The following is a 113,943-nucleotide window of genomic DNA, read 5'->3' as shown; positions in this document are numbered from 1 at the left end:
AAAACTCAGGATAGATAGAAATGAAAAGATGATTGAGATGGCTAAGAAGCTCGACAAGTCGCCAGCGTTCATCTCGGCAGTCGAGACTGGAAAGAAGACGCCGCCGCCGGGCATCGAAGATATCGTGATACGACTCTACGGGCTTGTCGGCGAAGCTGCACATCGCGTCAGAATGGCTGCCGATCGATCGAGGAATGCGTTTGTCCTGCATCCTAGCAATATGCTTGGAAGAGATACTGCCGGCCTTATGGCCAGGAGAATGAACAGTCTGTCGAGCGCGGATTTGGAGGAAATCCGGCAAATATTAGCCAGAGGAGCTAAGCCGAATGAATAGCCAAGACTTTGTCGTACCTGCGAGATCATGGGACAACATCCATTCGGTGGCGGAAACCATCCGGAACGCGATTGGATTGAGTAACGTGCCGTACGTTCCAATTGTGGACGTGCTTGAGAAAATTATGGACCATCAGTTGAATATGGTCCGTTTTGAGGTGGGTGACCATACTGAGATGGGCGGAGCCGAGGGCCTGGCAGACCCGAACGGCGAATTCATTATCATTCGGGAGGATGTGTACGAGAAAGCCGTCGGTGGCGACGGGCGGGCTCGCTTCACTATCGCCCACGAGCTTGGTCATTTTTTTCTACACACGGGAATTCCTCTGGCTCGCAGCGTCACCGGAGACGGCGTGAAACCTTTTTGCAAGAGCGAGCCGCAAGCAAACCAGTTTGCCGCGGAGTTTCTTATGCCGAGGAGCTTGATCACGCCGTCGATGAACCGCTTTAACATTGCGATTAATCACGGTGTCTCAGACGAGGCCGCCAACCTTCGTTTCAAGTATCTCTCGAACCTGAGAGCAAAATAAAAAGGAGACCTGGCAGCACCAAATCTCCTTTTCTAAATTTCCGTCTCGGGCTTGCAAAGGGGCTGGCCGAACGGGAGCCCACAAGCTTCGCTACGGGATGTCGCAATTCCAAATAATAGTGACTCAAGCTTGTGTCAAGGTGAACAGCGCCCCTTAAGGAGCATGCGATGGCGAAATCCGTCCTTCCTCCGCCTCCACCGGGTCTGAAGTATATCTTCCGCCCGTGGCGCACGTGCCCTAAGACCGGCAAGGTTTTGTGGGCGCGCAGCTTTGGTCTCAAAGCCTGGCCCATCTTGGTCATGGCCTAAAGGCTCTCGGATAGGTGGGCGACCACCTATCCATTTTTGTGAGTCGAACTCAAGGAGAAGTCATGACCACTTTTTATCAGATTATTGCGTCAAACCTCGTCAGCGTTACGCTGGCTATAACCGCCGGCGTTCTCTGCTTGAAGCAGCGAGAGGGCTGGGGTTGGTTTCTTTTTGGAGCGCTAGCAACTTTCGCAGGGCATGCTGCTATTACGGGAGGGGCTGCGATCTAGCCAAGGATGGCGGAGAAGGACTTCATCCCTAGATTCTGCCGGGTAAACCCGCTTCCCGTCAATCTGGACGAGATCCCGCCGCCGTGCATAATGCAGCCGGTGGTGGGGACTCATATGAACATCAAACGCGGGCTTTTCCGGCTTTGGCTGGTGCTTTCCATTATTTACATGGCTGCGGCATATTTTATCACTTGGCCAGGCATCCGCGCTGAGTTCGAGAAAGCCGAGTTTAAGGCAGCAACAGCAGGGGACCCGATCCTAGTGCCGACGCTTTGTGCGAACGCTCGCGGGACAGAAAAGGATTTCTCAAGGGAGAAATTCCCAACCGAGCAAAATCCGTTCGACACCTGCTGGTATGAAATGCCGAAGTTCCGGGCGCTCTATCCGGAATATAAGGACCTGTCAGACGATGCATTGTCCGACAAGCTCTATACGAAGATGAGCCTGCCGTTTAAGCATGAGCCAGAGCCTCGGCCATGGGAGTATTTGGGGAATATCTCGGCGTTCGCCTTCGGCATCCCTATGCTATGCCTCGCTATCGGTTCGGCCTTCGTATGGGCCTTTTCAGGGTTCTCCCGTCGTCCTGCCGCTTGATCCTTTACTCCAGCGATTCCAATTGAGCGCCTTCCCTCGCTCCTTCGGGTCAAACCACTCCCCACCGTAACCTGTCGAGGAAAGCCCGCGCCCGCTTTGGTGGCAAAGCAATGGACGTGGTAATGGCGGTCATCATGGAAGACCGAATGCCCGCGCATGCATCGCATGAGCTTGTTTTTCTCGCAGAATTCCATCTTCTCGGCATAGAGCTTGCCGGAGGACATCCCCTGCGGCAGTGCGACTTGGAAGGGTCGTCCGCGATCGATGGCCGAGGGAATGAGTTCACCTTTGCGCCTGTTCATGGGCGCCTATGTTCTTTATCTGTTCTGCCGAGCCAACGCCTCAGCATGAGCCCCTATTGGCTTGAGGCGCAAATCGAGCTTTTTGATACGTTCCGCAAGCAACTCCAGCTGAGCGATCAATAAAGACATCGTACGGCGCACCTTATCGAATCTAGGCTCGGCATTAACATCAACGTAGCCTTCCGCTTCGCTTAGGTCGGCGATGTGTCCCTTGATGGTGGGAGTTTCAAAAGACACGCCTGCCCAATCATGCGCGAATCCATTCCGAATTTGCCGCAAGTGCTCAAGATCTGAAAACTGCCTGTCACTAATGAGCCCCAGAGCGTAAGCCGTCGCGATGCGGGATGAGAACGTCCCGAGTGGCGCACCAAACTCGTCTATGAGCTTTCCTGCTGATTTCACGTCACGCATGTAAGCCAGGATCAGCCTACGCAAGCTTTCCTCAGCAAACGAAGCCACAGACAGTATTAGTCCTCGCTCATCCTGCTGTTGCAAGAGACCCAGAAGTTGGGCGAGTTTCTGGAAGGGAAAGTCCTGCACTTCGTTCTTCTTCGGCATCTTCACTCCGCTGGAATCATCGAGAACTTGCATCAAGTCATTTGGACGTAGCAATCTCCTATTGCTTTGACCATGCTGCAAAAGCGTTTCCTTTCCTGCACCTTCTCTCCCATCGCAAGTTTCACATCCGCAATGAAGGATGCCAGAGAAGGCATCTTGCCCTCACCCCTCACCGCCACCGGTAGGCCTTCCGGGCAGCAAATAACGGAAACTCGCCCAACTGGACGTAACGAAGAGGCTCTCCGCAAATGCAGGCCAATTGGTAAAGGTTGTCACTTTTCATCTCAACGGGAAGGACTACAAATACACCATGCCGCCCGAAATTGCTGGCCTTGTACACGACAACCCGGCGTGCAGGCTCCATTGACGAGGCGGCGCTTTCATCGCCAACCAATTTCTTTTTGGATGGAACTGGCAAAAGCGAGGTTCTTGATTCCCACCTTTAGTTGGGATGAAACTTCGCCTTCTCAGCCTGCGGGATACGGCTCACCGTCCTGAGAATCCCGTGCAGCGTCGGATGAACATAGGAGCTAACATCAAGGTTCATGCCATGCGCCAGAAGGGTGGCATTGTCTTGGACGATGGTTGCGAAGATTCCATCACCCGTGACCTTGTAATCCGCGGTTCCATCGCCGTTATCGGTCCGGCTCATAAGCAAGCGGCTGGTCCACTGCCCCGGTTGATACTCAAACATGACGCGCGACCCGATCAGCACCGACGAGGGCAGCTTTATCGTGTCCCACGTGGTCACGCCGTCCTGGTTGCCCGGATGGCCGATGACATTCCCCAGTGGGAACAGTTCGGCGGCCGGACCCTTGATCGGGTCGCTGTCGGACATGAAAGCCGGCACCATGTCGATGACCCCAGCATAACGGCTGGATGCCTTAATGCTGTCGTTGACGGTCTTCAGAGTGCCCGTCACTGGGTTCCACAATGCGGCGACGGCAAAACCTGCCACGGTCCTGCCCGCATCGCTAGACGTGAATGTCGGCATGAGGGTGATGCCGACGACGTGGATACCCGCCCCGTAACGACTTTTCGCGCGATCGACCAGACCGAACTTGGCGTTAGACCAAGTGCTTGCAGTGGCGCTGTTGTCGTTTCGGCCCGACTGATCGAGAACGAAAGTCCAGATGTTCTTGCCGCTATTATAGGTCGTCTTGATGGTGTCTATGAGATCCCACCGTTTGGTAGCCGAGGCGGCAAGTTCCTGAACGGATTTCGAGCCTGGCACGCCCATGACAAGCGGAATGTAACTCCCCCAAATCGAATCCCTCTGGTCCAGCCACCGCCGCCAAATCCCCATGTTCCCTCTGTCATCCGCCGACGCGGCAATTTCTTGCCGCTCCACGAGGGAATCCGCAAGCACGAGAGGGACCGGCCGACCATCCCACCCTTTTGCCAGTACTAGAGCCGGACCATAAGCGAGCTGCTGTGAGTTGGTCGCAGTGCCGACGAGGTTATACCAATTGTCAGGATCCATCGCCGCAGTGCTTTGCCCATTGGCGGCAGCGAGTGCACGCACCGAGGCAATGTCACCGGCAGCCCAAAGCTTCTCCCCGCGATGGCGCTGGCATCGATAGGCACCAATGTAAGTGTTGCCCACGGTGCCGTGATAGACCGTGCGGATGCCGAAGATCGACCAAGCAGGAAGATCAGTCGGCAGGGTCACCTGCCCGTAAACTATCCCCGTAGCAGCCGTTGCGGTTGCCGCAGCGCTACCGCCGAAGAGGATTGGATATTCGGTGCCACTCGGATGAACGAAGAACGCCTCGTCGATCAACATATCAGCATTCGGGTTGATCGTTTCCTGCGGAGCGCTGCCGCCCTCGGTCAAGCCGAAGCCGACAAAGGGGATCAGGAAATCATTGGTAGGGTAATCAGGAGAGCCAAAGAACAGCTTCGAGCATTGGTAGTTCAGGCCGGAGGCATAGGTCATGGTGAAGCCGGCCGGCCAGTGCGTACGCGTAGCAGCCGGCATATAGCGGTTGGGATCCGCAATCCATTCCGGGCGATTCCCACCGCCGCGCCGGCTTTCATTGCGGCGGCCGGCCTCATTGATGCCTACCCCAATCCTGCTGATACCTATTGGCGTCATGATTACAGTCCTCAATCAGTTCGAACTCGTCGCGCTCTTCGGCTTGAAGCCGGCGTCTTCTAGCGCCTGCTCGATCTTCGCCATTGTCCGGCCGTTCGAGTGGGACAGGCCTGCGAGACCATTTCCATCTGTCACCAGTGAAGGGTGCATGCCCGGCTTAACCGCAGACTTGTCAGCAACCGTGCCGTACGAGGAGCGCGGCGGGTACCCTGCATCTCGGAGTGCTTGCTCGGCCCTCGAGAGTGGTTGCGCTCGCACAATCGGCACGGGCGATTGCAGCGCCATGGAATTTTTCGTGGTCATGGAGTCTTCCTTTGGACTGGATAGATACGATGCAAAATCTGCAACGGCGCCGTCGAGCACGCCGACCTTGTCAGCCAACCCGATCGATACCGCCTCACCAGCGCCAAAGGTGAGGGCTTCGGTGTCCCGGACCGCCTGAGGGTCCATCGCTCTGTTCCGCGCCACGGTGGACACGAAGAGCTCGCCTAAATTGTCGATACGAGCCTGGATTCTGTCTTTGACGTCTTTCGGCAGAGCCTCGTAGGCGTTGCCGTCTACCTTGTGCTTGCCGTAATGGATGAAGGTCGCCTTCAGCCCTGCGCCATCCATCGCTTTGCTCGCGTCCAAATGGACGGTCACGACGCCGATGGAGCCGACTCCTCCCGTCCTGGCAACAGTCACGGTCTTGCATGCCGAAGCGATGGAGTAGGCAGCCGAATAGGCGTTCTCAGCCGCAAAAGCATGGACGGGCTTTTGACCACGAGCCTTGAAAATCTTGTCAGCCAGGTCGAAGTTGCCGGCAACATGCCCGCCAGGCGAGTCGATGATGAAGGCAATCCCTTTAACCTGAGGATCGGCCAGGCCGCGCTCGAGCGCCTTCGTAAGGTAGACATAGCCGGTCGCGTAGTCGCCGATCGCGTAACCGACGCCGAACAGAAGCACGCCTTTAACGGGGATCATCAGGATCCCGTTCTTGACGATGTAAGGACGATAGGCGGCCAGCCAGCTATCGGGCGCCGGCCAAAAGTCATCTTGCATGACAACGTTGCTGGTTGGCGCCTCGATACGGGTGAGCGAGACTTGTGCGGAGCGTAGAAACGCTTCGAACCGATTCTGCATGCCAGGATGCAGCATTGCCGGCGCGTCATGGAAGGTGGAAAGGAGCGCGTTCATTTCCATCTTCAGGCGGCCTTCTTTTCCTGGTTCGTGGAGTCTGTGGGGTTCTGAAGGATCTTGTAGAAATCCTTCCATTCCATCTCGCGCTTCATCTGCCGCATGCGCTTGCGCCAGTCGGAGCCGAGGCGGGCGTTCTCAGTTTCGAGATCGGAAAGACCGTTGTTGATGCGCAGGATCGCGGCCTGCGTTTCCTTGAGCTCGTCGACCTGGCCGCGACTGGCACCAACCCAATCGCAAGTGGTATAGGCGTCCTTGAACTGCTTCTCGTAGAAGCTCGGCATATTGCGACGAACGGAGGTGATCTCACCCCTGTTGATCGCCTCTTCCAGCCAGGCCGAATAGATGCTCGAGGCGAAGCGATCGGCAACCATTCGCTTGATCGACAGCATGGCCTTATAGGTTTCTGTCATCGCTGCGCGGGCCGAGGAGTAGTTGGTCTTCGAATAGTCGCGCGAAAGCTGCTCGTAAGAGACGCCGAGCGCTGCTGCGATATGACGAAGAAGGGATTGCTCGAAGTCGCTGCCGAGCGCACCACCCGTCGCAGCTGGCGCCTGCATCTTGAATTTCGTGCCGGGCGGCAGGTGTGGGATCTTCAGGCCGTTGACGTGCAAGTTCTTCGCACCGGCCATAAACTCTTCGAGGGTCGCGTAATGACCGCTCATATAACCGGACAACGCTGCCTGAATGCTCTCGGGCGTCATCGACTCGCCGCCGAGCTGCGCGAAGATTGCTTCCGTCGGCAGTTCGGACTCGATTGTCGCCGCGTAGCTGGCGTACATGACAGCCTGCTGAAGAACCATCTGGCGGAAGTTCTTCGTCATCTTCATTTCGGAGAGTGCGGCCACCATCAGCGAGATGCCGCGGCTCTGGTCCGGACGAAGCTGCTCGAAGATGTGGATCATCTGCAGCCGGTTCCACGGCTTGCGAATGTCGATCGGCTTCCACTTGTAGGAGTCTGGTGTCATCCAGTCGCTCGGATGGGCCATGCGGACATAGTAGGTCTGCGGCGCACCGTACTGGTTGCGGCGAATGCCACCGCGCACCATCGAGTCGCCGGCATATTCGGGAGGCGTGGATAGACGATCAGTGTCGATCATCTGGATCGCCGTCGAGAACATGCGCGGCTGATCGCGCAACCATTCGACGGATGCGAGCACTTCGTCATAGACTGTATGTGTATCGATGGCCATGCGAACTAGACCGGTCAACGTGTTCTGGCGCGCGGCATCCGGCCAATTGTCGAGCGACTCAGCCCACAAGCCGAATTTCTCCTCAACCTCTTCCTGCCAGTCGCTTTCCCACTTGTCGTCCTCCTTGCCGAACAACACCGTGCTCACCGGCTTGACGTTCGGCATGTAGTAGCTGCCGACGATGTTGTCCTTGCGGAGAGTCGCGCCGCCCTGGACATAGGCGTCGTTCCGGACGGTATCGCGCGTGCGCGCATCGGCCATCGACTTCGCGGGCAGCAGATCGGCGTCGGCCGAGCGGATCATCGGGCTGTAGCTGGCGAGCTCTTTGCTAAAGCGGGACGCGCCTTCGTAGGCTTCGCCTACGATAGCGCTGGCCTTCAGGCCAAGAAGTTCGATGGTTTCGGTGTCGTGGAACGTCATTGGGACTCGGCTGCTGGTGAGCCGCCATTATGACACGCCGAGGGCCGATGACAATCCTATGTTGAATTGACACATTTCATTCAACTTTTTGTTGAATGCGCGCTGATATTATGTCACACCCAAAATAGATTTAACGAAAAAGCCATCCCCATGTTGCGCCCGACTCCTGAACGGCTAGAACGAAAGGGAGAGTGGGGCAAATCAAGCGTGCAAGCGAAAGTCGAAGCGTTCATCTCCCGATGGCAAGGGCAGGAAGGTGGACAGGAAAGAGCGAACTATGCGCTCTTCCTGACAGAGCTGTGCGATCTCCTTGGCCTGCCTCACGCAGATCCGGCGACCTCTTCCACAGAGGCAAACGATTACGTTTTCGAACGTGTGGTCAGGGAAAAAAGCCGGGACGGCTCAATTTCAAACAAGCGTATCGATCTTTACCGCCGCGACTGCTTTGTCCTGGAAGCCAAGCAGAGCCGCTTTCTCGGCGAGAAGAAGTTGGCGGACGCGCCACAACTCCCTGGACTTAATTTGCCCGTACGCGGCCGGCGCTCGGAGGCGAACCGCGCTTGGGACGTCCTAATGATGAATGCGCGCGTTCAGGCTGAGAACTATGTCCGCCTCTTGCCGGCAGCTCACGAACCACCACCCTTTGTTCTCGTCTGCGATGTCGGACACTGCATCGAGGTCTATGCGAATTTTCGGCGTGACGGAAAAGCATATGACCAGTTTCCCGACCGCCGATCATTCCGCGTTTATTTGGAAGACCTGCGTCAGGAAGAGGTCAGAGACAGGCTGGTCGCGATCTGGTCTGATCCGATATCGCTGGATCCCTCTAGATATGCCGCGAAGGTAACTCGAGAGATCGCCGGACGAATTGCTAAAGTTTCTCAAGCCTTGGAGAAATCTGGCTATGCGACTGAAGAGGTCGCAATGTTTCTCATGCGCATGCTGTTTACGATGTTCGCGGAAGACGTCGCTCTCCTTCCAAAGGACTCTTTTAAGACGCTACTGAAGGAGTGCGTCGAGGAGCCGGAGATTTTCCCAGCTATGATGGAGGATCTTTGGAAGGCAATGGATGAAGGAGGTTTCACCGCAACGATCCGGCAGAAAGTGAAGCGCTTTAACGGTGAGTTTTTCAAAAATCGAAAAGCCTTGAAGCTGGCGAGGGAAGAAATTGGCGAATTGGCGGCAGCGGCGAGGTATGATTGGAAAGACGTTGAACCTGCGATTTTCGGCACGTTCCTAGAGCAGGCGTTGGATCCGCTCGATCGTCGCCGGCTCGGCGCCCACTATACACCACGTGCGTATGTTGAGCGGCTTGTCATCGCGACCGTCATCGATCCGCTACGAGCCGAATGGGCAAAGGTTCTCTCGACGGCGGAGCGCCAGAAGGCTGAAGGCCGGAATTTGGCCGCTATAAACTCGGTGCAGACTTTTCACGAAAAGCTCTGTGAGACACGCGTCCTCGATCCAGCATGCGGCACAGGAAACTTCCTCTACGTTTCGTTAGAATTGATGAAGCGTCTCGAGGGTGAGGTGCTGGAAGCCTTGGTCGATCTCGGCGGCCAGGAAGCATTAGGTTTGGAAAGCCATTCTGTTGATCCTCACCAATTCCTCGGCATGGAACTCAATCCCCGCGCCGCTGCGATTGCTGAACTTGTGCTGTGGATTGGACACCTGCAGTGGCACTTCCGGAACCGCGGGGTTGCGCCCTCAGAGCCCATCTTGCGCGCATTCAAGAACATTCAATGCATGGATGCAGTGCTGACTTGGGATGGCTATCCTCAATCGAGCGTCGTCGACGGAGTCGAAACATATCCCAATGCCAAGCGACCGGAATGGCCGGTAGCCGATTACATCGTCGGTAATCCGCCGTTTGTCGGCGGCAAGGACATTCGTGCGCGCATGAAATCCGGTTATGCTGAGGCATTGTGGAAAGCCCACCGGCATATGAATGAGAGCGCCGATTTCGTCATGTACTGGTGGGATCGATCGGCCGAGGTCCTGTTGAAGCCCAAGACGAGACTAAAGCGATTTGGGTTCGTAACGACGAACTCCATCAGTCAGATTTTTCAACGGCGGGTGATGGAATCGCATCTCAATGCAAAGAAGCCACTCTCGCTAATTATGGCAATTCCGGACCACCCGTGGACAAAGGTCACCAAGGATAGCGCAGCGGTGCGCATCGCTATGACCGTTGTGCAAGCCGGTAGTCATGACGGCCTGATCATGAATACAACTAGCGAACAGGCCGTTGAGACGGACAGTCCAGTTATTCTGTTTGCCGAAGAGCGTGGCAAGATAAATTCGGACTTGACCATTGGCGTGGATGTTACGCAGCCGGTTCCGTTGTTGGCAAACGCAAGGCTAAGCTTGCGCGGCATGACTTATATGGGAGCCGGGTTCATTCTTGAGGATGCTGAGGCCAATTATTTTAAATCGCTTGGCCCTGCTTACAAATCTGCGATCAAACCGTATCTGAGCGGGCGCGATTTGGTTTCTCGCCCGAGAGGTGTGTCGGCGATCGACCTTTTTGGACGCCCGGTCGAGGCCGTGAGAAGCCAGACGCCTGCCCTCTATCAACATTTGTTGATGACCGTAAAACCTGTCAGAGAGCGCGACAACCGGGCCTCGTATCGTGAAAAATGGTGGATCTTTGCCGAACCCCGCCAGGAGCTACGGCATTCTGTCGAACGACTTCCGAGGTTTATTGCGACCAGCCAAACCGCGAAACATAGGATATTTCAGTTTCTAGACGCCTCCTGGCTTCCGGATCAAACCCTGGTGATTATCGCCAGTGACTCACCCTTTGTTCTAGGCGTGATTTCATCATCGGTTCACGTCGCTTGGGCATTCCGTTCGGGCGGGTGGCTAGGTGTAGGCAATGACCATAGATATTCGAATTCGCGAACATTTGACCCCTTTCCGTTTCCTGCAGCCACTGAAGAACAAAAGCGCGAAATCGGCGACATAGCCGAAGAGCTCGATGCACAACGCAAAAGCGTGCTGAATCAGCATCCTCACCTGACGCTGACCGGACTCTACAATGTGCTTGGCCATCTGAAGGCAGGTAAGAAAATAGTCGAACTGGACGATAAGGAACGAGCAATCTTCGACAATGGCCTAGTTCTCATATTGCAGGAGCTTCATTCAAAGCTTGATGATGCCGTCGCTCACGCTTATGGCTGGCCGAGCCAATTAGCCGAAGAGGACACGTTGGCTAGAATCGTTGCGCTCAACAAAGAGCGATCCATCGAAGAAAAGCGGGGCCTCGTGCGCTGGCTACGGCCCGACTATCAAATCGCTCGGTTCGGCTCCGAAAAAGAGAAGGCAAAACAGCTCGAGGCCGATCTCGACGGATCGGTTGTGCAGCTTCAACCGAAGGCAAAACCAACGTTCCCGGCGAGTGACGCAGAGCAGACAGCTTTCGTGATCGATGCTTTGATCGAGAGTGGCGGAGTTGCAGACGCATCTGCCCTGGCAAGTCGCTTCAAGCAGGGGCAGAAAACTCGACAAGCAATCGCGTCCGTTCTTACATCGCTCTATAGACTCGGCCTGGTTTCCACGAGTGATGGAAAATCCTTCTCTTGGCGCCGCGCTGCCTGACCTGACTAGCGCTCCAGATCGGCAAGCTCCGTCCCAAATGAATCGAGCATCATGGCCTATCGGTCAGCGACGTCATTCGAATGAGGCCGATAGTCTTCTCCTCCTGCCATATCCTCTGGTCTGCAGGCCACCCCAATGAAGACAAATGACAGAGAGAATTGAGCCATGAAAACGAACATCTTCGTCGCCTGATCTCCATACCAGTTGTAGAAGAACTGATCGCCGATATCGGTGTTCTGCCGGTTGGTCTTGATTCCGTTTGGAAGCATGGGCACCACTGCGCGGATGAGATCATCTGAGCTCTTTTGGATCGCCTGCAGTCGGTGCGTTCTGATCATATGTGTGATCGGCATAACCTCCCCCATATGCCGGTAATAAAGCGCGCATGTCAGACGACGTTCGAAGGCTTCGAAGGCAGTTCGATTTTTGTCGGGCAACTCGGCGATTGGAGCCTTTGCGATCGGTTGGTCCGCAGGGAATGGGAAGTTGTATAGCGGCAGTGCTCGTTTCTTGGCGTTTGCGGACATATTCAGCTTGGGTAGAAATTCGGGTGTGTTGTTTCGAACGCCAGCCACCAACTTCTCAAACTGAGAGGTCGGCCGCTTCCCGTCATGATTGCCCATTAGGAGATAGAGCGCAGCAACCTGCTCGAGCGGGCCGGCACCATTGTTGCAGGCTGCGCAAGCCGGAAACTCGTAACCCTCAGGCCATACGCGATCCCTGAAGCATTCTCTGGACGGAACGTGATCGATCGTTGTCGACTGCTCCCCACAGAAAAAGCATAGAGGATTGTCGTCGAGGAATCGCTGCTTCCGCTTCTTGCCGGCGCCCATAGGCTTATCCGATTATCCTCGCATCCAAACGGCCGAAGGTTGCTAAAGCTGTGACCTCAGCAGCGCCACGCTACCATTTTCATCCTGACCAATTCGCTCGATCACGAATTCTTTGCCTGGCACCCAGAACAAGGCACAGGCTCGCTCCATATCGCAGCTTTGATAATTACTCTTGCCCGGGCGACGAATTTCCATGCCTAGCATTGTTCTTGATTGGACCGAAATCGTCGCCAAAAGCCGGCCCGCTGCATCACAGATTTCCGTCTTGTCATGTAATTCTATCGCTTCAAGCCCCTGGAATGAGGAGTCGATAGCGCACTTCGTATTGCTGAAGGCACCTCCCTTCACAGGGGACGGCACGCCAGCGGTTTGATTGGGTGGCGCTGGTATAGCGCTGATTGCCGCATCAACGATTTTCTTCACTTCGATCTTAGCGGAGTCTGACAAATCGAGAGACGCTACAGAAGGTTCGCCCGCAGGCCCACGCGGGCCGGCTGGACCTACATCGCCTGGATCACCTTTATCCCCCTTTGGCCCGCGTGCCCCGCCCGTCTGTGTCTTCTGAAGGATATCCTGGAGTTGGACGACCTGCCCCTTAAGGCGCTCAACCTCTGTCTTCGACTGTTCCATGTCGTGGCGCAGATCACTAACGTACTGCCCAACCACGAACGTTGGGACTCCGACAGCAAGTATCGCGCCGAACCCGATAATGAACTTCATGGCTGTAGAGGTTTCAGTCATAGAGTTTCCCTAAATCTTATTGCTGAAACCAAGTTGCAATAGCGCGCCCAAATAGTCGAGTTGCAAACCCGCAACTTCACTACTGAATTCTATCTGATGCAAAGCACAAGGGACAACTGCACAACGGACAAAGCACAATGGACAGCACAACGACTTTGCTGTTGGGGTGGCTGCACAATGGACAGCCAGAGGTCGCTACGGGTCCCATCTAGCGTTACAATGCACTGCGAGGGGCGCTGAGCCGCGGCTCATGAAAATTTTTTGCCGGAATTTTTCTCGAAATGTCCCATTGTGCATTCAACCTTTTCCGAAAATCTATGGCAACCGTGGCAATTCAAAAGCCATCTGTGTCACTCTTTTCTCTTTATTTTCAATAGATTGACATAGATGCCATAGTTGCCACAGTGAATTCAAACTGATTGTAAAATCGTCGGTAACTGCACAATAGGACACTGTGATTATTCAACAAGCTCGAATCCGCTATTTCCTATGCATATAAAGGAGTAGCGGTTTTCACTGTGGCAACTGTGGCGACGGTGGCAAACCATTGAAACATAACAGAAAATAAGGAAGGTGGATTCCAACCCATCTATGGCGCTGCCACAGATGATCTGTGGCAGGTTGAATGGAGGCACTGGCTGCGCTAGCACCGAATGCTTAGCCGCGCAGACGAACTCCGCGACCGCCAGCCGCGCTTTCACCCTCGCTCAGGAAGATGACCCCTGCCTCTTCCAGAGCCCCTTGGATGGCCTTCAGCGTGGACGCTTTCGGATCGGCCGTTCCACGTTCGATATTGTTGAGGCCGGTCGTCGACAAGCCAGCAGCTTTCGCAAGATCGGACTGAGTGAGCCCAAGCATTGACCGGGCTGCGCGGATTTGGTCAGGTTCTATCATGCACCCTTTCTACCTCGCTCTTGAATTTTCATCAAGTGCAGTTGACTTATTTTCCAGTTGTGGTTAATTCAACTCAACTTGATATTTTTTCAAGTCAACCGGAGGATCAACTCATGACCAAACTGAACAGCACTCTCTCTTTCTCTAGCCAAACCGGATCCGAAATCGATCTTTGGACGCCGGCTGAAACCGGCGACTGGGCTGCCGATAACGCCACCGGCCGCGCCTATGCTTTAGAGTTGATCGGCGTGATGAAAGCCAACGAGTCGCCGATTCTGCTTGGCCACGTGGCAAAGGCGATCGGCGCCCGTGGACAGCATGGTGGTGTTGAGGTTGGCTTTTTCCAACAGATCGCGGAAAAGCTTTTGGTTGCGTAGCATAACGCAGTGGCTCTTCCTCGTGGCAGCGTGTCACGAGGAAACCGGGATCCGATATAATGAGACAGACCGAACTAACACCTGTTCAAAAAGCCACCGCCTATCGCCTGTTCAACGCCAATCAAGTGCTGCTTAAGCAATTGATCAGCAATGAACGTGCGATCTACGGTGGCCTTTTCGACACGCCAGCCATTCTGAATACTGCAGCAATCATGTTCGAAGGTCTTGCCGACGAGGTGACGATCAACATGATGGTTCGAAACTCCGTGCTTTCACTGAATCAAAAGCTTGAGAAAGAGTTGCAGAAGAAAAAGCCGGGAAGGCCAACTAAGGAGTGGTGGAAAGAGAACGAGCGCGAGACGATCCTGATGAAATTAGCAAGTGGAGGAACGCAGGATTCCGCAGTCGAAGACTTCAAAGCCCGATTTCGAGAGGACATCCTGCATTTTCCGGTCCACTTCAATAAAGATCGCCGAGCGACGACGTTAGCTGAGCAACTACACATCTCCGACAAGCGTGAATCTGAGAACAGACGTAAGAAGAGGCTCAAGGCTTTCGGTGACGCGATGAACGAGTCAATTCGCAAGCACATCGTAACGTTGAACAAGAAGCGTAGACAGAGCCTACAGCAAATCGAGGAAGACCGGCTCCTCGACGATTTTGACGAACAATGATAATTGTTGATATTTTTCAGCTGGTTACAAAGGCGATAATTCGCCCAATGAGTTCCTGACGGCATATCCTTTGACCTTCTGCCCGATCACTGGCTCCCTATGAGCAACACTCACAGGAAACTTCCGCGATGCCAGTCACCACGACCATCATTTCTGCCGATGGCCTGACAGAAGCCGAGCGCATGAACCGCGCACAGCGCGATATGAGCCGCGCTATGGTGCGTTCCGCACCTCCAATTAATGAACGCGCGACGGAAATTGAGCGAAGGCCGTTAAAAAGCAGTCGGCCAGCCGCGGCGCTCGTCAAGCAGGTTCGAACTTCACTGGCTAATGCGCTCGCAAAAGAAGCCAGTCTGAAGGAGAAGCAGGCCTGCCTCGGCGCCGACACGGACCGGCATTCCTTGCTTGTGATAAGGCACGCCAAGCTAGCCGCCCGTATTCAGAATGAGGAAGCAAAAGCCATCCTCGATGGGACTTCCGCTGACCTGTCCGAACTGCGGGCTAAGCTTGAAGCGGTCGCCGATGAACTCGCGGGCTTCGGGAACATCGATGCTATCGGACGCGCGAAGGCGATGGTGGACTCGGAAGTTCAAACAACGGCCGCGCAGATCACCAAGCTCAGAAAAGAGCTCGATTTGGCCGAACAGGCGTGGGTCGTGTTGCGTCACGCTCAATTGACCGAAGATTTTCGTCATGATTTGCACGGCCTTCACCGCAAGCTTGCTGTGATCCTCGCCCTGGAAGAGTCGTCGGGCTTCCCGTCGCATAAGGCGAACGCATGGAAATTCATCGAAGGCGTCAGAATCGGTGTCCCATATGTGAACGCGCTATTTCCCGACTGGGCGAGCAGTGTGGAACGCAAAGCCTTTCCTCGATTTGCAGACGCCAAAGCGCAGATTCGAGCAAAGCTGGACACCCTGGACGGTGACGAATGACCAAGCTCTCCCGCGACTTCGAGCAATGGCGTCGTGCCCGGCGCCGCGAGCTTATAGGCTTAGGTCTGGACGCGCGAGAGGCGTACCTTGGAGCCAAGCGTGAAGCACTTGCCCGGCAAGGCATGGTGCCCGTTGTCGGCAAAGACGCCGCGTTGACATCGGGAACCGTTACCCAACTTCGGCCGGATGGCACGTATGGTGTTTTTCTGATGGCTCCTGAAAGTAAAATTCCGCCTGAGCTTCGCAGTCGAGCGGAAGCGTGGGCGGAATCGCCACCTCGGCCCCAAGTCGGTTCACCGAGCAACTAACTCCCAACCCTTGAAAATCGTAAGTCGTTAGCGCCCTCGCGGTGCCACGGCCAAGCTCGTCCTCTTGGTCAACCAAATGTGGAATAGCTGCAATGCCGAATGCATCATCCCTTCCGAAACTACGGCGTCTGCTGAGAAGCGGATTTGCCCTCCATTCGTTGCACTCAAGATCGAAACGACCCGTCGGAAACGATTGGGCTTCGAAACCGGTTCTGACCGAGGAGGAATTCGAGCAACAACTTCTGCCAACTCATAACGTTGGTGTTCGTCTCGGAAAATGGTCGGTCGTCGCCGGCCTTTATCTTCACGTCATCGATCTGGATATCCGTGTCGATGCCGAAGCCGGCGCCGCCAGAGCGCGCCTGACCGAACTCTTTCCGGACTGGAACGCCTACCCCGTCGTGCAGTCAGGGTCGATGGGCGAGAGCCGCCACTTTTATATCCTCTCAGACAAGCCGTTTCCGTCGAAGAAACTCGCCCACAGCAGCACGAAGATGCTCGACGAAGAGGGGAAAGAGCACTGGACCTGGGAGATCGAGCTATTCGGCACCGGCAAGCAGGTCGCCATTCCGTATTCCATCCACCCCGTCACCGGAAAGCCTTATCGCTGGCTCCGCGAGATCGATTTCGATCTGCTTGACATGGGTATCGGCCCGATCGTGCCGTCGGCGTACCTCACGGAAATCACCGAGGCGCGCGACGAGGAAGAGGACGAATCAGGCTCGGAACGCCAGCAGCCGCTTGGGCTGGACGAAGACGAGATCATAGGGGTCCTTGACGACCTGCCGGCCGCAGACTGGTTTGAAGATCGCGATCAATGGATGCGAGTCGGCATGGCTCTGCACCACGAGACCGACGGCTCCGATTTCGGTTTTGAGACGTGGTGCAAATATTCCAAGATCAGCGAGAAGTTCGACCCGAAAGACCAGAAGCGCGTCTGGAAGTCATTCAAGAATCGCGCGGCAGCACCATTCCGCATGGCGAGCCTCGTTGCAGTCGCCCGCGAGGTGCGCGCCGAACGCCAGCTGGACTCGATCGAGGATGATTTCGATGAGATCGAAGAGGTCGACGACAGCAGAACCGACATGTTCGACGATCTGCTCGGCGCCGGTAACGGTCCCGAGAAGACGAAGCTGTCGAAATCGCAACTGAAACTCAAGAAAGCGGAAGTCGAGTTCGAACTCGGCCGCGGCGCGCCGCCCAAGATAGCCAGAATGAACAGAAGGTTCGCTGTCGCCCGCGTGAGCAGCAAGACGGTGGTCCTGGACTTCCACAAGGACGGCTCGGTCACCTACGGATCCGTCAACGACCTACATAACTATCATGAAAACGATAGGGTGCCGAAGGACAGCACCACCGAGCCCGTATCCAAGCAGTGGATGCGCTCGAAACATCGTCGATCGTATCCCAACGGCATCGTTTTCGCGCCGAATCGTGAAATGGAAGGCACATACAATCATTGGAGAGGGTTTTCGGTCGAGCCGGACGACTCCAAGTCCTGCGCGCTCTTCATGGACCACCTATTGCGGATCTTCTGCAACGGCAATGAGGATCACTTCTGGTATCTGATCGGCTGGCTCGCCCATATGGTCCAGAAGCCGGAGGAAAAGCCGGGTGTCGCCGTCATCGCCATAGGGAAGAAGGGCGCTGGCAAAGACGCAGTTGCAGACTACGTCGGCAGCCTATTTCGGAATCATTACATCACGATCGGCAACCAGGAGCAGATGACGGGCAAGTTCAACGCCCACCAGGAACGCTGTCTTTTACTCAGTGTCCAGGAAGGCTTCTGGGCCGGCGACAAAAAGGCCGAAGGCCAGTTGAAATACCTGATCACGTCAAACGACGTGATGATCGAGCCCAAGGGCATGAACGCATTCCCGATCAAGTCGGTCTTGCGCCTCTTCATCTCCTCGAATGAGCGTTGGGTCGTGCCGGCCACGCAGGACGAACGGCGCTTTTTCGTGCTGAATGTATCATCCGCACGTTGCAACGATCACAAATATTTCGACGCTCTGCGCCATGAGATGAACAACGGCGGGCGCGAGGCGCTGCTGCACTATCTCCTGACCCACGACATCTCCAATTTCCAGGTCCGCGCCGTGCCGGACACAACAGGCTTGGCCGAACAGAAGGTCGAGGGGCTTAAGAACCTTGATCGCTTTTGGTTTCAGGCGCTGGAATCGGGCTCGATCGACGGCCAAGGAAGCCAGCGAGATGTGTGGCCGCAAGAACCGATCGAGGTTGAGAAATCCGGCTTTCGCGACAGCTATTCCCGATGGCTGCAAAACCGCCGTTACGACGGCGTTGAGCTTAGCGAAATCGCTATCACGAAGCGCTTAAAGACGCTCCTTCCCCCGCTTGCGACCCGCCGATTGCGTTCGTCCGATAGAGCTGGACATTTCTATGTCTTCCCCGAGCTCGATAGTTGTCGGACCGAATTTGATCACTGGATAGGTGCCGAGATCGATTGGCCAGAGAGCGCCATTGATCTTCCGATGGATTCCCGCAATACTTTCGTTGACGACGATCTATTCAACTAAATGTTGAATAGACTTGGAAAGGTGACCGAGATGCTTAATTTTCTTACCGCATTCCTTGCGCCAAGTGTCAGACCTCTGACGGAAGCGGAAATCGATAGCGTCATTGATGAATTTGGCCCTGCCGAGATTGCGGACATCGTTGATGCGTATGCCGCTCAGGCTGTCGCTACTGGCCTCGATCCGATCGCCGAGGATGTCACAGACTCAGTGTTTCAACGGTGCGGTCCAGTCATCGATGCAATTGCTGCAATTGGCGCCGGCGTCCCTCGTGAGAAAATTGCGGTATCCGGTTCCTTGTTTCGGATGGCAACCGCACACCAAGTGATGATCGCCACTTTCCCTGGCCGCTCGCTCGAAGAAATCCTCGCACACGTCGTCAACTTGGCGGTCTCAAAGGCACGCGAAACCGCCGTGTTTTCGAGCGGCAACCTTCAGAGGCACTGACGATGGCCGGTAAAGATATCGATCTCGTCATCAGGGCGCGGGACAAGGCTTCCAACGAGATCGACAAGATCTCGAAGGCGCTCAAGCAAAACGTTGAAGATCAGCAGAGCCTTGCCAAGGGTGCTTCGAAAACCTCGGACGCCCTTGGCAAACTCGCTGTTGATGCCGCGAAATTTCAGAACGAACTATCGAAGCTGCAGTCGGCCGGCAAAGTCGCCGCAGAGCTCGACAAGGCCACAGCTGCCGTCGGTCGCATGGAAGGCTCGCTGCGCAGCAACGCGGCTGAGCTTGCCAAGCTGGCGCGCGACAGTGACGCAGCTGCTCAGGCTGCAACACGCCTCAAGGCGCAACTGGCTGCCGAGGAGAATGCACTCAGCGGTAACAAGATGGCGCTTGCCGCCAGCCGCAAGGAACTGACCGAGGTCAATAAGCTCGTCAAGCAGGCCGAGCAAAACCAGATCAAATACAACAAGTCACTCGGCACGACGCCGGATCACTTCGTCCGACCAGCTGCCAAGTCGGCCGGTGCTTTTATTGCTGCCGATCTGCCGGCGCAGAAAGCTGCTCAGGCTCAGATCAATCAGCAGATTCGCGAATACGAAAACGCGGTCAAACAGTCCGCCGATGCCATCAAGGGTTTGCGCCCGCAGATCTCGTCGGCATCGTCGCTGCAAAACCAACTTGGCAATGAGGTCTCGCGCACCGGCGCGGCGCTGACGAGCGAGCGTGAAGTGCTCGGCAAGGCGCGTACCGAACTTGCATCGATCCGTGGCGTGTCGGCGCAGGCAGGTGAAGCCCTCGGTAACGTGGCGATCACTCAAGACGCCGTCAGCGCCGCCGCACAGCGCATGAGCGCAAACCTGGCAGCAGCCCAGGCTCGGATTGAAGGGCTGTCGAACGTCAAGATGGCCGCTCCCTCGACGACTCCGGTCGCCGCGGGCGGTGTCGACGTTCAGGCTCTCGCTACACAACGCCGGGCAGTGCTCGAGGCGCGTCGTGAATGGGTTGCGGCACAGAGTGATGTGAAGTCGCTGGCACAGCAGATGCGTGCGGCCGAGGCTCCGACCGAGGCGTTGGGTGCAGCGTTCGGCGCTGCTCAGGCCAAGGCGAATCTCGCCAAGACGGCTTACCAGGAGCAGCGCGACACGCTTGCCAAACTAGGCGGCTCGGCTCGGTCCAGTTTCCGTGACCTTGGCCGTATCGCGCCGGCCGTTCAGCAGACGAGTACGTCGATGGCGAGCGCGTCCGTCCAGACGTCCGCTTTCAGCCGAGCCCTCGCAGGGATCGGCAAAGAGAACACCCGAACGGTGTCAACCCTGCAATCCCTACGCGGTGAGATTCTATCTCTTACAGCGAGCTACATCGGATTTCAGGCAGCGATCGGCCAGATCGGGGGCGCAGTCGATTCCTATAAGCAGCTCGAGGCTGTCCAGAGCCGCCTCGGTTCCGTGTTCAATCAGGATACAGGCAGGGTCGCGACTGAAATTGGTTTCCTTCGCGAGCAGGCCGATAGGCTCGGTATCGCCTTCGGCACGTTGGCTGGCGACTACGGCAAATTCGCAGTTGCCGCGCGCACGGCCAACTTCACGTTTGCGGACACTCGAAAGATTTTCGTTTCCGTTGCCGAGGCAGCGCGCGTAAATCAGCTCTCAGTCGAGGAGACTTCAGGCGTCTTCCTTGCGCTGACGCAGATGATTTCGAAGGGAAAGATTTCCGCTGAAGAGCTGACGGGGCAGCTCTCTGAAAGGCTCCCCGGCGCGTTTTCGATATTTGCAACTGCGATTGGGAAATCCACCGCCGAACTCAGCAAGATGATGCAGGCCGGCGACGTCCTTGCCGATCGCTCGACGCTGCTGAGATTTGCGGATGAGCTGACACGCCGCTTCGGTCCACAGCTTGGCGCCTCTCTTGAAAGCCTAACCACTGACCTCGGTCGATTCAGCAATGACGTCCAGACCTCACAGACAGCCGTTGCGAATGGTTTCGTGCCCGCACTCCGATCGGCAATGGAAAGCTTTCACGATTTCGCCAAGAGCAGCGCAGGCCAGGAAACATTCACCGCGATCGGTAAAGCGGTCGGTGAAGTTATCAAGATTTTGGCCGAGCTTCCGAAGTATTTCGATGTCATCACCAGCGCCGCCAAGCTGTTTATCGCCGTCAAGATTGCCGACTTCTTCGGCGGCGCGGCCGGCAAGGCTCTGCAGGTCGCGCAGTCTCTGCGGACGTTCAGCGCCGAGCTGACTCTTATCGGCCCGCGCACGCAAGCCGCGGCGAACGCGCAGACGGTCTTCGGCCGCGCCCTGGCGCAATCCGTAAGCACGCTCGGCAGCTTCCGACAAAGCCTGCTTGCCACGACCAGCCAGAGCGCCCTCGCCCGTGCCGGCGTCGTCGGCTTGGCTGGTGCGGTTGGCGGCTTGCAGACGACCGTTGTTGTCACGGCCGGCGCATTTCGCACTCTCCTGGCTGCCTTCGGTGGCCCGATCGGAATCGCTCTCACTGCCGTCACGTATGCCGTTGGCACCTGGCTAACCAGCATTGACAACGCGACCTCTGCACTTGCCGAGCACAAAAGACAAGTTGATCTCGTCGTTGCTGGATACGACAACGCCAAGGACAAGGCTTCCGATTGGGCGAAGTCCATCCCCGGTGCAACGCCCGCCGAACTCATCAACAATCGCGATCAACTCAAAAAGCAGTTCGGCGACATTGTCGGCGATGCTGAAGAGCTCAGCCGAGTCCTGAAATACGCGTTCCAGGATTTCGCGCCGGATAGTTCGGAGATCAGGCAGCTGAATCAGTTGACGGATGCCCTGAAAGGCGTTCGCGATGGTTCCGTTTCTGTCCAACAGCTGGCGGGGATCCTCAGTGACATTTCGCTCAAGCCCGCGGCTGATGGCTTCAAGGAAATCGCCGATCAGATCCTTGCATTGCTGCACTCGGCCGAGGATGGAAAACCCGGTCTCGACGAGCTCAGTGATGCAATCGCCAAGGCTGAGGCACTCATTAGGGTGCAGGCCAATACGGCGACCGATGCCGACAAGGCTCTCCTTGGTCTCGGAAAAACGGCACAGGATACCGCGCAGAACCTCGACTACCAGGGCAAGACGACCGCTTTCAATAAACTCCTTGTCGAGATCAAAGAGAACATTCCCGGCCTCGGCGATGAGTTGAAAAAGCTCGAAGCCCTCAAGGGCCTGGAAAAACAGTACAAGGATGCGCTGAACCTCGCGACCACCATGGGGCAGGTTCTGGACGCGACGAAGTCCTATTCGGACGCGGTCGCCGGCATCAACACCACGTTCATGCAGAAGCAGTTCGACTCGCTGCCGGACACGCGCAAGACCCTCGTCGATCGCATCATCTTCAAAGAGGGTGGTCAGGATGGCACGGGGCCGTCGACATCTAGCGCCCGTGGTATCGGACAGTTCACCGAAGGCACCTGGCTGCCGATCTTTGACGAGCTATTCCCGGCTCTGAAACAATTGTCGGATTCGGCCAAGCTTCAGTATCGGGCGAACGAAGCTTTCGCCCGACCGGTGCTCGAGGAGTTCACCAAGCGCAACCAGATGCAGCTCGCCAACGCTGGCGTGGCTCCGAGCGACGGAAACACCTACCTCGCTCACTTCCTCGGTGCCGGCGATGCCATCAAGGTCGTGCTCGCCAATCCGGACGAACTCGCCAAGAACCTCGTCAGCCCCGCCTCAGTGGCAGCTAACCCGACCGTCATCAAGGACGATACGACGGCGCGCGATCTTATTTCCTGGGCTGCTCAGAAGATGGGCGGTGGCTCGCCGATTATGGCTGGCGGCCAGACAAAACAGGAGTCGTTCGACGAGAATATTTCCGGCCGCGTGAAGGCGCTGAAGGAAGAGGCGGACGCCCGCAAGGAATCGAACAGAGAAGCGGTCATTGCGCGCGAATTGGTGCAGGCTGAGAATGAAGCGACCAAGCAGGGCGTGACGCTCACTCAGGCACAGCGAGACGCGATCCGTGAGGCTGCCGGGGCAAAGTACGATTCCGCGCACGCCGACGAGCAGCTGAAAGCCAACCAGCAAGAAGCCCGCGAGCAGCTGAACGACATCATCGGTCTCGACCAGCAGCGCAAGACCCTGTTGCAAGAAATCAATATGGCGCAGAACGCTGGCGACAGCGGGAAGACGCAGGAACTTGTCACGCAGCTGCAGGGTGTCAACGAGCAGCTCACTGCCGCCATCCCGAAGGCCTTGGAACTTGCTCGTGCGCTCGGCGACGAGAAGATGGTCGCTCAGCTTCAGAGGGTGCAGCTGAACACGGCCAAGGTTGGAAGCGGTCTGACGGCGTTCGGCCTGTCCGCATCCAATGTTCAGAACTTGGTTGGATCGTTCGCTGATGGCTTGGTCGGCGCCTTCGACAATTTCGCTCAGGCTGTCGCCAATGGCGCGAACGCCTTCCAAGCGCTCGGTCAAGCTTTCCTGCAATTCGCGGCTGACTTCCTTCGTGAAATCGCGACGATGATCCTGCGCCAGATGATACTCAACGCCTTGGCCGGTATCGGCGGACCGATTGGTTCAGCCGCTCAGGGCCTTGGCGGTCTTGGTAAAGCCGTTACGGCTCATACCGGCGGCCTGGTCGGATCCGTGGCGACTGGTGGCGGCAACACATCACGCCAGGTCGCTCCAATGTGGTTCGCGAACGCTATCCGCTATCACTCTGGCGGCATAGCCGGCCTGCGTCCGGATGAGGTGCCAACCATCCTGAAAAGGAACGAAGAGGTGCTGACTGAGCAGGATCCGAATCATCGTTTCAACCGCGGAAAAGATAAGTCGTCTGAAGCCGGAGGCGGCCAGCCCATCAAGCAGGTCCTGGTCCTCGACCAGAGGGACTTGTCGAACGCTGTTGCGAGCTCGCACGGTGAGAAAGTCGTCATCACCCACATCAAGAACAACGCTCCGACTATCCGCAAAATGTTGGGCGTGTAATGACGATCGAGGGAGCCAGAAGCCCGGTCGGCGACATCTACACGCTTCAGGAAGCGGCCGAGCGCTTGCGCATGACGACACGGGCTGTCGCCAAGGTTGCCAGGAGCAACGGATTATGCACCATTGTAGGTCGAGATTTCCTTTTTTCTGAGACCGACATCCTCGCCATTTGGAATGTTCTGCGATGCCCCTCAAACTTATCCAGCGTCAAGGCTCCGAAAACTTCTACATCCGTGGCACGGTCAGAGGACAGAGCGTTTTCGAATCTACTGGCACTTGCGACAGAAAAGTCGCTGAAGAGATCCGGATCCAGGCAGAAGCGCGTCTGCTAAAAGAAAGCGTGCACGGCAAGAAGGCCCTTATCAGCTTCACCGAGGGGGCAGAGAGCTATGTGGCTTCTGGCGGGTCGCCGAAGTACCTGATCAAGAAAAATAAGAAAACAGGCAAAGTCACGGGCGTAGTGACTCAACTCCGTGGCAAACTGTTGAAAGACATCACGCAGAGCGATCTAGATCAAGGTGCTGCGGCTTTGTACCCGACCGCCAACACCGACACAAAAAACCGCCAATTTTTCACGCCCTTCATTGCTGTCTGGAATCATTGCGTCCTGAATCAATGGGCCGAGCCGCGGCAATGGCGTCGGCCGCGCAAGCCCAAAGGCACAACTATCACGGTCCTGAAACGTAAGCGCGCCGGCACTACTCCGACGAGTTACGATCGCGCCGCCACGTTCGTCGCGGAAATGTCGCCGGCCGCCGCGCAAATCATGACGGCGCTCTTTTACACCGGGATGCGCCCAATCGAGATGTTCACTCTAGAGGCTCCGCAGATCGATATCCCCGGCCGCTGGATTATCCTCGACAAATCCAAAATCGGCGAACCGCGTGGCGTACCGATGCATGAATTCCTGGTCCCTCTCTTCACGTCGCTTCTGGCCAAGCGCAAGGGCATAGTTTTTCTATCCCACAAAGGCGAGCCCTACCCTGCTTCTGACGACTTTGGCGGTCAAATTTCGGGAGCAATCGAGGGCGCGCGCAAACGGCTTGCGAAACGAAAGGTCGAGATTGTCGATATCGCCGCATACACCGGGCGCCACAGCGCGTCGACGCAGCTCGTGGTCAATGGCGTCCACCCCTACATTAAGGATCAGATCCTTGGTCACGCGGTCGACGATATGAGCCGGCATTACACCAATGTGCCGCAGCCGTCGCTGCTCGAAGCAATAAATACGCTGCCAGTGCCCCAGGCTTGGCGTGATCTGTGGTGGTGGGAAGATCCGACCTATTGGTCTCGGCGCCTCATTTCGGCGAAGAAAAAGACCGAGCAGGTCACGAAGTCGGCATAACCCAATCGGTGCAAAATCCGTGCAGTGCAGTTTTTAAATGACGGAAAACTGAATATTTCCAGTCGTATGCAGATACTCGCGTGAACCCTTGGTAAGGGTGAGGTCGGTGGTTCAATCCCACTCGGCAGCACCAGTTTTCCGGTAAGAATATGACCTCCATTTGCGCCCCTCGGCAAAGCTAGTGACAGCTGGGAAGCAGCACGCTGTTGTTTGCGCAGTCGGGAATCTCGGTTACCTCGAGATAGTAAGATATAAACGGCGAAAACTGCCACAGTTCAATCAGTTCTCTGGTGACCAGCACTTCGTCCTTAATTGGCGCGTGAAGCCACGAAAAAGCTCCATCGAATATACCTTCGACATACCACCGATCAAAAGTCTTAGACAAAACATAGGCAGCAACATCTATCGCCGTGCCTTCATCCTGGGGCGTGAGGGTCGCCCGCAAATATTCCCGCTGGAGTCGTGGCACGGTTTCGATGGAGAGACGCGTCAGCAGAGCGTCTTCAGCAGACACCTCTGCCCCGCGGGCGAGGACCGGCATTGCCAAGGCCCCACAGAGAAAAGCAGCCTGGATCAGATTTCGACCTAAACCCATGTGGAGCCATCAGCTTCGAGAGCATGGTAGCGATGATGCCGCGCCCACGCCATCGGATTTGGTTGCACCCTCCAAAAATTCCCCTCGCATTGGGGCGTCATGATTACAAATTCCAACGAAATTCCTGGCCCGCGAAAGCCGGTCGCTTGGTGAATCTCATCAAGAGGACATTTCGCCTCATCAGCCGCAATGCATTCCACCATTGCTGACGGCAAAAATCACGCTAGAGTATTAACTATCGCAAAGTCTCCCCGGAGGAACTGGGAGATGCTGCGCTTCGTTTCTGTCGAAAATCGTGGAGGAGCGTCGATGGCAACTGAAAGATGGAACAGCCCGGTCAAGGTCGGTTTCGAAGGTGCCGATGCGCGAACGGTCAATGGGCCGTTCGATGCGCTGAAGTGCCTGGCGGATCTGTGGCCGAGTATGCGCGGGCTTCGTTATATCAAGGCCCGCAGCGCCTGCCGGGCGGCGCTCGACGGACGCAAGAGCGTGGAAGAAGCAAGAGCCGAGTTCCTGGCGGCCGCCGAAGAGGCGAAGCTGAAGCTGCATTAGCACTTCAGCAAGGAATTTCGGGCGATTTTCGCCTTCTGGGCGCGCAAGCGTGCCGGAACGGGACAATGCTTTAATTTTGGGCTTTAATTTTGGTTTAACCCTGCAACAAGTGCGTGCCGGGTTTTGGTGCAAAGGGCGTTGCGCCCGATACAGGTGCATCAATAGAAGATGACCAGCCATCATGATGATGGTTAGAGGCTCGTACCCTCTGCGGAAACGCAGGCGAGCCTCGTCCGAGCAGGACCGCCTTTTTTCAGCAATCCGCGCCGCTCTCATTCTCGATCTCGACATAACCGACACCGATGATGGTGCCATCTGCCGCGCGGATGAAGGAGGGGAGATAGTGAGGCTCTACCGGCTGGCAGGCGACGGTCCCGGTATATTCGTTGAGGGCGATCTGGTCCTTCGGCAAAGCGGAATAATTCGTGCCGGTTTCCAGCGAGGCATGGGCGGAGCCGGCAAAGACACCGCAACCCACGATCAAGGTGGTTGCCCAGAGGCGAGGAAGCAACTGCATGAGAGTCTCCAGCGTTTAGGTCCGGCCTTTCAACACGCGAGAGAGCATTTTGGTTCCCTTCATGCATCGCAAAGAGATGAGCGCGAGCCGGCTAGCGTCGCAGCAAGCGAGCACGCACATAGCCCCGGCCGACGACGCCCTCGGCGATCTCGATCGCCCGCTCGACATCGCCCCGCCGGCGCACGAAACCTTCCAGGATGACATAGGAGCCCGATATGCTGACGGTGATTTCGCCGGCTTCGAAATCGGCGGCCGCATGAAGGGCGCTTTCCACCGAGGCGCGCGTCGCGGCATCGCTGTGGCCCTGGCGGCCGGGCTCGCCATGCCCCGTGAATGCTGGAAAGCCGAGCACCGTGAACGTTTCCTAATGTTGGTTGATGTCTGTTAACGCCGCAGGGACGCATTTCGTTGCGTCCCCCGGAAAAGAAGAGCCTGTTCGACAGTGATACCTGTGCGGTGGCATGGACGACCCTTGGCGAAAGGCGCTGCGGCTTCCATATCTGGCGGCAGTCGAAAGAGGGATGATGACGATGAAAGCGCTTCTGCCCGCCTTGTTTGCCGGGGCAATGCTTGCCGGCTGCTCCTCGGCCGATACGCGGGCGCTGGAACCCATTCCCGGCAGCATTACCTATGGCGGCCAGCCGCGAACGAAGCTTGCCAAGTCGCCGGTCGGCAGCGCCGTCTACAACCAGTTCTACAACGGGACGGGCCAGCGCGTGGAGGAAACCTATATTCTTCAGCCGGACCGTAGCCTGAAGCTGGTGCGGCGCGAGATCGGTCCGGATTTCCCCGACTGAGATGTTGCTCGCGCGCCGCAGCGCTTGACAGAGGCCGCAATCGCGAACATTCAAGGAACATCTAATCTTTCCGCAGTGATTCTGCGGGAGCCCGACCGGACGGCTGGATGTATCTCGAAAAGCTCAATCCGCAGCAGCGCATGGCCGTCGAGCACGGCACGCTCATCGACGGCAGCCATATTGCCGGGCCGCTGCTGGTCATTGCCGGCGCCGGCTCCGGCAAGACGAATACCTTGGCGCATCGGGTCGCCCATCTGATCGTCAAGGGCGCCGATCCCCGCCGCATCCTGCTGATGACCTTCTCGCGCCGGGCAGCCGCCGAGATGGCGCGGCGTGTCGAGCGCATCTGCCGCGATGTGCTTGGTGCGAATGCTGGCGTGATGGCGGATGCGCTTTCCTGGTCCGGCACCTTCCACGGCATCGGCGCGCGGCTGTTGCGCGATTATGCGGAGCAGATCGGTCTCGATCCTGGGTTTACCATCCACGACCGCGAAGACAGTGCCGATCTGATGAACCTGATCCGGCACGACCTCGGCTTCTCGAAGACGGAAAGCCGCTTTCCCACAAAGGGCACCTGCCTTGCCATCTATTCCAGGGCGGTGAATTCGGAAACCGCGCTCGACCTCGTGCTGCGCGACGTCTTTCCCTGGTGCGCGACGTGGGAGAAACAGCTGCGCGAACTTTTCGCCAGTTATGTCGAGGCCAAGCAGAGCCAGAACGTGCTCGATTACGACGATCTGCTGCTCTACTGGGCGCAGATGGTCGGCGAAGCGATGATTGCCGAGGATATCGGCAGCCGCTTCGACCATGTGCTGGTCGACGAATATCAGGATACCAACCGGTTGCAGGCCTCGATCCTGCTCGCATTGAAACCCCAAGGCCAAGGGCTGACCGTCGTCGGCGACGATGCGCAGTCGATCTATTCCTTCCGTGCCGCGACGGTGCGCAACATCCTCGATTTTCCCGCCGCCTTCAGCCCGGCGGCCAATATCGTCACGCTCGACCGCAACTACCGCTCGACGCAGCCGATCCTCGCCGCCGCCAACGCCGTCATCGATCTCGCCTCGGAGCGCTTCACCAAGAACCTCTGGACCGAGCGGCAATCGTCCGAGCGGCCGCGCCTGGTCACTGTGCGCGACGAGGCCGAGCAGGCGCGGTATATCACCGACATGGTGCTCGATAACCGCGAGGAAGGCCTCACGCTCAAGCAGCAGGCCGTGCTCTTTCGCGCCTCGCATCACAGCGGGCCGCTGGAGGTCGAGCTGACCCGGCGCAACATTCCTTTCGTCAAGTTCGGCGGGCTGAAGTTTCTCGACAGCGCGCATGTGAAGGACATGCTGGCCGCCCTTCGCTTCGCGCAGAACCCGCGCGACCGGGTGGCGGGCTTCCGGCTGATGCAGATCCTGCCGGGCGTCGGCCCGTCGACGGCACAGAAGACGCTCGACCTGATGGCCGAGGATGCCAGCCCGATTACTGCTCTTGGCGCCATGCCGGCACCGCCGCGCTCCGGCGAGGACTGGACAATGTTCGTTGCGATGCTGCAGGAGCTGAAGACCGGCAAGGCCGGCTGGCCGGCAGAGATCGGCCTGGCACGGCAATGGTACGCGCCGCATCTGGAACGGCTGCACGAGGACGCAGCAACGCGGCAGGCCGACCTGCTGCAGCTCGAGCAGATCGCTAGCGGTTATGCCTCGCGCGAGCGCTTTCTCACCGAGCTCACCCTCGATCCGCCGGATGCGACCAGCGACCAGGCGGGTGTGCCGCTTCTCGACGAAGACTATCTCATCCTGTCGACCATCCATTCCGCCAAGGGCCAGGAATGGACGAAGGTCTTCATGCTGAACGTCGTCGACGGATGCATACCGAGCGATCTCGCCGTCGGCACAACCGCCGAAATCGAAGAGGAACGCCGGCTGCTCTATGTCGCGATGACGCGCGCCCGGGATGGTCTCGACCTCGTCGTTCCGCAACGCTTCTTCACCTATGGGCAGAACTCGCAGGGCGACCGGCATGTCTATGCCTCACGCAGCCGCTTCATTCCGGCAACGCTGCTGCAGTTCTTCGAGGCCTGCAGCTGGCCGCAGGTGAAATCGGAGGCCGCGCAAGCCCACGCGCGGCAAGTGCGCATCGATGTCGGCGCCCGCATGCGCGGCATGTGGCGATAGCCGGATAGCGTTCAGAGCGAAAGCGGCGGTTCGGCCGGTTTCAGGAAATGCTCGACCCTTGCCACTTCCACAGCCTCGACTGATGCGGGCGACCATTTCGGATTGCGGTCCTTGTCGATGACGGCGGCGCGAATACCCTCGAAGAAATCGGGATTATCAAGCATCCGCAGGCAGGCGCCGAGTTCGCGGCCGAGGCATTCGGCAAGCGAGGCGCTGCTGCGGCCGGCTCTGAGCAGCCGCAAAGCGAGCTTCAGACTGGTCGGTGAACGCGTCAGCAGCACCCGGCGCGTCTCGGCGGCGAATTCGCCTTCCTCCTCGGCAAGCGTTGCCAGGATCTCCTCCACGTTGTCGAAACAAAATGCGCGATCGATCATCGCCGCGTTCTGCCTGAGCCGGCTTTCTCCCTGAGGCTCCGGAAGCGCCTGCAGCACGGCATCGACATCGCCGGATGAGCTGGCGCGCGGCAGGGCGGAGAGAGCATCGATCGCTTCGCCGAGCCGCGACGAGGCGATCTGAAGGTCGGCAAGGCGGGCGTGGATCGCATCGGCAGCCCCGATATCAAGCCCTGTCAGACCGAGCCATGTTCCGGCCTCGCCGGGGCCACGCGGCAGCAGCCAGGTGGCGCCGACATCCGGGACATAGCCGATGCCGGTTTCGGGCATGGCAAGGCGGGTGCGCTCGGTGACGATGCGGTGGCGACCATGCGAGGACAGGCCGACGCCGCCGCCCATGGTGATGCCGTCCATCAGCGCGACATAGGGCTTGGGATAGGAGGCAATCATATGGTTGAGGCGGAACTCCTCGCGCCAGAAGCTTGCCGCCAGGCCATCGCCGGCGCGGGCGCTCTCATGCAGGGCGCGGATATCGCCGCCGGCGCAGAAGCCGCGTTCGCCCTCTCCCGTCGCCACGACGCTCGCCACCTCGGGATCACCGGCAAAGTCGTGAAGGGCCGCGGTGATCGTGCGGATCATCGGCAACGTCAGGCTGTTCAGTGCTCGCGGCCGGTTGAGCCGGATGACGCCTGCGGTACCCCGCCGTTCAATGATGACTTCGCCGTCCTGCATGGTTCACCTCATCTGTTGCGACCATGAATAGACGACCCCGCGGCATCGCTCCAGTCGATTTGCGGCGGATCGAGATCGATCGGTCAGGCAGACAGCGAATTGCGGGCGGAGGCTGCGGCCTCGCACCTGGCGGCGTAGTCGATGGCAAGTTCGAGCGGCAGCGGCCGCGAGAAATGATAGCCCTGCGCCAGACGAACGCCCATCGCCTTCAATCCCTCGGCAATCTCTTCGCTTTCGACGCCTTCGGCGACGGAGGCGATGCCGAGGTTCTGGCAGAGATTGGCGACCGAGCGGGTGATGTTCATGCAGCGGGCGTCTCGATCGAAATTCATCACGAACGACTTGTCGATCTTCAGCTTGTCGAAGCCGAGACGATGAATATGGCTGAGGCTCGAATAGCCGGTGCCGAAATCGTCGAGCGCAATCGAGATGCCGGCAGCGCGCAGCATGGATATCACCTGATCGGCGGTGTCGAAATCGGAGAGCAATGCGGTCTCGGTAATCTCGAATTCGATGCGCTTCGGATCGATGCCGGAACGGGTGATCATGGCGAGCAGCGCCATCGAGGTCTCGTGGTCGCAGATATCGCGCGCCGAGAGATTGAAGGACAGCCTGAGATGCCGTGGAATGATCGCCAGCGCTTCGAGCGCCTTGGCGAAGAGGATGCGGGTTATGCGACCGATGACCGCCGTGCGCTCGGCAGCGGGAATGAAGGCGTCTGGGCTGATACGGCCGAAGCGGGCGCTGTCCCAGCGGGCGAGCGCCTCGTAGGCGACGACGCGGCCGCTCCTCAATTCGACGATCGGCTGATAGTCGAGTTTCAATTCCTTGGCGAAATCGTTTGCCTGCAGTTCGAGTTCGATCAGGTGGCGCTGCGTCAGGATCTTCTCGTGCTCGGCCGAGAAGAATTCGACGCCGCTGCTGCGCTTGCTCTTGACCTGGTAGAGGGCAAAATCGGCTTTCTCGTAAAGATCCTCGGCGGTGTATGTGCCAATATCAGGATAGACGATGCCGCAGGAGCCGAAGACGCGGACCGAGCCGTCGGGGATTTCGAAAGGATCGCGGACGGCAGCACAGAGCGCCTGGCCGAGATCGGCGATCGCCTGGCGCGTCATCAAGGAGGGAAAGATGATACCGAACTCATCGCCGCCGAGACGGGAGACGATGCCCTCTTCGCCGACCAGCGCGACGAAGCGGCGGGCCGTCTCCTTCAGCACGAGATCGCCGGCGGCATGGCCGAAGACGTCGTTGACCGGCTTGAAGCCGTCGAGATCGAGAATGCCGAGGACGGGCGGCGTCGACGAATCCTTCTGCAGCCGTTTTTCCAACGAGAGAAAGAAGCTGCGGCGATTGGCAAGGCCGGTCAGCTGGTCATGCAGCGCATTGCGGCTGTTGACGAGGTTCAGCTCTTCGGCTTCCGCCTGCTTCTGCTTCAGCTCTTCGGTCAGTTGCACGAGACCGACGAAATTCTGGAAATAGCTGTTGATCACCCTGAGGAAGGGCAGGATCAGGAAGAGGCCGCTAATGGCCGTCGCGACGAAAACGGGATTGCCCGAGAACAAGAAGGTCGCGACCATGGCCGAGAAGGTGATGACCGTGGTCAGCGCTGCCGCCATCGGCAGGTGCATCAGGCAAAAGATGCAGGATATCCCGGTCACGACGAGGAAATAGGCGATCTGACCCTGCTGGGAAGCATCGCCATATTGGTAGAGCGCGATCGCCCAGCTGCCGAAAGCGACGGCCAGGATGCCGGCCCCTGATATCGTGAGCTTCATCAGCCTGTAGGCCCGCTCGGCGGTGACGTTTTCCTTGCCGCGGATCTCCCACCAGCAGAGACGGAAGACACAGACGACGCTCAAGGCCACGGGAATGTAGAGCGAGAGCCAAAGGGGGGCGGATTTGAGGTGGGTGATCGCCACCGCAAGGGCGTTGATGACCAGAAGGACATAGAGAATGGGAATCTGCGACGACAGGGCCCGGAACTGCGCCAGCAGAAGCGTCGGATTGTCTTTTTGCAGCTGCAATGAGGCCAGAAAGTTCTTCATCTTCTCTTTTCCGTTGGCCCGAGCCAGCCAGAGAAAGCTTGTTTTTTCCTTATTCACGTGACGGCATGCGCCCCCGCAGGCGCGGGGATGGTAAACGGGTTCCCCGATCAGAAGGAAGCGGCGGCCAATGCCCGGTGGATGCTGTGCAGGTCGTCGACGTTCTTGTTCGACAGGAACAGTTCCCAATCGAGCGAACTCTGGACGATGGTTTCCAGCGAATCGTATCTGGGTTTCCAGTCGAGCACCTGCCTTGCGAGCGAAGCGTCTGCGACGACGCTCGCCGAATCGCCGGCGCGGCGCGGCGCCATGTGGATCTTGAAGGAATGTCCGTGCAGGCGGGTGACCATGTTCAGCACATCGAGCACGGAATAGCCGCTGCCGTAACCGCAATTGGCAACGAGCGAGCCCTTGCTTCTGCGCAGATGCTGCAGCGCCTTCAGATGTGCATCCGTGAGATCGCTGACATGGATGTAGTCGCGCACGCCGGTGCCGTCATGGGTGGGATAGTCGACGCCGTAGACATTGACGCTGTCGCGCCTGCCGAGTGCTGCCTCGCAGGCGACCTTGATCAGGTGTGTGGCGCCTGAGGTCGACTGGCCGGCACGGTGGTGCGGGTCGGCGCCGGCGACGTTGAAGTAACGAAGCGCGACATAGTTGAAATCATAGGCGGCGGCGGCATCGCGCAGCATGAATTCGGTCATCAGCTTCGACTGGCCGTAAGGATTTTCCGGATTGAGCGGAGCCGTCTCCTTCACAGGCAGGTCGGTCTTTTGCTGGCCGTAGACAGCCGCCGTCGAAGAGAAGACGAAGTTGCGGATACCGGCCTTGACCGAAGCACTCAACAGCGCCCGGGTCTTGCCGGAATTGTTGTCGTAATAGGAGAGCGGGTCGGCGACCGAGACCGGGACGACGGCGGAGCCGGCGAAATGGATGATCGCCTCGATGTCGTTTTCGATGAAGACCTTTTTCAATATGTCGGGATCGGCAACGTCGCCGAGATAGAAACGCGCCGCCGGCGCCACGGCCCAGCGAAAGCCTGTGGAGAGGCGGTCGAGCACGACCACATCCTCGCCCGCATCGAGCAGCGCCCAAACCATGTGACTGCCGATATATCCGGCGCCGCCCGTCACCAAAACCGCCATGTCCCGCATCCCTGCTTTCGTTTTTTATAAGCAGGGGCATCAGGCGCCGGTTTTTCTTTCCAATTTTCTTATCGAACGGCGTTTGGAAGGCCTTTGAACGGGTATGTTTGGAGTCGTGGTTAGAGGCCGATTTCGGGCTTTGCTAGAGTTTTATCGATCCGGCGATTTCGGCACAAATCGACGCCTCGGTCGCCACGACGCGTCTTGCGGCCAGTGCTTCTCAGAGCTTGAGGATATAGTCGCAGAGGCGCTCGGCGGCGATCGCCACCTGTGTGGGATCGCGCAGGAAACAGGCGCGCAGGAAGAGTTCGCCGCCCGATCCGAAAGCGGTGCCGGGAGCAAGGCCGACGCCTGTCTTGTCGACGATGTCGAGCGCTGCCGTGCGGCTGTCGGCGACGCCGTCGATCTTCAGGAAAGCATAGATCGCGCCATCCGGTTTCAGTGTCTCGACGCGGTTGGTGGCGACAAGCGCATCGCAGAGAGTATCGCGGGAGCGGGCCGCCTTGGCGATATTGGCAGCGACGAAATCGTCGCCTTGATCAAGGGCTGCGACAGCGCCCTTCTGCATGAACTGCGCCACCCCCGATGTCGAATACTGGATGAGGTTTTCGAGCACCTGGCCCATTTCAGGCGGGGCGACGATCCAGCCGACGCGCCAGCCGGTCATCGACCAGTTCTTCGAAAAGGAATTGACGAAGATGATCTTGTCGTCCGGTTCCATCACATCGAGGAAAGAGGGGGCGCGGCCGCCGGCAAAATAGTAGCGGGCGTAGATTTCGTCCGCCATGATCCAGAGGTCGTGCTTGCGGGCAAGCGCCAGGAGATCGCCAAGGTCCTGTTTCGTTGCCGTCCAGCCTGTCGGGTTCGACGGCGTGTTGATGAAGATGCCCTTGGTCTTCGGGGTGATCGCGGTTTCGATGCGGTCAAGATCGACCGCCCATTTGCCGCCTTCGAACTGCAGCTCGACACTGAGCGAGCGCGCACCTGCTATCTCGAGAGCGGCGGCAATGTTCGGCCAGGAAGGTGACAAGTAAACCAGTTCGTCGCCCGGCGAGGTCAGCGCCTGCACGGCGATCTGGATCGCCTGCATGCCGGAACCGGTGACGTAGAAATGCTCGACCGGAAGCCGGATTCCGAAATGTCTGTCGTAATAATCCGAAAGCGCCTGGCGAAGCTCCGGAATGCCGCGCTGCCATGTGTAGAAGGTCTCGCCGCTAGCAAGCGCGTCCATCGCCGCCCTGCTGATGAAATCAGGCGTCGGCAGGTCGCCCTCACCCACCCAGAGCGGCAGCAGGCCTTCGCGGCCACGGGCATAGTTGACGAGTTCGACGATCCCGCTTTCGGGCGCCGCCAGTGCGCGCGGGCTGAGGCTGCTAACGATCGACATGCAAATCTCCGGTTTCCGCCTTCATAGCGGATTTGCGCCGGCAAATCCCATGACATCCAGTGATGGCATATCGATTTTGGTGATGAATGAGCCCGACCGAAGCGGACGGGCTCCAGCCCGGATCAAGCCGTCGGGCGCGTGGCGAGAAGATCGCGAATTTCCGTCAGCAGCTGAACGTCTGCCGGCGGCGCTGGCAGCTCTTCCGGTGCCACCTTTTCCTGGCGCTCGACTTGGGCACGCAGGGTGTTCACGCCCTTGACCATCAGAAAGATGATCCAGGCGAGAATGAGGAAGTTGATGAGCACGGTGAGGAAACTGCCATAGGCAAACACCGCTCCCTGCTCGCGGGCGGCGGCGAGCGACTGTGCGTTGACGGCCGACGACAGTGGGAGGAAGTAATTCGAAAAATCGAAACCGCCGAAAATGGCGCCGACGATCGGCATAATAAGGTCATCCACCAAAGATTTGACGATGCCACCGAAGGCGCCGCCGATGATGACGCCGACTGCAAGATCCATGACATTGCCGCGGGCGATAAAGGCCTTGAACTCATTGAGCATCGGATCCGTCTCCCTTTGATCCATTTCAAAGATATGCGATTGTTTTTATTAGCTACATCTTCATTGCAATTAATCAATCGGCAATCGCAATTATTCGGCGATACCTCCCGGCGGTCTTTGACTTAAGGCCTAGACGGCCAGGAATTTTCAAAGCGTCTGAAATGACTTAAGCTGACCCATGTTGCGGGAGGTCCCGGCGGGTTTTCCGCCGGCGGAGGGTCAATGCTTCCAGGCTGGGTCATATTCGCGTCTGCCTTCGGCTATCTGCTCCTGCTTTTCGCCGTGGCAAGCTATGGCGACCGCAAGAACCGCAGCCCGGGTACGCTCGACCGCGGCCGGGGCACGCTGGAAGGCGGATGGCCGGTGGTCTATGCGCTGAGCCTTGCGATCTATTGTACCTCCTGGACCTATTTCGGCAGCGTCGGGCTTGCGGCGCAGCGCGGCCTGGAATTTGCCGGCATCTATATCGGCCCTATCCTGGTCTTCACGCTCGGCATGCCGCTGCTTCGCCGCATCATCGAGCTTGCCAAGGCGGAGAAGCTCACCTCGGTTGCCGATTTCGTCGCCGCCCGTTACGGCAAGAACCCGACGGTCGCAACGATCGTCGCCCTGATCTCGCTGATCGGCGCCATTCCCTATATCGCGCTGCAGCTCAAGGCGATCTCGAGCACCGTCAGCGCCATGGTCAATCCGTCCGATTACGGCATCGGCAGCGGCAATCTCTATTTTCTCGACCTGCCGCTCGTCGCAACGCTGGTGCTTGCCTGTTTCGCCATCATGTTCGGCACACGGCATACGGATGCGACAGAGCATCAGGATGGCCTCATCCTCGCCGTCTCGATGGAATCCGTCGTCAAGCTCGTCGCTTTCCTGACGGCCGGCGTCTGCGTCATCTGGTTTCTGTTCGACGGTCCGACCGATCTCTGGCGCAGGACCGTCGACAATGAGCTGGTCATGTCGGCGCTCAACTACCATACGCCGATCAGCCGCTGGATCACCCTGATCATCTTGTCGGCCTTTGCGATCATCCTGCTGCCGCGGCAATTCCACGTGACGGTTGTCGAAAACCGAACCCCGAAACAGCTGAAACTCGCAGGCATCCTGTTTCCCAGCTATCTCATCGCCATCAATCTCTTCGTGCTGCCGGTGGCGATCGGCGGGCTGCTGACCTTCGGCGGCAGCGGCAATGCCGATTTCTACATGCTGTCGCTGCCGCTTGCCGGCCAGATGCCCGTCATTTCGCTGATCATCTTCATCGGCGGGTTCTCCGCCGCGACGGCGATGGTCATCGTCGATTCCGTCGCACTGTCGATCATGGTGTCAAACGACATCATCATGCCGATCTTCCTCAGGCGCAAACTCGCCGGCCGCGCCAGCCTGCGCGACAATTTCGCCAAGACGTTGCTCAACATCCGCCGCAGCGCCATTTTCGCCGTGCTGCTGTTCGGCTATGCCTATTACCGTTCGACCGACAGCACGGCAGGCCTTGCCTCGATCGGCCTTCTTTCCTTTGCCGCGATCGCGCAAATCGCCCCAGCACTGTTCGGCGGGCTGATCTGGCGGCGGGCGAACGCGCGCGGCGCAATCCTCGGGCTTTCCTCCGGCTTCATCATCTGGATCTACCTGCTGTTCCTGCCCTCGCTCGGCGGCCCCGACTATTCCTATGTGGCGAGCGCCGTGCTCGGCTTCATCTTTCCCGGGACGACGTTGTTCACCGCGCCCGACGCCGATCCGCTGGTCAATGCGACGGCAATGAGCCTGCTCGTCAACACCGCTTTCTTCGTCGTCGGGTCGCTCACCCGCAACGCCAAGCCGCTGGAGCGCATCCAGGCCGGTATCTTCGTCAAACGGCATTCGCGCTCGCAATTTGCCACGCGCGGCTGGAAGACCCGCATTAGCGTCGGCGATCTCAAGGCGGCGATCTCGCGCTATCTCGGCGAAGAGCGCATGCAGCGCTCGTTGACGACCTACGAACAAAGCTCCGGCCGCAAGCTGGAAGACGAGCAGCCGGCCGACATGGCGCTCATCCATTTTAGCGAACAGCTGCTCGGCAGCGCCATCGGCTCGTCCTCGGCCAGGCTGGTGCTGTCATTGATCCTGCAGAAGATCGAGGATGCCTCTTCCGATACCGCCTGGCTGCTCGACCAGGCGAGCGAGGCGCTGCAATATAACCAGGACATGCTGCAGACGGCGCTTTCGCAGATGGACCAGGGCATTGCGGTCTTCGACAGTTCCAATCGGCTGACGATCTGGAACCGGCGTTTCCGGCAATTGCTGGATCTTCCGGAAAGTGCCGGCCAGGTCGGTTTTCCCTTGTCTGATATCGTCACCACGCTTATCCAGCGCGGCGATATCGCGCCCGGCGATCTCAGCCAGACGGTGCGGCATTTCCTGACGCTCGACAAGCCCTTTTCGCTGGTGCTCGGCGGCGGCGAGCGGATCATCGAGGTGCGCTCCAACGCCATGCCCGACAAGGGCATCGTTGCCACCTTCACCGACATCACCCAGCGCGTCAGCGCCGACCAGGCACTGAAACAGGCGAATGAAACGCTGGAGCAGCGCGTCGCCGAACGCACGGCCGAGCTTACCCGGGTCAACCGCGAACTCGGCGAGGCGCGCGCCGCCGCCGATGAGGCGAATATCGGCAAGACACGCTTTTTCGCCGCCGCCGGCCACGATATCCTGCAGCCGCTCAATGCCGCCAGGCTCTATTCCTCGGCATTGGTCGAGCGCATGGCGCAATCCGAGAACAGCCTGATCGTGCGCAACATCGATTCCGCGCTGGAATCGGTCGAGACCATTCTCGGGGCGGTGCTCGATATATCCAGGCTCGATACCGGCGCCATGCGGCCGCGGCTCGCCTCCGTCGCGCTCTCCGACCTGCTGGAGCGTATCCAGACCGATTTCGCGCCGATCGCCCGTGAAAAACAGCTGAAGCTGGTGATCATGCCGACCTCATTGCGGGTCCGCTCCGACCCCAACCTGCTGCGCCGGCTGGTGCAGAACCTTGTCTCCAACGCCATCAAATACACGATTTCAGGCAAGGTGCTGGTGGGCGCGCGACGGCGCGGCAACCAGGTGATCATCCAGGTCATCGATTCCGGCATCGGCATTCCGCCGTCGAAATTCCGCACCGTGTTCAAGGAATTCGCGCGGCTGGACGAAGGCGCGAAAACCGCCTCCGGCCTCGGGCTCGGCCTGTCGATCGTTGACCGTATCGCCCGCGTGCTCAACCATCCGGTCGAGCTGCAGTCGACGCATGGCAAGGGCACGGAATTCCGTATCGCCATGCCGCTCGACGTCTCGCGCCCGGCCGCGGCCACGGCGGCAATCACGCCTGCCGACCGTCCCGGCCAGCCGCTGAGCGGGTTGAAGATCCTCTGCATCGACAACGAGCCGAAGATCCTCGAAGGCATGCGGCTCTTGATCAGCGGCTGGGGCTGCGAGGTGGAGGCGCTGGATTGCCTCGCCGACGTCATCGCCCTCGACGGCCAGGAGGGACCACCTGATATCGTCATCGCCGATTATCATCTCGGCGACGGCACCGGCATTGCCGCCATCCTGCATCTGCGCCGGCAGTTCGGCGCCGATATCCCCGCTTTGCTGATCACGGCCGACCGCACGCCGGAGGTGCGCAGCGAGGCCGAGCGAGATGGTATCGCCGTCCAGCACAAGCCGGTGCGGCCGGCGGCGCTACGCGCCTATATCACCCAGATTTCCGGCCTCAAGCGCGCCGCCGCGGAGTAACAGAAAACTCAGAGCATTTCCGTTTTTCTCCGAATCACGGAGATGCTCTATCTCTTTGTTTTCACGCAATTCCGGACGCAAAACCGCTACACACTTTTGCTGGAATTGCTCTTAGTCCGTCGCGCTCATGACACGCGCAACCAGATCGCGCACACGCGCTGTCGCCGGCACATCGCCGAACAGGATGCGGTACATGATCGGCGCCACGACCTGGTCCATGACGCGGTCGACATCCGGAAAGGCCTCGCCGCGAGCCTTGGCCCTCTCGGCGATGACGTCGACCTGTTGGCGGGTAAATTCAGCGCATTTACAGGCATTCGCGCCCGCCTGCGCCGCCAGCACGTCGCGGATCATTTCGCGGCCGGGGCCGGAGGACATTTCCTCGGCATATTGCTCGGCCCAGGTTTCGAGATCGGCCTTGCCGCTGCCGGCATCGATCGGCTGCATATCCGGCCGCAGCCGATCGACGGCGACATCGGCGAGAAGCTCCTGCAGGTCGCCCCAGCGGCGATAGATGGTCGACGGCGTTACCCCCGCCTTGCCGGCAATCAGCGGGATCGTCACCTCGGCGCGGCTCATCTCGGCCATCAGCTCACGGACCGCTTTGTGCACCGATGCCTGAACCCGGGCGCTTCTGCCGCCCGGACGGAGGTTCTCTTTTACTGTCATGCGTGCAACCCGACCTTCGCCCTTTGACACCGTTGGTTCAAAATCTTTGATAGAACTATTAACGCAAATAAATTGCTTTTACGAAGTCCCCGCTCTACTTAGGCTAACGCAACAGTTTAGCTTTAAGGGGCTTATATATGTTCGCCGCAGCCAAATCCACCGAGAATTCGCCGCGTCCCTCGATCGGCTTTCATGCGCTGACGCTCGCCACCTTCTTCGGCGCCTCCGCGGCGCCGACGCCGCTCTACCGGATCTATCAGGAAAGTTTTTCCGTCTCGCCGGTGCTGATCACGGTGATCTTCGCGGTCTACGCCTTCGCGCTGCTGGCGGCGCTGCTGATCGCCGGTTCGATCTCGGATCATCTCGGCCGCAAGCCGGTGATCTTTTTCGCCCTCGTGCTCGAAATCGCCGCGATGGGCCTCTTCGTCGTCGCGAGCGGTCCCGCCTGGCTGATCGCGGCGCGGATCGTGCAGGGGCTGGCAACGGGGATCGCCGGCGCCTCGATCGGAGCGGCGCTCGTCGATGTCGACCGGGCAAAGGGACAGATCGTCAATTCGATCGCGCCGCTTTGCGGCATGGCAGTGGGGGCAGTGGGCACCAGCGCCCTGATCCAATACGGGCCCTTCCCGATGCATCTGGTCTATGCGCTGCTGCTCGTCGCCTTCACGCTGCAGGCGGCTGCCATCTGGCTGACAGGCGAGACCGGCGGCACGCGGCCGGGGGCTCTCGGCTCGCTGATACCGCGGGTCACCATTCCCCAGCAGGTGAAGCGGCCGCTCTCACTGGTGACGCCGATCAACATTGCCAATTGGACGCTTGCCGGCTTCTATCTCTCGCTGGTCCCGTCCTTGGTCGCCAGCACGACCGGCAGCCGGGCGCCGCTGACGGGCGGGGCCGTCGTCACCGCGCTGATGGTGAGCGGAGCAATCGCCGTCTATCTCAGGCGCAGCAAGACGGCATCGGCCAATCTGGTTTTTGGCGTGTCGGCCAAGACGCTCGGCATCCTGACCGTCGTTGCCGGCGTGCATCTTGCCAATGTGCCGCTGCTGCTCGTCGGCACGATTTTCACCGGCGTCGGTTTCGGCACCAATTTCCTCGGTTCGATCGGCACCATCATGCCGCTTGCTAAACCGGACGAGCGGGCCGGGCTGCTATCGGCCTTCTACGTCCAGAGCTACCTCGCCTTCAGCCTGCCGGCGATCCTGGCCGGGTTCCTCGCGAAATCGGCCGGCTACGCATTGACGACGGATATCTATGCGACGGCGATCCTGCTTTTGATGGGCGTCGGAATGGTGAGCATTCGCGCCGACCGGCGCAGGGTGGCGGAGAGCGCGGCCTGAGAAAGCAGTTCACGGCTTGAGATCGAGCAGTGCCCGGCCGCTGCCGTCCATGGCGAAGGGCACCGAGGCGTGCTGGTGGGCAACCAGCCAGCGGCCATCCTGCTTGACGAGACCGAGGGTCTGGCGGAACCAGAGATCGACGGCGGTGCCGTCGGTCTTGGTCCCGCTCATGCGCGTGAGGCCGCTCCAGAAAGCGACATCCTCGCCAACGGTCAGTCTGGCATCGCGCACCTCGCCGCCGATCGGGCCTTCCCAGGTATCGAACCAGGCCTGCAGACCCGCTTCGTCCTGGCCGTGGTAGACGAGCGGCGGCGCCAGCGAAAATTCGACGGAATCCTCGGCCTCATAGGAAAGCGCGTCGCTGGCGTTCTTCTCACCCAGCGCCTTGGCGCGCATCATCAGCATGGCGATGATCGCCTCTTCCTCGATCCTGGCATTCGCTTCGTCTTTCACGGTCGTTCTCCTTCTCCGTTATGGACAGAGGACGAAGGGGAGGACGACGATCCGACATCAGCGATAGAACCACTGCGCACTTTTGGAATTGCGTCAGAGATAACTCGTCACCGCCGGTTCGTTCCACCAGGCATCGTGCCTGCCATCGGCATAACGGACAGGCAGTGCTGCCAGTTCCTCAGGGGTGATATCGTCAAGGCAGGCGATGTTGATCGAGACATAGGCGCCGCCGATTTGTTCGACATAACCGTCGCCATAGGCCGGCACACCGCAGGTGCGGCAGAAGCGGTGATGACCGCTCATGGTGTTGAACTGATAGTCGGACGTTTCCGCCTGGTCGCACATCAGCCGGAAATCCTCCGGCTTGACGTTGGCGCCCCAATAGCGCCGCTTGGCGCAGATCGAACAATTGCAGCGGCCGGTGCCCTCCTCGAGGTCCATGTCCACCTGGTAGTGCACTTTGCCGCAATGGCAGCTTCCTCTGTAGGTTTTCTTCATGGCGCTCTCCTGCTTCGGCGTTGCCTTCAGTCTCCAAATATGACAATGTGTTGTCATTATGAATCAGATACAAAATCGACAACATGTTGTCAAACAAAATCGACCGGAGCGGACGATGGAGGGGGATGCCTTTTCCGCTTTTGCGATCACCGCCCTTCGCCTCGCCGGCCATCTGACGGCGGCGGGCGACCAGTTGGCAAAGCCGGCAGGACAAACCAGCGCGCGCTGGCAAGTGCTGGCGGCGGCACGACGCGGCGGCATGTCGGTGGCGCAGATCGCCCGTGCGCTCGGCGTCGCCCGCCAGGGCGTGCAGCGGCTTGCCGATGTGCTGGAGAATGAAGGGCTGATCGCCTATGCCGACAACCCGCAGCACCAGCGCGCCAAGCTGGTACGATTGACGGAAGAAGGGGCGGCGCGGCTCGGCGTCATCGAGATCGCGCAAGCCGGATGGGCCGACGGGCTGGGCGCTGCTTTCACGTCAGCGGAACTCGATGCGGCACGGGTGGTGATGGCGCGGGTTATGGAGATGCTGGAAGGTGGCGAGGCGTAAGGCGGCTAAGGGGAGATGCCCGGCAGGGCAGAGGGGGGTGTCGCGGACGCAATTCTTGGGAAAGGGCACAACATCAACCGGCCGGAAACGAAAAAAGGCCGGGTGAACCCGACCTTCCCTGCTATCTCAACGAACCGCGCCAGTACATCCGTGGTCACGATCCGGAGATGATATTTAGAGCCTTGAAGGCTCAGGCCGCCTGGAGGCGGTCTGCCGACATCTTGCCGGACTTGTTGTCGCGGACGAGCTCGTAAGACAGCTTCTGGCCATCCTTGAGATCGCGCATGCCAGCGCGTTCAACGGCAGAGATGTGGACGAAAACGTCGGCTGCGCCGTCATCCGGCTGAATGAAGCCGAAGCCCTTGGTTGCGTTGAACCACTTTACGGTACCTGTGCTCATGACGATATCCTTTTCGAATCGTTCATAGAAGAATGCAGCCCGGATAAATGCCGAACGGCGATGAAAACCGATTTTGGAGGAAGTTCGCCAGGAACGACACGAGGCCGTTTCAAAGTTCATCTAGCAAGATCGATGCGCGGATATGTAATCGGAAATTGTGTCCGTGACAAGGCCGCAGCCAGGGAAATCGGTGACGTTTCAGACACCGCGGACAGGTCTTTGCCTGCCGCGCGGCGCGGAAAACCGAGGGCGAGATTTTTTTGCAGAAGCTGAAATACCGCCTATTCGGCCTGCGCCAACCTGGTGATCGCCTTGCCGAGGCGGGCAACCCGGACTTCCGGGGTGGTAGCCTTCAGGAGCGGCAGGACGATTGCATATTGGCCGGTCTTGTCGAGCCGCGCAAAGGCAGCATCGGCGGCAGCGTTCTCAGCGAGCGCCGCCGCCAGATCGTCCGGCAGGCCGGCATCGCGCTGCGGAGCGTAGGCGACAGCCCAGCGTCCGTCGGCTTTGGCGGCAGCGACTTCGGCAAGGCCCGCGGGCCGCATGCGCCCGGTTTCTGCGAGTGCTGCGACCCGATCGACATTGAGCTTCGACCACGAACTTTTGGCGCGGCGGGGCGAATAACGCTGCAGGTAGGAATGCGCGTCAAACCCCTTGCGCTGGCTGTCAATCCAGCCGTAACAGAGCGCCACATCCAGCGCCTCGTCGATGGTGATGAGAGTTCGTTTCGGATTTTTCTTACCGATCTTCAGCCAGGCGCCGGTCGATGCCGCGTGATGCAGGCAGAGCCAGGATTCCCACTCCATCGGATCGGCGAAGGCGAGGATGTCGGTTGACGGTTGCATGGGCGGTCCGATCCGGGTGACAGCGAGGCGCGGGTTGCTTACGGTTCAGATTGCCATCGCCACCTGCCCCATTCAACGTTTGAAACCCGACAAGAGCTGCACGACTCAAAGACGGCCTAAGCCGCCTTCCCCACCTTCGCATAGGGGTCGAACCGACCGTAAAACGTCTCGCCCTTGGCGGCCATGTCCTTCAGCAGCGGCGTCGGCTTGAAGTGTTTTCCGTAAGTACCTGCTAACTTTTCCGCCAATTCCACGAAAGCCTTCGCACCCATCCCGTCGATATAGCTCAGCGCCCCGCCGGTATAGGGCGCGAAGCCAAAGCCCAGGATCGAGCCGACATCCGCCTCGCGCGGATCGGTGACGATGCCTTCCTCGACTGTGCGGGCAGCTTCCAGCGCGATGGTGACGAGGAAACGCTGTTTGAGGACGTTGACATCAACCTCATCTGCCTGCTTCTGCGGATAGAAGGACTTGAGGTCGGGCCAGAGGGACTTCTTCGCCGGTTTCGGCGGGTAGTCGTAGAAGCCCTTGGAATTCTTGCGGCCGAAACGACCCTCCTTTTCCACCATACTGGAGATGAGATCCATATGCCTGGGGTCGATGGCTTTTTCGCCGAGATCGGCGACCGTCGCCTTGAGGATCTTCAGCGAGAGGTCGATGGCGACCTCGTCGTTCAGCGCCAAGGGACCGACCGGCATGCCGGCCATCTTGGCGGCGTTCTCGATCATGACAGGCGGCACGCCCTCGATCAGCATATCGTAGCTTTCCGACATGTAACGCAGCACGCAGCGATTGACGAAGAAGCCGCGGGTGTCGTTGACGACGATCGGCGTCTTCCTGATGGCTGCAACATAATCGAGAGCGACGGCCAGCGCTTTGTCGCCGGTGTCGCTTCCGAGGATGACCTCGGTCAGCATCATCTTCTCGACAGGGGAGAAGAAGTGGATGCCGATGAAATCGGCCGGGCGTTTCGAATTCTTGGCGAGACCTGAGATCGGCAGGGTCGAGGTATTGGAGGCGAAGATCGCGCCTTCCGGCAGCACGGCTTCGACCGCCTCGATGACCGCTTTCTTCACCTCGCGATCCTCGAACACCGCCTCGATGACGAGATCGGCATTGGCGAGGTCGGCATAATCTGCCGAGGGGGTGATGCGGGAGAGCAATGCGGCTGCCTCATCTTGCGTAAGACGCCCCTTACCGATAGAATCCTTGACCAGGCCTTCGGAGACGGTCTTGCCCTTGGTCGCCGCTTCGATGTCGCGGTCGATCAACGTCACCGGAATGCCGGCGGCGGCGGTGACATAAGCGATCGAGGCGCCCATGAAGCCGGCGCCGACGACGCCGACATGTTTCAGCTCGGTCTTCGCATGACCCGCCGGGCGGCGGGCGCCTTTTCCGAGCTCCTGCATGGAGATGAACAGCGAACGGATCATCGAGAAGGCTTCGCGGGTCTGCAGCACCTCGGTGAAATAACGCTGCTCGATCTTCAGGCCGGTGTCGAAAGGCACCTGCAGACCTTCATAGACGCATTTCAAAATGGCGAGTGCCGCCGGATAATTGCCCGATGTTTCCCGGCGCAGGATTGCCGGAGCTGCCGGCCAGAGCTGGGCGGAAGCCGGCGTCCAGATGCCGCCGCCGGGCGCCTTGAAGCCCTTCTCGTCCCAGGGGGCGACCGGCTTCAGGCCATCCTTGATCATCTGCTTGGCGGCGGGGATGAGCTGATCCGGCTCGACCACCTGGTGCACGAGGTTCATCGCCTTGGCGCGGGAGCCGGTCAGCGACTGGCCGGTCGTCATCATCTGCAGCGCATCCTGGGCGTTCGCCAGCCGCGGCACACGCTGCGTGCCGCCGGCGCCGGGGAAGATACCGACCTTCACTTCGGGCAGCGCGATCTTGACGCTCTTGGCATTGGAGGCGACGCGGCCGTGGCAGGCGAGCGACAGTTCGAAAGCGCCGCCCATGCAGGTGCCGTTGATGGCGGACACCCAGGGCTTGCCCGATATTTCGAGCTTGCGGAACAGGCCACTCATGCGGCCGACCAGACCGAAGAGGTTCTGCACCGCCGTCTCGGGGCTCTTTGCCTTCTCCTCCTGATAAGAACTGAACATCGACTTGATCATCGACAGATCGGCGCCGCCGGAGAAGGAGGACTTGCCCGAAGTGAAGACGACACCCTTGACGGCGGCATCGGCGGTCGTAGCGTCGATGATGGCGTCGAGTTCGGCCATCACCTCGGCGGTGAAGACGTTCATCGATTTGCCAGGCATGTCCCAGGTGACGAGAGCGATGCCATCGGCGTCGGTTTCGAGCGTGAAATTGGTGTAGGTCATTGGGTTTCCTCCCCGATCAGGCCGGCAAATGGCTGCGCTGCGCGTCTAAGGTCTTCGTCTTTTCGGTGACGACATCGCCGGTGTGCTTGGTCAGCGACGGCTCGAAAAGCACGATCCAGCATTCCTCCTCAGCAACAGGATTATGCTCGACACCCCTTGGCACGACATGAAAATCGCCACTCTTGAGATGCACATGCGGGCGGTCGCGATATTCGATGGTCAGCGCTCCCTTCCAGATGAGGAAAAGCTCGTCTTCGTCGCGGTGGGAATGCCAGGCGAGCTGGCCCCTAACCTTGGCGAGCTTGACGCTCTGGCCGTTGAGATCGGCGATGACGCGGGGCGACCAGTGCTCGCTGACCTCGGCATATTCGGTTTCGATCGTGCCGGTGTTGAAGCCCATCGTCAGACCCTCTCGATAACCGTTGCCGTGCCCATGCCGGCGCCGATGCAGAGCGTCACCAACGCGGTGTTGAGGTCGCGGCGTTCAAGCTCGTCCAGCACCGTGCCGAGGATCATCGCGCCGGTGGCGCCGAGCGGATGGCCCATGGCGATGGCGCCGCCATTGACGTTGATCCTGTCATGGTCGATGTCGAATGCCTGCATGTAGCGCAGCACCACGGCAGCGAAGGCCTCGTTCAGTTCGAAGAGGTCGATGTCGGAAAGGCTCATGCCTGATCGTTTCAACAGCTTCTCTGTGACGTCGACGGGCCCGGTCAGCATCAGGGCCGGATCGGAGCCGATGTTGGCGAAAGCCTTGATGCGGGCGCGCGGCTTCTTGCCCATGCTCTGACCGCCGGCTTTGGAGCCGAGCAGGACGACACTGGCGCCATCGACGATGCCGGAGGAATTGCCGGCATGGTGGACATAGTTGATGCGCTCGATCTCCGGATGGGCCTGGATGCCGACGGCCTCGAAGCCGCCCATCTCGCCGGGCATCTGGAAGGACGGATTGAGGGAGGCGAGCGCCTGCATATCGGTGCCGGGACGCATATGCTCATCCTTTGCCAGGATCGTCAGGCCGTTCTGGTCCTTGACCGGGATGACCGACTTGTCGAACCAGCCCTTTTCCCAGGCATGGGCGGCACGCTTCTGGCTCTCGACCGCATAAGCGTCGACATCGGTTCTGCTGAAGCCGTATTTGGTGGCGATCAGATCGGCCGAGACACCTTGCGGCATGAAATAGGCCGGAAAATTCACAGAAGGGTCCATGAACCAGGCGCCGCCGGACATGCCGAGGCCGACGCGGGACATGCTTTCGACGCCGCCGGCAATGACAATATCGTCGGCGCCTTGGGCGATCTTGCCGGCGCCGAAATTGACGGCATCGAGGCCGGAGGCGCAGAAGCGGGAGATCTGCATGCCGGGTGCCTTGGTGGAGTAACCGGCTTCGAAGGCGGCGGCCTTGGGGATGACGGCGCCGGCATCCATGACCGGATCGACGCAGCCCATGATGATGTCGTCGACCGTGGCCGTGTCGAGCCCGTTGCGGTCGCGGATCGCTTCCAGCGTCTTTGCCGCGAGGCGAACGGAGGGCACCTCATGCAGGGCGCCGTCCTTCTTGCCGCGGCCGCGCGGCGTACGCACGTGGTCGTAAATGAAAACCTCGGTCATTGTCTCATCTCCCTGACGGCGCGGCGGCGCCGGTGAATTTCGTTCTTCCCTCTTCTCCCCAGCGGGCCACCTCTGCCTGGGTCGAGCCACCGGTCTCGACCCGTCCTTCGGACCCCCGCTGGGGAGAAGAGGGACACAATCAAAACGCTTCGGCGGCCAGTTCCATCATCGTGTCGGCGCCGGCTTCGATGCGGGCCTTGCGAAGCGCGGTTTCCGGCATCAGGCGTTCCATGAAGAAGCGGGCGGTGACCAGCTTGTTCTTCAGGTACTCCTCGCGGGCGGCATCGCCGGATGCAAGGCCGTCCTCGGCGGCCTTGGCCATCTTCGCCCACATATAGCCGAGAATGACGAGGCCGAAGAGGTGCATGTAGTCGGTCGAGCCGGCGCCGGCATTGTCGGGTTTGGCCATGGCATTCTGCATGAACCACATGGTCGCGCCCTGGGCATCGTTCAAGCCCTTCTTCAGATGCTTGGTGAAGAAGGAGAGCTTTTCGTTGCCGCGGTTCTCCTCGCAGAAATCGCCGATCTCCTTGAAGAGGGCCATCGCGGCGCGGCCGCCGTTCAGCGCCAGCTTGCGGCCGACAAGATCGAGCGCCTGAATGCCGTTGGCGCCCTCATAGATCATGGCGATGCGGGCATCGCGCACATACTGGCTCATGCCGTGCTCTTCGATATAGCCGTGGCCGCCGAAGACCTGCTGGGCCATGACGGCATGATCGAAGCCCTTGTCGGTCATCACGCCCTTAAGGATCGGGGTGACGAGGCCGAGAATATCGTCGGCCGTCTGGCGCTCCTTCTCGTCGCTGGCGCGGTGAGCGATATCGGACTTCAGCGCGGTCCAGAGCAGGAAGGCGCGGCCGGCCTCGTTGAAGGCGCGGATGGTCATCAGTGTGCGGCGAATGTCCGGATGGACGATGATTGGATCGGCCTTCTTGTCGGGCGCCTTGGGGCCGGACAGCGAGCGGCCCTGGATGCGGTCGCGGGCGTAGCTGGCGGCGTTCTGATAGGCGATCTCGGAAATGGCGATGCCCTGCAGGCCGACCATCAGGCGGGCCTCGTTCATCATCACGAACATGGCGTTGAGGCCGCGGTTTTCGGCGCCGATCAGGAAGCCGGTCGCCTCGTCGTAATTCATCACGCAGGTGGCGTTGGCGTGGATGCCCATCTTGTGCTCGATGGCGCCGCAGGAGACAGCGTTGCGGGCGCCCGGTGCGCCGTCCTTGCCGACGAGAAATTTCGGAACGATGAAGAGCGAAATGCCCTTGGTGCCCTCGGGCGCACCCTCGATGCGGGCCAGCACCAGATGAATGATATTGCCGGTCAGGTCGTGCTCGCCGGCGGAGATGAAGATCTTCTGGCCGGAGATCTTGTAACTGCCGTCAGCCTGCGGCACCGCCTTGGTGCGCAGCATGCCGAGATCGGTGCCGCAATGCGGCTCGGTGAGGTTCATGGTGCCGGACCACGTGCCGTCCACCATCTTCGGCAGATAGGTGGCCTTCTGCTCGTCGGAGCCGTGGACGAGGAGTGCGGCGATCGCGCCCTGTGTCAGGCCTGGATACATCATCAGCGACATGTTGGCGGCGGAGGTATATTCGCCGACGGCGGTATGCAGCGTATAGGGAAGCCCCTGCCCGCCGAATTCCTCCGGCACCGCAAGGCCGATCCAGCCGCCTTCGCGATAGGCTTTATAAGCCTCTTTGAAGCCCTTCGGCGTCGAGACGCTGGCATCGTCGTGGCGCGTGCAGCCTTCCTGATCGCCGGAATAGTTCAACGGAAAGAGAGCTTCCTCGGCAACCCTTCCGGCCTCACCGAGGATTGCTTCGATCATATCGGGGGTCGCATCGGCAAAACCCGGCAGATTGTTGTAGCGTTCGAGACCCAGCACGTCGTTCAAGACGAAGAGCGTATCGTTCACCGGGGCCTTGTAGACTGGCATCTCTCAAATTCCTCCCATTCGACTGACCGGATCGCGCCGGCCTTGGGCACTGTCTTACAAAATATTGACGTTTGCGTAAACGTCAAAGTCCGCACTTGTGCCGTCTTTTCTTGAAAAAATTCGAGAGCATGAATCCGCGGGCCATAAAGCGCCGAAAGGAGCAAACGCCATCTCATCTTGCTTGTCCATCGCAACGGAGTCACCGCCGGGCAGTAGCGCAAGTCGTTCGGACTTCCTAAGTCTTTCGGACGATTCATCGAGGAAGACATCATGACCGACTTTCCCTATGAGAGTGCGCTGATCGTCGGCGCGGGCTCCGGCATCAGCGCATCGCTTGCCCGGCAATTGTCGGCGCAGGGCGTCAAGGTCGGGCTCGCCGCCCGCAATATCGAGAAACTGCAAGGGCTCATCGAAGAGACCGGCGCCAGCGCCTTTACAACAGATGTCTCGCAACCTGCGAGCGTCGCAGCACTCTTCGAAGAGGCTGCCGCCGCAATCGGCGGGCCTGACGTGGTGATCTTCAATGCCAGCGCTCGTCAGCGCGGCCCGCTCGCAGAACTCGATCCCGCCGATGTCGAGAAGGCGATTGCGACCTCCGCTTTCGGCGGTTTCCTGGTGGTGCAGCAGGCAGCGCGGCGGATGATCCCGCGCGGCCGCGGCGCCATTCTGATCACCGGCGCGTCGGCAAGCGTGAAGGGCTTTGCGCAATCAGCCCCCTTCGCGATGGGCAAGTTCGCGTTGCGCGGCCTTGCCCAGAGTGCAGCCCGCGAACTCGGGCCGATGGGCATCCATGTCGCGCATTTCGTCATCGACGGCGCGGTGCGCTCGCAGATCCGGCCGGACCGGGTGGAGAAGCCGGATGGCACGCTGCTGCCGGAGGCCATCGCCCAGACCTATATCGACGTGCTTCGCCAGCACCGCAGCGCATGGTCGCTGGAGGTGGAAGTCCGGCCCTGGACGGAGAGCTTCTGAGCTCTTGCTATAGACGGATACAGCAACTTTCGCGGCGGCTTCAAACAGGCTAGACTTTGCCGTCAATGCTGGCTGGGAGGACACCAATGCCGCGCCTCGACCACGTCACCATCGAAACCCGTGATGCCCCCGTCATGATCGGTTTTCTGGAAACCTTGCTCGGCGTCAGGGAAGGCTATCGGCCACCCTTCGCCTCGCCCGGCCATTGGCTCTATCTCGACGAGTGCCCGGTCATTCATCTCAGCCTGACATCACGCAGCACCGATTTTCCGCCCGGCATCTTCAACCACGTCGCCTTCAGCCTTTACGAATTCGAGCCGGCGCTGGAACGCATCAAGGCGACCGGCTATCGCTACGAATATTACGATATTCCCGACACCGATCTCGGCCAGGTCTTCGTCTATGGCCCCGAAGGCGTGAAAATCGAGCTGCAATATCCCAGGCCCGCCTGAGCGCAGCGTCGCCATTCGATGTGACGCGTCCGGGGGCAATTGCCGCCAAAAACGGCGTTTTGAACACAAACGTTAAAAAATTCCCATCGACATTAACGGCTTGTTTACCACGTTTCGTGAAAGGTGCGGATTGAGCAGTAGCGATCCGCATTCCTTTTCCCAGTCTCGCGTTCCCTTAGGATGCCGCTACATCGTTCAGCTTGAGGAAAGTCTAATTGACTATCGTCTTATGAATGGTGCGCTCAGGTCCGCGTAAAGCGGGCAGCAGACGAAAAGCCAAAGATCGAGCTCTGACGAGGGGTCGAGCAGTCGAAGCGAGCAAGAAGATGAACGGATCGCGATCAAATCCTTCCCGACAGTCCGACAGGACCTCGCTCGATGCGCTGAACCGCACGATCGAAGGGCTGGAGGCGCGCATCGAAGGGCTGATGGGCAGCGGGCGCGAACAGCGGCCGCGCACGGCAGCGGCCGAGCGCGATCCTTATGCCGCTTCCCATGCTCCCCGGCCCGCAAAGGCCCCGCCCGAGCCGCGGCCGGATCCGCTCGCCGAAATCCGTCAACGCCAGCGCGCGCTTGAAGCTAGCCGCGAGCGGCCTTATGCACGCGAACAGGCCCCGCAGCTTCGTGAACCTGCGCCTCGCGCCGCTGCCCCAGTGCCGGCGCCGGCCTTGCGCGCCGGCAACGACACGATGACGGAGATCGCCCAGGCGCTCGTCAACCTGCGGCAGGACCTGAAGCGCGACATTTCCGAGGGCGTCACCCGCGAGATGAACGCGTTGCGCGCCGAGCTGCGCGAAATCAAAACAAATGCCGGAGACGGCCGTTTCGCCGACGACATGCGCGCCGATATGGGCCGCCTTGCCCAGAGCATCACCCAACTGACCGGCCGCTCCGTCGCACCGGAGGCCACCGGCCTTCGCGAGGATTTCGAAGAGCTGCGCTCGCTGATGGACGGGCTGGCGCGCGAGGATTCGCTGCGCCATATGGAAAACCGCTGGGACGGTTTCGAAAACCGGCTTGCGGCGCTCGATACCGAGGGGCTGCAGGAAGAGCTCGTTTCGCTCGCCTATCGGCTCGACGACATCAAGCGCCATATCGGCGGCATGGGCGAGAGCCCGGCCGTTCGGGCGCTGGAAGACAAGCTGATCTCGATCGCCACGGCGATGGAGCATTTCGGCAATATGATCCAGCCGCACGACCGGGTGATGTCCGAACAGTTCGCCGCCATGGATATGCGGCTCGACGAGATCAGCCGGGCAATCGCGGCAAGCGGGCGCACGGCCACCACGAATGATCCGGGCCTGATGCAGCGGCTGGAAAATCGGCTGGAGGCGCTGGCCGATCAGATCGACCTGATGAGCCATGATGCGGCCAGCCGCGTGAACCCGGCCGACGAGCTGGCGATGCGGCTGGAGGCGCTGACGGGACGCGTCGAGGAGATGACGAAGGCGGAAGCGACGTCGCGGCTCGACGAACGGCTGGAACATCTCTCCTATCTGCTGGAGCGCACGCAGGAGACGGCGCCGCAGGCCGACCTCACCGGCACGCTTTCCGACATTTCCCGCAAGATCGACGCGCTTGAGAACGGCGCCGTCAACGACGTGCTGGCGCAGCGGCTCGACCATCTTGCCCGGCGTATCGACGAGATGGCCCATCAGCAGCAGGCGCCGGCGCCTGCTGCTGTAGCCGACGACAGCGCCTTCCTGCGTCTCGAAGGACGGCTGAGCGACATTGCCGCCCGCCTGGAGGAAAGCACATCGGCAGCGCCGACCGATCCGCGGGCGCTGAAGAACCTCGAAGACCAGATCGCCAATCTGTCGGCGCTGATGAGCGCGCCGCGCGAGAGCGCTGTAATACCCCCCGAATTCGACCAGCGCATGGGCGCGATCGAAGACTATATGGCGACGAGCGACGAATATATCATCGAGGCCGCACGCCAGGCGGCAGAGGCCGTGGTCGAAGCCTATTCGCGTCATGGCGGCCCGCAGGGTGTCATGCCGGCCGCCGACATGTCGGCGCTGACGGCGCTGGCCGAGGATCTGCGCCACCTCGAGGATCTCAGCCGCGACAGCGAGGAACGCACGCACAAGACTTTCCAGGCGCTGCACGAGACGCTGGTGCATATCGCCGATCGGCTCGACGGCATGGAAGATCGCGGCCGGCCGCTCGCCCAGATGCCGGTCGCCGACGTCGATTTCGATGTCGATCCCTATGCCCTGATGGTGGCCGAAGCCGAGCTGAACAGGACGCCGGCCACTGCCCAGACAGCGAAGGCTTCTCCTGTTATTCGCACGGCCGAGGTCGCCGCCGAACCTGCCGCCCCGGCGCAAGCCACCGCCATGAGCGGAACGAGCGCGATCGCCATCGAAGCCGCGACCAGGACGACGGAAGTTGCGACAGCCGCACGGGCACAGGCCCCGGCGAAGGCCAGCCTGCTCGCCAGCCTCGGCAAGCGGCTGCTGCCCGGCAAGAAAGCCGAGAGCAGGGCGACCGAGCGTCCGATGATCGACCCCGCGCCGTCGATCGATCCCACCGACGTGGTGCCGACGGATGCGGCAAACGAACTGCTCGAGCCGGGCTCGGGCGCGCCTGACGTGAAGAAGATCCTTGAACGGGTTCGCGCCAGCCAGAGTGCGGCACGCGGCAAGCCTGCCGGCGAAACCGATCGCGCCGATTACATCGCTGCTGCGCGCCGTGCGGCACAGGCGGCTGCGATGGAGGTGGATGCCAATCCGAAGCAGGCAGCCGTTAAGGCCGAGAAAAAGGGCGCGAACGCCGACAAGGCCGGCAAGACTTCCGACAAGACGGGCAAGACCAGCGCCTTTTCGCGCTACCGGCGGCCGATCCTGCTGGCCGTCGGCGCCGTGCTGCTCGCCATCATGGCCTTTCCGCTCGCCCGAACGCTGACGAGCGGCGAGCGCGCGCCGCAGCCGCCAGCCGAAGTCTCGGCGCTGACGGGTGCTGCGGAAAACCCGGCGCCGCCCTTGCCTGAAGCGACACCTGCCCAGCCGGATGCCGCCGCTCTCGGAACGACCGCTCCGGCAGCGGAAGCTGTACCGCCCGCCGCCGAACAGGCTCAGCCGGAAGCAACCCCACCTGACGCCGGCGAGCATCTGACCGACGTGGCGCCGCTTGACGGCGAAGGGGCTGCGACCCTTGCCCCTCCCGGTCCGTCGGGCGCGGCACAGGAGACATCGGGCTTCGTTCCGAACGCCCCGGCTGCGGCGGCACCCGCACCGGCCATCACCATTCCCGACACCGTCCAGCCGAAATCGCTTGCCGATGCGGCGAGCAGCGGCGATACGCTGGCGCTGTTCGAGATCGGCGCGCGTTATTCGGACGGCCGCAACGGCATGACGGTCGATCAGAAGCAGGCGGCGAGCTGGTACCAGCTTGCGGCGGATAAGGGCTTTGCGCCCGCGCAATACCGGCTCGGCAGCATGTACGAGAAGGGCAACGGCGTCGAACGCGACATCACCAAGGCGAAGGGCTTCTACGAACAGGCGGCCAACCAGGGCAATGCCAGCGCCATGCACAATCTCGCCGTGCTCTACGCCTCCGGCGCGCTTGGCCAGCAGGATTATGCGACGGCCGCCTCGTGGTTCACCAAGGCAGCGAACCTCGGCATCACCGACAGCCAGTTCAACCTGGCCATCCTCTGCGCCCGCGGCAACGGGGTCCCGGCGGATCTCGAAGAGTCCTACAAGTGGTTTGCGATCGCCGCCAAGGGCGGCGACAAGGATGCGGCGCAGAAGCGCGACGAAGTGGCCAAAGCCATGAAACCCGACCAGCTCGAACGGGCGCGCGCCAAGGCCGATCTCTGGAAACCGGAGCCGGTCGACCACCGCACGAACGCCATCGACATCCCCGACGAATGGGCCGGCACCGGCGCGAAGACGGCGAGCGTCGACATGAAGAAGGCGGTCCGCAACATCCAGGCGATCCTCAACAATAACGGCTTCGACGCCGGCGTGCCGGACGGCGAAATGGGCGCGAAGACCGTGACCGCGATCAAGAACTTCCAGAAGTCGGTCGGCCAGGAGCCGGACGGCAAGGTGACCGATGCGACCGTGAAGGCGCTGCTCGAACGCAACAAGCAGGCCGGCAAAGCGATCTGAGGCGCGTCGCATCGACGCGGGATCGTCTCGACCCTTTCTTCCGGGCAATGAAAAACGCCTGGCGGCACTATGCCGCAAGGCTTTTTCCAATTTTGCCGTCGCCTGTCACAAAACCTGAAAAAAGCCGGATTATGCCGGACATATCGATCCGCGCATTCGGCGAATCCTCTGCCACCGATCTCTCCGCCAATCTCTATGGCTAATCATGGGGCCGATCGAAAGCCTCTGGCAACGATTTCACAGTATGGTGCGCATTCGAACGGGGACGTGACAAGAAACCGCCCGGCAGGAGCGGTCATCATTCGGGGTCGGCTGTGACAATCTATCTGCCCATCGCAGAATTGTCGGTGAACATTTTCATCATTCTCGGCATGGGGGCGGCCGTCGGATTCCTGTCTGGAATGTTCGGCGTCGGCGGCGGCTTTCTGATCACGCCGCTATTGATCTTCTACAACATTCCCCCGGTCGTCGCGGTCGCGACCGGCGCCAACCAGGTTGTGGCGTCGTCGATATCGGGCGCGATCACGCATTTCCGGCGCGGCTCGCTCGACGTCAAGCTCGGCACGGTGCTGCTGGTCGGCGGCCTTACGGGTGCTACGGTCGGCATCTGGATCTTCTCGCTGCTGCGCGCCATCGGCCAGCTCGATCTGATCATCTCGCTGATGTATGTCGTCTTCCTCGGCACAGTCGGCGGACTGATGCTGCTCGAAAGCATCAATGCCATGCGGCGAGCAGCGCGCAACGAGCCACCCGCACCGCGCAAGCCCGGCCACCAGCACTGGGTGCACAAGCTGCCGCTGAAGGTGCGTTTCAAGAAATCGAAGATCTATCTCAGCGTCATTCCGATCGTCGCACTCGGCTTTGCAATCGGCATCCTCACCTCGATCATGGGTGTCGGCGGCGGCTTCATCATGGTGCCGGCGATGATCTACCTGCTGCGCATCCCGACCAATGTGGTCGTCGGCACCTCGCTGTTCCAGATCATCTTCGTGACCGCCTATACGACGATCGTGCAGGCGGCGACGAACTTCTCCGTCGACATCGTGCTTGCCTTCATCCTGATGGTAGCGGGTGTCATCGGGGCACAATACGGCGTGCGCGTCGGCCAAAAACTGCGCGGCGAACAGCTGCGCGCGCTGCTCGGCCTGCTGGTGCTCGCCGTCGGCGTGCGTCTTGCGATCGCGCTGGTGGTGACGCCGGCCGATGTCTATTCGGTGGTGATGGGAGCGGGCAACTGATGCGCCTGCTTGTTTTCGTCATCGCGTTGCTTTGTCTGCTACCGGCGGTGGCCGGAGCGCAGTGGCTGCCGGGGCAGGCAACGGAGGCGGTGCGTGAAGGGCTGGAAATCGGCACGTCGACCAGCGAAATCGCCATCACCTCGGATTTCCACGGCGCGGATTTGACCATCTTCGGAGCGCTCTCGAACACCGACCAGCTACTGCTCGCCGTCGGCCAGTATGATGTGGTCGTGGTGCTGGAAGGCCCGCGCGAGGATGCGACGGTGCGCAAGAAGGAACGCGTCTTCGGCATCTGGGTGAACACCCGCTCGATGACCTTCGAAGCGGTACCGCATTCCTATTCGATGTCGAGCTCGCGCATGATCGACGACATCGTGACGCCGCTTGACCTGACCGATCAGGGGATCGGCATCGACCACATTCCGCTTACGCCGGTCGGCTTCGTCGGCGACGGCAGCAATCTCGGCGAGTTCCGCGAGGCCTTCCGGCGGCTGCAGCAGGGCGGCGGGCTTTATGACCGCAACCCGAGCGGCGTGCGGTTCGTTTCCTCCAACCTCTTCAAGGCGAGCCTGCGCCTGCCGGCAAACATTCCGAACGGGGTGCACAGTGTGCGCGCCTATCTGTTCAAGAGCGGCCTTTTCGTGACCGAGAAATCGCTGCCGCTGCGGGTCATCAAGACCGGCATCGAGCAGACGATCACCGATGCGGCGCATGATCAGCCGATCCTCTACGGCTTTGCGGCCGTGCTGCTCGCCGTGATCACCGGCTGGGGTGCCAGCCTGATCTTCCGCAAGGACTGATCCACAGCCAAGGCGCTCAGGATTTCTTCCCGAAACTAGGCTCGGCAAGACGCTGAGCGCGAAGGCCCGCGGCAGCAGCTGCTTGCCCGAATGTTCTGCTTCAAAAAAACCGCTTGCATTTCGCTATCAGTCGACTTAAATTTCAACCAGTTGTTAAACGCAACCAGTTTTAATGGACGGCAATTCAGAAGGAGGATGGAAATGAGAAAGCTTATCGTCTGGAACCTGATGACGCTCGATGGTTATTTCGAAGGCACGAAGCCGTGGGATATCGACTTCCACAATCTCGCCTGGGGGCCCGAATTGCAGCGCTATGCCGAACAGTTCGGTAGGGAAAGCGATCTGCTGGTCTTCGGCCGCAAGACCTATGAGGGCATGGCCTCCTACTGGCCGACCGCCGAGGGCGAAGGTGAGATCAAAACCTATATGAACGGCATCGCCAAGATCGCCGTGTCGCGGACGATGAGCGAGCCCGGCTGGAACAATGCCCGCGTCGTCAGCGATCCGATCCCCGAATTGACCAGGCTGAAGCAGGAGGATGGCAAGACGATCTTGATCTTCGGCAGCGCCGAGCTTGCCGATAGCCTGCTGAAAGCGGGGCTTATCGACGAAGTCAGGGTTTGCCTGGTGCCGGTGATCCTCGGCGGCGGCAATCCGCTTTTCAAACAGGCAGAGGGCCAGCTGCCGCTGAAGCTCATCGAATCCTCGACAACGGAGGGCGGCGCGGTGATCCTGCGCTACGAGCCCGTCAAGGCGTAGGGATTTTGATGCGATGCCGGCCCGGTGGTCAGGCCAGGGTATCCATCCCTGGCCACACAAGGAGGCAGCCGCGGAAGTTCGCATTCGACTAAAAACCGGTTTTTAACATTTACGAGTTAGTAATCTCTCGGAAACGAGAGGTTTTGTCATGCGTACTCGTATCGTTCTGACGGCCGTGGGTCTCGCGCTGCTTGCCGGCTGCGCGACGGCGCCGAAGCAGACGAGGAACATCTGTGCCGTCTTCGACGAGCGCGACGGGCTTTTCTCCAGCTGGCAGAGTGCCGCCGAGCGGACGGAGAAGAAATACGGCGTGCCCGTGCCGATCCTGATGGCGACGATGTATACCGAATCCGGCTTCCAGCCCTATGCGCGGCCACCGCGCACCAAGCTGTTCGGCTTCATTCCCTGGACCCGGCCTTCGACCGCCTACGGTTATTCTCAGGCGCTCGACGGGACTTGGGATCACTATCAGTCGCAGACCGGCAACTGGACCGCGCGGCGGGCGAACTTCGCCGACGCGATCGATTTCATTGGCTGGTATCACTATCAGAACAGCGTGGAGACTGGCATTCCGCTGAACGATGCCTATAATCTCTATCTCGCCTATTATTCCGGGCCGACGGGATACAAACGCGGCGACTGGCGCTCGAACGGGCAGTTGCAGCAGACGGCGCAGAAGTTTGCGCGGATGGCAGGGACGTATCAGCGGCAGCTGCAGGAGTGCGATTGAGTTTAGGTGGTGCCGTCCAAATATGGAGGGCACTACCCCCTCAAGTTCCCATATCTGACCGAATAAATCCGATCCCGCCCCAGCAGATGCGCCACCAGCAAAGCCTTGTCGAACAGGCCCTTCATCGCCTGATGGCCGAGATCCAGACCGCCGCTCATGAGGCCGAAGGCCGGCATCAGCAGGCGGGCGCCGTCGGTGGCAAAGCACGGGCGGCGGACGGATTTCTCGCGGCGGCGGACCGTCGCCGACGGGTGCAGGTGGCCGGCGATCTCGCCGCTTTGCAAGCCGTTCTTCGGCTCGTGCCGAAAGGTCAGGCCGGCATAATACATCTCGTCGGCAGATGTGCCCGGCAGGTCGACGATGCCATCCGGATCATGGTTGCCATTGATCCAGATCCATTCGCGGCCGCGCGCCATCTCGACGATCAGAACGCGAAAATTCTCCGGCAGGTGCTTGGAACCGATGCGGTCGTGGAAATTGTCGCCGAGCGAGATGACGAGCTTCGGATCATAACGCGAGATGACGGCGGCAAGGACGGTCAGCGTTGCCAGCGTATCGTAAGGCGGCAGCATCATGCCGCGGCGGGCGAAGGCTGCGCCCTTTTCCAGATGCAGGTCGGAGACGACGAGCAGGCCGGCATCGGGCAGATAGAGGGCGCCGAGCGGATCGCAGACGGCGGCAATGCCATGGACCGATGTCTCGATGCCTGGTATCGCGGCCAGTCCTGAAATGTCGCGCGCGAGCGCCAGGCGGTTCATCACTTCTCCTATTCCCAAATACGTCAGTCAGGCCCAATTCTCGTCAAGCGAGCGCTTCGGCGATCAGATCGTCCGCCGCTTCGGCGAGCAGTGTATCATGGGCCTCGCCCGGCACCGCCTCGCGTCCGATTTCCAGCATCACCGGCACGGCGAGCGGGGAAATATGGTCGAGGGCGCGGTGGGTGATGTGGCCCCTGATTCGTCTCAGCATATCGCCAAGACGGCCAATATCCAAAAGTCCCGTCGCCGCATCCTGCCGCGTCGCCTGCAGGAGGATGTGATCCGGTTCGTGGCTGCGCAACACGTCGTAGATCAGATCGGCCGAGACGGTGATCTGGCGGCCGCTCTTTTCCTTGCCCGGATGGCGGCGCTCGATCAAGCCTGCAATCACGGCGCAATTGCGGAAGGTGCGCTTCAACAGGAAGGATTCGTCCAGCCAGGCTTCGAGATCGTCGCCGAGCATGTCCTCGTCGAAGAGGTCGGAGAGGTTGAGCCGGCCATTGCGGATCATCAGGCCCATATCCTCGAGGCCCCAGACGGCAAGGGAATAATCGGTGGCGACGAAACCGAGGGGCTTGGCGCCTATCCGCTCCAGCCGGCGGGTGAGCAGCATGCCGAGCGTCTGGTGGGCGAGACGGCCTTCGAAGGGATAGACGACCATATAGCCGCGGCTGCCGCGCGGGAAGGTTTCGATCAGGAACTCGTCGCGCTTCGGCAGCATCGACTTGTCGTTCTGCAGCGACAGCCAGTCGCGCACCTGATCCGGCAAGCGGCGCCAGCGGTCGGGATCGGCGATCATCGCCCGCACCTGCTCGGCGAGATAGGTCGACAGCGGAAATTTGCCGCCATTATAGGAGGGGATCTTCGGATCGAGCGAAAAGGCCTGCGACGCCAAGCACTCATTTTCGCGAATACCCTCGAAGCGCAGCACCTTGCCGGAGAAGACGAAGGTATCGCCCGGCGACATCTGCTCGAGGAAATATTCCTCGACCTTCCCCAGTGTCGCGCCGCCGCGGCCGATCCTGCCGCCCTCGCCGCGCTTGACCATGCGGATATTCAGCATCGGGCTTTCGACGATGGTGCCGAGGTTGAGGCGATATTGCTGGGCGACTGCAGGGTTGGAGACGCGCCAGCGGCCCTCCGCAGTCTTGCGGATACGGGCGTAGCGCTCATAGGTGCGGAGCGCATAACCGCCGGTCGCAACGAAATCGACGATACGCTCGAAGGTCTCCCAGCTCAGATCGGCATAGGGCGAGGCGCTGATGATTTCATCGTAGAGTTCCAGCATGTCGAAAGGTTCGGCGCAGGCCATGCCGAGCACATGCTGGGCGAGCACGTCGAGCGCGCCGCGCCCGACCGGCGGGGTGTCCTGTGCGCCGATATAATTGGCGTCGAGGGCTGCCTGACACTCCATGACCTCGAAACGGTTGGCCGGCACGAGGATCGCCTTCGAGGGCTCGTCCATGCGGTGATTGGCGCGGCCGATGCGCTGGGCAAGACGCGAGGCGCCCTTCGGCGCGCCGACATGGATGACTAGATCGACATCGCCCCAGTCGATGCCGAGATCGAGGGTGGAGGTGGCGACGACGGCGCGCAGCCGGTTTTCGGCCATCGCCGCCTCGACCTTGCGGCGCTGGGCGACATCGAGCGAACCGTGATGGAGCGCGATCGGCAGGTTGTCGTCATTGATCGTCCAGAGCGCCTGGAAAAGCATTTCGGCCTGGCTGCGGGTGTTGACGAAAAGCAGCGTCGTGCGATGTTCGACGAGCTTGTTGTAGACATCGGGAATGGCATATCGGGCGGAATGGCCGGCCCAGGGAATGCGTTCTTCGGTCGACAGGATCGAGATATCGGGTTTGGCGCCGCCTTCGACGACGACGAGGCCGGCATGATGTTCGCCACCCTCTTCCTGGCCGACCAGCCATTTCTGCAGGTCCATCGGCTCGGCGACGGTGGCCGACAGGCCGATGGTCTTGAGGCCGGGGGCAAGGCGGCGGAGACGCGCTAGGCCGAGCGAAAGCATATGGCCGCGCTTGGAGGTGACCAGCGAATGCAGCTCGTCGAGGACGATATATTTCAGGTCCTTGAAGAACCGCTCGGCCTCCCGGTTTGCCAGAAGCAGGGCGACCTGTTCCGGCGTCGTCAGCAGAATATCCGGCGGGTTGAGCTTCTGGCGCTGGCGCTTGGCGTTCGGCGTGTCGCCGGTGCGGTTTTCGACGGTGACAGGCAGGCCCATCTCCTCGACCGGCTTCATCAGGTTGCGTTCGATATCGATGGCAAGCGCCTTTAGCGGCGAGACATAGAGCGTGTGGATGCCGGTGAAGGCCGAGCCCGGCGGGATCTTGCCGCGGCGGGTGAGATCGGTGAGCGAGGGCAGGAAACCGGCGAGCGTCTTGCCGGCGCCGGTCGGGGCAATCAGCAGCGTGCTTTCGCCGGCCTCGGCGCGGGCGAGCAGTTCCAGCTGATGGGCGCGCGGGCGCCAGCCCTTTTCCGCAAACCAGCGGGTAAAGGCGGCAGGAAGCAGGGTACGGGCTTCGGAATCGATCTGGTCCACGCCCTGAAAGTAGTGAAACGCCGGGGAAAGAGAAGAGCGGCCAAAGCATGTCGCGCAAAAGTGTGCAGCGGTTTTGCGATAACGACATGCGTAAAAATAAAGAGCTAAAGCGCGAGGAGCGAATCTGAAAGATCGCGACGCGCTTTAGCAATTCACATGGCGATATAGCGGTCCTTGCGGTGGTTGATGGCAATCGTCAGGTTGAGAACAATCGCGCCAAGCACCGAGCAGGCGATGATGAAGGGGCTAGCGACGAAGAAGGAGAGCGCCAGGATGATACCGTCGAAGCCGAGTTGGACGAAGCCGGCGCGCCAGCCGAAGCGATCCTGGATATAGAGGGCGAGAATGCCGATGCCGCCGAGGCTGGCGCGGTGGCGGAAGAGTGCCAGCATGCCGGCGCCGATGACGAGGCCGCCGAAGAGCGCGCCGGCGATGGGATCGACATGCGCCATGCTGACAAAGCCCGAGATGAATTCCGACAGGACCGAGGTCAGCGCGATGGCCGCGAAGGTCTTGATGGTGAAGGCGAGGCCCAAGCGGCGGAAGGCGAGATAATAGAAGGGCAAGTTCACGACAAAGAAGCAGAGGCCGAAGCTGAAGCCCGTCGCATAATGGGCGAGGAAGGCAAGGCCCGCCGTGCCGCCGGCAAGCAGCCCGGCGCTGGAGAGAAGCGTTACGCCGAGCACGGCGAGCATGCTGCCGGCAACGATGCCCTGGGCGTCGTCGAAGAGCGAATGACGGTCGGCGCTGGAATTCAGAATGCCTGCGAAAGCGTTGGATGCCATGTTGTTCCCCTGTCGGCGTTTCCGTCTTCTATCCGCGGTCAGGATATAGGCAAGTGGCAGCAGAGAGGACACCTCTTGACAGCTGACATAATCATGGATATTTTTTATCCACGAATTGAGGAGGCCATGTGCATGAAGATGGGCGATGGGGTCGAGCAGGCCATTCACAGCGTTGCGATGCTTTCCGGCCTCTCCGAAGGCGGCGTGCTTTCGGCCGCCGCGCTGGCGGAATTCCACGGCGTCTCGACGAGCTATCTGCTGAAGCATCTGCAGGCGCTGTCGGGCGCCGGCATCCTCGATACCGTACCGGGGCCGAAGGGCGGATATCGGCTGGCAAAAGCGCCGAAGGAGATTTCGCTGCTCGACATCGTGCTCGCGGTCGAGGGGTCTGCGCCGGCGTTCCGCTGTGCCGAAATCCGCCAGCGCGGACCGAACCCGGTCTCCGATCGCTTGTTCGCCCAGCCCTGCACCATCAACGCGGCGATGCTGAAAGCCGAACGGGTCTATCGCGCCGAACTCGCCAAGACGAGCCTGGCGGATATCGGCATCGAACTTGCCGCCGTCGACGACGGATCGATCGCAGCTAGGGGCTGCGCCTTCCTTGAAATCCATGAACGCAAGACGGCTCGTTGAGCCATAACAAAGGAGAAAGAGCATGCAACCACGTTTCAATTTCGCCAAAGCCGCTCCCGATGCCTACAAGGCAGTCGCCGCGCTCGAGCAATATGTCCAGTCCTCCGGGCTGGAGCGCCGCTTCATCCACCTGATCAAGCTGCGCGCCTCGCAGATCAACGGCTGTGCCTATTGCGTCGACATGCATGTGAAAGAAGCCCGCCATGATGGACTCTCCGAACAATGGATCAACCTGATGTGCGTCTGGCGGGAATCGCCTGTCTATGACGCCCGCGAACGGGCGCTGCTCGGCTGGGTGGATTCAGTGACCAATATCGCCAAAACAGGGGCGCCCGATGCCGACTACGAGACGCTGAAGGCGCATTTCTCCGAAGAAGAAATGATGAAGATCACGGTGGCGATCGGCGCGATCAACATCTGGAACCGGCTTGCCGTCGGCTTCCGCTCGCAGCATCCGATTGATGCAGCAGCGAAGGCCGCCTGAGATATCTGCTGAGAGGAAATCATCCTTGCAACCGACCCGAAAATCTCGGGTCGGTCGAATATCGGGTCACTCGTGATCCCTGGTGGCCCGTACGGCAACGGCGTCAAACCGATTGCCAGAGAGGTCGACGCTATTGAATAGGTCTCGGACGACTTTCGCAATTTCTTCTGCGGAAGCGCCCTTGGCGTATTCTTCCTGCATACGGCGTCTGACAAGTTTTTCCAAATCTGACATAACTCACCTCATCAAATCCGGCGCGAGATGAGTTTCGCGCCAAGACCGATGACAGGCAAGTTACGTTTTATTTAGAATGGCTTACCGATTGGTAATGTTAGAGCATGTCGCGCAAAAGTGTGCGGCGATTTTGCTACAACGACAGGCGTAAAACTAAAGCGCGATGTAGCGATCAGCGCGGTGATTGATGGCGACGAAGAGGTTGAGGACGACGGCGCCGAGAACCGAATAAAAGACGACAGGCGGCGTGGTGACGAAGAAGGCGGCGGCGAGCACGCACATATCGATGGCGAGCTGGACGAGGCCGGCGCGGATGCCGAACCGCTCCTGCAGGTAGATACCGAGAATGCCGACACCGCCGAGGCTGGCGCGGTGGCGATAGAGCGCCAGCAGGCCGAAGCCGAGCAGCAGGCCGCCGAGAAGGGCCGCCCAGGCTGGATGGATGCTCGAAATGGACAGGAAGCGCGACTGCACGTCGGCAATCACCGAGGTCAGGCCGATGGCGATGAAGGTCTTGATGGTGAAGGCCATGCCGAGGCGCTTCCAGGAGAGATAGAAGAACGGCAGGTTGAGCAGGAAGAAGGCAAGCCCGAAATTGACGCCGAAGGCATAATGCAGGAGGAAAGCGACGCCGGCCGTGCTGCCAGTGAGAAGGCCGGCGCTGGCGAGCACGTAGAGGCCGAGAGCGGCAACGAGGCTGCCGGAGAATATGCCCTGCACGTCTTCGATCGGCGTGTGGCGCGTCGCAGTCGTATTCCAGAAGCCAAGGGCATTGATGAGCTGTGTCATGTCGCCAGTCTCCACGGCAGACGAGTTCAAGAACGCGCTTGGGAAAACCCGGGCGCGACGGAATTTTGGATCATGAAAGGAGCACGAGCGCCTCGGCGTAATATTGCCGGGCTCTCTGCCGATGCGGTGCAGTATCGGGTTTTTCGGTCTTCCGATCAAGCGAAATAGGTAAGCAATGCTGACCTATTAAAAAATCGCAAGAAATGTTCGCTCACGCCGGCTTCTGCGTAAGGAACAGAATGCCGGAAACCGGTTTTCCGCCATCTTTGCGAATGACCGACTTCACGGTCTTGAGGATTTGGAAGCCGTGACGGGCAAGCAACATCCTGACATAGCTTTCCGAATGGGCGTAGCGCAGAGAGGGAGCGAGGTGAAAGCCGTCGCCCTCACCTGCATCCTCGACGGAAAAGGCGATGTCGGCGCCTGATGCAGCGAGTTCTCCGACGATGGCAAAGACGCTCTCGAGATTGCCGAGATACATCAGCACATCGGCTGCCGTCACCAGGTCGGCGCGATGGCGCGCGGCATCGGCAAAGACGCCGGAGAGATCGGGGGCGAGCGAAAGATCGGCCTGGGCGAGACTGTCATAGACATGTTTCTCGGCGGCCTTCGCCAGCATGTTCTGCGAGAGATCGAAGCCTTCGAGGCGGTCGACATTGGCCCGGATCTCCGGGCCGAGCAGGCCGGTGCCGCAGCCGAGATCGACGGCGCGTTCGTAGCGCCTGCCGGTGGAGGCGATAAGCGCGGCCAGTTTCTGCGGGACGCTGTAGTCGAGCTTTTCGACAAGTGCTGATTCGAAACGGTCGGCATAGTCGTCGAAGAGGCGCTCGACATAGCGGCTCGGCGGCCGGTCAGGCACGGCGCCATCACCGAGAAGGGCGAGCTTGAGGGCGGCGCCGAAAATGTCATCGGGACCGAGAGCAAGCGTCCTGCGATAGGCCTCGATCGCGGCTTCACCCCTGCCCGCCTTTTCCAGGTAGGTGGCGAGGCGATACCAGCCGGCGGCCCAGGCAGGCACGAGCTCGAGGGCCTGCTCCATCAGCTCGGCGGCCGCTTCCGGCTCGCCGCCTTCTTCGAGCATCCGGGCATAATCGGCGCGGCGGTCGGCGATGACATCGCCTGAGGAAAGCTGGTGGGGCTGCATCAATGGGCCTGTAGCTCTTTGTTTTATGCATGTCGTTTTCCCGGAACCGCTGCACACTTCCGGGCGACATCCATTGGCCCGCATTTGGCGGCGGCCACAAAAAAACTCAAGTCCTATTTCAGAGGCGAAGCGGCCAATTCCGGAAAGGGCTTGCGGGCGCCGCGCCGCGACCTTATTCCAAGGGCAAACAGGAGATGGCTTATGTCCGATCAGGCGAACAGGTTCCTCGGTGATTCGATCGGCCGTACATTGATAAAGCTTATCGTGGTGTCGCTGATCGTCGGTTTCGTCATGACCGTCTTCGGCCTGACGCCGTGGGGCATCATCTACGGCATACGCGATTTCATCCTGGAGATCTGGTACCGCGGCTTCTCGGCGCTTGGGCGCGTCGGCGACTATCTCCTCCTCGGAGCAACGATCGTCATCCCGCTCTTCATCATCCTTCGTCTTTTCAGCTACCGCCGGTAACATGACATCCATCGATCTTTCCAGGCGCGGCCTGCTGCGCCTTTCCGGACTTGCGCTTGCCGCCGGCATCGCCGGCTGCACCACGACCCCGCGGATGGCCGGCACGCCGTCGGACGGCGAGGACGAGACGGCGAGCGTGCTGCCGCTTGTCAACCGGCTCAGGGCCAAAAACGGCCTGCCGCCACTTACCATCGATCCGGCGGCGAGTACTGCCGCCTTGTTCCAGGCAAAACGCATGGCGAGTGTGGGCAAAATGGCGCATCTCATGGGTATGACCGACAGTTTCGGCGCGCGCGTCAAGGCGAGCGGCGTGCGGTTGCCGGCGGCCGAAAACATCGCGTCGGGCCAACAGAGCGTCGATGCCGTGGTGACGGCCTGGATCAACTCGCCGCATCACCTGGAAAACATGCTCGGACGTTATGGCGGCCTTGGCGTCGCCGTCGCCCACAATACATCTTCCAGGAACCTGCCCTATTGGGCCATGGTGCTTTCCAGCTGAGGTGATTCCGCCGGCAGCAGTTCAAGTGATGCAGCGTCGGTTGCGCGTCTGAAACGACGCGTCGTGCCGTCGCGACGAGGCCGGCATGGATACACGCAGCAATCGCAACGCGCTCGCATTCGACGTGACGCACCGGATGGTGCTGTCGATCGCCCTTCCGATGACGCTCGGCTTCATGACGACGCCGCTGCTCGGGCTGACGAACACCGCCGTCGTTGGCCGCATGGGCAATGCGGAAGCGCTGGCCGGGCTGGCGATCGGCGCGATGCTCTTCGATCTGATCCTCGGCAGCTTCAACTTCCTGCGCGCCTCGACGACCGGGCTGACGGCGCAGGCCTATGGCCGTCATGACCAGCACGAGCAGCAGGCGGTCTTTTCCCGGGCGATGATTTCGGCGCTCGGCTGCGGACTGGCGCTGCTCTGTCTTTCACCGCTGCTAATCACCGGCGGGCTGAGGCTGATGGGGGCGGAAGGAGCGATCGCCGAGGCAACCAGCACCTACTTTTCGATCCGCATGCTGGCAGCACCCGCGGCACTGGCGAATTATGCCATCCTCGGCTTCGTGCTCGGGCGCGGACAGGGCAAGATCGGGCTGCTGCTGCAGGCGATCATCAACGGCATCAACATCCTGCTTTCCATCTATCTCGGCCTGACGCTCGATTGGGGCGTGGCGGGGGTCGCCTGGGGGACCATGGCCGGCGAAAGCGTCGGCGCGCTCGCCGGGCTTTTCATCGTGCTCAGCGGCTTCGGCAAGGCAGCGCGACCGGCATGGTCCGAGGTCTTTTCCCGCCACCGGCTGGCCGAGCTTTTCGCGCTCAACCGCGACATCCTGATCCGCACTTTCGTGCTGATCGGCGCCTTCACCATCATGACGCGGATCGGCACCAGCTTCGGCGCGGTGACGCTAGCCGCCAATGCCGTGGTGATGAATTTTTTCCTACTATCAGGCTATTACCTCGACGGGCTTGCCAATGCCGCCGAACAGATCATCGGCCGGGCGATCGGCGCGCATTACCGGCTGGCCTTCGACCGGGGGCTGAAGCTCACGACCTTGTGGTCCTTCGGGCTGGCGGCGCTCGGCTCCGCCTTCTTCTTCCTCGCCGGCCCCTGGCTGATCTCGGTGCTGACGACCTCACCCGATGTGCGGCAGGCGGCCGAAACCTATCTGCCCTGGGCGGCGGTCACCGGACTGACCGGCGCGCTCGCCTTCGTGATGGACGGGGTCTTCATCGGCGCCACGTGGTCGGCCGACATGCGCAACCGCATGCTGATCTCTTTTGCCGGTTATCTCTTGATGCTCGCGATCTTTGTGCCGCTCTTCGGCAATCATGGCCTGTGGCTGGCGATGAACGCCTTCCTGCTCTTCCGCGGCTTCTTCCTGGCGATGCTCGTCAAGCGACGGGCCGATCAGACCTTTCGCCCTGCCCAGTAATCGACCCTGCTATCGCGCAGCTCGCGGATCGAGGCGGCCTTTTCGCGGTCCAGGAGTTTCGACAGGCCGCGGACGATATCGCCGGCCAAACCGGGGCCCTCATAGACCATGCAGGAATAGAGCTGGACGAGATCGGCGCCCGCCCTGATCTTTTCCAGCGCGGTCTCGGCCGAGGAGACGCCGCCGACGCCGATGATCGGCAGATCAGGGCCGACGCGCTTGCGCATCCTGGCGAGCACCGCCGTCGACTTTTCGAAAAGCGGCACACCGGAGAGGCCACCCGCCTCCTTCGCCTGGCGCTGATCCCTAAGGCCGTCGCGCGACAGCGTGGTGTTGGAGACGATCAGGCCATCGAGCGCATGCGAAAGCGCCTCGGCGGCGATATCGTCCATGCCTTCCTCGGTCAGATCAGGCGCGATCTTCAGAAAGACCGGGATCTTCCGGCCGGATGTCGCCGCCATCTCGTCACGCGCCGCAAGCACTGATGACAACAGCACCGCAAGGCTTTCGCGCCCCTGCAGGTCGCGCAGGCCAGGCGTGTTCGGGGAGGAGATGTTGGCGGTGAAATAGCGCGCGACGGAATAAAAGCGGCGGATGCCGGCGACATAATCGGCGATGCGATCCTCGCTGTCCTTGTTGGCGCCGATATTGACGCCGATCATGCCCCCGCCCGTTAGCGCGGCGAGGCGCCCGAAAGCAGCATCATGGCCTTCATTGTTGAAGCCGAGGCGGTTGATGACGGCTTCATCCTCGACCAGGCGAAAGATGCGCGGGCGCGGATTGCCGGATTGCGGCTTCGGCGTCACCGTGCCGATCTCGGTAAAGCCGAAACCGAGCTTCAACAGCGCCTCCGGCACCTCGGCATTCTTGTCGTAGCCGGCGGCCATGCCGAGCGGATTTTCGAAGGTAAGGCCGGCAACGGTCTGGCGCAGGCGCGGATCGGGGGTGATCTGGCAGGCGGGCACGAGACCGGATTTCAAGGCGGCGATCGACATGCCGTGCGCCGTTTCCGGATCGAACAGGAAGAGACCCTTGCGGGCGAGACGCTTGAAGGGATCGATCATGGCTGCAGCTCCGGAAAGACATGGGCGCCGGCTTCGTCGAGCGGCAGCGGCGCCTCCCAGAGCACGGCGGCAAGCGGCAGATCGGCGTAGAGGTGCGGGAAGAGATCGCCGCCGCGCGAGGGCTCGAAGACCAGCTTGTCACTGAAGCCGCCACCATCGACGGCAATCAGCAGCAGGCCGGACTGGCCGGCAAAATGCAGGGCGGCGGTCTGCTTTACCTGGTCTGCCGTCGAGAAATGGATGAAGCCGTCCTGGAGATCGATGCCGGCGCCATGAAAAGTGCCGGTTTGTCTGGCTTGCTGCCAGAGCGTTTCCGTCACGATCTTGTAAAGGGTCGGTGTCAGGGTCATCATGGCCTCACGATGGGCTGTTCCTTGGTCACCAGGGCTTTGCCGGAAAGAGGCGGCGATGTCCACGCCCCGGCGCCGAAAAACGGGACAGCTGGAACAGAATTAGAGCATGATGTCGTCCGAAAACCGCGCACACTTTTCGGCATCCTGCTCCAGAAAATCCGGAGGATGAGACGATGAAGGCATTCGTTATCACGCTTGGCGTTTTTCTCATGCCGTTGGCGGCCGCGGCGGCCGAAGCCGATGCCGGCCGCTTCCAGCTGGAGAAGAGCGGCGATCATTTCGTCCGGCTCGACCGGCAGACCGGGGCAATGTCGATCTGCCAGGACAAGGACGGCGCCCTCGTCTGCCGGATGGCAGCCGACGAGCGGGCGGCCTATGAGGACGAACTCGACCGGTTGGCAAAGCGGGTGACGGCGCTCGAACAGGGCAATGTCGCCCAGCGCGCGCTGCCGAGCGACGCCGAGGTCGACCGTTCGATCAGCATCATGGAGCGGATGATGAAGAGTTTCATGGGGATGGTGAAGGAGTTCCAGGCCGAGGAAAACACCAATCCCCTTCCGCAGAAGACCTGATCTGATATAGTCGATATGAGCAAGCCGGCATGCAACGCGGAGGGATGGCGTCGCATGCAAGGCATGATCGGGCTCTTGGGAGGGAGTTTTCGATGCACGAACAGACCATCATCATTGCGGACGATCATCCGCTTTTCCGTGACGCACTGCGCCAGGCGGTGATCGGCATGGAAGGCCGGCAATCGATCGTCGAGGCCGGCGATTTCGCTGCCGCGCGCCGGGCCGCCGGCGCCCATGCGGATGCCGATCTGATGCTGCTCGATCTCGCCATGCCCGGCGTCAGCGGCTTTTCCGGCCTGATGGCATTGCGCTCCGAATTTGCCAGCCTGCCGATCGTCATCGTCTCGGCAACCGACGACGCGACGACCATCCGCCGGGCGCTGGAGCTCGGCGCTTCCGGTTTCATTTCGAAATCCTCCGGTATCGACGACATTCGCCGCGGCATCCAGACGGTGCTTGCCGGCGACATCGCCACGCCGGAAAGCTATCGCGACGGGCAGGAGCAGGATCCCGATGTCGCCGACCTGATCCACCGCCTGCATACGCTGACGCCGCAGCAGAGCCGGGTGCTGACCATGCTTGGCGAAGGGCTGCTGAACAAGCAGATCGCCTACGAACTCGGCGTCTCCGAAGCGACGATCAAGGCGCATGTCTCGGCGATCCTGTTGAAACTGGACGTCGACAGCCGGACGCAGGCCGTCATCCAGCTCGGCAAGATCAATATGGCGATGGTCGCCTGAACGATACATTTCCCTTTGGAAACAGGATTTTATTCCTCTTTCATCTTTACTCAGACGGCACGGTCGATTAATATTCGACATGGTTGAAGCGCGGCGTTGAATGCCGCGACGGAATCGCGCGCATGCTGTCACACAACCAGATCTGGGAAGCGCTCGACAGGCTTGCCGAACGGCACGAGCTGACGCCATCCGGACTTGCGCGCCGCGCCGGCCTCGACCCGACCTCCTTCAACAAATCGAAACGGCTTTCCGCCGATGGGCGGCTGCGCTGGCCTTCGACGGAATCGATCGCCAAGGTGCTCGACGCCACAGGGGCGAGCATGGAACAGTTTATGGCTTTCATGCGGCCGGACGCCGGTCTTTCCAAGCAGCCGGCCGGGCAGCAGGAAAACGCGTTTCCGCCGCAAGGCGGCTCCATTCCGCTGCTCGGCTTCGCCCAGGCGGGCGCCGGCGGTTTCTTCGACGATGGCGGCTTTCCGGCCGGCCAGGGCTGGGACGTGGTGGAATTTCCGGCCGCCCCGTCGCAAAAGGCCGGCGTCTATGCGCTGGAGGTGCAGGGCGAGAGCATGATGCCGTTTTATCGCGACGGCGACGTGCTGATCGTCGAGCCGGGGGCGCAGGTGCGCCGCAACGACCGCGTCGTCGTGCGCACAAATGAGGGCGAGGTGATGGCCAAGGTGCTGCTGCGCCAGAGCCCGCGGTCGATCGAGCTGCTGTCTCTCAATCCCGAACATCCCAACCGCACCCTCGAGCTTTCCGACGTCGACTGGATCGCCCGCATCATCTGGGCCAGCCAATAGGAAGATATTCCATGCGCCCTGCCGCCTTCATCACAGGTATCACGGGGATGGTCGTGGTGACCGGCCTGCTGCTGGCAGGCGAAGCAAGGCTTGGCGGCGGCACGGCTGGCGAAGAGACGGCGTCCGCGGAGGAGACGGCAACCGCAGCGGTGGATGCTGCCTCCGACGCCGACGAAGGTGCGGCGATCTCGGACGACCGTGCCGAAATGATCGCTCGCTCAACGGAACCGGCGGCTTCGCCCTCTCCGGCGCCAGGCGACGGGGTGACATCCAGACCGGCCGATCTACCGCAACAAGCCGACACGGCGGCCGGGCAAACAGCGAGTCCGAGCGCGAAAAAGGCGGTGGAGCTGGCGCGGCCGATGGTCGACAATGCCGGCATGCTTTCCTTTGGCGAGCGTCGGCTTCAGCTTGCCGGGATCGTGCCGACGCCGGTCGACAGGATATGCGGGCCGGCGGGCCGGCAATGGCCCTGCGGCATGATGGCGAAGACGGCGCTGCGCCTGTTGTTGCGCAACCGCAGCGTCAGCTGCGATCTCGAGACGGTGGAATGGAAGGACACAGTAACGACTGCCTGCCGGCTCGGCACAGAGGATCTCGGCGCATGGCTCGCCGAAAACGGCTGGGCGGAAGCAGCAGTGGGTTCGCCGCTTACGGCGGCCGCCGAAAAGGCCAGGCAAGCAGGAAAAGGCCTTTACGGCGACGACCCGCGCCGCCATTAAACCGGCAGTCATGACAGCGATCGGACAGTCCCGGATCGGGCCGATCCCTTGTAATGGCTGCCGCCAATTCCTAATCTCGGCTGATCGAAAAAGGAATCAGAGATGAACAAGCCGCTTTCCGCCCATGATGCGCTGATCTACGTGATGGTGATGGCATCCGCCGTCGACAGCACGATGAACGACAGGGAAATGGAAAGGATCGGCCAGTTGATCGGATTCCTGCCAGTTTTCCGGGATTTCGATGACGACAAACTGATTGCGGTGGCGCGCGACTGCGCCTCGCTGCTTGCAGGTCCGGAAGGTCTCGACGTCGTTCTCGAAACCGTGCGCGACACCCTCCCCGCAAAGCTCTACGACACGGCCTATGCGCTGGCCGTCGAGGTGGCATCCGCCGATCTCTCGGTCAAGGCGGAGGAGTTGCGGCTGCTCAGCCTGCTGCGGGACCGGCTCGGCCTCGACAAGCTCACCTGTGCGGCGATCGAGCGCAGCGCGATTGCCCGGTTCCGCAAGGGCTAAAAGCTAAAACGCGTCCCGTGCTTTTAGCGGCTTCAATAAAGCCCGTAGGGAAAGTAGCGCAGATAGATTTCCTGGAGGCGGCCGTTGCGCGACAGCGTGGCGAGTGCGTGGTCGATGGCTGACGTCAGCACGCTGTCCTTCTGCCGCAGCATGATCGTCATGCCCTCGCCGAGGAAATGCTCGGAAAGATAGGGGCCGTCGAACAGCGCGCAGCATTTGGCTGACGCCGGCGAAGAAACCCAGAAGGAAAGCTGCAGCGCATCGGCGAAGGCGGCATCGACCTTGCGGTCTCTGAGCGCCGCCAGCAGGGCGTCCTTTGTGTCGAACGGCTCGGCCTTGAGCGTGGGGAAAAAGGCGGCCAGCATCGCCTCGTGCACCGTCCCCCTGACGACACCGACCGGGTGGCTGGAAAGGGCGGAAGCCGTCTTTCCGTCGAGCGGCACGGCGAGATTGCGCACGAAGCGCGCCGGCAGCATCAGATAGGGTCTGGAGAAGACGAATTGCCGGCGGAGTTCCGGCGTCACAGCAAAACCGGCGATGACGGCATCGCCCTGCGAGGCGGCGAGCGCATCCCTGAGGTCGGCGAAGGGGATCGCCTGGATCTGGCACTTGTCCGATATTTCCAGCTCGCTGCAGATTTCGCGGGCGAGATCGACATTGAAACCGGAGAGCTTGCCGTTCTGATCGGTGAAATTGAAGGGCGGAAAATCGACCGACGTCAGGAAGCGCAATCGCACCAGCGAGGAGAGATCGGGCCTGGCAAGACGTTCGCGCGCATCGAAGAGCAACGGCAGCGAGGGGGACACCTGCTGGGCCGATGCGGCCAAACTTGAGAAAAGCACACCGAAAAACAGGCCGAACGCGAGAAAACCCTTCAGAGTCAGGGATGCCAGCTTGGATTGCATCATCGTGATTGTGATCTCTGGGTTAAGCGCGAAGCATTGCGGCGTTGGCGAGATGTATCAGAGTCATGCTTGGTGGGGAATATGTGTGGGAGTGAGGGGAGCGGATGACGGTCACGAACTCATCGGCCTCGTAACAGCGCGCCACCCTCTGACGTCCCTCATCCTGAGGCGCGGAGGCCAAAGGCCGGAGCCTCGAAGGACACGCCGCAACGCTGCTCCTTGCATTGTCCGACGCGGAATGCCCGCCTCGCCCTTCGAGGCCCCTGCGGGGCACCTCAGGATGAGGCTCTCTTGAATGGCGGCGCTCCGAGGCTTGATCTCGGTGCCCGTCATACGCGCTAGGTGACTGCAACCTCTCAGCCCCAAAAAATCACAGCCATCCCCCGCCTCGTGTTAGCGCGGAATTAAAGAATATCGCCTCTTATTTGTTGCGACGACATCGGACCCCGCCAGCCGATCGCATGATGCAAGCGTCAGCCCAAACGTAATCCCTAAACCGCGATATTGAAGCCGCGTTTTCTGCAACAATTGATTTCAAAAGCACCGGGCGCGACACGCCCCGTCAATCGGGTGACATTTCCATGCTGAAACATCTGAAAATCCGCACAAAAATCATATCGGTCGTGGCGCTCATGGGGCTGATCACGATGGCCGGGCTGATCTATGTCATCTCCGAATTCCGCCGTGCGGATGCGGCCTACAGCGCCTTCATCGATCATGAAGCGCAGGCCTCGATGCTGAGCGCGCGCGCCAGCGCATCGGCGGTGGCCTCGGTGCTGCAGGTCACCCTGATTGCCGACATGAAGCCCGATACGCCGGCATTCCAGACGGCGCTCGCCACACCGAGCAAGCTGCCGCAGGCGCGTGACCGCATGAAGCAGGCGCTGGCGCTGGTGCCCAGCCGCAAGCCGGCGATCGATGAGATTCAGGCCGGCATCGATGAGATCGAAACCCTGGCAAACAAGATCATCGAACAGAGCAAGGCCAAGGACAGCGCCGGCGCGCTTTCGAATGTTGCCCTGATCAATGCCAAGCTCGATGCGCTGACGCCGAAGATGATCGCCAACAATGATGCGATGATGGCAATGCTCAACGATGGCGGCGACGCACTCTCGGCTTCCGTCAACGGACGGATCGTCTTCTGTTTCGTGCTGATCGGCATCGCCGTTCTCGCCGCCGTCGGCTTCAGCGTGGTCGTCGCCCAGAAGGGCATCGCCGGCCCGATGACGCAGCTGCGCCTGCGCATGACCCGGCTTGCCGAGGGCGATACGACAAGCGATGTCAGCGGCCTCGACCGCGGCGATGAAGTCGGCCAGATGGCAAAGGCGGTTTCGGTCTTCCGCGACAATGCGATCGAGCGTGCCCGGATCGAGGCGCGCGCCGAAACAGACCGCGACGTCAGCGACAGCGAGCGCCGCGACCGCGAGGCGCAGAAGGCCCGCGAAGCATCGGAACTCGACCGCGCCGTCACCGCACTCGGCGACGGCCTGCGCCGCCTCGCCGCCGGCGATCTCGCCTCGCATATCGCGGAGCCCTTCGTCGCGCATCTCGATGCGCTGCGTGAGGATTTCAACAACTCGGTCGAGAAGCTCAACGAAACCCTGCATACGGTCGGCGCCAATGCCCGGGCGATCGGCGCTGGCGCCAACGAGATTCGTTCCTCCGCGGACCAGCTTTCCCAGCGGACGGAACAGCAGTCAGCCTCCGTCGAAGAAACGGCAGCAGCGCTGGAGGAGATCACCACGACGGTGCGCGACGCCGCCAAGCGGGCCGAGGAAGCAAGCCAACTCGTCGCCCGCACCCGCCTCGGCGCCGAGAAATCCGGCGAGGTCGTCCGCAAGGCCGTCTCCGCCATGCAGCAGATCGAGAAGTCCTCGGGCGAAATCTCCAACATCATCGGCGTCATCGACGACATCGCCTTCCAGACCAACCTTTTGGCTCTGAACGCCGGCGTCGAAGCCGCCCGCGCCGGCGATGCCGGCAAGGGTTTTGCGGTCGTCGCCCAGGAAGTGCGCGAGCTCGCCCAGCGCTCGGCCAAGGCCGCCAAGGAGATCAAGGCGCTGATCAGCACCTCCGGCTCGCATGTGCAGACCGGCGTCTCGCTGGTCGGCGAAACCGGCAAGGCGCTCGATTCGATCGTCCAAGAGGTGCAGGAGATCAACCAGCACGTCCACGCGATCGCCGAAGCCTCCCGCGAACAATCGATCGGGCTGCAAGAGATCAACACCGCCGTCAACACCATGGACCAGGGCACGCAGCAGAATGCGGCGATGGTCGAGGAATCGACAGCCGCCAGCCATAACTTGGCTACGGAAGCGTCAGCGCTCAACAATCTGCTCGGCCAATTCAGGCTGACCGGCACCGGCGGCTTCACCACGAGCGCGCCAATCGCCGCAGCACCTCGCGCTGCCGCCCGCCCGGCAGCCAGGGCAGCCCCGATCCGCGTCGCCCGCGAAGGCACCGCCCGCCCGGCCGCCTCGCCGGCCCGAGCGCTGGGCCAGAAGATCGCCAACGCCTTCGGCGCCGGCAGCAGCACATCGCCGAGCCAGGATCCCGACTGGACGGAATTCTGAGCTGACCTCGGCACGAGGCGCGGCTGTCCGGTTCGCGCCGCGGCTGCCCCTCACCCTAACCCTCATATGCGCTAGGTTAAGCGAGCGTGTAGATCGTCGCATTGTTTTCGGCGTCGTCGCGGCGGCTCACAGAGGTGGCGACGACTTCGCGTGACGAGATTACAGACGGCCTGCCACAGAAGTGGTCCGCGGATGGCGGCGCAAATGGTGGCCAGGGCGATCTTCATGAGACGCCAGCGCGATGGGCTTGCCAATGGGGGGCTAGCCAGTGGGGTTGCCACATCCAGAGGGGGGAGAGTCCGGGACTTGCCCGGCAATCTGTTCGGCGATGATGGCGACGATCAGTCTGGCGTAGAGCCATGCCCGGGCCAGTTCCGGCTTCTTGGCCGGCAAGCTGTCGAGGCCGGCCAGGCTCTTGAACCGTTTGAACGCCAGCTCGATTTGCCAGCGGAAGCGATAGAGGGTGAGGATATCGGCCGGCGGGAAGGTGGTGGCCGGCAGCGAGGTCAGCAGCAGAATGTACTTCGCCGCCTCGAGACTGCGCGGATCGGGTTTTTTGCCGTGCTTGCGGGCGGCTTTGAGCAGACGCTCCTGCTCGGCTTGGGCCTGTTGCGGATCCTTGCGTCGGACAATGAGGCGCAGGGCCAGCGGCGGTGGTGGCGGCGTCCCCGTCATGCCTTCGTGGACACGAACCTGCACCTCGCCTTCCTGCTCTTGCTGAGCGGCGAGTGCGGCAAACAGATCAAAGGGCTCGCCATTCGTCTGCAACAGGCGCAACGAGTTCCAGCCGGTCCGCACGATGAAGTCTGCACCGGCGTCGATCACCGGCCGCAGGTCGCGCGGTCTTGCATAGTAGCGATCGGCCAGCACGATATCGCCGGGTGCGTAGGTAAGGCGCTGAAGGTTCTCGGCACCATGGATGTCGGTCAACTCAAGCTGATCGACCTGAGCCGTTGCCAAGTTGTAGCCGACATGTAACCGCCATGTCGTGCGGTCAGCGCCTGGATGGCAAATCGACGTTCCATCGAGCACACGCAAGCGATATCCCGCAAAGCGCCCCGTCGGCACTTTGGCCTGTTCGGCAATCAGCGCGGCCACGATGTCGCCAAGCCAAGGCGCCGCTTTGCACAGCCGCTCAAGCAGCGATGGGTCTGACAAACGGGCGATCCCGCCCGCTTCGGCCCATGCACAGGTCTCGCGTAGCGACATGCCAAGGCCGCCATAGGCAAGTGCCAGCCGCAACAGCGTCTCGGCATTCTTGATTTCCCGCACCCGCGTAAAAGCACCGCGCAACCGCGCCGTTGCTTCCAAGTCAAAACCCGCCGGAAGCCGCTCGCGCACTTCCGGCCAATGATCCAAAACCTCAGGACGAATCTTCATCCAAAGCTTGAATCACAACCAGATTCCTTATGTCCAGGGCTAAACCTAGCGCATATGACCCTAGCCCTCTCCCCGTAAAAACGGGGAGAGGGGACGTGCCATGCAAGAGGCCAATGGGGAACGGAAAGGTCGCGGCATACCCCCCTTCGCCCCGTTTACGGGGAGAAGGTGGCGGCAGCCGGATGAGGGGCGGACGGCGGCGGCCGCCCTTTCCTTTTGGGTATCGTCTAACCCGGCCGCCAGCCGATCTCGACGAGAATGTTTCCGGGAGCCGTGCAATAAAACAGCCAGCCGCCGCGCATGGCGGCCGGCCGACCGGACAGCGCAGCACCGGCAGCAGCAAGCCCGGCATGGACCGCATCGACATCCGCCCTCTCGGGCAGAATGAAGCCGATGTGATAGGTCTGGCGTCCCATCTCCACCTGATCGGCGGTGCCGAATTTTGCGATTGCGTGGCTGAGGACGATTTCGAGGCCGGTATCGTCTTCGAGGATCGCCAGGCCGTTCTGGCCGCGCATATCCTTAAGCCTCAGACCGAAATGGCGGATGAAGAAATCCGCCGTGGCAGCGATATCGGGAACGTGGAAATCGAGATGGTTCAAGCGCATGACAGTCTCCGTTCGAAAAAATCCCGGGACTGCCTATTTGCCGTCTCCGCACGCCGCCGGGATCCCGCATCTTCATGCGGATCACGTCGCGGGTTCTCGTGCCATGGCACGGAGCAGAGCTTCCGTGAGAGCGCGCTTGACGCTCGAACGGAAGGGACCGGGCTTACCTCAACCGATCCTGCCTTTTTCGACGATGCCGATCTAGCAGACGACACCGGTTTCGGCAATGGAGGGGTCATCGCGCCTGGAGGATCGGGATTTTCACCCTAACATCCATAGGTGGATGTCGTCCCGCCGGCGCTCGATCACGGCGTCCCCGGCGACGCTTCCCGAAGGATTGAAGCGCGGCATGAGCATTCGTGTCGTGAGCCCTATCCGACGAGGTGTAGAGTGATATTATTCAACGCATTGGGAGGGATGGACATGAAACCTGCAATCATCGGCCTCGTCGGCACGCTCGTTCTGGCGGGATGCAACACCGTCAGCTACAGCGGACCGGGCCTCGAACCCATCCCCGGCAGCATCACCTATAGTGGCCAGCCGCGCAGCAAGCTCACCAAATCACCCCCCGGCTCCGCCTTCCCGCATGACTTCATCGACCAGTACGGCCGGGAGGTGGAAGAAACCTACATCATCCAGCCCGACCGGAGCCTGATCATCGCGCATCGGCAATACAAGCCGATCCGGTTTTTCGGGGATTAGAGCCTTTCCTGGTCAGAGATGAAAAGGAGCGGAGCAGGCATCATAGACCGCAACAGGCGGTTTAGAGGCCATGGGTCTGGATCAAGTCCGCTGTGTCTTCGGCAAAAGCGTCGACCGCCGCTTAACGGACTTCGAGTCCGGATTTCAGCCCGAGCCGGATCAACCCGTCAGGGCCAGCCAATCACCGATCGTTTTTCCGTAACGCTGCGTGGAGCGGATGGCCGGAGCCGGCCGCTGCTGGGTTGCCACCGTCCTTCGGATTTCACGCGGGCTCAGCCCGAATTCGTGGATGAAGGCGCGCGTAAAATTGGCGGCGACCTCGAAACCGGCGGCTTCTGCGATTTCTGAAATCGGCCTGTGGTCGGCCGAATTGCTGAGATCCGCATAGGCCTGCAGCAATCGCCGCTTGCGAATATAATTGAGCACGCCTCCGCTCGCCTCAAACAGTTGATAAAGCCGCGTACGCGAAATCCCCAACGCGCGGCACATCACGTCCGGTGTCAGGTTTTCCGAATGGAGATTGACGTGAATGTAGCGGTGCGCCCGCTCCATCAGTCCCATGTTGGCCTGGTTTTGACCGGTATCAGTCCTTGTGGACGATGCGGCGCCCGCAACGACCATATCGCCGATGGTTTGGATGATCCGGGGCACTTCCTCTATCGTCAGATTGCCGAGGTTCGTTTCGAGGCCCGTGAGATAGCCCGTGAGCAACTCGGCGTGGCTGCCCGAAAGAACCGTGTTGCCGGCGCTCTGGAGAAGGCTCGCATCGCGAGCCAGCATCTCATACGGCAGGAACACGAGCAAAGCTTCGGTATCGGTCGTCCGTCCGCGATAGGGGCTGCCGAGCGACATGAAAAATATCTCGCCGGCACCGGTCTCGGTGACACGACGGTTGACCTCGGTCCAGGCCTGGCCGCTGCGCTGCAGGCCGACGTTCCAATGGTCGATAGGGCTCGATCGAAGCATGGCCTGATCGCGGACATATCTGTGGGCATGCGCGCGCTGCTGGACGATCAGGATATCGCCGAGATGCCAGCCGATCTGCTCCGCGAGGAACCCGTCTTCCGGTGATTTTCCCTCCGGCAGATGAACATCCACGAGCGGCGCCATATGTGCCCGCCAGGCCTGGAATTGTTCTGCCGGTGGTAGGTCCTGCGTCGAGAATCGCAGCGGCACGAGTGCAGGGGAGGCATGGGGCGGGCGTTCCTTGCGCATGGCCGGTTCACGCGGCCAGCGCCGCCGCTCCATATGCGCCGGCCGTTCCTGTTCCGCGGCAGGATCATCGTCGGATTCAGACCCTGTAGCCATCCAATGCCTCCAGCGCATAACCCGACCCGAGCCATGGAAATTGAGAAAAGCAATTGTTTTTGCGGCGGAAATCTCCGCAGAACTCCGTTTGGAAAAACGGAAGTGCCCGAAGAGTCTCCTCCATAAGTTGTTTATCATATTCCTTTTCGCTCTGAAATGTACGGAGCGATAATTTCCAGGACGTGAGGATAACGACAATTGCCTTTCTTAGCTGTATCTAAATAAGCATCGGTTCATTCCAAAAGAAAAACCGGACGAATAAAACATTCGCATGATCGAACGACTTGGTTTCGCGATATGTCGAAGTAAATATCGAATATCCCATAGCAAAATCTGAAAACACGGGAGGTAGTCGTGAACTATCTTGGTAAGATTCGTGCGCGCTCTGTACAAGTTTCTGCTCGTGATGCAAATTGTCCTTCCGGAATACATCGCGCTCCCAAGAGAGTTCTTGTCACCGGCGGTGCAGGTTTCCTCGGATCGCATCTCTGCGAGACGCTTTTGGCCGCCGGACACCAGGTGATCTGCCTCGACAACTTTTCCACCGGCATGCGGCGCAATATCGTCCATCTGAAGCGAGTCGATCGCTTCAATGTCGTCGCCCACGATATCGTCCACCCGCTCGATCTGGAAGTCGACGAGATCTATAACCTCGCCTGCCCGGCATCGCCCCCGCATTATCAGGCCGATCCGATCCATACGACAAAGACCTGCGTGCTGGGCTCCCTCAACCTTCTGGAGCTGGCCGCGCGCACCGGCGCACGTATCCTTCAGGCATCCACCTCCGAAGTCTACGGCGACCCGAACGTCCACCCGCAGGTCGAAAGCTACTGGGGCAACGTCAATTCGTTCGGGCCGCGCTCCTGCTATGACGAGGGCAAGCGCTGCGCCGAGACGCTGTTCTTCGACTTCCACAACACGCACGGCGTCGAGATCAAGATCATCCGCATCTTCAACACCTACGGCCCGCGGATGCGTCCGGACGACGGCCGCGTCGTCTCGAATTTCATCGTCCAGGCCCTGACGGGGCAAGACATCACGATATATGGCGACGGTTCGCAGACCCGCTCGTTCTGTTTCGTCGATGATCTCATCGGCGGCATGGTCCGCATGATGGCCTCACCGTCGTCGCTGACGGGGCCTGTCAATCTCGGCAATCCGGGCGAATTCACGATCCGGGAACTGGCCGAGCAGGTGATCGGATTGACCGGTTCCCGGTCGCAAATCATCCATCGCGCTCTGCCGGTTGACGATCCCCGTCAGCGTCGCCCCGATATTTCGCTTGCCATGCAGGAACTCGACTGGCGGCCGAAGATCGACTTGTCGAGCGGCCTGCGTCAGACGATCGACTATTTCGATGGCGTTCTCACCCGTCCGGCACGCGAGCTGGAGGCGGTCTGATGGATGCGCCCCGGGTCCTGGTCACGGGCGGTGCCGGCTATATCGGCAGCCACACCGCCAAGCTCCTCCGCTCGGAGGGGATTGAGCCTGTCGTCTACGACAATCTCACGACCGGAAACCGTTCGTCCGTGCGCTGGGGGCCTTTCGTCGAAGGTGACGTCCTCGACACGTCATGCCTGATCGAGGTCATCGAGAAATATGCTCCCGATGCCGTCATCCACTTTGCCGCCTCGGCCTACGTCGGCGAGTCCGTGGAAAACCCGGCGAAATATTACAACAACAATGTCTGCGGTGCATTGTCGCTTATCGATGCCTGCCGGCAGACGGGGCTTCAAAACGTCATCTTCTCATCGAGTTGTGCCGTCTACGGCGTCCCGTCCGTGCTGCCGATCGATGAGACGTTGCCGAAGGCTCCGATCAATCCCTACGGCAAGACCAAGCTGATCTTCGAGCATATGCTCGCCGATTATGCGGCGGCCTACGGCCTGCGGTATGTTGCCCTGCGTTATTTCAATGCCTGTGGCGCCGATCCGGACGGCGAGCTTGGCGAATGGCACGTTCCGGAAACCCATCTCATTCCGCGGGCGCTGCTGGCCGCGGCCGGCCGGATTCCGCACCTGGAGATATTCGGCGATGATTACGATACCCCTGACGGGACCTGCATAAGGGACTATATTCACGTCGCAGATCTCGCGCGCGCCCATGTTCAGGCCTTCACCCATCTCGCCAAAGGCGGAGCAAACCTCGCTGTCAACCTCGGCACCGGGCGGGGTTATTCCATCAGGGAAGTCCTGCGCGTGATCCAGGAAACGACCGGCTGCGAAGTCCCGGTCGTCATCCATCCACGCCGTCCGGGCGATCCGCCCAGCCTCTACGCCGACGCCAGCCTGGCCCGCGAGACGCTCTGCTTCCAGCCTCGATATTCCGACCTCGAAACCATCGTGCGGACGGCGGCTCCGTTCTTCGGACTGGAGGTGCGCGCGTGACCGAACTTGCGATTATCCAAGCGACGCACGCTCCGGAACCCTCCCACGAGCCGCTTCTTGTCCCGGTTCTGACCGGACATCGGCGGACCGAATATCTGTTCTCGGCGGCCGTATGGGCCTGCGCCTTCGCCTATTTCTGGATCTGGTGGCTGGAGCCGCGCCATCACGTCGATGCTTTCGGCACAATTACGGTGAGCCTCGTTCTTGCCTGGGTTACCGCGCTGCCGGCCTATTTCATCGTCGTCTTCTATCGGGCGGCAAGACCGAACGGTCCCTTGCGCCTGCCGGCGGGCAGTCGAGTGGCCATGGTCGTGACCAAGGCGCCGGCCGAACCCTTCTCGGTCGTCAGTGAAACCCTGCTGGCAATGCTTGCCCAGGAGGTGGAACACGACACCTGGCTTGCCGACGAAGACCCTTCCCCCGAGACTCTCGACTGGTGCTCCCGTCACGGGGTCCTCGTCTCGACCCGCAAGGGGCGATCCGATTATCATCGGACGTCGTGGCCCCGACGCACGCGGTGCAAGGAAGGCAACCTCGCCTTCTTCTACGACCACTACGGCTACAGCCGCTACGATTTCGTGGCGCAACTCGATGCGGATCATGTTCCCGCGCCCGACTATCTCTTCCACATGCTGCGTCCGTTCGGCGATCCAAAGGTCGGCTATGTCTCGGCCCCCAGCATTTGCGACAAGAACGCTTCCGAAAGCTGGTCGGCACGTGGAAGGCTCTATGCCGAGGCCAGCATGCATGGTTCGCTCCAAGCCGGTTACAATGGCGGCCTGGCGCCGATGTGCATAGGGTCGCATTACGCGGTACGTACCGTCGCCCTCAAACAGATCGGCGGCCTCGGTCCGGAGTTGGCTGAAGACCATTCGACGACATTGATGATGAATGCCGGCGGCTGGCGAGGTGTGCATGCGCTGGATGCCATCGCCCATGGTGACGGCCCCAGAACCTTCAGCGATCTCGTGACGCAGGAATTCCAGTGGTCGCGCAGCCTGGTCATGGTGCTGTTGCGGTACTCGCCGAGCCTCCTCGGCCGGCTGCCGGCCCGGCTCAAGTTCCAGTTCCTCTTTTCGCAACTCTGGTATCCGCTTTTTGCGTTCTTTATGTTGCTCATGTTTGCTTTGCCGATCATCGCGCTCGTGCGCGGCCAGAATTTCGTGACCGTGACCTATCCCGATTTCCTGGCGCATTTCGCACCGCTTTCTATCGCTCTCGTGGTGATGGCTTATCGCTGGCGCGCCAGCAGCTCGTTCCGCCCCTACGACGCCAAGATCCTGAGCTGGGAATGCATGCTCTTTCTCTTCGCCCGCTGGCCCTGGGCGCTCGCCGGCACGCTGGCTGCGGTGCACGATTTTGTGACAGGCTCCTTCGTCGATTTCCGCGTCACGCCGAAAGGCCGGTCCGAAGTCGATCTGCTGCCGGTGCGTGTCCTGGCGCCCTACGCTGTGCTGGCGCTCATGGCGGTATTGCCTGCCCTGGCAATCGGCGATGCCGGCGCCTCCAAGGGCGGTTACTTCTTTACCATCCTGAACGCCGCAATCTACTGCGCGCTGCTGTTGGTCATCGTCGGGCGTCATTCGAAGGAGAATACTGTTGCGGCGGCCCCGCGTTTCTACCGTCCGGCGATGGCGACCGTGCTTCTGGCGCTCGTCGCGTTGCCGGGGGCTGCAACCATCATGCGCGGAAAGGATGCGACCGAGGCACTCGCCTGGGGCAGCGGCCGCCTTCAGCTGTTCGAAGAGCGCTACGCCGCCTCCGGTGCAGGCCGGGGCGGGACCGCCCTGCGCACGATCTTCTTCAAACCACGATGGATTTCCGATCCGGAGGAAATCCAACTGAGAACGGATGCCGCTCACCCGGATGTGCGGCCGAGCGTGGAGGAAGTACACAATGCATAGCCCATCCAAAATAGCCCTGTTGTCGTTAACCGGCCTGTTGCTGTCGGGAGTCGCGGTCCTGCCGACCGCTCTGGGCAGTTCTGCCGAAGGGCAGCCGCTTGCAATGACGACATCGTCCATTGCGCCGCCGACCAAAATGCCGGTCGTCACGAAGGAGTCGATCACGTTCGGCGCCTATGATCCGCACGGAGATTTAGGCGCCTCGCCCGATTCGAAGATCGAACACCTCTTCCTGCCCTGGGAAGATGTCGATCTGCGCACGCTCGCCCTCGCCGACGATTATGCGCAAGCGCGTGGCCGCACCCTGCTGATCTCGGTCGAGCCCTGGACCTGGTCGACCGGTTCGCGCCAAACCTCGCAGGAACTGCTGCACAGCATCCTCAACGGTTCGCGCGATGCGAACATGGCCGCCGTCTGCTCGACTGCTGCCAAGCTGAAAAGTCCGGTCATCATTCGCTGGGGACAGGAAATGGACGAAACCGACAGCCAGTTCTCCTGGTCGCATTGGCAGGGCGACGATTATGCCAAGGCCTATCGCCGGATGGTGGAGGTCTGCAAGGTCCACCTGAAGACGGCCAAATACATGTGGTCACCGAAGGGCAATGAGGGGCTTCAAGCCTTTTATCCCGGCAACGATGTCGTCGATCTCATCGGGCTCTCGGTCTTTGGCCTGGAGCAATACGACAGGGACAAGACTGGCCGCGACCAGACGTTTGCCGAGCACCTTGCGCCCGGATACGCCCGTGTCGCCGGTTACGGCAAGCCCATCATGGTTGCCGAACTCGGATACGAAGGCGGCGATTCCTTCGTGCGAAACTGGGCTGAGAGCGTAACGAAACGCTATCCCCAGTTCCCGGCGCTGAGCGCCGTTGTCTACTTCAACGACCGTGAAGTCTATCCGTGGCCGGACGGCTATGGCCGCCCCGACTGGCGGATCGTCCGCGAAAGCATCAATTGAACAAGAAGGAACCTGAACATGTCCATGCTTCAAAAAATGTTCCTGGCCGTGGTCCTGACCGGCGGTATCGCCACGGCCGCGTCCGCTGCCGGAACCAATGAGCCTGCGGGGATCGAGACCGCAAAACCGATGAGCAGCGCGGAAATCTATCGGCTCTACAACCAGAATTCCTGGATGTGGAAAGCCGGCGCCGGCTACTTCTCCGCAAAGGCGCGTCGCTTTACCGCCTGGTCGCGGGAAAATGGCTCGCCGTCCTTCGGCACGGGCCGCTGGTTCATCACGGAAACGGGTAAACTCTGCTTCAACGCCGACTGGCACGCCAAGACCGGAACGGCGACGGCAATCACCTGCTTCAGCCACCGCAAGAAGGGCGGCCTGATCTATCAGAAACGCGAACCGGACGGTGAATGGTACGTTTTCAAGAGCGCACCGGCACAAGCCACCGACGAATTCGCAAAGCTTCGCCGCGGCGACTACGTGAGGTCTCAATTGGGGGGAATTGAGATGAGCGTCAGTAAGACCAGATAAAGGCGAAGCTAGGGGTTGCGCGCGGCCGAGGCGCCATCTGTGTCCTTGTAGGAGCCGATGCCTGCGCGCAACCCTTTTCATAAAAGATCACGAAGCGCCTTCAAAAGGCGGCGAACGGCCTGAGGGTGAATGGAGCGGGTGAAGGGAATCGAACCCTCGTATTCAGCTTGGGAAGCTGCTGCTCTACCATTGAGCTACACCCGCGATGAAGCGAGATTTCCAACAGATAGGGGCCGCTGTCAAGTCGCGGCCGCCGGGAAGCCTCAGATGCGGAAGTGCTTCGAGAGCTTCAGGCCCTGGGCCTGGTAATTGGAGCCTAGGCCGGAGCCGTAGAGGCTGGCGGGCTTTTCCTGCATGTGTTCGTAGACGAGGCGGCCGACGATCTGGCCGTCTTCGAGGATGAAGGGCACCTCGTGGCTGCGCACTTCGAGCACCGCGCGGCTGCCGCGCCCGCCGGCAGGCGCATGGCCGAAGCCCGGATCGAAGAAGCCGGCATAATGGACGCGGAATTCGCCGACCAGCGGATCGAAGGGGGTCATTTCGGCTGCGTAATCCGGCGGCACGTGCACCGCCTCGCGCGAGACGAGGATATAGAATTCATCGGGATCGAGGATCAGCTCGTTGCGGCCGCGGCTGTGGAGCGGCTCCCAGAAATCGAAGAGGTCGTGCTCGGCCTTCTTGTCGACGTCGACGACGGCGGTGTGATGTTTGCCGCGATAACCGATCAGGCCGTCCTTGTCTCCGGCGAGGTCGATCGACAGGGCGATGCCGCCGCCGGAAACGTTCGGCAGCTTGCTGGCGACCAGCGTCTCGCTCTCATGCAGCTTCAACAGTTCCGGCTCGCCGAGCAGCGCCTGGCCGACGCGGAACCGGATCTGCGACAGCCGCGAGCCGCGGCGCACAACGATCGGGAAGGTGCGCGGGCTGATTTCGAGATAGAGCGGGCCGGAATAGCCTGATGGGATCTTGTCGAATTCCTGGGCGTAGTCGGTAATGACGCGGGTGAAGATATCGAGGCGCCCGGTCGAGCTCTTCGGATTGGCCGAGGCCGACATCTCGGCCGGCAGCGCCAGGCTCTCCATCAGCGGCACGATATAGACGCAGCCCGTTTCGAGCACCGCGCCTTCGGAGAGGTCGATCACGTGCAGGCTCAGCCGGTCAAGCTTGTCGGACACCAGATGCGAGGGGCCTGGCATGAAGCTGGCACGCACCCGAAAAGCCTTGCCGCCCAAGCGCAGGTCGAGGCTTGCCGGCTGGATCTGGTCGCGGTCCAGCTCCCGCTCGGAGATCAGACGCCCCGTTTCGAACAGCGCGGAGATCGCGCGATCCGCCAGAATTCCCGTTTCGCGAGCCATCATGCCTCATCCATCATTTGCCGCCGACAAAACCAAACTCGGGGAATTGACGCAAGCAGCTAACAGCAGTATTGCAGAATTATCCCGTGGTGATTTGGCCGGTCGGCTTGCAGCCACGTTAAACAAGTGGCTAAAAAGACCGGGTTGAAACCGGTCTGCTTTTGCGACCGGTTTTTTTGTTATGTGAAGGTGATGGCATGAGCAAGACCTGGCGCCCGGCAACCCAACTCGTCCACGGTGGCACGCTGCGTTCGCAATATGGCGAGACGTCCGAGGCAATCTATCTCACCCAAGGCTTCGTCTACGAAACGTCCGAGGCGGCCGAAGCCCGCTTCAAGGGCGAGACGGAGGGCTTCATCTACGCCCGCTACGGCAGCCCCACCAACGACATGTTCGAAAAGCGCATGTGCATGCTCGAAGGCGCCGAAGACGCCCGCGCCACCGCTTCCGGCATGGCCGCCGTCACCGCGGCGATCCTCTGCCAGCTGAAATCAGGCGATCATATCGTCGCCGCGCGCGCCCTGTTCGGTTCCTGCCGCTGGGTCGTCGAGACGCTGGCGCCGAAATACGGCATCGACTGCACGCTGATCGACGGCCGGGATCTGGCGAACTGGGAAAAGGCGATCACGCCGAAGACCAAGGTGTTCTTCCTGGAAAGCCCGACCAACCCGACGCTCGAAGTGATCGATATCGCTGGCGTCGCCAAGCTCGCCAACCAGGTCGGCGCCAAGGTCGTCGTCGACAATGTCTTTGCCACGCCACTTTTCCAGAAGCCCCTGGAGCTCGGCGCCCATATCGTCGTTTATTCCGCCACCAAGCATATTGACGGCCAGGGCCGCTGCCTCGGCGGTGTCGTTCTTTCCGACAAGGAATGGATCGACGAGAACCTGCACGACTACTTCCGCCATACTGGGCCGGCCATGTCGCCGTTCAATGCCTGGACACTGTTGAAAGGCATCGAGACGCTGCCGCTGCGCGTGCGCCAGCAGACCGAGAATGCGGCAAAGATCGCCGATTTCCTGGCCGAGCAGGGCAAGGTCGCCAAGGTGATCTATCCCGGCCGCAAGGACCATCCGCAGGCCGATATCATCGCCAAGCAGATGACCGGCGGCTCGACGCTGGTCGCCTTCGAGCTGAAGGGCGGCAAGGATGCGGCCTTTGCGCTGCAGAACGCGCTCGATATCGTCAAGATCTCCAACAATCTCGGCGACAGCAAGAGCCTGATCACCCATCCGGCGACGACGACGCACAAGAACCTGACGGATGAGGCGCGCGCCGAACTCGGCATTTCCCCGGGCACGGTCCGCCTTTCGGCCGGCATCGAGGATACCGACGACCTGATCGAAGATTTCGCCAAGGCGCTTGACAAGGTCTTGGCCTGATCGACAGCCAGAGCGGCCGGACCCCACCCGGGTTCGGCCGGATCTCACTAAAGCGCGTCGCGATCTTTCAGATTCGCTCCTCGCGCTTTAGTTTTTGTTTTTACGCATGTCGTTATCGCAAAACCGCTGCACACTTTTGCGCGACATGCTTGGGGTTCGGCCGTGCCGGACCTCACTGGGTGAGACCGAGGGGGGGGGGGGAACAAGTTTGCCCGCCGCGGCGTTCCGAAACTGAATTAACACTGACAATTAGGCTTAACGATCGAAAACCCTTCGGATCACAGCCATTTCAGCGATGATAATTGTTCCGTTTCTTGACGGACAGGGCCTCTTATAAGATACGGGTAAGATATCTTGACTAAGGTGCAAGGCATGTATCGCGCCCTCACAAGAGAGATCGAAGTTGTCGTCGAGCCGTTCTATCTGGAGGAGCAATCCGATCCGGACGACGACCGCTATGTCTGGGGTTACCGGATTGTCATCAGCAACAATTCCGGCATAGCCGTTCGACTGGTCAATCGTTACTGGAACATCACCGACCAGAACGGCCAGGTGGACGAGGTGACCGGTCCCGGCGTCGTCGGCGAGCAGCCGCGGCTCAGCCCCGGCGACACCTACGAATATTCCTCCGGCTGTCCGCTCGACACGCCCTCAGGGCTGATGTTCGGCCATTACCAGATGGAAACGGACGACGGCGAGATGTTCGATGTCGACATCCCCGCCTTCTCGCTGGATTCACCTGGGCTGCTGCGCGTGCTTAATTGAGAGCGTAGGTTCGCGGTCGTTTCGTCGGTGCAAGCACGGCGCGTGGATCCGGCCGGCTACAGCCTTCCAGTCAGTACCAGCATGGACGCCGTACCCTCGGTCGTAGATCCTCGGGCTTGCCCAGTCATCAATCTACTAAAGGTCAAAAGGATCCGAGGCCTGGGTGCCTGGCTTTGCTTCGAACGGATCTTTTGATTGTGGCGGCGCCGGATGTTTTGCGACCGCATCGTTTACCGCCTTTTGGCAGGCGAGCAACTCATCCGCTGCACTGGCGGAATCTTTCAAACCGAGAGCCACAATCTGCTTTCCTCCAAAGCTGGCGCGGAAACTCAGTTTACCAGCGAACTCCTCAATCAAGTCGGGATCCTCGAAATCAATCCATAATGATTTGAGGCCATCGAGATCCAGACCTCTCCCATCAGCCGTCCGTTTAGACTGGTCGAACGAGAGTTCGATGGGATAATGCTTACCTTTCTCCAAGGATTTCCAGTTTGGGTTTCCGAGCAGAATGTAAAGAGGGTTGTCCTTTTTGCGGAAATTGAAGCCAAGACGAAAAATGGTGTCGTCATCAAAGGAAGTCAGAACAAAACAGCCATTGTCTAAAGTCGGGTCGACAGCCACGCTCCAGCCCCCGACCTCTTTCCATGGGACTGTCTGGTCATCAGCCAAGCTCACTGGTGGCATCGCAGCTATGAGCGCGAGTACAAAAAACAAAAGTCTCATCAACGCCCCATCCGCTTTCTTAGGCCAGAACCAATGAAACAGAATAGGTGCACAGTGACTACGCGAAGTCGAGTCACCGTGCTGCATCATCGCTAATCTTTTATTGTTCGCTGTGCGTGTCCTTAACCGCGCCTATTCCGCCGGCTGAAGTTCGGCCGGCTCGAAGCGGTAGGTGGTCGAGCAGAATTCGCAGGTCACGGCGATTTCGCCATCTTCCTGGCTGGCCTCGATCTCCTCGGCCGAAAAGCCCTTCAGCACGCCCTTGATCTTGTCGCGCGAGCAGCTGCAGCGGTCGAAAACCGCGCGCGGTTCGTAGACGCGCACGCCGCGCTCGTGGAACAGGCGGAACAGCAGCCGCTCGGTTCCGACCAGCGGATCGGTGAGTTCATCGGCGTCGATGGTCTCGACCAGCGAACGCGCTTCGAGCCAGGCATCGTCCTCGCCGTGCGGGCGGCTGCCGGTGTCGCCGTCGCCGCCGTGGAGATCCGGCTGGCGCATGCGCTCCGGCGCTTCCGGAAGGAACTGGGCGACGAGGCCGCCTGCCCGCCAGCGATGGCGCGGCTTGCCCGCATCGTCACGGTCGAAGAGTTCGGCCGCGGCAAGACGGACGCGCGTCGGGATCTGCTCCGACTGGCGGAAATAGACGCCGGCAATATCTTCCAGCGTGGTGCCGTCGAGCGGAACGATGCCCTGGTAGGGCTGGCTGAACTTGCCCTGGTCAATGGTGAAGGCGAGCACGCCCTTGCCGAGCAGTTGCTCCGGCTCGGTTTCACCTGACTCGATCGCCTTGTTGAGCAGCGCCTGATCGAAACGGGCGTAGGCGCGGACATTTTCCGGCGTCGAGAAATCGGCGACGAGAAGATCGACCGGGCCGTCGCCCTTGGTCTGCACCGTGAACTTGCCGTCGAACTTCAGCGAGGTGCCGAGCAGCACCGTCAGCACGACGACTTCGGCAAGCAGCCGGGCAACGGGTGCGGGATAATGATGACGCTCGAGGATGGCGTCGAGCATCGGGCCGAGCTGGACGGCGCGGCCGCGCACATCCAGCCCTTCCACCTGGAAGGGGACGACATGGTCATCGCCGGCGAAATCAAACTGGCCGAGGGCGGCTGCAGCTTCTGCCATGGCTTTTAACTCCTAGTTTCAGAGCGATGGGCCAGCGTGCCCTTCGCTCACGCGGTCGCGAGTCTGTCTCTCGCGACGTCCGATTATGGTTCAGATCGCGCCCAGGCACCAAGCAAGAATCGACTTCTGCGCATGAAGACGGTTTTCCGCCTCATCGAAGACCACGGATTGCGGACCGTCGATCACTTCGTCCGTCACTTCCTCACCGCGATGAGCGGGCAGGCAATGCATGAACAATGCATCATTGCCGGCTTTCGCCATCAAGGCCGCGTTGACCTGATAAGGCTGGAAGACATTGTGACCCCGGGCCCGATGTTCCTGATTCATGGAGACCCAGGTATCGGTCACCACGCAATCGACGCCGGCGACCGCACGGTCGGCATCATGGCAAAGCATGATTTCGGCGCCCTCATTGCGGGCCCAGTTCAGATAGTGATCCTTGGGCTCCGAGCCAAGGGGCACGGCCATGTTCATGCGGTAGCCGAAGCGGGCGGCACCCTCGACCAGCGAATGCAGCACATTGTTGCCGTCGCCGGTCCAGGCGATGGTCTTGCCCTTGATCGGGCCGCGGTGCTCTTCGAAGGTCATGATATCGGCCATAATCTGGCAGGGATGGGTGTCATCCGTCAGCGCATTGATGACAGGCACGGTCGCATGCTGGGCCAGCTCGACCAGCCGCGAATGCTCGGTGGTGCGGATCATGATCGCATCGACATAACGCGACAGCACCTTGGCGGTGTCGCCGATCGTCTCGGCGCGGCCGAGCTGCATCTCGGTGCCGGACAGGAACAGCGTTTCGCCGCCGAGCTGGCGCATGCCGACGTCGAAGGAGACGCGGGTGCGCGTCGACGGCTTCTCGAAGATCATCGCCAGCATCTTGCCGGCGAGCGGCTTGTCGCCCTGGCCCGCCTTGAAGGCCTGCTTGCGGGCGAGCGCATCGTTCATGATCGTTCTGAGATCGGCTGATGTGACCGCCGAAAGATCGAGGAAGTGTTTAGGGCTCATATCGTCTTCTTACCTGTGCTGCGCCCGAAGGCGGCAATTTCTTCAAGCCGTCTTCTTGACCTTGGAGGCGCGAATGCTCTCGGCGGCGCGCTCGACGCGGGAAAGGCCCTCGCGGGCTTCCTCGGCGGTGACCACGAGCGGCGGAAGAAGGCGGATGACATTGTCGCCGGCAGGCACGCCGAGCAGATGGGCGGCGCGGATCGCCTGCAGCAGTTCGGCTGAGGGAACGGCAGCCTTGATGCCGAGCAAAAGCCCTTCGCCGCGCACGTCCTCGATCACATCGGGATAACGATCCTTCAGCGAGGCGAGGCCCTGGCGGAAGACAAGTGCTACGTCGCGCACCTGCTGGAGGAAGCCATCGGCAAGGATGATGTCGAGCACGGCGCTGCCGACGGCCATGGCAAGCGGATTGCCGCCATAGGTCGAGCCATGCGTACCGGCCTTCATGCCGGAGGCGGCCTCTGATGTGGCAAGGCAGGCGCCGAGCGGGAAACCGCCGCCGATGCCCTTGGCGACAGCCATGATGTCGGGGGTGACGCCCGACCATTCATGGGCGAAGAGCTTGCCGGTGCGGCCGACGCCGGTCTGGACTTCGTCGAGGATCAACAGCAGGCCGTTCTCGTCGCAGAGCTGGCGAAGCGCCTTCATGAACTCAGGCGTGGCAGGACGGACGCCGCCCTCGCCCTGCACCGGCTCGATGAGGATGCCAGCCGTGGCATCGGTGATCGCGGCGCGGACCGCTTCGATGTCGCCGAAAGCCACCTGATCGAAACCCGGCGCCTTGGGGCCGAAACCTTCGAGATATTTTTCCTGGCCACCGGCGGCGATCGTCGCCAGCGTCCGTCCGTGGAAGGCGCCTTCGAAGGTGATGATATGGAAGCGCTCGGGATGGCCCTTGGAAAACTGGTAGCGGCGCGCCGTCTTGATCGCGCATTCGAGCGCCTCGGCGCCCGAATTGGTGAAGAACACCTTGTCGGCGAAGGTAGCGTCCGTCAGCCGTTTTGCCAGACGCTCCTGGCCGGGGATCTCATAGATGTTCGACAGGTGCCAGACCTTGTCTGCCTGCTCCTTCAGTGCGCCGACCACATGCGGATTGCTGTGGCCGACGGAGGTGACGGCGACGCCGGCGCCGAAATCGAGATATCGCTCGCCAGTTTCGGTGATCAGCCATACGCCCTCGCCTCGCTCGAACCGCAGCGGGGCACGAGAATAGGTGTCATAAAGCGGCGCGGCTTCAGCCATGGCGCGATCTCCATCAAAGTTGCCGGGCAATGACTCCGGCTAAGGAAACCAGGCCCGAAAAATCAAAAATGCCGCCTTGCGGCGGCGAGTGGCACTATTTCCTTTTCGCGCTGCAATGTCAACAAAACGGCGCCCTTAGCGTATGCAGCACAGGTGTACAGCGGCATTTTCAGTCTTCAACAGGCATTATTGCAGAAATGCCACGCAGGGACAGCAAGTTGGGGAAAACTACGAATTCGATTCATCCGGATTCATGCGACTCTTGTCACGGAGTCAGGCTCACACTAGGTTAAAGATCAATTACTAGACTGCATGCGGCGGAACTAGTCACCAAAATTGATCAAGCGTTTCTTGTTTCGGAGCTCCCGGGACAACGGTGAGGGATTCTGCCATCACCAACGCAAAAGGTGGAGACAGGGCATGAACTGGACAGACGAGCGGGTCGAGAAACTCAAGAAGCTTTGGGCCGAAGGACTGAGCGCGAGCCAGATCGCGGCACAACTTGGCGGTGTCAGCCGAAACGCGGTCATCGGTAAAGTGCACCGGCTGTGCCTTCCCGGCCGTGCCAAGGCCGGCGGCACCAACACCGCGGCGCGAACGCCGAAGCGCAATACATCGGCGCCGCGCGCGCCGAACTTCGCCTCTCGCATCACCACCCGCACCGTCACCCGCCAGCAGGGCGCGACGATGCTGAAGGAAGAGATCGAGATCGAAACGATCGAGGAAATGGAATACGTGCCGAGAGGCAATGTGGTGGTGCCGATTTCCCGCCGCCTCGGCCTGACGGAACTGACCGAACGCACCTGCAAGTGGCCGGTCGGCGATCCGCTGAAGGATGACTTCCATTTCTGCGGCTGCGAGTCCCCCGACAATTCGCCCTATTGCGGTTATCACCAGAAGCTTGCCTACCAGCCGGTGAATGAACGCCGCCGGGCAGCGGCGCGGGCCAGCTGAACGGGCTGACCATCGTTAGAATGCAGAAAACGGGCCGAGTGGCCCGTTTTTTTATGCGCGGATGGAAGCTCAGGTTTCCCTCCGTCATGCTCGGCCTTGTGCCGAGCATCTGATCACCTCAACTACTTGAGGGAAAAAACTTTATTTTCAAATACTTCATTTGGCGTGCGCAGATCCTCGGCACAAGGCCGAGGATGACGTCGCGGGTTTTGCCAGGGCTCAGCAGGCTCAGATGAAAGCCCTCAGGCTTCCATCGAATAACCGGCGCCGCGGACGGTGCGGATGACGTCCTGCATGTTGGAGAAATTCAGCGCCTTGCGCAGGCGGCCGACATGGACGTCGACGGTGCGCTCGTCGACATAGATATCGTGGCCCCAGACACCATCCAACAGCTGTGAGCGGGAGAAGACCCGGCCCGGCGACGACATCAGGAATTCCAGCAGGCGGAATTCGGTGGGGCCGAGGCGGACTTCGCGGGTCTTGCGATGGACGCGATGGGTCTCACGGTCGAGCTCGATGTCACCGCATTTCAGCACCGTCGACAGCACCTCGGGACGGGCGCGACGCAGCATCGCCTTGACGCGGGCAACGAGTTCGGGGGTCGAAAAGGGCTTGACGACATAATCGTCGGCGCCCGTCGACAATCCGCGGACACGCTCGCTCTCTTCGCCGCGCGCCGTCAGCATGATGATCGGCAGACGCTCGGTCTCCGGCCGCATGCGCAGGCGCCGGCAGAGCTCGATGCCGGAGACGCCGGGCAGCATCCAATCAAGGATGAGAAGATCGGGCGTGCGCTCCTGAAGCCGCATTTCGGCTTCGTCGCCACGAAGGATGGTATCGACCTCGAAGCCTTCCGCTTCGAGATTGTAGCGAAGAAGCACGCTGAGGGCTTCCTCGTCTTCAACAACTGCAACTCTCGGGATCATGCGTGTCGGTCTCCTCGCGCATGATCCTTAAACCAGGGTGATTTAAGCAATGCATCCTGCGCAAATTTAAAAATTGGCTGCGACCTCTTTGCGCGCCCGGACGGGCGCGCACGCAAGCGGCGGGGTGTGGGCAGTTATTCGGTGACCGCGCCGACGGTGTTGGCGCTGTCGTCCTTCGGCCGATCGCCTTCCGGCTGCGCGCCTGTCGTCATGTAATAGATCGTCTCGGCGATGTTGGTGGCGTGGTCGCCGATGCGCTCGATGTTCTTGGCGCAGAAGAGAAGATGCGTGCAGCTGGTGATGTTGCGCGGATCTTCCATCATGTAGGTCAGGAGCTCGCGGAACAGCGAGGTGTACATCGCGTCGATCTCGTTGTCGCGTTCGCGGATCGCATTCGCCTTGTCGGCGGAACGATTGGTGTAGACGTCGAGCACTTCCTTGAGCTGGACGAGCGCCAGCTCGGACAGATGCTCGAGGCCGCGGGCGAGCTTGCGGGGAACGCCGGTGCTTTGGACGGCGATGACGCGCTTGGCAGTGTTCTTGCCGAGGTCGCCGACGCGTTCGAGATCGGCGGCGATGCGGATCGAACCCATGATTTCGCGCAGGTCCGCGGCCATCGGCTGGCGGCGGGCGATGGTGACGATCGCCTTGTCGCCGATTTCGCGTTCGGCGTGATCGAGGATCACATCGTCGGAGATGACCTTCTGCGCCAGCGCGGTATCGCCGTTGACGAGCGCCCGTACGGCTTCGGCGACCATCTGCTCGGCCAGGCCGCCCATTTCGGAAATCCGCCTGGACAGGAACTTCAGATCATCATCATAGGCAGAATAAATATGTGTCGATGCCATGGGGCTTTATCCTCGAATAACGGAAAGGCTTGGTGACGCCAAAATCAGCCGAAGCGACCCATGATATAGTCCTGGGTGCGCGGATCGTCGGGATTGGTGAACATCTTGTCGGTGTCGTTCTCCTCGACGAGATTGCCGAGGTGGAACATGGCGGTGCGCTGCGAAACACGCGCGGCCTGCTGCATGGAATGGGTGACGATGACGATCGTGTAGTTCTCGCGCAGCTCGTGGATCAGCTCCTCGACCTTGGCGGTGGCGATCGGGTCGAGCGCCGAGCAGGGCTCGTCCATCAGGATGACTTCCGGGCTGACGGCGACGGCACGGGCAATGCAGAGGCGCTGCTGCTGACCGCCCGACAGGCCGGTGCCGGATTCGTGCACGCGGTCCTTGACCTCGTTCCAGAGACCGGCGCGCTGCAGGCTGGTCTCGACGATCTGGTCGAGATCGGCCTTCGACTTGGCAAGGCCATGGATGCGCGGGCCATAGGAGACGTTTTCATAGATCGTCTTCGGGAACGGGTTCGGCTTCTGGAAGACCATGCCGACGCGGGCACGAAGTTCGACGACGTCGATATCGGGATCATAGATATCGTCGGTATCCAGCGTGATCTTGCCGGTGACGCGGCAGCCGTCGATCGTGTCGTTCATGCGGTTGAGGCTACGCAGGAAGGTCGACTTGCCGCAGCCGGACGGGCCGATCAGGGCGGTTACGGTGTTTTCGCGGATGTTCAGGTTCACATCGAATAGCGCGCGCTTTTCGCCGTAGTAAACCGAGACATCCTTTCCGATCATCTTATACGGGACGTTGCTCATCTTGTGATCCAGCGCCTTTTCAACTGCAGCTTCCGTCAACATGTTCATGATCTTGTAACTCCGTTTACCAGCGGCGCTCGAAGCGACGACGCAAGAGGATGGCGCCCATGTTCATGACGATCAGGAACAGGAGCAGGACGATGATGGCACCCGAAGTACGCTCAACGAAGGCACGTTCGGCCTCGTTGGCCCACATATAGACCTGTACGGGCAGAGCCGTCGAGGGATCGAGCGGTGTCGTCGGCGCGTTGGCGACGAAGGCGACCATGCCGATCAGAAGCAGCGGCGCGGTTTCGCCGAGCGCATGCGCCAGGCCGATGATCGTGCCGGTGAGGATGCCGGGCATGGCGAGCGGCAGAACATGGTGGAACACCATCTGCATCTTCGAAGCGCCGAGGCCGAGGGCCGCGGCGCGGATCGACGGCGGCACGGCGCGAAGGGCGGCGCGCGTCGCGATGATGATCGTCGGCAGGGTCATCAGCGTCAGCACCAGGCCGCCGACCAGCGAGGCCGAGCGCGGCAGGCCGATGAAGTTGATGAAGACGGAAAGACCGAGCAGACCGTAGACGATCGAGGGGACCGCAGCGAGGTTGTTGATGTTGACCTCGATCAGGTCCGTCAGCTTGTTCTTCGGTGCGAACTCCTCGAGATAGATCGAGGCGGCGACGCCGATCGGCAGAGCAAGCACGAGGACGATCAGCATCAGGTAGAGCGAGCCGATCAGGGCGACGCCCAGGCCCGCGGCCTCCGGACGGCTGGAATTGCCGTTGACGAAGAGGCCGGTATTGAACTGCTTGTGGAGAGCGCCGCTCGCCTTCAACTCGTTCATCCAGCCGACCTGCTTGTCGTTGACCTTGCGGTTCTTCTCATCGACCGACAGATCGATCTGGCCCTTGTTGGCGCTGTCGACATTGGCGTCGGCAAGCACCGTGACATTGACCGTCTTGCCGATGATGGACGGATCGGCGACGACCATGTCGCGCAGCTGGACCGGCGCACCCTTGGAGAGCATGGCGGATGCATCGCGCACATCGGGACGGCTCGCGGCATTGACGTTCAGCTGCTTGACGATCGCGTCGCGCAGGAGAACCGGATAATTGGCGGCGATCAACACCGAAGGGTCGGTCGCACGCTTGTTGTTCGGGTCGATCGTCTTCTCGGAGAATTCGATCGGCAGGGTGATCGCCGTCTGCTGGAAGGCGGTATAGCCCTTGCCGATCACCGTCCACAGCAGGATGAACAGGAAGACGAGACCGAAGGTGATGGCGGCGATGCCATAGGCCTGGAACCGGCGCTCGGCGGCATAGCGGCGCTTGATGCCGATATCGCGGCGCACCGGCGCCTTGGAAACGGTGACGCCTGATGTGGGAGAAACAATATCCGTCATTCGTACTGCTCCCGGTATTTGCGCACGATGTAGAGCGCATAGATATTGAGGCAAAGCGTGATGCAGAACAGGGTGATGCCAAGGGCGAAGGCAACCAGCGTCTGCGGCGAGGTGAACTCAAGGTCGCCGGTCAGCTGGTTGACGATCTTGACGGTCACCGTCGTCATCGGCTCGAAGGGGTTGATCTGGATGCGGGCGGCGACACCGGCGGCCAGCACGACGATCATGGTTTCGCCGATGGCGCGCGAGGCGGTCATCAGCAAGGCGCCGACAATGCCGGGAAGAGCGGCCGGCAAAACCACTTTCTTGATGGTTTCGGAGCGTGTGGCACCAAGACCGAGCGAACCGTCACGCAAGGTCCGCGGCACGGCGGTGATGATGTCGTCCGACAGCGAGGAGACGTAAGGGATCAGCATGATGCCCATGACGATGCCGGCCGTCAGAACGCTCTGCGCCTGGATGAAGTTGCTGTAGTTGCCGGACAGAAGGCCGCTGATCTGGGCAGAGAAATCGCGCAGGAACGGGCCGACGGTGACGAGCGCGAAGAAGCCGTAGACGATCGTCGGAATGCCGGCGAGCACTTCGAGGAGCGGTTTGGCGACGCCGCGCAGCTTCGGCGAGGCGTATTCGGCCATGTAGATGGCGGCAAAGAGGCCGACCGGCACGGCGACCAGCATGGCGACCAGACCGATATAGATCGTGCCGAGCAGCAGCGGGATCAAGCCGAACTGGCCGAAGGACGAGCTGCCGGCGCCGGCAAAGCGTGGATCCCAGACGGTGCCGAAGAAGAAGTCCATGGCGGGAACGGCCGCAAAGAAGCGGGCGGCTTCCGACAGCATGGAGAAGACGATGCCGATCGTCGTCAGGATGGCGATCGAGGAGGCAAGCAGCAGGCCCCAGAGCATGACGCGCTCGACCCGGTTGCGGGCGCGGAAGCGCGGAGCGATGGAACGCAGCGCATAGAAGGCGCCGGCAACGGCGAGAGCGAAGACGATCGCCGTCATGGCGATGCGGCTCGTCATGCTCATCGCGTTGAGCTTTTTGGCGGCGTCGAGCATGTAAGGCAGCGGCTGGCTGGCAAGCGGCACGCCCTTTTCGAGGAGCTTGGCCTGCAGGGCAGCCGGATCGTTGGCGACCGCGGCAGTTTCATCCGAGGTCAGCATCGTCATGCCGCGGGCAACCGTCGCCACCGTCGAATAGCCGAGATCCTGCTCGACTGCGGCTTGCGCTTTGATGTCGTCGGGGAAAGCACCGCGAACCGAGGACTGGATGATGCCGGGGCTGATGGAGAGCCAGAGGCAGAGGACGAGCAGGGCGGGAAGAACTGCCCAGATCGCCGCATAGGCGCCGTAATAGACCGGCCGTGAATGCAATGCGGAGGATCGGCCTCCGGCAAGCGCCGTGGCACGACTGCGCGCGACCAGATAGGCGGCGGCACCGATCACCACAAGGCACAAAAGTATGATGGATGTGCTCATTCGTTACGTCCCCAGGCCCATAGCCCCCAAAAAGCCCGGCAGCTTCATCAGCCTGCCTTCAGCTTCCAATCATGGAGAAGGAATTCCAACCCTGCAGCTCCAGAACCGCTGGCGCGCAGGGACATAAGCAACGCCGGCGCGGGCCAAGAAGGACCGCGCCGGCAAAATGATTACATGGACTTGCCTGCTTCGACGTCCTTGCGGATTGCGTCGCGCTCTGCGTCCGGAGCGGCAACGAGGCCGTATTCGACGAGCGGGCTGTCAGGGCCGATCATCTGGTCGGATACGAAGAAGTTGACGTATTCCTTCAGGCCCGGAACAGCGCCGAGATGTGCCTTCTTGACGTAGAAGAACAGCGGGCGGGAAACCGGGTAGGTGCCGTTGGCGATCGTTTCGGTGGACGGAACGATACCGCTCATGCTCGCAACTTTGAGCTTGTCGGCATTGTTTTCATAGAAGGAAAGGCCGAATACGCCGACGCCGGTCTTATTGGCGGCGATGCGTGCGAGGGTTTCCGGATAGTCGCCGTCGATGTCAACGGCAACGCCGTCCTTGCGGACTGCGACGCAGGCCTTGCCCTGGGCAGCCTTGTCGGCGATTTCCTTGGCGATGACGTCAGTTGCGCCCGAAGCCTTGCAGCCGGCGGCGAGAACGTTCTGTTCGAAAACTTCGCGGGTGCCGTGCTTTTCGCCCGGGATGTAGGCAGCGATATCAACAGCCGGAAGCTTCGGGTTGACTTCCGACCACTTCTTGTAAGGGTTGGCGACGAGCTTGCCGTCGACGACGACCTGGGCTGCGAGGGCCTTGTAGATGTCGGCAGGAACGTAGGCGACGTCAGGGTTGGAAGCGTCGGTTGCGAAGACGATGCCGTCGTAGCCGATCTTGACTTCCTGGATGTCGGTTACGCCGGCAGCCTTGCAGGCTTCGGCTTCGTTCTTGTTGATCGGACGCGAAGCGTTGGCAATGTCGATGGTGTCTTCGCCAACGCCCTTGCAGAATTCCTTCAGACCAGCGCCCGTGCCGCCGGATTCAACGACCGGCGTCTTGAAGTTGGTGAAGGTTTCGCCGAAGGACTCGGCAACGATCTTTGCGTAAGGCAGGACGGTGGACGAACCAGCAACCTGAATCTGGTCGCGGGCGACGGCAGCGCCAGCGAAAGCAGCAGTTGCGGCGAGCGCGGCAACGGTGAGCTTAAAGGTGTTCATGTAAATCTCCCGGCATTTGGGCTTGTGTGAGTGCGGCCTTAGAGAGGCCCTCGCATTGCCTTTTTTCATCGGCGAGACTCTCTTAGCGCTGTAAGCACCGTCCTTTTATGTCAAAGCCGTGAAACATTTGTGACAGGTTACGTTATTGATTTATAATGATTTATTTTAAATAGGCCAAACGATCGTGCCGGGCGGCCGGCAATGTTTGCCGGTCAATCCACCTCGCGTTGTAAAAATGGCTGCAGATAGGCGAGCGGTTGCGGTCACTTCCCGCTTGCGGCCGCCACCTTCTGCCCGCTCGCGGGGCTAAGGGACATGCCGCAGCGTCTCGACTCCCTCTTCTCCCCTCGGGGAGAAGGTGCCCGTAGGGCGGATGAGGGGGCCAGCGAAGCCGGTCTTTCCTATGACCCGGGCAACGGTGCAGGCGTCGTCTCGACCATCGTCAAGGCCCTTGCGCAGGCATCGCGGAATAGGTTTTACGTGAGGTTTTGCCGTGCGGCCCCCTCATCCGCCTGCCGGCACCTTCTCCCCGAGGGGAGAAGAGATTTGCGGCAGCCTCTCCGTTCCTCACGCGACACATACGTCAGAAACGGACGGTAAAATCAGTGCCCTTGCCGACTTCCGACTTGACGATCAGCCGCGCGCGGTGGCGGGTGAGGATGTGCTTGACGATGGCAAGGCCGAGGCCGGTGCCCTTTTTCGAGCGGCTGTCCTCGATGCTGACTCGGTAGAAGCGTTCGGTCAGGCGCGGTACATGCTCGGCCGGAATGCCCGGCCCCTTGTCGACGATGCTGACCTCGACCGGCTGGCCGGTGCCGTTCTTCAGCCAGACATCGACGATCTCGCCCTCCTGGCCGTATTTACAGGCATTTTCCATCAGGTTCTCGAAGACCTGGACAAGTTCGTCGCGGTCGCCCAGCACCTCGACCTTGCCTTCCGGCAAATGCAGGTTGATGTCGACGCCGACATCCTTTGCCAGCGGCACCAGTGAATCCCGGACATGGCCGAGCAGCGGCACCAGATCGATCTTCTCATCAGGCGCGATGTGCGATTTCAGCTCCAGACGGGAGAGCGACAGCAGGTCGTCGACCAGCCTGCTCATGCGCGTCGCCTGATCGAGCATGATATTGAGGAAACGCGTCTGCGCCTTCAGATCGTTCTTCGCCGGCCCCTGGATGGTCTCGATGAAGCCGCGCAGCGAGGCAAGCGGCGTGCGCAGCTCATGGCTGGCATTGGCGACGAAATCCGAGCGCATGCGGTCGATGCGGCGGACCTCCGATATATCGCGGAAGGAGAGGATGAAATAGCGCTCACGTGGACCGTCCTCAGCGGCGAATTCAATGGGGGCGCTGCGCACGATATAAACGCGCTCGGAGGGCAGCCGCTCGGAATGCTCGATCTGGTTCGGCGCGTTGGTGGCGATGGTTTCGCGCACCATGTCGAGCACGCCGGGCGAACGCATACGGGCCGATATATGGGCGCCGAGCGCCACCTCGCCGAAGGCCTTTTCGGCAGCGCGGTTCTGGAAGAGCACCGAGGCGTCTTCCGACAGCAGCATGACGGGGATATCGAGGCCCGAAAGTGTGGCGGAAACTTCCGGCAGGCGGCTTGGCGGCGCCTCCGGCTTGATTTCCACCGGCAGGGCGGGTTCTGCCTCGATGACGGGCGCCTCATTGAACAGCGCGGTGAGGATCATCACAAGCAGCAGGGCGAGCACAACCCACTTGTTCATGCCGGCGGCAAGCGCCGCGAGCGCGCTGAGGATCGCCGCAAGCAGCACCGGCCGTTCGCGCCTTATGCGCGCCAACAGGCTTTTTCTCCATGGAGTTTCGTCTGGCAAGTGCCCTCGCGGCGTCGATTCGTTTTTCGTTATATTGAACTCTGCCTGATAGCGGCAATTCATGACAGAAGTTTTCGGGTTGCCGCGTCCCAAGCGAAAGGCAGCAGCCGAAACCCATGAAAAATGGCCGGCCGGCCGCGAGAGATTTGATTTTCAACGGTAAATATGTTCGCTTGGAGGACGAGAAGCGATCGGGCTGAGGAGGCTGATATGGACGAGGACATCGAAAACAGGGCCGTGGAGCTGGAGATCCGCGGAAAGAAACGCACCTTCGATGTCGACGACCCCGCCCTGCCGAACTGGGTGGACGAGCACGCGCTGGAATCCGGCGACTTCCCTTACAAGAAGAAGCTCAAGGAAGAGGACTATCTGGAGGAGCTGGAGAAGCTGCAGATCGAACTAGTCAAGGTGCAGTTCTGGCTGCAGGCGACCGGCAAGCGGGTGATGGCGCTGTTCGAGGGCCGCGATGCGGCCGGCAAGGGCGGCGCGATCTCGGCCTCCTCGGCGCATATGAACCCACGCCTTGCGCGCGTCGTGGCGCTGACAAAGCCGACCGAGCGCGAACAGGGGCAATGGTATTTTCAGCGTTATGTGGCGCAGTTTCCGACCGCTGGCGAATTCGTGCTGTTCGATCGCTCCTGGTACAACCGCGCCGGCGTCGAGCCGGTCATGGGTTTCTGCACGCCGCAGCAATATGAGGATTTCCTCAAGCAGACGCCGCAGCTCGAAAAGATCATCGCCCATGAGGGCATCTTCTTCTTCAAATTCTATCTCGATATCGGCCGCGAGATGCAGCTCAAACGTTTCCACGACCGTAGGCACGATCCGCTGAAAGTCTGGAAACTGTCGTCGATGGATATCGCGGCGCTGACCAAATGGGGCGACTACAGCGAAAAGCGCGACCGGATGCTGAAGGAAACCCATACGGATTTCGCGCCCTGGACGGTGATCCGCGCCAATGACAAGCGGCGGGCGCGCCTCGAACTCATCCGCCACATGCTGAACAAGATGGATTATGACGGCAAGGACAAAAAGGCGCTCGGCACGGTCGACGAGGAGATCATCGGCTCAGGGCTAGGCTTCCTGAAATAGGGCTTTCCGAACAGGCTGGCCCGCAATCGTCACCGGCTCCGCCGGGACCGGCCTTACTGCCCCGGCAGGATGCGTATGGCGAAGAGGTTGATGCCGCGCGCCTTGCCGTCGAGATCGCTGTTGATCGTCAGCGTGCCCGGCGAATTCGGCGCCAGCGAGCGGTCGAACTTCACCTGCAGCAGCGCATCCGACTTTTCCCGGGTGACGGTAAAGCGGTGACGGGCGCAATTGCCGAGCGTCTGGAAATTGCATTCGACGGTGATCTGCGTCGGCTCGTCGGTGGTGGACTGCAGCGTCAGCGCGATCGTCGAGGATTTTCCGGCCAGCTGCTGCAGCACCGATGGCGGCACGCTGATCGAGACATTGCCATCGGCCGCACCGCTTTCGGAAATCAGCCGTACGGCAGGACCGTCATTCTCGGCGATTTTTTCGGTGCGCGCCCGCGGGCCGCTCTGGATCTTGTCGGCGTCCTCAGGCTTGAACAGCGGGATCCAATCGGCCGAGAAACTGTTCTGCGGATCGATGGTCACCGGCTCATCGGTGTGAGAAGCGGCATTGCCGGCGCTGTCGTCATTGCCGGTAAAATCCTCCGGTTGCGTGCTTGCCGGCGGATTGGCGACGCTGGTGTCGCGCTCGGCCGCCGTCATCAATAGGCCTGACGTATGCGCCCACCAGGCGCCGATGCCGATGAAGGCCAGCAGGACGCACCAGACGAGCAGCCTCGAAAAGAATTTGCGTGGCTTGCGCCGGCCTGCCGCCCGCTCCGGGCGGAAATCCATATTGGTGGCGCGCTGACCACGGGCAAGGCGCTCCTCGCCGACGGGGGCGGCAGCCAGATGATCTGTATTGCCGGCATGCACGTCGTCGAGGCTGGACTCGTCGCCGCGGTGCATAACCTCAGGCGCGCGGGTCTCGCCTGACACCATCGGGCCGTCGAACTCATCGGCTTCGGCCTGGTGAACCGGCGGCGCCGGCATTTCCACGACCGGCGGCACGGGCACTTCAGGCGGTCTCTGGCGGGGATGAAGGCGGTCGCGCTCCTCGCCTTCGATGGCGTGGATGGTGCTTTCCAGGCGGTGGCGGTGATGGGCGACGACCTCGGTGTCGGTGATATCCTGCTTGCGCAGCCCGGCTTCCAGCGCCTGGCGGGCCGACTGATAGATCCTCGCTCGAACCTCTGGATTATCGCGATCGGAATTCTCGAGCGCCGTTCTGATGGCCGTTTCTAATCCGCTCACATTCAGTCCTTCACCTTGAATTCGGCATCGGACTGCAATCCCCGCCGTTCTCCATCAAAATTCGGTAACGGCAAGTGCGGCAAACCGCAAGCCTTGCAGGCCCGGCCGCCATCGATCGGCGGGGATATCGGCAGGTTTCACCGCTTGTGGGCCTTATTCTATTAGCTTTCTCGGACGTATATATTCGGGCTGAAATCGACGAAGGCATGGCAGCCGCTCTTTTATCGCCTTTTCATCTCTGTTATGAGATTGACGTTTTCGTAAACGTCAATGGAAGCGACGAACCATGGCCCTGCCCCCGATCCTCAAGGACAGATTGAGACTGCCGGTCATCGGTTCGCCGCTGTTCATCATTTCGCATCCAGCGCTGACGCTGGCGCAATGCAAGGCCGGCATCGTCGGAGCGTTTCCGGCGCTGAACGTCCGGCCGGAAAGCCAGCTCGACGAATGGCTGGCGGAGATTACCGAGGAGCTCGCCCGCCACGACGCCGCCCATCCGGAGCGGCCGGCCGCCCCCTTTGCCGTCAACCAGATCGTCCACATGTCGAACAAGCGGCTGGAGCACGACCTCTCGCTCTGCGTCAAATACAAGGTGCCGATCGTCATCTCCTCGCTCGGCGCCGTGCCCGAAGTCAACGCCGCCGTGCACTCCTATGGCGGCATCGTGCTGCACGACATTATCAATAACCGCCACGCCCATTCGGCGATCCGCAAGGGTGCGGACGGGCTGATCGCGGTGGCGGCCGGCGCCGGCGGCCATGCCGGGACGTTGTCGCCCTTTGCGCTCGTCCAGGAAATCCGTGAATGGTTCGACGGGCCGCTGCTGCTGGCAGGCGCCATCGCCACCGGCGGCGCTATTCTCGCCGCAGAAGCGATGGGCGCCGACATGGCCTATATCGGCTCGCCCTTCATCGCCACCGAGGAAGCCCGCGCCGCAGCCGCCTACAAGCAGGCGATCGTCGAAGGGGCCGCCAGCGATATCGTCTATTCCAACTATTTCACCGGCGTGCACGGCAACTATCTCAAGCCCTCGATCCTCGCCGCCGGCATGGACCCCGACAACCTGCCGCTTGCCGATGTCTCGAAGATGGATTTCGAGCAGGCTGTCGGCGGCGCCAAGGCCTGGAAGGACATATGGGGCAGCGGCCAGGGCATTAGCGCCGTCAAGGCCGTCGAGCCGGTGGCAAAACTCGTCGACCGGTTGGAGGCCGAATACAGGGCGGCGCGCACCCGGCTGGCGCTCTGAGCGCGCCTTCTTGGTCCCTCCCCTCTTTTTTGCCAAAGCCATGACAGGGTGCTTGAAATCTTCCAACAATGGCTGTATCAGCGCCATGCAAATCGCAGGCCGCATGCTTGGGCCGTGAAATGCCGCTTTAGCTCAGGTGGTAGAGCACATCATTCGTAATGATGGGGTCGCAGGTTCGAGTCCTGCAAGCGGCACCATTTCTTTATAAGCCTCTTTTAAAATCCTTCGTTTACCTTTAGCTGCCTTTGGCCACTCGGCAGCGAAAATTTCAGTAATTAGAGCCTCTTCACTCATAGCGGCTGGGCTGCCCTTCATCTACATATGCGCGACCGATATCGATCGAACGAGAGCAGGTTTGCGATTAGGAGGTTCTATGAGGACATCGCTTTTAAGTATCGCGCTTTTCACATTTAGCTTGTCCGCTGCGCAGGCAGCAGACTTCCCTCTCGCCTCATGTGCTGGATGGAACGGAACGCTTGTCAGCAGGACCGGCACCGATTCAAGCACCGCAATTATGAAAGGAAAGGTCACTCAAGCCGATTTCCGGGAATACTGCGAGCGAGACCCAGGAGGTGAGACAACAGCACATGGCGGCAAACTTACTGTAAAGCAGTGCGTGGCAACGTATACAAAAGCGAATGGGAAAGACACCTATCGCTCCACCGCCAATTGCATCGAAGGCACCCTGTCCTTCGTTCCTCCTCGTGGAGAACCGCTGCGTGTCACTTTCCCATTACCAGAGGACGCAGATGTGTCGTGCGCCTCAGGCATGCCGCCGCTGATCGAGCAGTTCAAGCTCCTCTGCCCTCAGGCGGCGCGGGAGTTTCATTTGATGGATGACGAATGACAGGAGGGCCGTCTCAGCACTCCGGTCAACAAAAAGTTGACTACTCGCGGGAGGGTGTTAATTATAGTTCACGGAAATACACGGTTCTCCAGACAGCCGAATTCCAGAAATGGCTGCGCAAGCTGAAGGATCGGAATGCAAGAGACCGAATTGTCACGCGCATCGTTCGTGCGGAGGCTGGCAATTTGGGCGACCACAAATTCTTCGATGGCATCGGGGAATTGAGGCTCGACTACGGTCCTGGGTATCGTTTGTATTTTGCAATGCAGGGCAGCGTTGTCGTTATTCTCCTGTGCGGGGGCGACAAGGGCAGCCAGGAGCGGGACATCAAGCGAGCAATCGAAATGTCCAAGGAGATATGAGATGGCGCTTGAAATCATCCCTTTTGACGCAACCGAGTTTCTGGACACCGAAGAATCTCAGGCCCATCTCATTGAAGACGCGTTTGAAAGCGGTGATGCAGGTTATATCGCGCACGCATTGGGCGTTGTTGCGAAAGCTCGTGGCATGTCACAAGTCGCCCGGGATGCCGGCGTTACTCGCGAGGCTCTGTACAAATCGCTCAGTGAAAAAGGCGACCCAAAACTCTCGACGCTCATCGGCGTAGCTGCAGCTCTCGGATACAAGCTGACAGCGACGCGTGTGGGTGATTCAGATACGCGCGAGGACGAGCGCCGATCTGCTTAGCAGGCACGATCCAAACAATTCGGACGCTGCGGCCGATTTGGCTTCAAACAAAATTTCGAGCCTCGACAGCCGCTTTCTCTGCCCCTCACGGAGATACAGGTCCAGTAGTCGCCCAAGCCGTTATCTGTCCCAATCAAACGACCGTGAAATCCGCAACTACGACAGGAACAATGCCCCCACCAAGCTGGTTTTCTCCCGTGAGACAACAAGCATGGAGAAAATCATGCCCTGCAAGTTCATCGCAATATCGCTGCTTTCGATCGGTCTGGCCGGCCCGGCGCTGGCGCAGACGGCCGGGGGTGCGGATGCCAATGGGCGGCTTTCGGTGGCACCGATTATAGGCGGATCGGGGAGTTCGGGCGCCGGTTCGGCCGGCGCGGGGTCGGCGGGCACTGGTTCTGTCGGCGGCGGTGCAACGGGCACCGGGTCGGTGGGGACTGGGTCTGTCGGAACCGATTCCGGCACCACCGGCAGCACGACTGGCAATGGCGGCGTCAATCTCAACAGCGGCCGCAGCACGATCAATCCCGGCGGGGTCAATCCCAACCTGCAGCAGACGCCGGGTTGCACCAGCGGCAGCGCGGACACCGGCTCGCGGGGCGAGGCATGCCCGCAATGAGGATGAGGTGGCGGTTCGCCTTCCCTTCTGACAAAACGGAGGCCCGGAGCGGAATGGCGCCGGGCCGTTGCTTTCGGCCGCCGCTTCCCTGACATCACGCGAAAACAACCGGTGCTGTCAGAAACCGGTCGCGGCCTGCTTTACCGGCCGGGCTTGAGGTCGTAAAAGGACGGCATCACTCCGCAAGCGGCGCATCGCCCCACATCTCGCCAGCCTGCCGATATTTCCGGCATCTGCGGAGCACCCGAAGAGGATCGTCATGTCGAATGCAGCGCAACGCTCGAACCGCGTGCTTATCGTCGCCACCATCATGCTCGCGACCTTCATGGTGGCGATCGAGGCGACGATCGTAGCGACCGCGATGCCGCGCATCGTCGGGGAGCTCGGCGGCTTTTCCTATTATAGCTGGGTGTTTTCGGCCTTCCTGCTGGCGCAGTCGACGACGACTGTTATCTACGGCAAGCTTTCCGACATTTTCGGGCGCAAGCCGGTGCTGATCGGCGGCATCCTGATCTTCCTGGTCGGCTCTTTGCTCTGCGGGCTTGCCTGGTCGATGATGTCGCTGGTGCTGTTCCGGCTGCTGCAGGGGCTGGGCGCCGGCGCCATCCAGCCGGTGACGACGACGATCATCGGCGATCTCTTCAAGCTCGAGGAGCGCGGCCGCGTGCAGGGCTTCATGGCGACCGTCTGGGCGACGTCGGCTGTCGTCGGGCCGCTGGCCGGCGGCATCATCGTCGACAACATCTCCTGGGCCTGGATCTTCTGGATCAACCTGCCGATCGGCGTCATCTCGATCATCGCCTTCATGGTCTTCCTCAAGGAGGACGTGGCGCACAAGCAGGCAAAGATCGATTACCTCGGATCAGTGCTGTTTTCGATCTCGATCGTCGCACTTCTCGTCATGCTGACGGAAACCGATGCCAGCGCCTGGATCCTGATTTCGCTTTTCGCCGTCTTCGTGATCGCGGGCATCCTCTTTCTCGCCCAGGAGAAGCGGGCGCCGGAGCCGATCATCTCGATCCCGCTCTGGAGCCGCAGGCTGATTGCGACCAGCAATGCGGCGACGCTGCTGGCCGGCATGGCGCTGATCGGGCTTTCGACGATCCTGCCGCTCTACGTGCAGGGCGTACTTGGCCGCTCGCCTCTTGTCGCGGGGTTCACGCTCACCATGCTCGTTGTCGGCTGGCCCTTGGCGGTGATGCTCTCCGGCCGTTTCTACAGGGCCTTCGGCATCCAGCGTACCTTGCGCGTCGGCAGCCTGATGTTTCCCTTCGGCGCCTGTTTCCTGTTGTTCCTGACACAGGAAAGCTCGCCGATCGTTGCCGGCGCCGGCTCCTTCTTCATGGGCTTCGGCATGGGTCTCATCAGCCTCACCAGCATCGTGCTGGTGCAGGACAGCGTCGAATGGTCGATGCGCGGCAGCGCCACGGCCTCGATCATCTTTTCCCGCAGCCTCGGCAATACGCTCGGCGCCACCGTGCTCGGCGCCATCCTCAATGCCGGCATCAACCATTATGCGAGCGGCGAGGCGGCGGCCGGCCTGCACGAGGCGCTGAACCAGCCGACCGGGCTCTCGGCCCTCGCCGCCGATCCGGCCATCCGCTCGATCTTCAATGCGGCGCTGCACTGGAGCTTCTGGGGCGTGGTCGTCGTCGCGGTGCTGACCTTCTTCACCACCTGGCTGATCCCGGTCGGGCCGAGCCAGAAACGCGAGGGGACGGCTGTCGCCAGCGAGGCGGCATCGCATTAAGCGGTTCAGCTCGTGGAAGCGCAGAAATGCTGTGTTTTCACACCGATGGATTGTGTTGGGAGAGTTGTCGAACGATGAGTGTTTTCGTGTTGCTCTTGGGGTTTCCGGGCGTCGGCAAGCTGACAATCGCCAAAGAACTCGGCTCGCTTATATCAGCAAAGGTCGTCGATAATCACTGGTTCAACAACCCGATCTTGCGCCTCCTCGACGAGGAGGGGACCGCTCCGCTGCCGAAGGGCATATGGGAGTACACCGGCAGGGTCCGGCAGGCCGTCCTGGATGCGATCACCGCCTATAGCGGCCCGTCGGCGAATTTCATTTTCACCCATGCCGGTGTCGAAGGCGATGAGCGGAGCACACGGACCTACGAGCAGTTCGTCGAAGCCGCCAGACAGCGCGCCGCGGTCTTCGTTCCGGTGAGATTGCTGTGTGCCGAAGAAGAATTGGCGCGTCGCGTTTCGGCTCCCGCACGGCGCGACCACTTGAAAACGACCGACGTCGAGACGTCGAGGAGCCGAAGCCAACAGGCCGTGGTTCTCAATATCCCGCACCAACACGCGCTGACGTTGGATGTGACGCTCACGTCGCCCTTGGAAAGTGCTGCGGCATTACGGGATCATGTTGTGACATGCCTGCCGAACGGGCGCTGATTGTGTAATTGCATGCAACGAAAGAGGATATTCCGAAGTGTGGTGTCGTCATCGACGTCACTCTCCCGCTCACGGTCGTCGTCGATGAGATTCTCTTGAAATGCGGAGAGGTGGACCAAGGGGCAAATTAGACTCGGCGTCGCGCGACAAATCGCTACGATTCCGATTCAAGGAATTCTGCAGTTTGGCTATCGCGTGCCTGTGATCACAGTTGCCGTTGAGCGAAGGTAAACCTTGCCATCGCTGACGGATTGTAGCGCCAGTTCCAGAACCTCGCCGCGGATTTTCTCCCGTGTCGCCGCATCTGCCCTGGATAGTCCAGCGACGACAGGCGCGGCGACCTCAGTCATGAAGTCCCAGTAGCGCGCCGGGGTATCGTGCACCATCATCGCCGACACCTCCTCCTCGGCGACATCGAGAAGGCCCGCCTCTTTGAAGGTCTCGACCATCATGCCTTCCCCGGCACAGCGGAACAGGCCCGGAGAGCCGGGTGGTGGCGCTGATATGTCCACGTGGCGGGCGATCGTGCCCATGATCGTGGTCGCCCATGGATTTTTGGCAGGCGCGCTCCAGACGGCTGCGCTGACACGCGCACCGGGTTCTGCCACGCGTGCCATCTCCTTGGCGGCGGCAGCGATGTCAGGGAAGAACATAAACCCAAACCGGCACAGGACGGCGTCGAAACTGGCATCGGCAAAAGGCAACGTTCCCGCATCGCATAGGCGAGTTTCGAAGTTTTTGAGGCCACGTCTGGCCGCATTTTCGGCGGCAGCAGTCAGCATATTTTCCGAGAGATCGGTGACGACGACATGACCCTCGGGGATTGCCGCCGCCGCCGTCAGGCCGGGTTCGCCAGTGCCAGCTGCTATGTCGAGCACGTTAAAGCCGTTGGAGAGATTTGCGCGCCGGAGCATGGCGTCACCAAACGGGGCGAGCCAGCTGAGAACCAGGCTGTCCCATTTCTTCCAGCCGGCAGAAAACTTGTCCCAGGTCTCACGTTGATGGTTACGGATATCGTCGAGATTTGCTGACATGCACCGGCTCCCCCTACGTTCAACCGGCAAAGCCGGGAACGTCGGTACTATGCGCCGCTGATGTCGGGATTCAATGGAAATAAGCGCAATCGGGCCAACCGCCAGGCATGACCAAACCTGTTGGGACAGAGTGATGAATTGACCAAGACTATCGGAGCTTTTATACAATAGCTTTTGCGAAACTCCGGATTGGCCAAAATTAATCCTTTTAAATCAATAGGCTTCTCCTGGATGGTGCAAATCAAGAATGCGGAACCAGCGGATTGCTGA

Annotated in this window: 102 protein-coding genes, 3 tRNA genes and 1 riboswitch (1 of these 106 cut by a window edge); of the genes, 55 read left to right on the top strand and 50 right to left on the bottom strand. The window is 60.6% G+C overall.

From position 1 onward, the window contains the following. The 4 genes from AC25BC_RS01370 to AC25BC_RS01355 all read left to right on the top strand — a co-directional run. A protein-coding gene (locus AC25BC_RS01370) for a helix-turn-helix domain-containing protein (protein WP_128439602.1) crosses the window boundary here: on the top strand, positions 1–334 show its 3' portion. It extends 29 nt beyond the left edge of the window; 334 of the gene's 363 nt are visible here — the last part of the coding sequence; its start codon lies beyond the left edge, outside the window; its stop codon occupies positions 332–334. Continuing rightward, a complete protein-coding gene (locus AC25BC_RS01365) occupies positions 327–863 on the top strand; it encodes an ImmA/IrrE family metallo-endopeptidase (protein ID WP_128439603.1) in 537 nt (178 codons plus the stop codon). Before AC25BC_RS01370 ends, AC25BC_RS01365 begins: the two co-directional genes overlap by 8 nt. 370 nt (positions 864–1,233) lie before the next feature. Next, positions 1,234–1,401: a hypothetical protein gene (locus AC25BC_RS01360; RefSeq protein WP_164903024.1), complete on the top strand. Its 168-nt coding sequence runs from the start codon at positions 1,234–1,236 to the stop codon at positions 1,399–1,401. A gap of 114 nt (positions 1,402–1,515) precedes the next feature. Next, positions 1,516–1,995 (top strand): hypothetical protein, encoded by a 480-nt coding sequence (locus AC25BC_RS01355; RefSeq protein WP_128439604.1) that lies wholly within the window; start codon positions 1,516–1,518, stop codon positions 1,993–1,995. 317 nt (positions 1,996–2,312) lie between these two features. On the opposite strand, the gene AC25BC_RS01350 is transcribed toward AC25BC_RS01355, so the two are convergent. The 4 genes from AC25BC_RS01350 to AC25BC_RS01335 all read right to left on the bottom strand — a co-directional run bounded on the left by AC25BC_RS01350 (position 2,313) and on the right by AC25BC_RS01335 (position 7,742). Next, positions 2,313–2,855, bottom strand: a complete 543-nt coding sequence (locus AC25BC_RS01350) for an MltR family transcriptional regulator (protein WP_164903025.1) — start codon at positions 2,853–2,855, stop codon at positions 2,313–2,315. A 442-nt stretch (positions 2,856–3,297) separates the two neighbouring features. Next, positions 3,298–4,953 (bottom strand): hypothetical protein, encoded by a 1,656-nt coding sequence (locus tag AC25BC_RS01345; protein WP_245459863.1) that lies wholly within the window; start codon positions 4,951–4,953, stop codon positions 3,298–3,300. A 15-nt stretch (positions 4,954–4,968) separates the two neighbouring features. Beyond that, positions 4,969–6,129 carry a S49 family peptidase gene (locus AC25BC_RS01340; protein ID WP_164903026.1) on the bottom strand — a complete coding sequence of 387 codons (1,161 nt, stop codon included), beginning with the start codon at positions 6,127–6,129 and terminating at the stop codon, positions 4,969–4,971. An 8-nt stretch (positions 6,130–6,137) separates the two neighbouring features. Then, positions 6,138–7,742, bottom strand: a complete 1,605-nt coding sequence (locus AC25BC_RS01335) for a phage portal protein (protein WP_128439607.1) — start codon at positions 7,740–7,742, stop codon at positions 6,138–6,140. Positions 7,743–7,892: 150 nt separating this feature from the next. On the opposite strand from AC25BC_RS01335, the gene AC25BC_RS01330 reads away from it, so the two are divergent. Continuing rightward, on the top strand, positions 7,893–11,342 hold the full coding sequence (locus AC25BC_RS01330; protein WP_245459864.1) for a class I SAM-dependent DNA methyltransferase: 3,450 nt from the start codon (positions 7,893–7,895) through the stop codon (positions 11,340–11,342). Between the two features lie 56 nt (positions 11,343–11,398). Here the strand turns inward: AC25BC_RS01330 and AC25BC_RS01325 are convergent, their stop codons facing one another. The 3 genes from AC25BC_RS01325 to AC25BC_RS01315 all read right to left on the bottom strand — a co-directional run bounded on the left by AC25BC_RS01325 (position 11,399) and on the right by AC25BC_RS01315 (position 13,774). Then, positions 11,399–12,175, bottom strand: a complete 777-nt coding sequence (locus tag AC25BC_RS01325; RefSeq protein WP_128439609.1) for a hypothetical protein — start codon at positions 12,173–12,175, stop codon at positions 11,399–11,401. A 42-nt stretch (positions 12,176–12,217) separates the two neighbouring features. After that, positions 12,218–12,916, bottom strand: a complete 699-nt coding sequence (locus AC25BC_RS01320; RefSeq protein WP_128439610.1) for a collagen-like triple helix repeat-containing protein — start codon at positions 12,914–12,916, stop codon at positions 12,218–12,220. Between the two features lie 657 nt (positions 12,917–13,573). Continuing rightward, the gene (locus AC25BC_RS01315) at positions 13,574–13,774 is read right to left on the bottom strand and encodes a helix-turn-helix domain-containing protein (RefSeq protein ID WP_245459865.1); all 201 of its coding nucleotides are present in this window, start codon (positions 13,772–13,774) and stop codon (positions 13,574–13,576) included. On the opposite strand from AC25BC_RS01315, the gene AC25BC_RS01310 reads away from it, so the two are divergent. From AC25BC_RS01310 to AC25BC_RS01275, 8 genes are all read left to right on the top strand, one after another. Continuing rightward, the gene (locus AC25BC_RS01310) at positions 13,774–14,187 is read left to right on the top strand and encodes a hypothetical protein (protein WP_164903023.1); all 414 of its coding nucleotides are present in this window, start codon (positions 13,774–13,776) and stop codon (positions 14,185–14,187) included. The two genes, AC25BC_RS01315 and AC25BC_RS01310, sit on opposite strands and share 1 nt — an antisense overlap. Positions 14,188–14,246: 59 nt before the next feature. Then, entirely contained in the window at positions 14,247–14,861 is a 615-nt protein-coding gene (locus AC25BC_RS01305; RefSeq protein WP_128439613.1) for a hypothetical protein, read from the top strand. Positions 14,862–14,989: 128 nt separating this feature from the next. After that, entirely contained in the window at positions 14,990–15,796 is an 807-nt protein-coding gene (locus AC25BC_RS01300) for a hypothetical protein (protein WP_128439614.1), read from the top strand. A 400-nt stretch (positions 15,797–16,196) separates the two neighbouring features. Then, positions 16,197–18,644 carry a DUF5906 domain-containing protein gene (locus AC25BC_RS01295; RefSeq protein ID WP_128439615.1) on the top strand — a complete coding sequence of 816 codons (2,448 nt, stop codon included), beginning with the start codon at positions 16,197–16,199 and terminating at the stop codon, positions 18,642–18,644. Between the two features lie 30 nt (positions 18,645–18,674). After that, positions 18,675–19,088 (top strand): hypothetical protein, encoded by a 414-nt coding sequence (locus tag AC25BC_RS01290; RefSeq protein WP_128439616.1) that lies wholly within the window; start codon positions 18,675–18,677, stop codon positions 19,086–19,088. A gap of 2 nt (positions 19,089–19,090) precedes the next feature. Further along, a complete protein-coding gene (locus AC25BC_RS01285; protein ID WP_128439617.1) occupies positions 19,091–24,046 on the top strand; it encodes a tape measure protein in 4,956 nt (1,651 codons plus the stop codon). Positions 24,047–24,230: 184 nt separating this feature from the next. After that, positions 24,231–25,391, top strand: coding sequence for a tyrosine-type recombinase/integrase (locus AC25BC_RS01280; protein ID WP_128439618.1), 1,161 nt, complete (start codon positions 24,231–24,233; stop codon positions 25,389–25,391). Next, positions 25,390–25,524, top strand: a tRNA-Thr gene (locus tag AC25BC_RS01275). The genes AC25BC_RS01280 and AC25BC_RS01275 overlap by 2 nt, the downstream gene beginning before the upstream one ends. 45 nt (positions 25,525–25,569) lie before the next feature. Here AC25BC_RS01275 and AC25BC_RS01270 read toward each other — a convergent pair. After that, on the bottom strand, positions 25,570–25,986 hold the full coding sequence (locus AC25BC_RS01270; RefSeq protein WP_041935459.1) for a hypothetical protein: 417 nt from the start codon (positions 25,984–25,986) through the stop codon (positions 25,570–25,572). 309 nt (positions 25,987–26,295) lie between these two features. Between AC25BC_RS01270 and AC25BC_RS01265 the strand changes: the two genes are divergently transcribed. After that, complete coding sequence (locus AC25BC_RS01265; RefSeq protein WP_011650393.1) at positions 26,296–26,538, top strand: DUF982 domain-containing protein; 243 nt, start codon at positions 26,296–26,298, stop codon at positions 26,536–26,538. Between the two features lie 253 nt (positions 26,539–26,791). Here the strand turns inward: AC25BC_RS01265 and AC25BC_RS01260 are convergent, their stop codons facing one another. Both AC25BC_RS01260 and AC25BC_RS01255 read right to left on the bottom strand, forming a co-directional pair. Further along, positions 26,792–27,055, bottom strand: coding sequence for a hypothetical protein (locus AC25BC_RS01260; protein WP_012755985.1), 264 nt, complete (start codon positions 27,053–27,055; stop codon positions 26,792–26,794). Positions 27,056–27,146: 91 nt separating this feature from the next. Then, positions 27,147–27,407: a BON domain-containing protein gene (locus AC25BC_RS01255; RefSeq protein ID WP_012755984.1), complete on the bottom strand. Its 261-nt coding sequence runs from the start codon at positions 27,405–27,407 to the stop codon at positions 27,147–27,149. 178 nt (positions 27,408–27,585) lie between these two features. Here AC25BC_RS01255 and AC25BC_RS01250 point away from each other — a divergent pair, with 178 nt between their 5' ends. Both AC25BC_RS01250 and AC25BC_RS01245 read left to right on the top strand, forming a co-directional pair. Then, positions 27,586–27,852, top strand: a complete 267-nt coding sequence (locus AC25BC_RS01250) for a hypothetical protein (protein WP_012755983.1) — start codon at positions 27,586–27,588, stop codon at positions 27,850–27,852. 107 nt (positions 27,853–27,959) lie between these two features. Next, the gene (locus AC25BC_RS01245; RefSeq protein WP_012755982.1) at positions 27,960–30,017 is read left to right on the top strand and encodes an ATP-dependent helicase; all 2,058 of its coding nucleotides are present in this window, start codon (positions 27,960–27,962) and stop codon (positions 30,015–30,017) included. Between the two features lie 11 nt (positions 30,018–30,028). Here AC25BC_RS01245 and AC25BC_RS01240 read toward each other — a convergent pair whose 3' ends face one another. From AC25BC_RS01240 to mscL, 5 genes are all read right to left on the bottom strand, one after another. Next, positions 30,029–31,081: an enoyl-CoA hydratase/isomerase family protein gene (locus AC25BC_RS01240; RefSeq protein ID WP_012755981.1), complete on the bottom strand. Its 1,053-nt coding sequence runs from the start codon at positions 31,079–31,081 to the stop codon at positions 30,029–30,031. A gap of 83 nt (positions 31,082–31,164) precedes the next feature. Beyond that, complete coding sequence (locus AC25BC_RS01235) at positions 31,165–33,126, bottom strand: putative bifunctional diguanylate cyclase/phosphodiesterase (RefSeq protein ID WP_012755980.1); 1,962 nt, start codon at positions 33,124–33,126, stop codon at positions 31,165–31,167. Between the two features lie 107 nt (positions 33,127–33,233). After that, entirely contained in the window at positions 33,234–34,268 is a 1,035-nt protein-coding gene (galE, locus tag AC25BC_RS01230) for a UDP-glucose 4-epimerase GalE (RefSeq protein ID WP_012755979.1), read from the bottom strand. Between the two features lie 220 nt (positions 34,269–34,488). Further along, positions 34,489–35,655, bottom strand: a complete 1,167-nt coding sequence (locus tag AC25BC_RS01225; protein ID WP_012755978.1) for a pyridoxal phosphate-dependent aminotransferase — start codon at positions 35,653–35,655, stop codon at positions 34,489–34,491. Between the two features lie 122 nt (positions 35,656–35,777). Further along, positions 35,778–36,215: a large conductance mechanosensitive channel protein MscL gene (gene mscL, locus AC25BC_RS01220; protein WP_012755977.1), complete on the bottom strand. Its 438-nt coding sequence runs from the start codon at positions 36,213–36,215 to the stop codon at positions 35,778–35,780. Positions 36,216–36,437: 222 nt separating this feature from the next. On the opposite strand from mscL, the gene AC25BC_RS01215 reads away from it, so the two are divergent. Then, on the top strand, positions 36,438–39,962 hold the full coding sequence (locus AC25BC_RS01215) for a PAS domain-containing hybrid sensor histidine kinase/response regulator (protein ID WP_012755976.1): 3,525 nt from the start codon (positions 36,438–36,440) through the stop codon (positions 39,960–39,962). Positions 39,963–40,073: 111 nt separating this feature from the next. Here the strand turns inward: AC25BC_RS01215 and AC25BC_RS01210 are convergent, their stop codons facing one another. Beyond that, entirely contained in the window at positions 40,074–40,631 is a 558-nt protein-coding gene (locus tag AC25BC_RS01210) for a TetR/AcrR family transcriptional regulator (protein WP_012755975.1), read from the bottom strand. Between the two features lie 137 nt (positions 40,632–40,768). Between AC25BC_RS01210 and AC25BC_RS01205 the strand changes: the two genes are divergently transcribed. After that, positions 40,769–41,971 (top strand): MFS transporter, encoded by a 1,203-nt coding sequence (locus tag AC25BC_RS01205; RefSeq protein ID WP_012755974.1) that lies wholly within the window; start codon positions 40,769–40,771, stop codon positions 41,969–41,971. 9 nt (positions 41,972–41,980) lie between these two features. Here AC25BC_RS01205 and AC25BC_RS01200 read toward each other — a convergent pair whose 3' ends face one another. Continuing rightward, positions 41,981–42,424 carry a YybH family protein gene (locus tag AC25BC_RS01200; protein ID WP_012755973.1) on the bottom strand — a complete coding sequence of 148 codons (444 nt, stop codon included), beginning with the start codon at positions 42,422–42,424 and terminating at the stop codon, positions 41,981–41,983. Positions 42,425–42,517: 93 nt separating this feature from the next. Next, positions 42,518–42,922 carry a GFA family protein gene (locus tag AC25BC_RS01195; protein WP_012755972.1) on the bottom strand — a complete coding sequence of 135 codons (405 nt, stop codon included), beginning with the start codon at positions 42,920–42,922 and terminating at the stop codon, positions 42,518–42,520. A 58-nt stretch (positions 42,923–42,980) separates the two neighbouring features. On the opposite strand from AC25BC_RS01195, the gene AC25BC_RS01190 reads away from it, so the two are divergent. Continuing rightward, positions 42,981–43,472 carry a MarR family winged helix-turn-helix transcriptional regulator gene (locus AC25BC_RS01190; protein WP_041935458.1) on the top strand — a complete coding sequence of 164 codons (492 nt, stop codon included), beginning with the start codon at positions 42,981–42,983 and terminating at the stop codon, positions 43,470–43,472. Positions 43,473–43,662: 190 nt separating this feature from the next. On the opposite strand, the gene AC25BC_RS01185 is transcribed toward AC25BC_RS01190, so the two are convergent. The 6 genes from AC25BC_RS01185 to AC25BC_RS01160 all read right to left on the bottom strand — a co-directional run bounded on the left by AC25BC_RS01185 (position 43,663) and on the right by AC25BC_RS01160 (position 50,594). Continuing rightward, positions 43,663–43,872, bottom strand: a complete 210-nt coding sequence (locus AC25BC_RS01185) for a cold-shock protein (protein ID WP_003545273.1) — start codon at positions 43,870–43,872, stop codon at positions 43,663–43,665. A gap of 281 nt (positions 43,873–44,153) precedes the next feature. Next, positions 44,154–44,717: a YdeI/OmpD-associated family protein gene (locus AC25BC_RS01180; protein WP_012755970.1), complete on the bottom strand. Its 564-nt coding sequence runs from the start codon at positions 44,715–44,717 to the stop codon at positions 44,154–44,156. 116 nt (positions 44,718–44,833) lie between these two features. After that, positions 44,834–47,047, bottom strand: a complete 2,214-nt coding sequence (locus AC25BC_RS01175; RefSeq protein ID WP_012755969.1) for a 3-hydroxyacyl-CoA dehydrogenase NAD-binding domain-containing protein — start codon at positions 47,045–47,047, stop codon at positions 44,834–44,836. A gap of 16 nt (positions 47,048–47,063) precedes the next feature. Then, positions 47,064–47,447 (bottom strand): cupin domain-containing protein, encoded by a 384-nt coding sequence (locus AC25BC_RS01170; protein WP_012755968.1) that lies wholly within the window; start codon positions 47,445–47,447, stop codon positions 47,064–47,066. 2 nt (positions 47,448–47,449) lie between these two features. Next, complete coding sequence (locus AC25BC_RS01165; protein WP_012755967.1) at positions 47,450–48,658, bottom strand: acetyl-CoA C-acetyltransferase; 1,209 nt, start codon at positions 48,656–48,658, stop codon at positions 47,450–47,452. Between the two features lie 139 nt (positions 48,659–48,797). Next, positions 48,798–50,594: an acyl-CoA dehydrogenase C-terminal domain-containing protein gene (locus AC25BC_RS01160; RefSeq protein WP_012755966.1), complete on the bottom strand. Its 1,797-nt coding sequence runs from the start codon at positions 50,592–50,594 to the stop codon at positions 48,798–48,800. 270 nt (positions 50,595–50,864) lie between these two features. Here AC25BC_RS01160 and AC25BC_RS01155 point away from each other — a divergent pair, with 270 nt between their 5' ends. The 7 genes from AC25BC_RS01155 to AC25BC_RS01125 all read left to right on the top strand — a co-directional run bounded on the left by AC25BC_RS01155 (position 50,865) and on the right by AC25BC_RS01125 (position 59,663). Beyond that, positions 50,865–51,566 (top strand): SDR family NAD(P)-dependent oxidoreductase, encoded by a 702-nt coding sequence (locus AC25BC_RS01155; protein ID WP_012755965.1) that lies wholly within the window; start codon positions 50,865–50,867, stop codon positions 51,564–51,566. Between the two features lie 86 nt (positions 51,567–51,652). Further along, on the top strand, positions 51,653–52,018 hold the full coding sequence (locus AC25BC_RS01150; protein ID WP_012755964.1) for a VOC family protein: 366 nt from the start codon (positions 51,653–51,655) through the stop codon (positions 52,016–52,018). Positions 52,019–52,344: 326 nt separating this feature from the next. Further along, entirely contained in the window at positions 52,345–56,136 is a 3,792-nt protein-coding gene (locus tag AC25BC_RS01145) for a peptidoglycan-binding protein (protein ID WP_128439619.1), read from the top strand. A gap of 314 nt (positions 56,137–56,450) precedes the next feature. After that, positions 56,451–57,374: a sulfite exporter TauE/SafE family protein gene (locus tag AC25BC_RS01140; protein ID WP_003556284.1), complete on the top strand. Its 924-nt coding sequence runs from the start codon at positions 56,451–56,453 to the stop codon at positions 57,372–57,374. Further along, on the top strand, positions 57,374–58,174 hold the full coding sequence (locus tag AC25BC_RS01135; protein WP_128408057.1) for a TIGR02186 family protein: 801 nt from the start codon (positions 57,374–57,376) through the stop codon (positions 58,172–58,174). The genes AC25BC_RS01140 and AC25BC_RS01135 overlap by 1 nt, the downstream gene beginning before the upstream one ends. 201 nt (positions 58,175–58,375) lie before the next feature. Continuing rightward, positions 58,376–58,933: a dihydrofolate reductase family protein gene (locus tag AC25BC_RS01130; RefSeq protein WP_012755961.1), complete on the top strand. Its 558-nt coding sequence runs from the start codon at positions 58,376–58,378 to the stop codon at positions 58,931–58,933. Between the two features lie 148 nt (positions 58,934–59,081). After that, positions 59,082–59,663 (top strand): transglycosylase SLT domain-containing protein, encoded by a 582-nt coding sequence (locus AC25BC_RS01125; RefSeq protein WP_003545252.1) that lies wholly within the window; start codon positions 59,082–59,084, stop codon positions 59,661–59,663. Between the two features lie 32 nt (positions 59,664–59,695). Here the strand turns inward: AC25BC_RS01125 and pdeM are convergent, their stop codons facing one another. From pdeM to AC25BC_RS01110, 3 genes are all read right to left on the bottom strand, one after another. Next, the gene (pdeM, locus tag AC25BC_RS01120; protein WP_032996226.1) at positions 59,696–60,421 is read right to left on the bottom strand and encodes a ligase-associated DNA damage response endonuclease PdeM; all 726 of its coding nucleotides are present in this window, start codon (positions 60,419–60,421) and stop codon (positions 59,696–59,698) included. A gap of 43 nt (positions 60,422–60,464) precedes the next feature. Beyond that, positions 60,465–62,975 (bottom strand): ligase-associated DNA damage response DEXH box helicase, encoded by a 2,511-nt coding sequence (locus AC25BC_RS01115; protein WP_128439620.1) that lies wholly within the window; start codon positions 62,973–62,975, stop codon positions 60,465–60,467. Positions 62,976–63,127: 152 nt separating this feature from the next. After that, positions 63,128–63,760: a YitT family protein gene (locus tag AC25BC_RS01110; protein ID WP_128439621.1), complete on the bottom strand. Its 633-nt coding sequence runs from the start codon at positions 63,758–63,760 to the stop codon at positions 63,128–63,130. A gap of 132 nt (positions 63,761–63,892) precedes the next feature. On the opposite strand from AC25BC_RS01110, the gene AC25BC_RS01105 reads away from it, so the two are divergent. Both AC25BC_RS01105 and AC25BC_RS01100 read left to right on the top strand, forming a co-directional pair. After that, positions 63,893–64,393: an RrF2 family transcriptional regulator gene (locus tag AC25BC_RS01105; protein WP_003545245.1), complete on the top strand. Its 501-nt coding sequence runs from the start codon at positions 63,893–63,895 to the stop codon at positions 64,391–64,393. Between the two features lie 22 nt (positions 64,394–64,415). After that, positions 64,416–64,877 carry a carboxymuconolactone decarboxylase family protein gene (locus AC25BC_RS01100; protein ID WP_017992858.1) on the top strand — a complete coding sequence of 154 codons (462 nt, stop codon included), beginning with the start codon at positions 64,416–64,418 and terminating at the stop codon, positions 64,875–64,877. Between the two features lie 387 nt (positions 64,878–65,264). On the opposite strand, the gene AC25BC_RS01095 is transcribed toward AC25BC_RS01100, so the two are convergent. Both AC25BC_RS01095 and AC25BC_RS01090 read right to left on the bottom strand, forming a co-directional pair. Further along, positions 65,265–65,900 (bottom strand): YitT family protein, encoded by a 636-nt coding sequence (locus AC25BC_RS01095; protein ID WP_012755954.1) that lies wholly within the window; start codon positions 65,898–65,900, stop codon positions 65,265–65,267. A gap of 211 nt (positions 65,901–66,111) precedes the next feature. After that, positions 66,112–67,044, bottom strand: coding sequence for a class I SAM-dependent DNA methyltransferase (locus AC25BC_RS01090; protein WP_128408214.1), 933 nt, complete (start codon positions 67,042–67,044; stop codon positions 66,112–66,114). Between the two features lie 201 nt (positions 67,045–67,245). On the opposite strand from AC25BC_RS01090, the gene AC25BC_RS01085 reads away from it, so the two are divergent. From AC25BC_RS01085 to AC25BC_RS01075, 3 genes are all read left to right on the top strand, one after another. Further along, positions 67,246–67,512: a DUF6460 domain-containing protein gene (locus AC25BC_RS01085; protein WP_003545236.1), complete on the top strand. Its 267-nt coding sequence runs from the start codon at positions 67,246–67,248 to the stop codon at positions 67,510–67,512. Position 67,513: 1 nt separating this feature from the next. After that, complete coding sequence (locus AC25BC_RS01080) at positions 67,514–68,011, top strand: CAP domain-containing protein (protein WP_128408215.1); 498 nt, start codon at positions 67,514–67,516, stop codon at positions 68,009–68,011. 85 nt (positions 68,012–68,096) lie between these two features. Then, a complete protein-coding gene (locus AC25BC_RS01075; protein WP_017992852.1) occupies positions 68,097–69,443 on the top strand; it encodes an MATE family efflux transporter in 1,347 nt (448 codons plus the stop codon). Here AC25BC_RS01075 and AC25BC_RS01070 read toward each other — a convergent pair. Then, entirely contained in the window at positions 69,419–70,507 is a 1,089-nt protein-coding gene (locus AC25BC_RS01070) for a quinone-dependent dihydroorotate dehydrogenase (RefSeq protein WP_017992851.1), read from the bottom strand. The two genes, AC25BC_RS01075 and AC25BC_RS01070, sit on opposite strands and share 25 nt — an antisense overlap. Continuing rightward, positions 70,504–70,857, bottom strand: coding sequence for a DUF952 domain-containing protein (locus AC25BC_RS01065; RefSeq protein WP_012755948.1), 354 nt, complete (start codon positions 70,855–70,857; stop codon positions 70,504–70,506). The genes AC25BC_RS01070 and AC25BC_RS01065 overlap by 4 nt, the downstream gene beginning before the upstream one ends. Before the next feature lie 176 nt (positions 70,858–71,033). On the opposite strand from AC25BC_RS01065, the gene AC25BC_RS01060 reads away from it, so the two are divergent. From AC25BC_RS01060 to AC25BC_RS01040, 5 genes are all read left to right on the top strand, one after another. Next, on the top strand, positions 71,034–71,432 hold the full coding sequence (locus tag AC25BC_RS01060; protein WP_113547958.1) for a hypothetical protein: 399 nt from the start codon (positions 71,034–71,036) through the stop codon (positions 71,430–71,432). Positions 71,433–71,524: 92 nt separating this feature from the next. Next, a complete protein-coding gene (locus AC25BC_RS01055) occupies positions 71,525–72,172 on the top strand; it encodes a response regulator (protein ID WP_012755946.1) in 648 nt (215 codons plus the stop codon). Positions 72,173–72,294: 122 nt separating this feature from the next. Beyond that, the gene (locus tag AC25BC_RS01050) at positions 72,295–72,972 is read left to right on the top strand and encodes a S24 family peptidase (protein WP_128439622.1); all 678 of its coding nucleotides are present in this window, start codon (positions 72,295–72,297) and stop codon (positions 72,970–72,972) included. A gap of 11 nt (positions 72,973–72,983) precedes the next feature. Beyond that, on the top strand, positions 72,984–73,694 hold the full coding sequence (locus tag AC25BC_RS01045; RefSeq protein WP_128439623.1) for a thermonuclease family protein: 711 nt from the start codon (positions 72,984–72,986) through the stop codon (positions 73,692–73,694). Between the two features lie 102 nt (positions 73,695–73,796). Continuing rightward, entirely contained in the window at positions 73,797–74,210 is a 414-nt protein-coding gene (locus AC25BC_RS01040) for a tellurite resistance TerB family protein (protein ID WP_012755943.1), read from the top strand. A 32-nt stretch (positions 74,211–74,242) separates the two neighbouring features. Here the strand turns inward: AC25BC_RS01040 and AC25BC_RS01035 are convergent, their stop codons facing one another. Then, entirely contained in the window at positions 74,243–75,118 is an 876-nt protein-coding gene (locus AC25BC_RS01035) for a transporter substrate-binding domain-containing protein (RefSeq protein WP_012755942.1), read from the bottom strand. Between the two features lie 578 nt (positions 75,119–75,696). Between AC25BC_RS01035 and AC25BC_RS01030 the strand changes: the two genes are divergently transcribed. Continuing rightward, positions 75,697–77,688, top strand: a complete 1,992-nt coding sequence (locus AC25BC_RS01030) for a methyl-accepting chemotaxis protein (RefSeq protein ID WP_128439624.1) — start codon at positions 75,697–75,699, stop codon at positions 77,686–77,688. A 261-nt stretch (positions 77,689–77,949) separates the two neighbouring features. Here AC25BC_RS01030 and AC25BC_RS01025 read toward each other — a convergent pair whose 3' ends face one another. Continuing rightward, positions 77,950–79,068 (bottom strand): IS4 family transposase, encoded by a 1,119-nt coding sequence (locus AC25BC_RS01025; protein WP_017993194.1) that lies wholly within the window; start codon positions 79,066–79,068, stop codon positions 77,950–77,952. 227 nt (positions 79,069–79,295) lie between these two features. Next, positions 79,296–79,676 carry a VOC family protein gene (locus AC25BC_RS01020; protein WP_012755939.1) on the bottom strand — a complete coding sequence of 127 codons (381 nt, stop codon included), beginning with the start codon at positions 79,674–79,676 and terminating at the stop codon, positions 79,296–79,298. 423 nt (positions 79,677–80,099) lie between these two features. Here AC25BC_RS01020 and AC25BC_RS01015 point away from each other — a divergent pair, with 423 nt between their 5' ends. Beyond that, positions 80,100–80,378: a hypothetical protein gene (locus AC25BC_RS01015; protein WP_012755938.1), complete on the top strand. Its 279-nt coding sequence runs from the start codon at positions 80,100–80,102 to the stop codon at positions 80,376–80,378. 159 nt (positions 80,379–80,537) lie between these two features. Here the strand turns inward: AC25BC_RS01015 and AC25BC_RS01010 are convergent, their stop codons facing one another. Further along, positions 80,538–81,686 (bottom strand): helix-turn-helix domain-containing protein, encoded by a 1,149-nt coding sequence (locus tag AC25BC_RS01010; protein WP_128440353.1) that lies wholly within the window; start codon positions 81,684–81,686, stop codon positions 80,538–80,540. Between the two features lie 354 nt (positions 81,687–82,040). Between AC25BC_RS01010 and AC25BC_RS01005 the strand changes: the two genes are divergently transcribed. Genes AC25BC_RS01005 through AC25BC_RS00985 form a run of 5 tightly spaced genes read left to right on the top strand, consistent with a single transcriptional unit; the run spans position 82,041 to position 87,463 of the window. After that, positions 82,041–83,087 (top strand): UDP-glucuronic acid decarboxylase family protein, encoded by a 1,047-nt coding sequence (locus tag AC25BC_RS01005; protein WP_012755936.1) that lies wholly within the window; start codon positions 82,041–82,043, stop codon positions 83,085–83,087. Next, positions 83,087–84,073 (top strand): UDP-glucose 4-epimerase GalE, encoded by a 987-nt coding sequence (gene galE / locus AC25BC_RS01000; protein ID WP_012755935.1) that lies wholly within the window; start codon positions 83,087–83,089, stop codon positions 84,071–84,073. The genes AC25BC_RS01005 and galE (AC25BC_RS01000) overlap by 1 nt, the downstream gene beginning before the upstream one ends. After that, on the top strand, positions 84,070–85,977 hold the full coding sequence (locus tag AC25BC_RS00995; protein WP_128440354.1) for a glycosyltransferase family 2 protein: 1,908 nt from the start codon (positions 84,070–84,072) through the stop codon (positions 85,975–85,977). Before galE (AC25BC_RS01000) ends, AC25BC_RS00995 begins: the two co-directional genes overlap by 4 nt. Before the next feature lie 19 nt (positions 85,978–85,996). Further along, a complete protein-coding gene (locus tag AC25BC_RS00990; protein ID WP_041935457.1) occupies positions 85,997–86,935 on the top strand; it encodes a glycoside hydrolase family 26 protein in 939 nt (312 codons plus the stop codon). A gap of 18 nt (positions 86,936–86,953) precedes the next feature. After that, entirely contained in the window at positions 86,954–87,463 is a 510-nt protein-coding gene (locus AC25BC_RS00985) for a DUF995 domain-containing protein (RefSeq protein WP_012755932.1), read from the top strand. A gap of 130 nt (positions 87,464–87,593) precedes the next feature. Here AC25BC_RS00985 and AC25BC_RS00980 read toward each other — a convergent pair. Beyond that, positions 87,594–87,667 (bottom strand) — tRNA-Gly (locus tag AC25BC_RS00980). A gap of 59 nt (positions 87,668–87,726) precedes the next feature. Next, the gene (locus AC25BC_RS00975) at positions 87,727–88,821 is read right to left on the bottom strand and encodes a 2'-deoxycytidine 5'-triphosphate deaminase (RefSeq protein WP_012755918.1); all 1,095 of its coding nucleotides are present in this window, start codon (positions 88,819–88,821) and stop codon (positions 87,727–87,729) included. Between the two features lie 73 nt (positions 88,822–88,894). Next, positions 88,895–88,973, top strand: a riboswitch (SAM riboswitch). A 42-nt stretch (positions 88,974–89,015) separates the two neighbouring features. Here AC25BC_RS00975 and AC25BC_RS00970 point away from each other — a divergent pair. Both AC25BC_RS00970 and apaG read left to right on the top strand, forming a co-directional pair. Beyond that, positions 89,016–90,200 (top strand): O-succinylhomoserine sulfhydrylase, encoded by a 1,185-nt coding sequence (locus AC25BC_RS00970; RefSeq protein ID WP_012755917.1) that lies wholly within the window; start codon positions 89,016–89,018, stop codon positions 90,198–90,200. A 372-nt stretch (positions 90,201–90,572) separates the two neighbouring features. Then, complete coding sequence (gene apaG, locus AC25BC_RS00965) at positions 90,573–90,965, top strand: Co2+/Mg2+ efflux protein ApaG (protein ID WP_012755916.1); 393 nt, start codon at positions 90,573–90,575, stop codon at positions 90,963–90,965. A gap of 135 nt (positions 90,966–91,100) precedes the next feature. Here the strand turns inward: apaG and AC25BC_RS00960 are convergent, their stop codons facing one another. The 4 genes from AC25BC_RS00960 to AC25BC_RS00945 form a co-directional block, all read right to left on the bottom strand. Further along, positions 91,101–91,688: a hypothetical protein gene (locus AC25BC_RS00960; RefSeq protein ID WP_012755915.1), complete on the bottom strand. Its 588-nt coding sequence runs from the start codon at positions 91,686–91,688 to the stop codon at positions 91,101–91,103. A gap of 132 nt (positions 91,689–91,820) precedes the next feature. Next, complete coding sequence (locus tag AC25BC_RS00955; RefSeq protein WP_012755914.1) at positions 91,821–92,813, bottom strand: Hsp33 family molecular chaperone; 993 nt, start codon at positions 92,811–92,813, stop codon at positions 91,821–91,823. A gap of 90 nt (positions 92,814–92,903) precedes the next feature. Continuing rightward, complete coding sequence (argF, locus tag AC25BC_RS00950) at positions 92,904–93,818, bottom strand: ornithine carbamoyltransferase (protein ID WP_012755913.1); 915 nt, start codon at positions 93,816–93,818, stop codon at positions 92,904–92,906. Between the two features lie 42 nt (positions 93,819–93,860). After that, positions 93,861–95,060, bottom strand: a complete 1,200-nt coding sequence (locus tag AC25BC_RS00945) for an aspartate aminotransferase family protein (RefSeq protein WP_012755912.1) — start codon at positions 95,058–95,060, stop codon at positions 93,861–93,863. Between the two features lie 420 nt (positions 95,061–95,480). Between AC25BC_RS00945 and AC25BC_RS00940 the strand changes: the two genes are divergently transcribed. Next, positions 95,481–96,014: a GcrA family cell cycle regulator gene (locus AC25BC_RS00940; RefSeq protein WP_012755911.1), complete on the top strand. Its 534-nt coding sequence runs from the start codon at positions 95,481–95,483 to the stop codon at positions 96,012–96,014. A gap of 242 nt (positions 96,015–96,256) precedes the next feature. Here the strand turns inward: AC25BC_RS00940 and phoB are convergent, their stop codons facing one another. The 7 genes from phoB to phoR all read right to left on the bottom strand — a co-directional run bounded on the left by phoB (position 96,257) and on the right by phoR (position 104,477). Beyond that, entirely contained in the window at positions 96,257–96,940 is a 684-nt protein-coding gene (phoB, locus tag AC25BC_RS00935; protein WP_003545181.1) for a phosphate regulon transcriptional regulator PhoB, read from the bottom strand. 134 nt (positions 96,941–97,074) lie between these two features. Beyond that, complete coding sequence (gene phoU / locus AC25BC_RS00930) at positions 97,075–97,788, bottom strand: phosphate signaling complex protein PhoU (protein ID WP_012755910.1); 714 nt, start codon at positions 97,786–97,788, stop codon at positions 97,075–97,077. A gap of 44 nt (positions 97,789–97,832) precedes the next feature. Beyond that, the gene (pstB, locus tag AC25BC_RS00925; RefSeq protein ID WP_003556197.1) at positions 97,833–98,648 is read right to left on the bottom strand and encodes a phosphate ABC transporter ATP-binding protein PstB; all 816 of its coding nucleotides are present in this window, start codon (positions 98,646–98,648) and stop codon (positions 97,833–97,835) included. Positions 98,649–98,664: 16 nt separating this feature from the next. Continuing rightward, positions 98,665–99,987, bottom strand: coding sequence for a phosphate ABC transporter permease PstA (gene pstA, locus AC25BC_RS00920; RefSeq protein WP_003556196.1), 1,323 nt, complete (start codon positions 99,985–99,987; stop codon positions 98,665–98,667). Continuing rightward, complete coding sequence (gene pstC, locus AC25BC_RS00915) at positions 99,984–101,465, bottom strand: phosphate ABC transporter permease subunit PstC (RefSeq protein WP_027681884.1); 1,482 nt, start codon at positions 101,463–101,465, stop codon at positions 99,984–99,986. The genes pstA and pstC overlap by 4 nt, the downstream gene beginning before the upstream one ends. 170 nt (positions 101,466–101,635) lie before the next feature. Next, entirely contained in the window at positions 101,636–102,670 is a 1,035-nt protein-coding gene (locus tag AC25BC_RS00910) for a substrate-binding domain-containing protein (RefSeq protein WP_003556194.1), read from the bottom strand. Between the two features lie 583 nt (positions 102,671–103,253). Beyond that, a complete protein-coding gene (phoR, locus tag AC25BC_RS00905; protein WP_012755908.1) occupies positions 103,254–104,477 on the bottom strand; it encodes a phosphate regulon sensor histidine kinase PhoR in 1,224 nt (407 codons plus the stop codon). Between the two features lie 243 nt (positions 104,478–104,720). On the opposite strand from phoR, the gene ppk2 reads away from it, so the two are divergent. Then, positions 104,721–105,602, top strand: coding sequence for a polyphosphate kinase 2 (gene ppk2 / locus AC25BC_RS00900; RefSeq protein ID WP_012755907.1), 882 nt, complete (start codon positions 104,721–104,723; stop codon positions 105,600–105,602). 53 nt (positions 105,603–105,655) lie between these two features. Here ppk2 and AC25BC_RS00895 read toward each other — a convergent pair whose 3' ends face one another. Next, positions 105,656–106,840 (bottom strand): hypothetical protein, encoded by a 1,185-nt coding sequence (locus AC25BC_RS00895; protein ID WP_012755906.1) that lies wholly within the window; start codon positions 106,838–106,840, stop codon positions 105,656–105,658. A 286-nt stretch (positions 106,841–107,126) separates the two neighbouring features. Here AC25BC_RS00895 and AC25BC_RS00890 point away from each other — a divergent pair, with 286 nt between their 5' ends. The 8 genes from AC25BC_RS00890 to AC25BC_RS00855 all read left to right on the top strand — a co-directional run bounded on the left by AC25BC_RS00890 (position 107,127) and on the right by AC25BC_RS00855 (position 112,639). Further along, the gene (locus AC25BC_RS00890) at positions 107,127–108,086 is read left to right on the top strand and encodes an NAD(P)H-dependent flavin oxidoreductase (RefSeq protein ID WP_012755905.1); all 960 of its coding nucleotides are present in this window, start codon (positions 107,127–107,129) and stop codon (positions 108,084–108,086) included. A gap of 121 nt (positions 108,087–108,207) precedes the next feature. Continuing rightward, positions 108,208–108,283, top strand: a tRNA-Thr gene (locus AC25BC_RS00885). 176 nt (positions 108,284–108,459) lie between these two features. Further along, on the top strand, positions 108,460–108,933 hold the full coding sequence (locus AC25BC_RS00880; protein WP_012755904.1) for a hypothetical protein: 474 nt from the start codon (positions 108,460–108,462) through the stop codon (positions 108,931–108,933). Then, positions 108,930–109,295 (top strand): type II toxin-antitoxin system RelE/ParE family toxin, encoded by a 366-nt coding sequence (locus AC25BC_RS00875; RefSeq protein ID WP_012755903.1) that lies wholly within the window; start codon positions 108,930–108,932, stop codon positions 109,293–109,295. The genes AC25BC_RS00880 and AC25BC_RS00875 overlap by 4 nt, the downstream gene beginning before the upstream one ends. Before the next feature lies 1 nt (position 109,296). Continuing rightward, positions 109,297–109,620 (top strand): addiction module antidote protein, encoded by a 324-nt coding sequence (locus AC25BC_RS00870; protein ID WP_012755902.1) that lies wholly within the window; start codon positions 109,297–109,299, stop codon positions 109,618–109,620. Between the two features lie 223 nt (positions 109,621–109,843). Then, positions 109,844–110,239, top strand: a complete 396-nt coding sequence (locus AC25BC_RS00865) for a hypothetical protein (protein WP_012755901.1) — start codon at positions 109,844–109,846, stop codon at positions 110,237–110,239. Positions 110,240–110,498: 259 nt separating this feature from the next. After that, positions 110,499–111,989, top strand: coding sequence for an MDR family MFS transporter (locus AC25BC_RS00860; protein ID WP_012755900.1), 1,491 nt, complete (start codon positions 110,499–110,501; stop codon positions 111,987–111,989). A 74-nt stretch (positions 111,990–112,063) separates the two neighbouring features. Continuing rightward, entirely contained in the window at positions 112,064–112,639 is a 576-nt protein-coding gene (locus AC25BC_RS00855; RefSeq protein ID WP_012755899.1) for a phosphotransferase-like protein, read from the top strand. 188 nt (positions 112,640–112,827) lie between these two features. Here the strand turns inward: AC25BC_RS00855 and AC25BC_RS00850 are convergent, their stop codons facing one another. Further along, positions 112,828–113,673 (bottom strand): class I SAM-dependent methyltransferase, encoded by an 846-nt coding sequence (locus AC25BC_RS00850; protein WP_012755898.1) that lies wholly within the window; start codon positions 113,671–113,673, stop codon positions 112,828–112,830. Positions 113,674–113,943: the final 270 nt, after the last annotated feature.

Source organism: Rhizobium sp. WSM409 (genome assembly GCF_057653825.1).
This window is presented reverse-complemented; position numbering and strand designations above follow the sequence as displayed.

Excerpts from the sequence above, each read along its gene's own strand:
- AC25BC_RS01330 (WP_245459864.1), top strand. The coding sequence starts at position 7,893 with ATGTTGCGCCCGACTCCTGAACGGCTAGAACGAAAGGGAGAGTGGGGC.
- AC25BC_RS01350 (WP_164903025.1), bottom strand. The coding sequence starts at position 2,855 with ATGCCGAAGAAGAACGAAGTGCAGGACTTTCCCTTCCAGAAACTCGCC.
- AC25BC_RS01045 (WP_128439623.1), top strand. The coding sequence starts at position 72,984 with ATGCGCCCTGCCGCCTTCATCACAGGTATCACGGGGATGGTCGTGGTG.
- AC25BC_RS01345 (WP_245459863.1), bottom strand. The coding sequence starts at position 4,953 with ATGACGCCAATAGGTATCAGCAGGATTGGGGTAGGCATCAATGAGGCC.
- AC25BC_RS01250 (WP_012755983.1), top strand. The coding sequence starts at position 27,586 with ATGAAAGCGCTTCTGCCCGCCTTGTTTGCCGGGGCAATGCTTGCCGGC.
- AC25BC_RS01060 (WP_113547958.1), top strand. The coding sequence starts at position 71,034 with ATGAAGGCATTCGTTATCACGCTTGGCGTTTTTCTCATGCCGTTGGCG.
- AC25BC_RS01265 (WP_011650393.1), top strand. The coding sequence starts at position 26,296 with ATGGCAACTGAAAGATGGAACAGCCCGGTCAAGGTCGGTTTCGAAGGT.
- AC25BC_RS01335 (WP_128439607.1), bottom strand. The coding sequence starts at position 7,742 with ATGACGTTCCACGACACCGAAACCATCGAACTTCTTGGCCTGAAGGCC.
- AC25BC_RS00960 (WP_012755915.1), bottom strand. The coding sequence starts at position 91,688 with ATGAGACTTTTGTTTTTTGTACTCGCGCTCATAGCTGCGATGCCACCA.
- AC25BC_RS01270 (WP_041935459.1), bottom strand. The coding sequence starts at position 25,986 with ATGGGTTTAGGTCGAAATCTGATCCAGGCTGCTTTTCTCTGTGGGGCC.
- AC25BC_RS01300 (WP_128439614.1), top strand. The coding sequence starts at position 14,990 with ATGCCAGTCACCACGACCATCATTTCTGCCGATGGCCTGACAGAAGCC.
- AC25BC_RS01355 (WP_128439604.1), top strand. The coding sequence starts at position 1,516 with ATGAACATCAAACGCGGGCTTTTCCGGCTTTGGCTGGTGCTTTCCATT.
- AC25BC_RS01040 (WP_012755943.1), top strand. The coding sequence starts at position 73,797 with ATGAACAAGCCGCTTTCCGCCCATGATGCGCTGATCTACGTGATGGTG.
- AC25BC_RS00875 (WP_012755903.1), top strand. The coding sequence starts at position 108,930 with ATGACAGGAGGGCCGTCTCAGCACTCCGGTCAACAAAAAGTTGACTAC.
- pstB (WP_003556197.1), bottom strand. The coding sequence starts at position 98,648 with ATGAACATGTTGACGGAAGCTGCAGTTGAAAAGGCGCTGGATCACAAG.
- AC25BC_RS01050 (WP_128439622.1), top strand. The coding sequence starts at position 72,295 with ATGCTGTCACACAACCAGATCTGGGAAGCGCTCGACAGGCTTGCCGAA.
- AC25BC_RS01215 (WP_012755976.1), top strand. The coding sequence starts at position 36,438 with ATGCTTCCAGGCTGGGTCATATTCGCGTCTGCCTTCGGCTATCTGCTC.
- AC25BC_RS00985 (WP_012755932.1), top strand. The coding sequence starts at position 86,954 with ATGTCCATGCTTCAAAAAATGTTCCTGGCCGTGGTCCTGACCGGCGGT.
- AC25BC_RS00970 (WP_012755917.1), top strand. The coding sequence starts at position 89,016 with ATGAGCAAGACCTGGCGCCCGGCAACCCAACTCGTCCACGGTGGCACG.
- apaG (WP_012755916.1), top strand. The coding sequence starts at position 90,573 with ATGTATCGCGCCCTCACAAGAGAGATCGAAGTTGTCGTCGAGCCGTTC.
- AC25BC_RS00890 (WP_012755905.1), top strand. The coding sequence starts at position 107,127 with ATGGCCCTGCCCCCGATCCTCAAGGACAGATTGAGACTGCCGGTCATC.
- AC25BC_RS01160 (WP_012755966.1), bottom strand. The coding sequence starts at position 50,594 with ATGCCAGTCTACAAGGCCCCGGTGAACGATACGCTCTTCGTCTTGAAC.
- AC25BC_RS01170 (WP_012755968.1), bottom strand. The coding sequence starts at position 47,447 with ATGGGCTTCAACACCGGCACGATCGAAACCGAATATGCCGAGGTCAGC.
- AC25BC_RS01305 (WP_128439613.1), top strand. The coding sequence starts at position 14,247 with ATGAGACAGACCGAACTAACACCTGTTCAAAAAGCCACCGCCTATCGC.
- AC25BC_RS00975 (WP_012755918.1), bottom strand. The coding sequence starts at position 88,821 with ATGATGGCTCGCGAAACGGGAATTCTGGCGGATCGCGCGATCTCCGCG.
- AC25BC_RS01125 (WP_003545252.1), top strand. The coding sequence starts at position 59,082 with ATGCGTACTCGTATCGTTCTGACGGCCGTGGGTCTCGCGCTGCTTGCC.
- AC25BC_RS01325 (WP_128439609.1), bottom strand. The coding sequence starts at position 12,175 with ATGGGCGCCGGCAAGAAGCGGAAGCAGCGATTCCTCGACGACAATCCT.
- AC25BC_RS01315 (WP_245459865.1), bottom strand. The coding sequence starts at position 13,774 with ATGCTTGGGCTCACTCAGTCCGATCTTGCGAAAGCTGCTGGCTTGTCG.
- AC25BC_RS01020 (WP_012755939.1), bottom strand. The coding sequence starts at position 79,676 with ATGCGCTTGAACCATCTCGATTTCCACGTTCCCGATATCGCTGCCACG.
- AC25BC_RS01085 (WP_003545236.1), top strand. The coding sequence starts at position 67,246 with ATGTCCGATCAGGCGAACAGGTTCCTCGGTGATTCGATCGGCCGTACA.
- AC25BC_RS01365 (WP_128439603.1), top strand. The coding sequence starts at position 327 with ATGAATAGCCAAGACTTTGTCGTACCTGCGAGATCATGGGACAACATC.
- AC25BC_RS01055 (WP_012755946.1), top strand. The coding sequence starts at position 71,525 with ATGCACGAACAGACCATCATCATTGCGGACGATCATCCGCTTTTCCGT.
- AC25BC_RS00850 (WP_012755898.1), bottom strand. The coding sequence starts at position 113,673 with ATGTCAGCAAATCTCGACGATATCCGTAACCATCAACGTGAGACCTGG.
- argF (WP_012755913.1), bottom strand. The coding sequence starts at position 93,818 with ATGAGCCCTAAACACTTCCTCGATCTTTCGGCGGTCACATCAGCCGAT.
- AC25BC_RS01175 (WP_012755969.1), bottom strand. The coding sequence starts at position 47,047 with ATGACCTACACCAATTTCACGCTCGAAACCGACGCCGATGGCATCGCT.
- AC25BC_RS01280 (WP_128439618.1), top strand. The coding sequence starts at position 24,231 with ATGCCCCTCAAACTTATCCAGCGTCAAGGCTCCGAAAACTTCTACATC.
- AC25BC_RS01070 (WP_017992851.1), bottom strand. The coding sequence starts at position 70,507 with ATGATCGATCCCTTCAAGCGTCTCGCCCGCAAGGGTCTCTTCCTGTTC.
- AC25BC_RS01095 (WP_012755954.1), bottom strand. The coding sequence starts at position 65,900 with ATGACACAGCTCATCAATGCCCTTGGCTTCTGGAATACGACTGCGACG.
- AC25BC_RS01290 (WP_128439616.1), top strand. The coding sequence starts at position 18,675 with ATGCTTAATTTTCTTACCGCATTCCTTGCGCCAAGTGTCAGACCTCTG.
- pstC (WP_027681884.1), bottom strand. The coding sequence starts at position 101,465 with ATGAGCACATCCATCATACTTTTGTGCCTTGTGGTGATCGGTGCCGCC.
- AC25BC_RS01100 (WP_017992858.1), top strand. The coding sequence starts at position 64,416 with ATGCAACCACGTTTCAATTTCGCCAAAGCCGCTCCCGATGCCTACAAG.
- AC25BC_RS00940 (WP_012755911.1), top strand. The coding sequence starts at position 95,481 with ATGAACTGGACAGACGAGCGGGTCGAGAAACTCAAGAAGCTTTGGGCC.
- AC25BC_RS01260 (WP_012755985.1), bottom strand. The coding sequence starts at position 27,055 with ATGCAGTTGCTTCCTCGCCTCTGGGCAACCACCTTGATCGTGGGTTGC.
- AC25BC_RS00865 (WP_012755901.1), top strand. The coding sequence starts at position 109,844 with ATGCCCTGCAAGTTCATCGCAATATCGCTGCTTTCGATCGGTCTGGCC.
- AC25BC_RS01075 (WP_017992852.1), top strand. The coding sequence starts at position 68,097 with ATGGATACACGCAGCAATCGCAACGCGCTCGCATTCGACGTGACGCAC.
- AC25BC_RS01080 (WP_128408215.1), top strand. The coding sequence starts at position 67,514 with ATGACATCCATCGATCTTTCCAGGCGCGGCCTGCTGCGCCTTTCCGGA.
- pstA (WP_003556196.1), bottom strand. The coding sequence starts at position 99,987 with ATGACGGATATTGTTTCTCCCACATCAGGCGTCACCGTTTCCAAGGCG.
- AC25BC_RS01195 (WP_012755972.1), bottom strand. The coding sequence starts at position 42,922 with ATGAAGAAAACCTACAGAGGAAGCTGCCATTGCGGCAAAGTGCACTAC.
- AC25BC_RS01295 (WP_128439615.1), top strand. The coding sequence starts at position 16,197 with ATGCCGAATGCATCATCCCTTCCGAAACTACGGCGTCTGCTGAGAAGC.
- AC25BC_RS01340 (WP_164903026.1), bottom strand. The coding sequence starts at position 6,129 with ATGAACGCGCTCCTTTCCACCTTCCATGACGCGCCGGCAATGCTGCAT.
- AC25BC_RS01090 (WP_128408214.1), bottom strand. The coding sequence starts at position 67,044 with ATGCAGCCCCACCAGCTTTCCTCAGGCGATGTCATCGCCGACCGCCGC.
- AC25BC_RS01010 (WP_128440353.1), bottom strand. The coding sequence starts at position 81,686 with ATGGCTACAGGGTCTGAATCCGACGATGATCCTGCCGCGGAACAGGAA.
- AC25BC_RS01245 (WP_012755982.1), top strand. The coding sequence starts at position 27,960 with ATGTATCTCGAAAAGCTCAATCCGCAGCAGCGCATGGCCGTCGAGCAC.
- ppk2 (WP_012755907.1), top strand. The coding sequence starts at position 104,721 with ATGGACGAGGACATCGAAAACAGGGCCGTGGAGCTGGAGATCCGCGGA.
- phoU (WP_012755910.1), bottom strand. The coding sequence starts at position 97,788 with ATGGCATCGACACATATTTATTCTGCCTATGATGATGATCTGAAGTTC.
- AC25BC_RS01285 (WP_128439617.1), top strand. The coding sequence starts at position 19,091 with ATGGCCGGTAAAGATATCGATCTCGTCATCAGGGCGCGGGACAAGGCT.
- galE (WP_012755935.1), top strand. The coding sequence starts at position 83,087 with ATGGATGCGCCCCGGGTCCTGGTCACGGGCGGTGCCGGCTATATCGGC.
- AC25BC_RS01210 (WP_012755975.1), bottom strand. The coding sequence starts at position 40,631 with ATGACAGTAAAAGAGAACCTCCGTCCGGGCGGCAGAAGCGCCCGGGTT.
- AC25BC_RS01360 (WP_164903024.1), top strand. The coding sequence starts at position 1,234 with ATGACCACTTTTTATCAGATTATTGCGTCAAACCTCGTCAGCGTTACG.
- galE (WP_012755979.1), bottom strand. The coding sequence starts at position 34,268 with ATGGCGGTTTTGGTGACGGGCGGCGCCGGATATATCGGCAGTCACATG.
- AC25BC_RS00855 (WP_012755899.1), top strand. The coding sequence starts at position 112,064 with ATGAGTGTTTTCGTGTTGCTCTTGGGGTTTCCGGGCGTCGGCAAGCTG.
- AC25BC_RS01320 (WP_128439610.1), bottom strand. The coding sequence starts at position 12,916 with ATGACTGAAACCTCTACAGCCATGAAGTTCATTATCGGGTTCGGCGCG.
- AC25BC_RS01240 (WP_012755981.1), bottom strand. The coding sequence starts at position 31,081 with ATGCAGGACGGCGAAGTCATCATTGAACGGCGGGGTACCGCAGGCGTC.
- AC25BC_RS00910 (WP_003556194.1), bottom strand. The coding sequence starts at position 102,670 with ATGAACACCTTTAAGCTCACCGTTGCCGCGCTCGCCGCAACTGCTGCT.
- AC25BC_RS00880 (WP_012755904.1), top strand. The coding sequence starts at position 108,460 with ATGAGGACATCGCTTTTAAGTATCGCGCTTTTCACATTTAGCTTGTCC.
- AC25BC_RS01030 (WP_128439624.1), top strand. The coding sequence starts at position 75,697 with ATGCTGAAACATCTGAAAATCCGCACAAAAATCATATCGGTCGTGGCG.
- AC25BC_RS01025 (WP_017993194.1), bottom strand. The coding sequence starts at position 79,068 with ATGAAGATTCGTCCTGAGGTTTTGGATCATTGGCCGGAAGTGCGCGAG.
- AC25BC_RS00860 (WP_012755900.1), top strand. The coding sequence starts at position 110,499 with ATGTCGAATGCAGCGCAACGCTCGAACCGCGTGCTTATCGTCGCCACC.
- AC25BC_RS01105 (WP_003545245.1), top strand. The coding sequence starts at position 63,893 with ATGAAGATGGGCGATGGGGTCGAGCAGGCCATTCACAGCGTTGCGATG.
- AC25BC_RS00955 (WP_012755914.1), bottom strand. The coding sequence starts at position 92,813 with ATGGCAGAAGCTGCAGCCGCCCTCGGCCAGTTTGATTTCGCCGGCGAT.
- AC25BC_RS01145 (WP_128439619.1), top strand. The coding sequence starts at position 52,345 with ATGAACGGATCGCGATCAAATCCTTCCCGACAGTCCGACAGGACCTCG.
- AC25BC_RS01225 (WP_012755978.1), bottom strand. The coding sequence starts at position 35,655 with ATGTCGATCGTTAGCAGCCTCAGCCCGCGCGCACTGGCGGCGCCCGAA.
- AC25BC_RS00870 (WP_012755902.1), top strand. The coding sequence starts at position 109,297 with ATGGCGCTTGAAATCATCCCTTTTGACGCAACCGAGTTTCTGGACACC.
- pdeM (WP_032996226.1), bottom strand. The coding sequence starts at position 60,421 with ATGAACCGCCTGGCGCTCGCGCGCGACATTTCAGGACTGGCCGCGATA.
- AC25BC_RS01150 (WP_012755964.1), top strand. The coding sequence starts at position 51,653 with ATGCCGCGCCTCGACCACGTCACCATCGAAACCCGTGATGCCCCCGTC.
- AC25BC_RS01205 (WP_012755974.1), top strand. The coding sequence starts at position 40,769 with ATGTTCGCCGCAGCCAAATCCACCGAGAATTCGCCGCGTCCCTCGATC.
- AC25BC_RS01180 (WP_012755970.1), bottom strand. The coding sequence starts at position 44,717 with ATGCAACCGTCAACCGACATCCTCGCCTTCGCCGATCCGATGGAGTGG.
- AC25BC_RS01015 (WP_012755938.1), top strand. The coding sequence starts at position 80,100 with ATGAAACCTGCAATCATCGGCCTCGTCGGCACGCTCGTTCTGGCGGGA.
- AC25BC_RS01155 (WP_012755965.1), top strand. The coding sequence starts at position 50,865 with ATGACCGACTTTCCCTATGAGAGTGCGCTGATCGTCGGCGCGGGCTCC.
- AC25BC_RS01135 (WP_128408057.1), top strand. The coding sequence starts at position 57,374 with ATGCGCCTGCTTGTTTTCGTCATCGCGTTGCTTTGTCTGCTACCGGCG.
- AC25BC_RS01110 (WP_128439621.1), bottom strand. The coding sequence starts at position 63,760 with ATGGCATCCAACGCTTTCGCAGGCATTCTGAATTCCAGCGCCGACCGT.
- AC25BC_RS01130 (WP_012755961.1), top strand. The coding sequence starts at position 58,376 with ATGAGAAAGCTTATCGTCTGGAACCTGATGACGCTCGATGGTTATTTC.
- AC25BC_RS01190 (WP_041935458.1), top strand. The coding sequence starts at position 42,981 with ATGAATCAGATACAAAATCGACAACATGTTGTCAAACAAAATCGACCG.
- AC25BC_RS01165 (WP_012755967.1), bottom strand. The coding sequence starts at position 48,658 with ATGACCGAGGTTTTCATTTACGACCACGTGCGTACGCCGCGCGGCCGC.
- AC25BC_RS00945 (WP_012755912.1), bottom strand. The coding sequence starts at position 95,060 with ATGGCTGAAGCCGCGCCGCTTTATGACACCTATTCTCGTGCCCCGCTG.
- mscL (WP_012755977.1), bottom strand. The coding sequence starts at position 36,215 with ATGCTCAATGAGTTCAAGGCCTTTATCGCCCGCGGCAATGTCATGGAT.
- phoB (WP_003545181.1), bottom strand. The coding sequence starts at position 96,940 with ATGATCCCGAGAGTTGCAGTTGTTGAAGACGAGGAAGCCCTCAGCGTG.
- AC25BC_RS01035 (WP_012755942.1), bottom strand. The coding sequence starts at position 75,118 with ATGATGCAATCCAAGCTGGCATCCCTGACTCTGAAGGGTTTTCTCGCG.
- AC25BC_RS01235 (WP_012755980.1), bottom strand. The coding sequence starts at position 33,126 with ATGAAGAACTTTCTGGCCTCATTGCAGCTGCAAAAAGACAATCCGACG.
- AC25BC_RS01185 (WP_003545273.1), bottom strand. The coding sequence starts at position 43,872 with ATGAGCACAGGTACCGTAAAGTGGTTCAACGCAACCAAGGGCTTCGGC.
- AC25BC_RS01065 (WP_012755948.1), bottom strand. The coding sequence starts at position 70,857 with ATGACCCTGACACCGACCCTTTACAAGATCGTGACGGAAACGCTCTGG.